Source organism: Gordonia sp. SMJS1 (genome assembly GCF_029866425.1).
Classification (GTDB): Bacteria; Actinomycetota; Actinomycetes; order Mycobacteriales; family Mycobacteriaceae; genus Gordonia; species Gordonia hongkongensis.
In genome coordinates, this window is sequence record NZ_CP123381.1 from 4543983 (window position 1) to 4659325 (window position 115343).

The 115343-nt window shown below is 67.3% G+C and carries 104 protein-coding genes and 9 pseudogenes (2 of these 113 cut by a window edge); 55 read left to right on the forward strand and 58 right to left on the reverse strand.

Annotated elements, in window-relative coordinates:
• A protein-coding gene (locus QAD21_RS20570; RefSeq protein WP_065632536.1) for a cysteine hydrolase crosses the window boundary here: on the forward strand, positions 1-197 show its end. 406 nt of this gene lie to the left of the window's left edge; only the last 197 of its 603 coding nucleotides appear in the window; its start codon lies off the left edge, out of view; it ends in the stop codon at positions 195-197.
• A 12-nt stretch (positions 198-209) separates the two neighbouring features.
• Here QAD21_RS20570 and QAD21_RS20575 read toward each other — a convergent pair whose 3' ends face one another.
• The 5 genes from QAD21_RS20575 to QAD21_RS20595 all read right to left on the reverse strand — a co-directional run bounded on the left by QAD21_RS20575 (position 210) and on the right by QAD21_RS20595 (position 4523).
• A complete protein-coding gene (locus QAD21_RS20575; protein ID WP_065632535.1) occupies positions 210-1013 on the reverse strand; it encodes an SDR family NAD(P)-dependent oxidoreductase in 804 nt (267 codons plus the stop codon).
• The gene (locus QAD21_RS20580; RefSeq protein WP_065632534.1) at positions 1010-1216 is read right to left on the reverse strand and encodes a hypothetical protein; all 207 of its coding nucleotides are present in this window, start codon (positions 1214-1216) and stop codon (positions 1010-1012) included. The genes QAD21_RS20575 and QAD21_RS20580 overlap by 4 nt, the downstream gene beginning before the upstream one ends.
• 10 nt (positions 1217-1226) lie before the next feature.
• The gene (locus tag QAD21_RS20585; RefSeq protein ID WP_247450260.1) at positions 1227-2459 is read right to left on the reverse strand and encodes an amidohydrolase family protein; all 1233 of its coding nucleotides are present in this window, start codon (positions 2457-2459) and stop codon (positions 1227-1229) included.
• A gap of 469 nt (positions 2460-2928) precedes the next feature.
• Complete coding sequence (locus QAD21_RS20590; RefSeq protein ID WP_065632533.1) at positions 2929-4113, reverse strand: thiolase family protein; 1185 nt, start codon at positions 4111-4113, stop codon at positions 2929-2931.
• Positions 4110-4523, reverse strand: a complete 414-nt coding sequence (locus tag QAD21_RS20595) for an OB-fold domain-containing protein (protein WP_065632532.1) — start codon at positions 4521-4523, stop codon at positions 4110-4112. The genes QAD21_RS20590 and QAD21_RS20595 overlap by 4 nt, the downstream gene beginning before the upstream one ends.
• A gap of 309 nt (positions 4524-4832) precedes the next feature.
• On the opposite strand from QAD21_RS20595, the gene QAD21_RS20600 reads away from it, so the two are divergent.
• The gene (locus QAD21_RS20600) at positions 4833-6047 is read left to right on the forward strand and encodes a CoA transferase (RefSeq protein WP_175401199.1); all 1215 of its coding nucleotides are present in this window, start codon (positions 4833-4835) and stop codon (positions 6045-6047) included.
• An 89-nt stretch (positions 6048-6136) separates the two neighbouring features.
• Here QAD21_RS20600 and QAD21_RS20605 read toward each other — a convergent pair whose 3' ends face one another.
• The 4 genes and pseudogenes from QAD21_RS20605 to QAD21_RS20620 form a co-directional block, all read right to left on the reverse strand.
• A complete protein-coding gene (locus QAD21_RS20605) occupies positions 6137-7300 on the reverse strand; it encodes an NDMA-dependent alcohol dehydrogenase (RefSeq protein WP_065632531.1) in 1164 nt (387 codons plus the stop codon).
• A gap of 34 nt (positions 7301-7334) precedes the next feature.
• Positions 7335-8771, reverse strand: a complete 1437-nt coding sequence (locus QAD21_RS20610) for an aldehyde dehydrogenase (RefSeq protein ID WP_065632605.1) — start codon at positions 8769-8771, stop codon at positions 7335-7337.
• 90 nt (positions 8772-8861) lie between these two features.
• Positions 8862-9461, reverse strand: a complete 600-nt coding sequence (locus tag QAD21_RS20615) for a TIGR03857 family LLM class F420-dependent oxidoreductase (RefSeq protein ID WP_280360194.1) — start codon at positions 9459-9461, stop codon at positions 8862-8864.
• Positions 9462-9465: 4 nt separating this feature from the next.
• Positions 9466-9972 (reverse strand): annotated as a pseudogene (locus QAD21_RS20620) (LLM class flavin-dependent oxidoreductase); the annotation flags it as partial.
• A 90-nt stretch (positions 9973-10062) separates the two neighbouring features.
• On the opposite strand from QAD21_RS20620, the gene QAD21_RS20625 reads away from it, so the two are divergent.
• The 5 genes from QAD21_RS20625 to QAD21_RS20645 all read left to right on the forward strand — a co-directional run bounded on the left by QAD21_RS20625 (position 10063) and on the right by QAD21_RS20645 (position 14409).
• Entirely contained in the window at positions 10063-11184 is a 1122-nt protein-coding gene (locus tag QAD21_RS20625) for a phosphotransferase family protein (RefSeq protein ID WP_065632530.1), read from the forward strand.
• The gene (locus QAD21_RS20630) at positions 11162-11614 is read left to right on the forward strand and encodes a MaoC family dehydratase N-terminal domain-containing protein (protein WP_083207502.1); all 453 of its coding nucleotides are present in this window, start codon (positions 11162-11164) and stop codon (positions 11612-11614) included. The genes QAD21_RS20625 and QAD21_RS20630 overlap by 23 nt, the downstream gene beginning before the upstream one ends.
• A complete protein-coding gene (locus tag QAD21_RS20635) occupies positions 11611-12030 on the forward strand; it encodes a MaoC/PaaZ C-terminal domain-containing protein (RefSeq protein WP_065632529.1) in 420 nt (139 codons plus the stop codon). The genes QAD21_RS20630 and QAD21_RS20635 overlap by 4 nt, the downstream gene beginning before the upstream one ends.
• 70 nt (positions 12031-12100) lie before the next feature.
• A complete protein-coding gene (locus QAD21_RS20640) occupies positions 12101-13435 on the forward strand; it encodes a TetR/AcrR family transcriptional regulator (protein WP_247450262.1) in 1335 nt (444 codons plus the stop codon).
• A gap of 203 nt (positions 13436-13638) precedes the next feature.
• Complete coding sequence (locus QAD21_RS20645) at positions 13639-14409, forward strand: SDR family NAD(P)-dependent oxidoreductase (protein ID WP_065632527.1); 771 nt, start codon at positions 13639-13641, stop codon at positions 14407-14409.
• Between the two features lie 118 nt (positions 14410-14527).
• On the opposite strand, the gene QAD21_RS20650 is transcribed toward QAD21_RS20645, so the two are convergent.
• Positions 14528-15712, reverse strand: coding sequence for a CaiB/BaiF CoA-transferase family protein (locus tag QAD21_RS20650; RefSeq protein ID WP_065632526.1), 1185 nt, complete (start codon positions 15710-15712; stop codon positions 14528-14530).
• Positions 15709-17853, reverse strand: coding sequence for an acyl-CoA dehydrogenase (locus tag QAD21_RS20655; RefSeq protein WP_083207507.1), 2145 nt, complete (start codon positions 17851-17853; stop codon positions 15709-15711). The genes QAD21_RS20650 and QAD21_RS20655 overlap by 4 nt, the downstream gene beginning before the upstream one ends.
• Before the next feature lie 280 nt (positions 17854-18133).
• Here QAD21_RS20655 and QAD21_RS20660 point away from each other — a divergent pair.
• The 4 genes and pseudogenes from QAD21_RS20660 to QAD21_RS20675 all read left to right on the forward strand — a co-directional run bounded on the left by QAD21_RS20660 (position 18134) and on the right by QAD21_RS20675 (position 21929).
• Positions 18134-19644, forward strand: a pseudogene (locus QAD21_RS20660) (AMP-binding protein).
• Between the two features lie 45 nt (positions 19645-19689).
• A complete protein-coding gene (locus QAD21_RS20665) occupies positions 19690-19995 on the forward strand; it encodes a hypothetical protein (RefSeq protein WP_065632523.1) in 306 nt (101 codons plus the stop codon).
• Positions 19988-21085 carry a CaiB/BaiF CoA-transferase family protein gene (locus QAD21_RS20670; protein ID WP_065632522.1) on the forward strand — a complete coding sequence of 366 codons (1098 nt, stop codon included), beginning with the start codon at positions 19988-19990 and terminating at the stop codon, positions 21083-21085. Before QAD21_RS20665 ends, QAD21_RS20670 begins: the two co-directional genes overlap by 8 nt.
• Before the next feature lie 43 nt (positions 21086-21128).
• On the forward strand, positions 21129-21929 hold the full coding sequence (locus tag QAD21_RS20675) for an enoyl-CoA hydratase-related protein (protein WP_065632521.1): 801 nt from the start codon (positions 21129-21131) through the stop codon (positions 21927-21929).
• Positions 21930-22055: 126 nt separating this feature from the next.
• Here QAD21_RS20675 and QAD21_RS20680 read toward each other — a convergent pair whose 3' ends face one another.
• A complete protein-coding gene (locus QAD21_RS20680; RefSeq protein WP_175401198.1) occupies positions 22056-22916 on the reverse strand; it encodes a 3-carboxyethylcatechol 2,3-dioxygenase in 861 nt (286 codons plus the stop codon).
• A gap of 178 nt (positions 22917-23094) precedes the next feature.
• Between QAD21_RS20680 and QAD21_RS20685 the strand changes: the two genes are divergently transcribed.
• Both QAD21_RS20685 and QAD21_RS20690 read left to right on the forward strand, forming a co-directional pair.
• Positions 23095-24774 carry an FAD-dependent oxidoreductase gene (locus tag QAD21_RS20685; protein WP_280360195.1) on the forward strand — a complete coding sequence of 560 codons (1680 nt, stop codon included), beginning with the start codon at positions 23095-23097 and terminating at the stop codon, positions 24772-24774.
• Positions 24775-25136: 362 nt separating this feature from the next.
• On the forward strand, positions 25137-26405 hold the full coding sequence (locus QAD21_RS20690) for an ABC transporter substrate-binding protein (RefSeq protein ID WP_065632519.1): 1269 nt from the start codon (positions 25137-25139) through the stop codon (positions 26403-26405).
• Positions 26406-26563: 158 nt separating this feature from the next.
• Here QAD21_RS20690 and QAD21_RS20695 read toward each other — a convergent pair.
• The 3 genes and pseudogenes from QAD21_RS20695 to QAD21_RS20705 all read right to left on the reverse strand — a co-directional run.
• Positions 26564-26698 (reverse strand): annotated as a pseudogene (locus QAD21_RS20695) (IS3 family transposase); the annotation flags it as partial.
• 249 nt (positions 26699-26947) lie between these two features.
• Positions 26948-27712 (reverse strand): ABC transporter ATP-binding protein, encoded by a 765-nt coding sequence (locus QAD21_RS20700; RefSeq protein ID WP_065632518.1) that lies wholly within the window; start codon positions 27710-27712, stop codon positions 26948-26950.
• On the reverse strand, positions 27705-30458 hold the full coding sequence (locus QAD21_RS20705; RefSeq protein ID WP_254661322.1) for a branched-chain amino acid ABC transporter permease/ATP-binding protein: 2754 nt from the start codon (positions 30456-30458) through the stop codon (positions 27705-27707). Before QAD21_RS20705 ends, QAD21_RS20700 begins: the two co-directional genes overlap by 8 nt.
• A 197-nt stretch (positions 30459-30655) precedes the next feature.
• Here QAD21_RS20705 and QAD21_RS20710 point away from each other — a divergent pair, with 197 nt between their 5' ends.
• The 3 genes from QAD21_RS20710 to QAD21_RS20720 are packed head-to-tail and all read left to right on the forward strand — an operon-like array spanning position 30656 to position 33776.
• Positions 30656-31210, forward strand: coding sequence for a DoxX family protein (locus QAD21_RS20710; protein WP_065632516.1), 555 nt, complete (start codon positions 30656-30658; stop codon positions 31208-31210).
• A gap of 50 nt (positions 31211-31260) precedes the next feature.
• A complete protein-coding gene (locus tag QAD21_RS20715) occupies positions 31261-32436 on the forward strand; it encodes a CoA transferase (RefSeq protein ID WP_065632515.1) in 1176 nt (391 codons plus the stop codon).
• Positions 32430-33776 (forward strand): amidohydrolase family protein, encoded by a 1347-nt coding sequence (locus QAD21_RS20720; protein WP_065632514.1) that lies wholly within the window; start codon positions 32430-32432, stop codon positions 33774-33776. The genes QAD21_RS20715 and QAD21_RS20720 overlap by 7 nt, the downstream gene beginning before the upstream one ends.
• Here the strand turns inward: QAD21_RS20720 and QAD21_RS20725 are convergent.
• From QAD21_RS20725 to QAD21_RS20735, 3 genes are all read right to left on the reverse strand, one after another.
• On the reverse strand, positions 33771-34676 hold the full coding sequence (locus tag QAD21_RS20725) for an enoyl-CoA hydratase/isomerase family protein (protein ID WP_065632601.1): 906 nt from the start codon (positions 34674-34676) through the stop codon (positions 33771-33773). The two genes, QAD21_RS20720 and QAD21_RS20725, sit on opposite strands and share 6 nt — an antisense overlap.
• Positions 34677-34802: 126 nt before the next feature.
• Entirely contained in the window at positions 34803-35546 is a 744-nt protein-coding gene (locus QAD21_RS20730) for a GntR family transcriptional regulator (RefSeq protein WP_065632600.1), read from the reverse strand.
• A 35-nt stretch (positions 35547-35581) separates the two neighbouring features.
• Positions 35582-36733 carry an acyl-CoA dehydrogenase family protein gene (locus tag QAD21_RS20735; RefSeq protein WP_065632513.1) on the reverse strand — a complete coding sequence of 384 codons (1152 nt, stop codon included), beginning with the start codon at positions 36731-36733 and terminating at the stop codon, positions 35582-35584.
• Positions 36734-36849: 116 nt separating this feature from the next.
• Between QAD21_RS20735 and QAD21_RS20740 the strand changes: the two genes are divergently transcribed.
• From QAD21_RS20740 to QAD21_RS20755, 4 genes are all read left to right on the forward strand, one after another.
• Complete coding sequence (locus tag QAD21_RS20740) at positions 36850-37722, forward strand: CoA ester lyase (RefSeq protein WP_065632512.1); 873 nt, start codon at positions 36850-36852, stop codon at positions 37720-37722.
• Complete coding sequence (locus QAD21_RS20745) at positions 37719-38723, forward strand: MaoC family dehydratase (RefSeq protein WP_065632511.1); 1005 nt, start codon at positions 37719-37721, stop codon at positions 38721-38723. The genes QAD21_RS20740 and QAD21_RS20745 overlap by 4 nt, the downstream gene beginning before the upstream one ends.
• A 42-nt stretch (positions 38724-38765) precedes the next feature.
• Positions 38766-39905 (forward strand): CoA transferase, encoded by a 1140-nt coding sequence (locus tag QAD21_RS20750; RefSeq protein WP_065632510.1) that lies wholly within the window; start codon positions 38766-38768, stop codon positions 39903-39905.
• A gap of 267 nt (positions 39906-40172) precedes the next feature.
• Entirely contained in the window at positions 40173-41477 is a 1305-nt protein-coding gene (locus QAD21_RS20755; protein ID WP_247449427.1) for an IS110 family transposase, read from the forward strand.
• A gap of 361 nt (positions 41478-41838) precedes the next feature.
• Here QAD21_RS20755 and thpD read toward each other — a convergent pair whose 3' ends face one another.
• The 5 genes from thpD to QAD21_RS20780 all read right to left on the reverse strand — a co-directional run bounded on the left by thpD (position 41839) and on the right by QAD21_RS20780 (position 47009).
• Positions 41839-42774 carry an ectoine hydroxylase gene (thpD, locus tag QAD21_RS20760; RefSeq protein WP_065632509.1) on the reverse strand — a complete coding sequence of 312 codons (936 nt, stop codon included), beginning with the start codon at positions 42772-42774 and terminating at the stop codon, positions 41839-41841.
• A gap of 235 nt (positions 42775-43009) precedes the next feature.
• A complete protein-coding gene (gene hpnE, locus QAD21_RS20765; protein WP_065632508.1) occupies positions 43010-44359 on the reverse strand; it encodes a hydroxysqualene dehydroxylase HpnE in 1350 nt (449 codons plus the stop codon).
• Between the two features lie 74 nt (positions 44360-44433).
• Entirely contained in the window at positions 44434-45621 is a 1188-nt protein-coding gene (locus QAD21_RS20770; protein WP_165629551.1) for an MFS transporter, read from the reverse strand.
• The gene (locus QAD21_RS20775; RefSeq protein WP_078113786.1) at positions 45618-46292 is read right to left on the reverse strand and encodes an FCD domain-containing protein; all 675 of its coding nucleotides are present in this window, start codon (positions 46290-46292) and stop codon (positions 45618-45620) included. Before QAD21_RS20775 ends, QAD21_RS20770 begins: the two co-directional genes overlap by 4 nt.
• A gap of 66 nt (positions 46293-46358) precedes the next feature.
• A complete protein-coding gene (locus QAD21_RS20780; protein ID WP_280360196.1) occupies positions 46359-47009 on the reverse strand; it encodes a thioredoxin domain-containing protein in 651 nt (216 codons plus the stop codon).
• A 103-nt stretch (positions 47010-47112) separates the two neighbouring features.
• On the opposite strand from QAD21_RS20780, the gene QAD21_RS20785 reads away from it, so the two are divergent.
• Complete coding sequence (locus QAD21_RS20785; RefSeq protein ID WP_280360197.1) at positions 47113-48399, forward strand: lipase family protein; 1287 nt, start codon at positions 47113-47115, stop codon at positions 48397-48399.
• A 9-nt stretch (positions 48400-48408) separates the two neighbouring features.
• On the opposite strand, the gene QAD21_RS20790 is transcribed toward QAD21_RS20785, so the two are convergent.
• Both QAD21_RS20790 and QAD21_RS20795 read right to left on the reverse strand, forming a co-directional pair.
• Positions 48409-49269, reverse strand: coding sequence for an SDR family oxidoreductase (locus tag QAD21_RS20790; RefSeq protein ID WP_259935351.1), 861 nt, complete (start codon positions 49267-49269; stop codon positions 48409-48411).
• Between the two features lie 64 nt (positions 49270-49333).
• Complete coding sequence (locus QAD21_RS20795) at positions 49334-49582, reverse strand: hypothetical protein (protein ID WP_065632504.1); 249 nt, start codon at positions 49580-49582, stop codon at positions 49334-49336.
• Between the two features lie 231 nt (positions 49583-49813).
• On the opposite strand from QAD21_RS20795, the gene QAD21_RS20800 reads away from it, so the two are divergent.
• The 5 genes from QAD21_RS20800 to QAD21_RS20820 all read left to right on the forward strand — a co-directional run bounded on the left by QAD21_RS20800 (position 49814) and on the right by QAD21_RS20820 (position 54788).
• Positions 49814-50482, forward strand: coding sequence for a PAS and ANTAR domain-containing protein (locus QAD21_RS20800; RefSeq protein ID WP_280360198.1), 669 nt, complete (start codon positions 49814-49816; stop codon positions 50480-50482).
• Between the two features lie 254 nt (positions 50483-50736).
• On the forward strand, positions 50737-51855 hold the full coding sequence (locus QAD21_RS20805; protein ID WP_280361817.1) for a glycosyltransferase: 1119 nt from the start codon (positions 50737-50739) through the stop codon (positions 51853-51855).
• Positions 51848-52954 (forward strand): glycosyltransferase family 4 protein, encoded by a 1107-nt coding sequence (locus QAD21_RS20810; RefSeq protein WP_280360199.1) that lies wholly within the window; start codon positions 51848-51850, stop codon positions 52952-52954. The genes QAD21_RS20805 and QAD21_RS20810 overlap by 8 nt, the downstream gene beginning before the upstream one ends.
• Positions 52951-53931, forward strand: a complete 981-nt coding sequence (locus QAD21_RS20815; protein WP_280360200.1) for a hypothetical protein — start codon at positions 52951-52953, stop codon at positions 53929-53931. The genes QAD21_RS20810 and QAD21_RS20815 overlap by 4 nt, the downstream gene beginning before the upstream one ends.
• Positions 53928-54788, forward strand: a complete 861-nt coding sequence (locus QAD21_RS20820) for a galactosyltransferase-related protein (RefSeq protein WP_280360201.1) — start codon at positions 53928-53930, stop codon at positions 54786-54788. The genes QAD21_RS20815 and QAD21_RS20820 overlap by 4 nt, the downstream gene beginning before the upstream one ends.
• Here QAD21_RS20820 and QAD21_RS20825 read toward each other — a convergent pair.
• Complete coding sequence (locus QAD21_RS20825) at positions 54760-55185, reverse strand: hypothetical protein (RefSeq protein WP_058249946.1); 426 nt, start codon at positions 55183-55185, stop codon at positions 54760-54762. The genes QAD21_RS20820 and QAD21_RS20825 overlap by 29 nt on opposite strands.
• Before the next feature lie 324 nt (positions 55186-55509).
• Here QAD21_RS20825 and QAD21_RS20830 point away from each other — a divergent pair, with 324 nt between their 5' ends.
• Positions 55510-55959: a hypothetical protein gene (locus QAD21_RS20830; protein WP_280360202.1), complete on the forward strand. Its 450-nt coding sequence runs from the start codon at positions 55510-55512 to the stop codon at positions 55957-55959.
• Between the two features lie 3 nt (positions 55960-55962).
• Positions 55963-57141, forward strand: a complete 1179-nt coding sequence (locus tag QAD21_RS20835; RefSeq protein ID WP_280360203.1) for a zinc-dependent alcohol dehydrogenase — start codon at positions 55963-55965, stop codon at positions 57139-57141.
• On the opposite strand, the gene QAD21_RS20840 is transcribed toward QAD21_RS20835, so the two are convergent.
• Positions 57131-58006 carry an RNA polymerase sigma factor SigF gene (locus QAD21_RS20840; RefSeq protein WP_280360204.1) on the reverse strand — a complete coding sequence of 292 codons (876 nt, stop codon included), beginning with the start codon at positions 58004-58006 and terminating at the stop codon, positions 57131-57133. The two genes, QAD21_RS20835 and QAD21_RS20840, sit on opposite strands and share 11 nt — an antisense overlap.
• Before the next feature lie 438 nt (positions 58007-58444).
• Here QAD21_RS20840 and QAD21_RS20845 point away from each other — a divergent pair, with 438 nt between their 5' ends.
• Positions 58445-58891, forward strand: coding sequence for an STAS domain-containing protein (locus QAD21_RS20845; protein ID WP_065632496.1), 447 nt, complete (start codon positions 58445-58447; stop codon positions 58889-58891).
• Positions 58892-58898: 7 nt separating this feature from the next.
• Here the strand turns inward: QAD21_RS20845 and QAD21_RS20850 are convergent, their stop codons facing one another.
• A complete protein-coding gene (locus QAD21_RS20850; RefSeq protein WP_065632495.1) occupies positions 58899-59582 on the reverse strand; it encodes a GAF and ANTAR domain-containing protein in 684 nt (227 codons plus the stop codon).
• A gap of 131 nt (positions 59583-59713) precedes the next feature.
• Positions 59714-60901: an acyl-CoA dehydrogenase family protein gene (locus QAD21_RS20855; protein ID WP_280360205.1), complete on the reverse strand. Its 1188-nt coding sequence runs from the start codon at positions 60899-60901 to the stop codon at positions 59714-59716.
• A gap of 131 nt (positions 60902-61032) precedes the next feature.
• Between QAD21_RS20855 and QAD21_RS20860 the strand changes: the two genes are divergently transcribed.
• Positions 61033-62040 carry a LacI family DNA-binding transcriptional regulator gene (locus QAD21_RS20860; RefSeq protein ID WP_280360206.1) on the forward strand — a complete coding sequence of 336 codons (1008 nt, stop codon included), beginning with the start codon at positions 61033-61035 and terminating at the stop codon, positions 62038-62040.
• Between the two features lie 3 nt (positions 62041-62043).
• On the opposite strand, the gene QAD21_RS20865 is transcribed toward QAD21_RS20860, so the two are convergent.
• Entirely contained in the window at positions 62044-62361 is a 318-nt protein-coding gene (locus QAD21_RS20865; RefSeq protein WP_280360207.1) for a DUF2470 domain-containing protein, read from the reverse strand.
• Positions 62354-63085, reverse strand: a complete 732-nt coding sequence (locus QAD21_RS20870) for a tyrosine-protein phosphatase (protein WP_280360208.1) — start codon at positions 63083-63085, stop codon at positions 62354-62356. Before QAD21_RS20870 ends, QAD21_RS20865 begins: the two co-directional genes overlap by 8 nt.
• Positions 63086-63177: 92 nt before the next feature.
• On the opposite strand from QAD21_RS20870, the gene QAD21_RS20875 reads away from it, so the two are divergent.
• Positions 63178-63810, forward strand: coding sequence for a flavin reductase family protein (locus tag QAD21_RS20875; RefSeq protein WP_280361819.1), 633 nt, complete (start codon positions 63178-63180; stop codon positions 63808-63810).
• A gap of 26 nt (positions 63811-63836) precedes the next feature.
• Here the strand turns inward: QAD21_RS20875 and QAD21_RS20880 are convergent, their stop codons facing one another.
• From QAD21_RS20880 to QAD21_RS20910, 7 genes are all read right to left on the reverse strand, one after another.
• On the reverse strand, positions 63837-64784 hold the full coding sequence (locus tag QAD21_RS20880; RefSeq protein ID WP_280360209.1) for a PfkB family carbohydrate kinase: 948 nt from the start codon (positions 64782-64784) through the stop codon (positions 63837-63839).
• On the reverse strand, positions 64781-65356 hold the full coding sequence (locus tag QAD21_RS20885; RefSeq protein WP_247450284.1) for a zeta toxin family protein: 576 nt from the start codon (positions 65354-65356) through the stop codon (positions 64781-64783). Before QAD21_RS20885 ends, QAD21_RS20880 begins: the two co-directional genes overlap by 4 nt.
• Positions 65353-65736: a hypothetical protein gene (locus tag QAD21_RS20890; protein WP_280360210.1), complete on the reverse strand. Its 384-nt coding sequence runs from the start codon at positions 65734-65736 to the stop codon at positions 65353-65355. Before QAD21_RS20890 ends, QAD21_RS20885 begins: the two co-directional genes overlap by 4 nt.
• 123 nt (positions 65737-65859) lie before the next feature.
• Positions 65860-66408: a peptide-methionine (S)-S-oxide reductase MsrA gene (gene msrA, locus QAD21_RS20895; RefSeq protein ID WP_280360211.1), complete on the reverse strand. Its 549-nt coding sequence runs from the start codon at positions 66406-66408 to the stop codon at positions 65860-65862.
• Positions 66405-66899: a peptide-methionine (R)-S-oxide reductase MsrB gene (gene msrB, locus QAD21_RS20900; RefSeq protein ID WP_280360212.1), complete on the reverse strand. Its 495-nt coding sequence runs from the start codon at positions 66897-66899 to the stop codon at positions 66405-66407. The genes msrA and msrB overlap by 4 nt, the downstream gene beginning before the upstream one ends.
• Positions 66900-67055: 156 nt before the next feature.
• Positions 67056-68279: an acyl-CoA dehydrogenase family protein gene (locus QAD21_RS20905; RefSeq protein WP_277244056.1), complete on the reverse strand. Its 1224-nt coding sequence runs from the start codon at positions 68277-68279 to the stop codon at positions 67056-67058.
• Between the two features lie 55 nt (positions 68280-68334).
• Complete coding sequence (locus tag QAD21_RS20910; RefSeq protein WP_205333371.1) at positions 68335-69423, reverse strand: VOC family protein; 1089 nt, start codon at positions 69421-69423, stop codon at positions 68335-68337.
• Between the two features lie 246 nt (positions 69424-69669).
• Between QAD21_RS20910 and QAD21_RS20915 the strand changes: the two genes are divergently transcribed.
• From QAD21_RS20915 to QAD21_RS20935, 5 genes are read left to right on the forward strand one after another with little or no spacing between them, the layout of a single operon-like run.
• A complete protein-coding gene (locus QAD21_RS20915) occupies positions 69670-70563 on the forward strand; it encodes an acetaldehyde dehydrogenase (acetylating) (protein ID WP_078113761.1) in 894 nt (297 codons plus the stop codon).
• Positions 70560-71615, forward strand: a complete 1056-nt coding sequence (gene dmpG / locus QAD21_RS20920) for a 4-hydroxy-2-oxovalerate aldolase (RefSeq protein ID WP_205333370.1) — start codon at positions 70560-70562, stop codon at positions 71613-71615. Before QAD21_RS20915 ends, dmpG begins: the two co-directional genes overlap by 4 nt.
• A gap of 4 nt (positions 71616-71619) precedes the next feature.
• Positions 71620-73113, forward strand: coding sequence for an aldehyde dehydrogenase (locus QAD21_RS20925; RefSeq protein WP_205333369.1), 1494 nt, complete (start codon positions 71620-71622; stop codon positions 73111-73113).
• A 5-nt stretch (positions 73114-73118) separates the two neighbouring features.
• Positions 73119-73871: an SDR family oxidoreductase gene (locus tag QAD21_RS20930; protein ID WP_068970814.1), complete on the forward strand. Its 753-nt coding sequence runs from the start codon at positions 73119-73121 to the stop codon at positions 73869-73871.
• Between the two features lie 43 nt (positions 73872-73914).
• Entirely contained in the window at positions 73915-74328 is a 414-nt protein-coding gene (locus QAD21_RS20935; protein ID WP_068970813.1) for a tautomerase family protein, read from the forward strand.
• Positions 74329-74421: 93 nt separating this feature from the next.
• Here QAD21_RS20935 and QAD21_RS20940 read toward each other — a convergent pair.
• The 8 genes and pseudogenes from QAD21_RS20940 to QAD21_RS20975 all read right to left on the reverse strand — a co-directional run.
• Positions 74422-75192: pseudogene (locus QAD21_RS20940) on the reverse strand (DUF222 domain-containing protein); the annotation flags it as partial.
• Between the two features lie 185 nt (positions 75193-75377).
• Positions 75378-75584: a tautomerase family protein gene (locus QAD21_RS20945; protein WP_068970812.1), complete on the reverse strand. Its 207-nt coding sequence runs from the start codon at positions 75582-75584 to the stop codon at positions 75378-75380.
• Position 75585: 1 nt separating this feature from the next.
• Entirely contained in the window at positions 75586-76383 is a 798-nt protein-coding gene (locus QAD21_RS20950) for a fumarylacetoacetate hydrolase family protein (RefSeq protein ID WP_137809483.1), read from the reverse strand.
• A gap of 32 nt (positions 76384-76415) precedes the next feature.
• Positions 76416-77209: pseudogene (locus tag QAD21_RS20955) on the reverse strand (fumarylacetoacetate hydrolase family protein).
• 43 nt (positions 77210-77252) lie between these two features.
• The gene (locus QAD21_RS20960) at positions 77253-78074 is read right to left on the reverse strand and encodes an IclR family transcriptional regulator (RefSeq protein WP_068970810.1); all 822 of its coding nucleotides are present in this window, start codon (positions 78072-78074) and stop codon (positions 77253-77255) included.
• A 111-nt stretch (positions 78075-78185) separates the two neighbouring features.
• Positions 78186-78386 (reverse strand): annotated as a pseudogene (locus QAD21_RS20965) (EthD family reductase); the annotation flags it as partial.
• 27 nt (positions 78387-78413) lie between these two features.
• Complete coding sequence (locus QAD21_RS20970) at positions 78414-79451, reverse strand: 2Fe-2S iron-sulfur cluster-binding protein (protein ID WP_068970808.1); 1038 nt, start codon at positions 79449-79451, stop codon at positions 78414-78416.
• A gap of 3 nt (positions 79452-79454) precedes the next feature.
• Positions 79455-80690: a cytochrome P450 gene (locus QAD21_RS20975; RefSeq protein ID WP_068970807.1), complete on the reverse strand. Its 1236-nt coding sequence runs from the start codon at positions 80688-80690 to the stop codon at positions 79455-79457.
• 121 nt (positions 80691-80811) lie between these two features.
• Here QAD21_RS20975 and QAD21_RS20980 point away from each other — a divergent pair, with 121 nt between their 5' ends.
• Positions 80812-81801 (forward strand): AraC family transcriptional regulator, encoded by a 990-nt coding sequence (locus QAD21_RS20980; RefSeq protein WP_065632477.1) that lies wholly within the window; start codon positions 80812-80814, stop codon positions 81799-81801.
• A gap of 47 nt (positions 81802-81848) precedes the next feature.
• A complete protein-coding gene (locus QAD21_RS20985; protein ID WP_068970806.1) occupies positions 81849-82349 on the forward strand; it encodes an SRPBCC family protein in 501 nt (166 codons plus the stop codon).
• A gap of 181 nt (positions 82350-82530) precedes the next feature.
• On the opposite strand, the gene QAD21_RS20990 is transcribed toward QAD21_RS20985, so the two are convergent.
• Positions 82531-88029, reverse strand: a complete 5499-nt coding sequence (locus QAD21_RS20990) for a carboxyl transferase domain-containing protein (protein WP_068970805.1) — start codon at positions 88027-88029, stop codon at positions 82531-82533.
• 318 nt (positions 88030-88347) lie between these two features.
• Between QAD21_RS20990 and QAD21_RS20995 the strand changes: the two genes are divergently transcribed.
• Together QAD21_RS20995 and QAD21_RS21000 are read left to right on the forward strand one after the other, a co-directional pair.
• Positions 88348-89007: a helix-turn-helix domain-containing protein gene (locus QAD21_RS20995; protein WP_068970804.1), complete on the forward strand. Its 660-nt coding sequence runs from the start codon at positions 88348-88350 to the stop codon at positions 89005-89007.
• Positions 89004-89669 (forward strand): enoyl-CoA hydratase-related protein, encoded by a 666-nt coding sequence (locus QAD21_RS21000; protein ID WP_065632473.1) that lies wholly within the window; start codon positions 89004-89006, stop codon positions 89667-89669. Before QAD21_RS20995 ends, QAD21_RS21000 begins: the two co-directional genes overlap by 4 nt.
• Positions 89670-89737: 68 nt before the next feature.
• On the opposite strand, the gene QAD21_RS21005 is transcribed toward QAD21_RS21000, so the two are convergent.
• Positions 89738-90151: a cupin domain-containing protein gene (locus QAD21_RS21005; protein ID WP_065632591.1), complete on the reverse strand. Its 414-nt coding sequence runs from the start codon at positions 90149-90151 to the stop codon at positions 89738-89740.
• 40 nt (positions 90152-90191) lie between these two features.
• Positions 90192-91211: a zinc-dependent alcohol dehydrogenase family protein gene (locus tag QAD21_RS21010; RefSeq protein WP_065632472.1), complete on the reverse strand. Its 1020-nt coding sequence runs from the start codon at positions 91209-91211 to the stop codon at positions 90192-90194.
• Between the two features lie 171 nt (positions 91212-91382).
• Here QAD21_RS21010 and QAD21_RS21015 point away from each other — a divergent pair, with 171 nt between their 5' ends.
• The 8 genes from QAD21_RS21015 to QAD21_RS21050 all read left to right on the forward strand — a co-directional run bounded on the left by QAD21_RS21015 (position 91383) and on the right by QAD21_RS21050 (position 97827).
• Complete coding sequence (locus QAD21_RS21015; RefSeq protein ID WP_065632471.1) at positions 91383-92249, forward strand: helix-turn-helix transcriptional regulator; 867 nt, start codon at positions 91383-91385, stop codon at positions 92247-92249.
• A 200-nt stretch (positions 92250-92449) separates the two neighbouring features.
• Entirely contained in the window at positions 92450-93361 is a 912-nt protein-coding gene (locus QAD21_RS21020; protein WP_205333368.1) for a hypothetical protein, read from the forward strand.
• Positions 93362-93497: 136 nt separating this feature from the next.
• Positions 93498-93908: a globin domain-containing protein gene (locus QAD21_RS21025; protein ID WP_205333367.1), complete on the forward strand. Its 411-nt coding sequence runs from the start codon at positions 93498-93500 to the stop codon at positions 93906-93908.
• A gap of 109 nt (positions 93909-94017) precedes the next feature.
• Positions 94018-95187, forward strand: a complete 1170-nt coding sequence (locus QAD21_RS21030) for an LLM class flavin-dependent oxidoreductase (RefSeq protein WP_068970802.1) — start codon at positions 94018-94020, stop codon at positions 95185-95187.
• Position 95188: 1 nt separating this feature from the next.
• On the forward strand, positions 95189-95602 hold the full coding sequence (locus QAD21_RS21035) for an SRPBCC family protein (protein ID WP_205333366.1): 414 nt from the start codon (positions 95189-95191) through the stop codon (positions 95600-95602).
• A gap of 69 nt (positions 95603-95671) precedes the next feature.
• Complete coding sequence (locus QAD21_RS21040; RefSeq protein WP_083229367.1) at positions 95672-96208, forward strand: flavin reductase family protein; 537 nt, start codon at positions 95672-95674, stop codon at positions 96206-96208.
• Complete coding sequence (ribB, locus tag QAD21_RS21045; protein WP_205333365.1) at positions 96205-97461, forward strand: 3,4-dihydroxy-2-butanone-4-phosphate synthase; 1257 nt, start codon at positions 96205-96207, stop codon at positions 97459-97461. Before QAD21_RS21040 ends, ribB begins: the two co-directional genes overlap by 4 nt.
• Positions 97462-97473: 12 nt before the next feature.
• On the forward strand, positions 97474-97827 hold the full coding sequence (locus tag QAD21_RS21050; RefSeq protein ID WP_240198787.1) for a hypothetical protein: 354 nt from the start codon (positions 97474-97476) through the stop codon (positions 97825-97827).
• Positions 97828-97859: 32 nt separating this feature from the next.
• Here QAD21_RS21050 and QAD21_RS21055 read toward each other — a convergent pair whose 3' ends face one another.
• The gene (locus QAD21_RS21055; protein ID WP_240198786.1) at positions 97860-98678 is read right to left on the reverse strand and encodes a LuxR C-terminal-related transcriptional regulator; all 819 of its coding nucleotides are present in this window, start codon (positions 98676-98678) and stop codon (positions 97860-97862) included.
• Positions 98679-98755: 77 nt separating this feature from the next.
• Here QAD21_RS21055 and QAD21_RS21060 point away from each other — a divergent pair, with 77 nt between their 5' ends.
• On the forward strand, positions 98756-100354 hold the full coding sequence (locus QAD21_RS21060; protein WP_205333363.1) for a fatty acyl-CoA synthetase: 1599 nt from the start codon (positions 98756-98758) through the stop codon (positions 100352-100354).
• 21 nt (positions 100355-100375) lie between these two features.
• Here the strand turns inward: QAD21_RS21060 and QAD21_RS21065 are convergent, their stop codons facing one another.
• The 3 genes and pseudogenes from QAD21_RS21065 to QAD21_RS21075 all read right to left on the reverse strand — a co-directional run bounded on the left by QAD21_RS21065 (position 100376) and on the right by QAD21_RS21075 (position 104906).
• A complete protein-coding gene (locus QAD21_RS21065) occupies positions 100376-102748 on the reverse strand; it encodes a PEP/pyruvate-binding domain-containing protein (RefSeq protein ID WP_205333362.1) in 2373 nt (790 codons plus the stop codon).
• Positions 102745-103781: pseudogene (locus QAD21_RS21070) on the reverse strand (TIGR03617 family F420-dependent LLM class oxidoreductase). Before QAD21_RS21070 ends, QAD21_RS21065 begins: the two are co-directional and overlap by 4 nt.
• A gap of 9 nt (positions 103782-103790) precedes the next feature.
• Positions 103791-104906, reverse strand: a complete 1116-nt coding sequence (locus tag QAD21_RS21075; protein ID WP_065632462.1) for a hypothetical protein — start codon at positions 104904-104906, stop codon at positions 103791-103793.
• A 51-nt stretch (positions 104907-104957) separates the two neighbouring features.
• On the opposite strand from QAD21_RS21075, the pseudogene QAD21_RS21080 reads away from it, so the two are divergent.
• Together QAD21_RS21080 and QAD21_RS21085 are read left to right on the forward strand one after the other, a co-directional pair.
• Positions 104958-105556 (forward strand): annotated as a pseudogene (locus tag QAD21_RS21080) (TetR/AcrR family transcriptional regulator).
• 143 nt (positions 105557-105699) lie between these two features.
• Positions 105700-107514 carry a BCCT family transporter gene (locus tag QAD21_RS21085; RefSeq protein WP_205333359.1) on the forward strand — a complete coding sequence of 605 codons (1815 nt, stop codon included), beginning with the start codon at positions 105700-105702 and terminating at the stop codon, positions 107512-107514.
• A gap of 22 nt (positions 107515-107536) precedes the next feature.
• Here QAD21_RS21085 and QAD21_RS21090 read toward each other — a convergent pair whose 3' ends face one another.
• The 3 genes from QAD21_RS21090 to QAD21_RS21100 form a co-directional block, all read right to left on the reverse strand.
• Positions 107537-107794: a hypothetical protein gene (locus QAD21_RS21090; RefSeq protein WP_205334512.1), complete on the reverse strand. Its 258-nt coding sequence runs from the start codon at positions 107792-107794 to the stop codon at positions 107537-107539.
• A 26-nt stretch (positions 107795-107820) separates the two neighbouring features.
• Entirely contained in the window at positions 107821-108732 is a 912-nt protein-coding gene (locus QAD21_RS21095) for a LysR family transcriptional regulator (RefSeq protein WP_058249674.1), read from the reverse strand.
• A gap of 353 nt (positions 108733-109085) precedes the next feature.
• Positions 109086-109268: a hypothetical protein gene (locus QAD21_RS21100; RefSeq protein WP_223258896.1), complete on the reverse strand. Its 183-nt coding sequence runs from the start codon at positions 109266-109268 to the stop codon at positions 109086-109088.
• Between QAD21_RS21100 and QAD21_RS21105 the strand changes: the two genes are divergently transcribed.
• Positions 109254-110390 (forward strand): GGDEF domain-containing protein, encoded by a 1137-nt coding sequence (locus QAD21_RS21105; RefSeq protein WP_240198784.1) that lies wholly within the window; start codon positions 109254-109256, stop codon positions 110388-110390. The genes QAD21_RS21100 and QAD21_RS21105 overlap by 15 nt on opposite strands.
• Here QAD21_RS21105 and QAD21_RS21110 read toward each other — a convergent pair.
• A complete protein-coding gene (locus QAD21_RS21110; protein ID WP_205333356.1) occupies positions 110338-111702 on the reverse strand; it encodes an FAD-linked oxidase C-terminal domain-containing protein in 1365 nt (454 codons plus the stop codon). The genes QAD21_RS21105 and QAD21_RS21110 overlap by 53 nt on opposite strands.
• An 85-nt stretch (positions 111703-111787) precedes the next feature.
• On the opposite strand from QAD21_RS21110, the gene QAD21_RS21115 reads away from it, so the two are divergent.
• Positions 111788-112213, forward strand: coding sequence for a nitroreductase/quinone reductase family protein (locus tag QAD21_RS21115; protein WP_068970840.1), 426 nt, complete (start codon positions 111788-111790; stop codon positions 112211-112213).
• Between the two features lie 47 nt (positions 112214-112260).
• A complete protein-coding gene (locus QAD21_RS21120) occupies positions 112261-113211 on the forward strand; it encodes a serine/threonine-protein kinase (RefSeq protein WP_205333355.1) in 951 nt (316 codons plus the stop codon).
• A gap of 4 nt (positions 113212-113215) precedes the next feature.
• Here the strand turns inward: QAD21_RS21120 and QAD21_RS21125 are convergent, their stop codons facing one another.
• Entirely contained in the window at positions 113216-114349 is a 1134-nt protein-coding gene (locus QAD21_RS21125; RefSeq protein WP_068970792.1) for an amidohydrolase family protein, read from the reverse strand.
• 123 nt (positions 114350-114472) lie between these two features.
• Between QAD21_RS21125 and QAD21_RS21130 the strand changes: the two are divergent.
• A pseudogene (locus QAD21_RS21130) lies at positions 114473-115343 on the forward strand (FAD-binding oxidoreductase); its annotated part runs 293 nt beyond the window's last position; the annotation flags it as partial.

Consider the following 115343-nt stretch of genomic DNA (forward strand, 5'->3'; position numbering starts at 1 on the left):
TCGCGGGCATATCCACAGATGTCGCGCTTCCCGGCTTGGCGCTCGAGGGCGTGAACCGAGGATACGACGTCGTTCTCGCAGAGGACTGCACAGCGGGTACGAGTGCCGAGAGTCACGACTACATGGTGACGAACATGCTGGCGATGCTGACGCGGATCACCCCGGCTGCCGACGTGATCCGTCGGCTGCCGGGGTGATGGCGTCGAGCCTCAGTTGGTGGCGAACGCTGCCGCTTCCGCATCGGACACCGCGTCACCGTTGATGGAGAACCCTCCGTCGACGGTGAGCATCGAACCAGTTGCGAAGGCCGATTCATCGGAGGCGAGATAGGTTGCCGCATAGGCGATATCCATCGGATTGCCGATGCGGGTGAGCCGTCCGCCACCGGTGTGGTGACCTGAATCTCCGCGTCCGGACACCACGCGGCCGACCAGGATGCAGTTCGCCCGGATCCCATCCGCCGCACCTTCGACGGCGAGTGACCGCGTCAGGCTCGTCACCGCAGACTTCGCTGCGCCATAGGCTCCGAACCCCTTGAAACCTGCGATCGCCTGACCGGATGAGACATTCAGGATCGATGCTCCTTCGGCCGAGACCAGGTGCGGCCAGGCGTACTTCGACGCCCAGAACACATTGCCGGTGAGGGTCCCGGTCATGATCGAGTCCCACTCCGCGGTGGAGTACTCATGTAACGGCTTGACCGTCGTGGCGACCACGTCTGTCGGTGCCGCGTTGTTGACGAGCGTCGAGAGTCCACCGAAACGCGAGACGACCGCGTCTATCGTGTTCCGCACACTGTCCTCGGAGGTGACATCGAGCGGAAAGAACTCGGCGTCGCCGCCGGCGTCACGGATGAAGTTCACGACTTTCTCGCCGCGCTCCACAGTTCGGCCCGTGACGGCAACCTTCGCTCCCTCCGCCGCGAAATGCTGAGCGATCGACCGTCCGATGCCCCTGGTGGATCCGGAGACCAGAGCGACCTTGCCGCGCAACCGCGTGCCCGGTGCAGTCACAGCGAGTCCCTCAGGTTCTCCATGGCAACCAGTCTGCGCCTCGCCAATTCGACCGAATCCTCGTTACCTGGTCCGGATCGGAGCTCGTTCAGCTTGTTCCGTTCGAACTCGATCTCCTCCTCGAGACGGTCCCGGGACTCGTCCCTGGTGAGCAGATCCTGATCGACCCAGTCGGCTGCGTCGATGTCTTTGCCATGAGCCATGATCGAGTCCTCAGCGAGCCGCGGCCTCGGTGCGCGGGAAGTTGTACAACTTCCGCGCGTTGAGTTCGACGATCTTGTGGGCCTCCTCATCGGGAACCTCGGCGAGGAGCTTCTCGGTGTACCGCCGGCTGTTGGGCCAGTTGGAATCCGAATGGGGGTAATCACATTCCCAGGTGATGTTGTCGATACCGACCTGGTGGCGACGGGCAACACCTTCGTGGTCGTCGATGAAGCAGCCGTAGATGTTCGACCGGAACAGATCCGAGGGACGGACCTCTTTGTTCACGTTCTGATACCAGCGATGCTTCTCCCAGGTCAGGTCGATTCGCTCGAGCAGGTACGGCATCCAGCCGATCCCGCCCTCGGACAGAGCGATCTTCAGGTTGGGGAATTTGTAGAAGACCGGCGAGAACAGGAGGTCTGCGGTCGCATACATCGAGTTCGTGCCGAATAGCGCGATCATGACCGCCATCGGCGCCTCAGGCGACGTGATCGGGGCCCGACCCGATGAACCGAAGTGCATGCACAACGGCATGTTGGTTTCTTCGGCCGCGCGGAACACTGGGTCCCAATGGTCGGTGTAGAACGACGGAAGACCCAGCGTGACAGTGTTTTCCGGGAAAGTGATCGCCTTGGCCCCCTTGGCGGCACAGCGGTAGATCTCCTCCGCGGCGGCCTGCGGGTCCCACAGCGGGAGAATGATCAGCGGGATGATCCGGTCGGGAGCCGCCGCCGCCCACTCGTCGAGGTGGAAATCGTTCCATGCCTTCACCGACAGCAGGGCGAGTTCTTTGTCCTCGCCCTCCAGGAAGACCGTGCCGGCGAATCGCGGGAACGAGGGAAAGCACAGGGCAGCCTGCACACCATCGATGTCCATGTCGGCCACGCGGGCCTTGGCGTCGTAACAGCCGGGCAACATGTCCGAGTAGCGCGTCGGGTCCATGCCGTACTCCTGCGGCTTCTTGCCGGCCACCGCGTTCAGTCCGATGTTCGGGTAGATGCGGCCCTCGTAAGACCACACCTCCGCGATCTTCTTCTTCGCGGCCCGACCGCCCTCGCCGCGTGCGGCATTGAGCAGGGCCGCCGAGAGACCTTCGTCCCCCTGCTGCTGACTCATGTCCATCTCGATGATCCGCGGACCCTCATCGAGGAACTTCTTCGGCAACCTGGTCGACCAGACGTCTGGCGGTTCGATCAAGTGATCGTCGACCGAGATCAAGTGCATGTAATCCTGGAGCGGCACAACGCCTCCTGCTACGTATGACGGGCTACAAGGGGGGGAACAGGCCACTGTGAACCTGGGCATCGTTCCCATATCTGACACTATGTCACTTTAGTGACAGGCGTCACAAGAGTCAAGTTATTCTCGGAGAAATCCGGCATTCGCGCAAAGAATCTGGAACGTCGAGGTGGTCGAACGCAGCTCAGAACTGACATTGATGTCACCCCAAGCGGTTGGTGCCGGGGAGCGATCCGGACGTCGATGCCGCCGGCGGGGTCCCACTGAGAGGGAGCAGCGGCTGATTGCGTCCAACCCCTTCGCTCTGCCCCGGCGGATCAGGCATCATGACCGGACTTCCCCGGGTTCGCAGTCGGGTACTCCTACGTCGGTCGACGGTGTCTGAGTTCGTCTCCCGCGCACAGCAACTGACGTCGTCGGTGTCCACCCGGATTGCGGGTGGACACCAACGACGTCGGATGAACCGTCCCGATCAGGTACCGAGTTTCAGCAGCATGGAACCCGCCTCCGGACCCCCGCCGATCCCCACGGCGGCCACCGACAGGTCCTTCTTGATCTGGCGATCTCCGGCCTGCCGCCACAATTGGGTACAGGCCTCGTGCAGGAACCCGTAACCATGCAGACGGCCCGCCGACAACTGCCCACCGTGGGGGTTGATCGGCAACGTGCCGTCGATCGCGTAGTACCCCTCGTCGTCGAGGAACTGCCCGACCTTGCCGTGCTCGGCGAAGCCGAGCGCTTCGATCCACTGCGAACACAGGTAGCTGAATCCGTCGTAGAGCGTTGCGAAGTCGACATCGGCCGGGGTCAGGTCGGTCCCTTCCCACATCGACGCGGCGGCGTCGTGTGAGGCCATCGTCGTGAGGTCGGTTCGCTGGTCCCAGGAGTGTCGCTCGTAGAGCGCCGAGCCTGCCGCTTCGATGGTGATCGGTGTCTGTTTCAGGCCAACCGTCTCTTCTCGCCGCGACAGGATGATCGCGGTCGCTCCGTCACACGGGACGTCACAGTCGAACAATCCCATGGGAGTCGAGATCATCCGCGCGTTCAAGTAGTCGACCATCGACATCGGCTTGCGGTAGATGGCGTTCGGATTCCGGGCCGCGTTGGTGCGTGCGTTGATGACCAACTTTCCGAGATGCTCTCTGGTCAAGCCGAACTCATACATGTAACGCTGTGCGTACATGCCGATCCAGCTGGCCGGGGAGGCGGCTCCGAATGGCATCCGGAACTCCGCATGGCCCGACGCACGCATCGCCTTGCCCGTCAGCGCGGCGGCGCGACCAGATGCCTGGGCAGTGGCCTCCCAGACCGACCGAAAGCACAGCACGTGTGTGGCGCGGCCCGAAGAGATTGCCGCAGCCGCGTCGAGCAGCGTGCCTATCTGGCCCGACGTCTCCACACCGCTGACGTGCCACCTGGTCCTCAACCCGAAGGCATCGCGGACATCGTGCGTGGTCGCACCGACGAACCCGCCCTCCGCCTGTACCGGGCCCGGATAGCTTGCGACACCGTCGATGTCATCGAACGTCAGGCCCGCGTGGGCCACAGCGCGCTCGGCGGCCTCGAGCGCCAGGTCGATACCCGAACGCCCGATCCGCCGGCCGATCTCGGACTGACCTATCCCGCTGATGACCGCCTTGTCGTCCACGAAACTCATGCTGCCAACGGCCTGAAGAAGGGCAGGGACACATCGTCGTGTGACTCGAACACGACCTCGACCGGCTGTCCGATCTCGACCGCATTCACATCGACGCCGACGATGCACGTGGTCAGGCGGACATCGGGCTGATCGTCGAGTTCGACCACCGCGATGACGTAGGGAGGAGGGAAAGCGGGAAGCCAGGGGTGGTGATTGACCGTGAAGGACGCGATTCGTGCACGCCCGGACGCGGCCTCTGGTCCGACGTTGCGACTCCGGCATCGCCAGCATGCCCCGACCGGCGGGTGAATCCAGCCTCGACAGTCTCGACATCGGTATATGCGGAGTTCACCGTCGAATCCTCCGGTCCAGAAGGCCTCCGATTCCGGGGTCACCTCCGGCAGAATCCGACCTGCCTCGTTAGACATCTGCTCGTCCTTCCGAAAATCACTGTTGTCCGGGCGGCCGGCAGCTGCGCGACGCGCGTGACGGCGGTCACCCCGGTCTCAGGTTAGCATTCATCACCACTGTGTCAGATATTGATTTGCCAACTTGGCTCAAGGATCGGGTCGCAGGGGTGGATCTCGCATCCACCTGCCAATCTAGAGTCCAACTTCGTAGTGACACGCGACACAAAACGCGGGTATTTTCGTGTACACTTAGTCAGATATAGCCCGATGGGGCACGGCGACGATCAGTCGCGGCCCATCGAGTCAGGACCGAGAGGAACAATTGACGTGGTCGGTGTGCTGAACGGAATTCGTGTTGTCGAGGTGGCGGCCTGGACGTATGTGCCGGTGGCGGGCGCGATCCTCGCCGAGTGGGGCGCGGACGTACTGAAGATCGAGCATCCCGAGTCGGGTGATCCCCAGCGCGGGCTCGTGACGTCGGGATTGATCCCGGCCGGCGGGGTCAATCACATGTTCGAACTCCCGAACCGCGGAAAACGCAGCGTTGCAATCGATCTCAAGTCAGAACAGGGACGCGCCCTGCTGATGCGGCTGATCGCCACCGCCGACGTATTCCTGACCAATTTCCGTCCCGACGCCCGCAAGAAGCTGGGCCTCGACGTCGAGGACGTTCGGGCGGTCAACGACAAGATCGTGTACGTTCGCGGTTCCTCGAGCGGCCAGCGCGGCGAGGAAGCGAACCGCGGCGGGTACGACATGACCTCGTTCTGGAGTCGCGGCGGCGCTGCCGACAACATCAGCCCGGACGAACTGGACTACCGCCTCACCATGCCGGGTCCGGCGTTCGGCGACGTTCTCGGCGGCCTGACCCTGGCCGGCGCCGTCTCCACCGCACTCCTGCATCGCGAACGCACCGGCGAAGCCCTCACCGTGGACAGTTCCCTGCTGGCGATGGGTGCATGGTCGATGGGCGCGACCATCGCGGGCGCGCACGCGTTCAACATGGAGCGGTACCCCAAGCACACTCCCGCGACGGCCGCGAACCCGCTGGTCAACACCTATAAGACCGCCGATGGTCGGTTCATCTCGCTGGTCATGCTCGAGTCGGACCGCTACTGGCCCGAACTCGTCACCGTTCTCGGAATCCCCGAGATGATCACCGACCCCCGGTTCGAGAACCACGCGAAGCGCGGTGAGAATCGGCTCGAGGTCATCGAGGTCCTGAGCAACGCATTCGGCAAACGGACGCTCGAGGAGTGGAAGCCCGAACTGGCCAAGATCGACGGGTCCTGGTCGGTGGTCCAGACACCACGTGAGGTCGTCACCGATCCGCAGGTGCTGGCGAACGGCTACATCACGGACCTCACCGACGTGAACGGCGTGGACTACAAGTTGGTGAGCACCCCGATCCAGTTCAACGAGACGCCCAGCGAGCTGACCCGTGCGCCGGCCCACGGTGAGCACACCGACGCGGTGCTCGAGGAGCTGGGACTGCCCATGGAGGAGATCATCGACTACAAGGTGAGCGGCGCGATCCTCTAGTCCGAGCCGACGAAGGGGAGGACGCCGAACGGCGTCCTCCCCTTCTGTTCGTCTGACACCGGCTGTTCGAGCGTGGAAGGAACAGCGGATCACACGCCGGCAGCAGCCTTTTCCAACGACTGATCCTCTGGCGCGTCGGCAGCCGGGTAACGCAGGATGCCACGCACGTTGTTACCCGCGCGCATGTCGTCGTAGCCGTCGTTGACGCCCTCGAGCGGGTAGCTGCGTGTGACCATCGCGTCGAGGTCGACGAACCCACCGCTCCACAATTCCAGAACCTTCGGGATGTCGGCGCGCGGATTGGCCGAACCGTACAGGCTGCCGACGATCTGCTTCTCCTGCAGGGTGAGGTCCATCAGGTTCACCGAGATCTCGCGCTCGAGCATCGGGTGGATGTTGGTGACGATGAGCCGCCCGCGCTTGGCCGTCATCGCCAGGGCCTTTGCCACCAGACGTCCCTCGCCCACGCCCATGGCGCAGATGAACTTGTCGGCTCCCCGGTGCCACGTCGCCTCCGCGACCACACCCCGGGCGTCCTCCCACGATTCGGCCACGTGTGTGGCACCCATCCGAAGTGCGATCTCCCGCTTGTACTCCGACGGATCGATGACGGTGACCGTCCGCGCCCCGGAGAGCTTCGCCCCCTGGACCGCCGCGGCTCCGATGCCCCCGACCCCGGCGACGACGACGTTCTCGCCGGGCTGGACGTCGGCGGTGTAGACCGCCGATCCCCATCCGGTGATGAATCCGCAACCGAGTAGGCATGCGCGGTCCAGGGGGTGGTGCGGTTCGATCTTGATGCAGCTCGCCTCGTTGACCACCGTGTGGTGGGCGAAAGAACCCACGCCACAGGCGAGCGCGAGGTCCTCCCCCTTGGTGTGATGGCGCGCCGTATCGTCCTGGATCTGGTTCCCGCTGTAGATCTTGGCACCCAGATCGCACAGGTTCTGATGCCCGTTGGAACACGACGGGCACCGTCCACAGGACGGGATGAATCCGAACACGACGTGGTCGCCCGGCTGTAGCCACGACACGTGGGAGCCGACCTGTTTCACCACACCCGCACCCTCATGCCCGCCGATACAGGGCAACCGGAACGGCATGTCGCCGGTCACGATGTGCTCGTCGGAGTGACACATCCCCGAGGCATGCAGCTCGACGAGCACCTCTTGTTCTTTCGGGGCATCGAGTTCGATGGTCTCGATCTGCCAAGCTGTGTTGCGCTCCCACAGAACCGCGGCCTTGGTCTCCATTTATTGTCCTTCCACACTACGTTCCGACGAGACGTCAGAGGATGATCGATTGCGATTCGAGGTATGCCGCAATGCCTTCCGGGCCACCCTCGCGTCCGATACCTGATTTCTTGAAACCACCGAAGGGACTCCCGAAGTCCAGTGGCGCCGCTGAGTTGATCGACACCGAACCGGTTCGGATACGCGCCGCCACCCGGCTTGCCCGCACCGGATCCGCCGACCAGACCGCACCCGCGAGTCCGTACTCCGAGTCGTTGGCCACGGCGACCGCGTCGTTCTCGTCGTCGTAGGCGATGACCACCGCAACCGGCCCGAACAACTCGTCACGGGCGATCGCCATGTCGTTGTCGACGTCCGCCAGCACAGTCGGGCTGACATACGAACCGCTGTCGAAACCGTCAGGGCGGGTACCGCCGGCGACCAGGCGAGCACCGGCGTCGACCGCGCCCGCCACCGCGTTCTCGATTCTGTCGCGGGACGCCGCGTTGATGACCGGTCCCACCTCGGTGTCACGTTCTGCTGGATCACCGATGCGCATCGCCGAGACTGCTGCCGCAAACGGCTCGAGGATCTCGTCGTAGCAACTGCGCGGCAGCAGGATCCGCGTCTGCGCGGCACAGATCTGCCCGTTGTTGGCCATCACGCCGGTGACCAGTCCGTTGATGAGGGTGGCGTCGACCACGACATCGTCCAGCACGACAGCGGCCGACTTGCCTCCCAATTCGAGGGTCACTCGACGGACGTCCTGCGCACACGCGGCGCCGATCTGTTTTCCGGCAGCGGTCGATCCGGTGAAGCTGATCTTGTCCACACCAGGGTGGGCGACGAGCGCCGCTCCCGTGGCCACACCACCGGAGACGATGTTGATCACCCCCGCCGGGATACCGGCTTCCTCGATGCACTCCGCCAGCATCGAGAGGGCGAGCGGTGCCTCCGGTGACGGCTTGAGGACGATCGTGCACCCGGCGGCCAGCGCCGGAGCCATCTTCAACGCGGCGGTGAACAACGGTGCGTTCCAGGGCACGATCGCTCCCACCACACCGACCGGGAGTCGACGCACCAGAACCTCGCCACCCGTCGCCGACGGGCGTCTCTCCTCGAACTCGTAGTCCTCGACGATCGCCGCACAGGCCCGGTAGACCCCGAGGGCGGTGGCCAGTTGCCCGAAGGTCGTCCACTTCCGTGGTGACCCGACCTCGGCGGAGACGACGTCGGCCAACTCTTTCGTCCGTGCTCCGATCGCATCGGCCAGGGCGGTGATCGCCTGTGCGCGGATGGCGGCGGTGCTGGACTGCCACGGGCCATGCTCGAGCGCCGTCCGGGCGGCCTCGACCGCGACGGCGACGTCGGCCGCGGTCGCCTCGCCGACCCGTCCGAGCAATTCGCCGTCGGCGGGCGAACGGACCTCGATCGGCGGCCCCGATGTCGGACTCCATTTTCCCGATACGTACATGCCTTCGAATTCGTACACGTACAACCTCTCACTGTGCTCTGCGAGCGTGGCAGCCACGATGTCGTGATCACCCATCGGCCCGTCCGTATTTCTGGCAGTAATGTCACCCTAGACCAACGACGGTACCGCGCCCTCGGCGCTGCCGAACAGCGGTCCGAGCTGATCGGGCGTACTACCGTGCAGAACCAGTTCGTCGGCGCCGGCATCGCGGTACCGATCGAATGTCCGCCAGCATTCGGTCCCCGAACCCACCGCGGACGCCGACCGGATCCATTCCTCGGGTAGCGAGGACGCCACCTCGGTGAGCTGTTCGCGTGTCCGAACCGAATCCGCCGCCCCCCGGACACCGCGCAGGTGCGGATGCGCACGGAGCGCGTCCAGATCCTCGACCGACCATCCGTTGACCTTCGCCAGCTGCTCGCCGAACCCCGGGATCTGGTAGTACGTCACCGCACGGCCACCGATCACGGCCAGTTCCTCGGCGGGGTCGAGGCCGGAGGCCACGACCACGGTGGCGTAGATCCGCACGCTGCCGGAGGCGCGTTTCGCATCCTTCTCCGCCTGACGGACGACCCGGACCGATCGGGCGACGGCCTCCGGTGTCAGGAACGGGTGCAACAGCACCCCGTCGAAGTACCGGCCCGCGATGCCGAGCCCCGGGGCCGATCGCGGCGAACACCAACGGCGGAACCGGCTGGTCCGGAACATCGGCCAGGCGTAGCGAGGGATATCTGCCGGCCGGTCCGTCGTATGTGACCTTCTCGCCGCGACACAGCCGTCGGAACAGTTCGGCCGAGTCGACGATCGAGGCATTCGTGGATGGGGGTAGCCCGACCGCACGCCACATCGCGTCGACCGAGCGGCCGATCCCGATGACGATCCGTCCATTCGACATCGCCTGGGCCGTCATCGCCATCGAAGCGAGCATCGCCGGATGCCTGGACTGGAAATGAGTGATCCCCGAGGCGATCTCGATCGTGTCCGTGACCTGGCCGATCGACCCGGCGATGACACCGAAATCCTTCGTGCCCCACCGCTCGCTGAGCCACAGTGTGCTCAAGCCCAGGCGCTCGGCCTCGACCGCCTGGCCGATCACCGGCCGGGGATCCGGTACGCGCCCTGGAAGCGTGTACGCACCCACCGCCGGCCGAGGCGGTCGCCCGGTCCCGAGCGCAGGATCGAACGCGATCCCCGAAAAGTTGGCTTTTTCGTCGGTCATGGGCCTATTCTGACAGTGTTGGTCACTTTATGAAAGGGCGTGGCAGTCCGAGTTTCGCGGCGGCGCCCGGGCCGGAGGAATGGAATTCGTATGGTCTACACACCGACCCGGGGTGACCTCGGCGGCGATGCACGCGAGGTTCTCGACTCCTGGCTTCCCCCGCGCATCGCACCCGACGGCACCGACTTCGAGATCTCGGATCTCTCGGCGCCGGATGCGGGCTATTCGGGCAAGACGGTATTCCTGACCGCGACGTGGACGGACCCGGCCGGAAACCGGCGACGCGCGGACCTCGTACTGCGGATGCAGGCATCGGACCACCAGTTGTTCACCACTCCGGACGCACCCCGCCAGGCCGAGATCATGAAACGGCTGGGCCGGACGGCGCGCGTCGCGGTTCCGGAGATCGTGTGCATCGAACGCGATTCCTCGATCCTCGGCGCCCCCTTCTATCTGATGCGACGTGTCCGTGGCCGCACGCCTTCGGACGTGCCGAGCTGGCACAAGCGTGGTTGGACCACCGAGCTCTCGACTCCCGAGCGAGAACTCCTCTACGACAACGCGATCGAGTCGTTGGTGGCCGTCCATCAGGTGGACGACCCGGACGTGCTGGACTTCCTGCGCGAAGCTTCCGCGACCGGGTCGACCGGGCTCGCCCGCTATCTCGACAACCTCCGACGTTGGTACGAGTGGGCTCGCCCCGATCTCGCCGTCGGCGCGGAGACCCTGGCGCGCGCGTTCGATGCCATCATGACCGGGGCGCCGACCACCGACCGCGAAGGCGTGGTGTGGGGTGATGCTCGTGTCGGGAACATGTGTTTCGCCGACGACATGTCGGTCGCCGCATTGTTCGACTGGGAGACCGCAACCACCGGACCCCCCGAGATCGATCTGGGTTGGTGGCTGATGTTCGAGGAATTCCTCTGTGAAGCACTCGGTTTCATCCGCCCCGCCGGTATCCTCGACAGCGAAGCGACTCTCCGTCGATACGTCGAACTCGGCGGACGAGTCGACGGCGACATCGGCTACTACAAACTGCTGGCAGCGTTTGTGCTGTCGCTCATCAACAACCGTCTCGCCATCCTGCTGGCCAGAGACGGTCTCGACATGGAGATCGCCCGCAGGTATCCCACCACCGTCGTCGGACTCGTGGACCGATATCTCACCGAACTGAGCACTGGAGAACCAGATGACCAACAGCGAACCGCCTGAACCGTCGCCGGTCGGCACCACCGGCCAACCCTGGGAGATGGTGATCGAACAGGGCAAGATCCGCGAGTTCGCCGCCGCGATGCAGTCGGACAACCCCGCTTATCAGGGACCCGACGCGATCATCCCACCGACATTTCTCGTCAACGCCGCGCAGTGGGCACCGGCGGGAGTACGGATCAACGTCGGTTTCGACCGCAGACGACTGCTACACGGCGAGCAGGAGTACACGTTCGTCGGCCCTCCCCCCAGGGTCGGCGACGTCCTGATCGCGCAGGAGCGCATCGTCGACCGATACGAGAAGCCCGGCAAGCGGGGAGGTCAGATGCGATTCGCCGTCGTGAGAACCGAGTTCCGGGACCGAACCGGTGATCTGGTCGCCCAGGCCACCGCAACTTTCATCGAACGCGCTGCCCGAGGAGCAACCCGATGACCGCCCTCACCGTCGGAAGCACCGCCACGCCTCGACAGTTCGGACCGCTGACCCGTCAGATGTTCGTCCGGTACTCGGGAGCCTCTGGGGACCTGAACCCGATGCACTACGACGACACCATGGCACGCAGCGCCGGGAACCCGTCCGTGTTCTCGCAGGGAATGCACCAGTCCGCGTTGCTCGCGACCTTTGCGACCGACTGGCTCGGGGCCGAGAACGTACGCCGTTACGGTGTGCGGTTCCGTGAACAGGTATGGCCGGACGATGTCCTGACCTGCACCGGCGCGGTCACCGCGATCACCGAGAACGCCCGCGGCGAGACCATTGCCGCCGTCGAGTTGACGTGCACCCGGCAGAATGGCGCGGTCGCCATCGCCGGATCGGCCGATTTCGTCGTACCACATGTGGCAGCGTGACGAAGACGATCGTGCCGTTTCGGGACGGTCGGTCGTCCGCTGTGGCGATCAGCGGTTAGGCTGAACTCCCATGTCAGATGCAACGCCGATAACGCGCAGGGCCAGCTATGGCCCGTCGAGCCCCGAGGTGGGCAGCCGGGGCGCGAACACACGCACCAAGATCGTCGAGGTCTCCCTGGATCTGTTCGGCCGGCTGGGCTTCTTCAACACCTCCGTGGACGCCATCGCCAAAGAGGCCGACATCTCGAGGGCCACGCTCTACCAGTACTTTCCCGGCAAGGACGAGATTTTCCTCGAACTCCTGGATGTGTGCGGGCGGGCTCTGTTCCGGGTCGCGCGGCGTATCGGCCCGCTGGGCCCGACCAAGGTCGGATTCGACAACCTCAACTGGTGGCTCGGCGAGTGGAGCTGGGTCTTCGACCGATACTCCACGATGTTCGTGCAGTGGACGAGTGTGGCCATGTCCGACACCTCCGTCCGGCCGCAGATCGACACTTTCATGTCGGCCTACACAAAGCTGGTCACCGACAGGCTCGAGCGTTCGGACCTGCAGGGAATCGAACCGCGGGTGGCCGCGATGGCGATGATCGCGATCGTGCACCGCATCAACCTGTTCCTCGCCACTGATCGCACCTACGGTCGAGACACCCAGGCGGTGGTCGACTCGCTGTCTGTCTACCTGCAGTTGTTGCTGTTCCCCGAGACCCCGTCGTCCGTCCTCAACAGCATTCCTCTGGAGACGCCGCCCGAGGACGTGGTCATCGAGGTGCCTCCGCTGCCTTCGACCGTCGGCCTGTCCGTCGAGGACCGGACCGCGAATCTGAGCAAGCGTGCGATCAACACCGTGCGCACTCTGGTGGATGCCGGCGCGAAGCAGTTCCAGCTCAAGGGATATCACCGTACGAGCGTCGACGACATCGTAGAAGAGGCCGGACTCGCCCGCGGGACGTTCTACAAGTACTTCAGCGAGAAGCAGGACCTCCTGGTCGCCATCAGCATCGAAGCCGCCGATCTGGCGATAGATCACGCCGAGCGCCTGAGCAAGATCAATCTCACCGACCCGGACACCACAGAGCTCCGTGCCTGGATCCGCAGCCTGGACGATTTCATGAGGCGCTACTCGGGTTCGATCGGGGCGTGGAACGAGCAGACCACGGACAACGACATCGTGGGTCAACTCGGCGTCTGCGGGCAGGCGGCCATGGATGCGGCGATGGTGGCCGACCTCGTCGCGACGCGACGTGACTATCCGTTCGACCCCGTGGTCGCGGCCATCATCTTCCGCTCACTGGTCGCCAGAATTCCGCAGGCCGCGCGGGAACAGTCACCTCCGCTGTCGGAGGACGAGACCGCCGATCTCCTGATCGCGTGCATCCGGCGCGGATTCTTCAGCCATCTGGCCTGACCCCTGAGACCGGACTCGTCGGTGCTCTTCTGACCCATGGTCGGAAAGTTGCTTCGCCAGAAGCGTTGCTTTACACGACATCTGAAGCCTGGGACCCGTCCGTCATTGACTACTTCTGACGACTATGTCATCTTTGAGGGAACTCATTACGGGTGGTCTGATCGGCATTCGACCGAATGCCGCAGCAGGAGAGGAAGCTTCAGATGGATATCAGTCGCGCATCCGCGCTCGTCACCGGTGGCGCCGGCGGTCTCGGAGAGGCCACGGTTCGCACCCTGGCCGCCGCGGGTACGTCCGTGGTCATCGCCGACCTGAACGATGAGAAAGGCAAGGCCCTCGAAGTCGAACTCGGTGACCACGTGCGCTACGTCAGCACCGACGTGCTCGACGAGAGCAGTGTCAACGCGGCCCTCGCGGTCGCCAACGAGCTTGCGCCCCTTCGGATAGTCGTCAACGCGCACGGCGGGTCCGCTGGCGCGTCACGCGTGGTCGGTCGCGACGGTGAGCCGGCCTCGTTCGAACAGTTCCAGTGGTACGTCAATCTGTTCCTCAACGGGACCTTCAACGTCCTGCGACTCGGCGCCGCCTCGATGGCCAAGAACGAGCCCGACGAGGTCGGCAACCGTGGTGTCATCGTCAACACCGCGAGCATCGCCGCGTTCGAAGGTCAGATCGGACAGACCGCCTACTCCGCGGCCAAGGGCGGCGTCGTCGGTCTGACGCTGCCTGCCGCGCGCGACCTCACCAAGCAGGGCATCCGCGTGATGGCCATCGCACCGGGCACCTTCTTCACACCGGCCTTCAAGATGGAACGGGAGGAGGCCGAAAAGTACTGGGGTTCAACGGTTCCTTACCCATCTCGGATGGGTAGCCCGTCAGAGTACGCCGCCCTGGTGGAGCACATCGCGAAGAACGACTACCTCAACGGCGAGGTCATTCGCATCGACGGAGCGCTGCGGTTCCAGCCCAAATAGGACCCTGACGACCACACAACAAACGGATCGAGTCGCTCACCGGCGAGCGACTCGATCCGTTGTTGTCTGCGATGGGGTAGGGCGCGCCGGGAGGCAACCGCCACAGCTCACCGCTGCCTCACACGATGTTCGCGTGCCGCCACTGATCGATCGTCGCCGCGTCCACGCCCAGTTCCCCCAAGATCTTCTCGCTGTGTTCGCCCAGTGCCGGAACAGGATCCATCCGGGGATCGACCCCCCTCAGATCAGCCGGCGGTAACAACGCACCGATCTGTCCGCCGGGTGTGCGCACGGTGCGCCACCGCTTGCGTTCGGCCAGCACCGGATGGTCCCACACTTGCACCATGGTGTTCGTCCGGGCGTTGGCGATACCCGCGGCCTCGAGCTTGTCTTCCAGCTCGTCCGCCGTGAGGGATTGGATCGCGGCGGTGATGATCGCCTCCAGTTCCTCCCGGTTGAGCACGCGCAGGGGGTTCTTGGTGAACCTGGGATCATCCGCCAACTCCGGCAGGCCGAGGACCTCCGCACAAAGTCGTTGCCACTCGGGCTGATTCTGGACGGCGAGCAGGACGATACCGCCATCACCGGCGGTGAACGGACCATACGGCGCGATCGTCGCATGCCTGGCTCCGGTCCGACGCGGAGCGGTGCCTCCATACCGGGAGTAGTACATCGGGGAACCCATCCACTCCGCGAGGGCCTCGAAGAGCGACACCGAAACGGCGGGCGCGCGGCCCGTCGTCGCCCTCGTGTACAGCGAGGCGAGGATACCCGAATAGGCAAAGGTCCCGGCCGCGATGTCGGCCACGGAGATCCCCGCCTTGGCGGCCTCGTCCTCGGTCCCGCTCACCGCGATCAGACCGGCCTCGGCCTGGACGAGCAGATCGTAGGCCTTCCGCGACTGCCACGGCCCCTCTCCGTAACCGGTGATCTCACAGACGATCAGACCGGGATGCGAGGCTTCGAGGTCGTCGGCACCCAAACCCATCCGGCGCACTGCCCCCGGACCGAGATTCTGGATGAACACGTCCGCATCTGCGAGCAGTTCGCGCAGAATCCGCTGCCCGACCTCGCTCTTGAGGTCGAGCGTCAACGATTCCTTGGACCGGTTGAGCCAGACGAAGTAGCTCGAATCCCCGTGCACCGTCTCGTCGTAACCCCGGGCGAAGTCCCCGACCCCGGGGCGCTCGATCTTGATGACCCGCGCGCCGAGGTCGGCCAGCTGACGAGTGGCATACGGCGCAGCCACCGCCTGCTCGAGACTGATGACCGTGATACCGACGAGCGGCAAGGAGGGGGTCATCGAACCGATGGTTCGCGCGGCAGGCCCAGCAGACGTTCGGCGATGGTGTTGCGCATGATCTCAGACGTGCCGCCGGCAATGGTCAGGCAACGCGCGAACAGGTAGGCGTACGTGAGGCCGGGAGTGTTTCCGGTGACCGCGGCGGTACCGGCCAGGTCGATGCCCAGCTCGGTGATTCGTTGCGAGTGTTCGGCTTTGATCAGCTTGGTGACGTTCGCCTCGGGTCCTGGTCCGGCACCGATGACCGCTCGGGCGGCCTGGCGGAGATTGAGGAGACGCAGTGTGTGGGCTTCGGCGATCATCTCGCCGACCCGATGCTCCGCGTCACGGGCGCCGGTCCCGTCCAGCAACTTGACCAGTTCCGCGACGCCGAAGTCGATGGAACCGCTGCCGCCGCCGATGGAAACCCGCTCGTTGCCCAAAGTGGCCCGGGCGACCTTCCATCCTTCGCCCACCTCCCCGACCACATCGGAATCGGGAACGAACACGTCGTCGAAGAAGACCTCGTTGAACAGCGCCTCACCGGTGATCTCGCGGAGCGGACGAATCTGGACTCCCTCGGACGAGAGGTCGATCGCCATCATCGACACACCCGCATGTTTCGAGGCGTCCGGATCGGTGCGGACGGTCGCGAGGCCCCACTGACATTCGAGAGCGACACTGGTCCAGACCTTTTGGCCGGTCACGCGCCAACCGCCGTCGACCTTCTTGCCGACGGTCCGGACAGCAGCAGCATCCGAACCCGCGCCGGGCTCGCTGAACAGCTGGCACCACTGGTCGCGACCGCGAAGTACCGGTTCGATCCACCGCTCTCGCTGATCATCCGAACCCACCTGCGCGATGGTGAGATTGACCCAACCCGTGATCCCGAGATCGGGCAGGTCGATACCCTCGAACTCTTCCTCGATGACCAGTTGTTCGATCGCTCCGGCCTCGCGTCCCCAGGGCCTACGCCAGTGCGGCACGAGGTATCCGCTGTCGACCAGGTGGTCACGGCGCTGCCCCTCGGGCAGGGATCGTACGGCCTGCGCCTCGGCGCGTGCAGCCGCGCGGAACTCCTCGGCCTCTGGTGGCAGGTCGAACGACGCGCCCTGCGCCTGCCCCGCACGATACGCATCGACGATGTCGGCGAGCGGATCGACGCCGTCGGTCAGAATCGCGGCCACGGTGGTCGCCCTGCGTAAGTACAAGTGGGCGTCGTGTTCCCAGGTGAACCCGATGCCCCCGTGCAGCTGGATGTTCATCCGGGCATTGCCCAGTTGGGCCGGGCCCGCGTACGCGGCAGCGACCGCCGAGGCGAACCAGATGCCGTCGATGTCACTCGCACGCGCCGCGTCCCAGGTGGCCGCGATCGACGCCTCGGTGGCGATGAGCATGTTGGCGCAGTGGTGTTTGACCGCTTGGAATGACCCGATGGACCGTCCGAACTGTTCGCGGACCTTCGCATAATCGGTGGCCATCTCGAGGCACGCGAGCGCGCCGCCGATCGCCTCTGCGGCGGCCAGGACGCGAAGGACACTGCGGCCCGCCCGACTCGCGCTGCGCAGAACACGGTTGGTCGGGACCGCGACTGCGGTCAGCGACACCGTGCCGATACCGCGAGTGGTGTCGAGGGCCTCGGCCGCCGCGACCTCGACGCCGGCTGTGGCCTTGTCGAGCACGACGAGGTCGTCGCCGAGGGAAAGCACGAGGAGGTCTGCCTCAGGTGCCGACAACACCGCGCGCACCTGGCCGCTGATCAGACCGTCGGCGTCGCGGGACAATCCATTGGCGAGCCCCACAGCGCCTGTCGTGGAACCGTCGGCGAGACCCGGGAGGAGTTCGGCGCGGAGATCCTCGTCGCCCGCGTGAGCGATCACGGCCGACGCGACCACGGTCGACAGGAACGGGCCGGGAGCCAACTCGTGCCCCATCGCCTCGAGGACAACGGCCAATTCGGCGATGCCGTAGCCTGAGCCCCCGTACTCTTCCGGTAGGTGCAAGCCGAGCCAACCGAGGTCTGCAGTGCTCGACCAGAAGGTCTCGAGTTCGACAGCCCCGTCCAGAGAGGCCCGCGCAGCCGCACGCACACCGTGCCGCGCGAGATGGCCGACGGCGGCGTCGGCCAGGTCAATGTGTTCGGAGGATATGGCAAGCGCCATCTCGGCCACCTTTCGATTGCGAACTCGTCGGGCCTGTCGACGTTCGAAACTGACCCTAGATGTCAGATCACCGATATTCAAGACTCGCTCGATCGCGGCCGGACCGAGCAGGCTTCGGCACCCCCATCTTGCGATGATGGATTCTGAACTGGGCAAATATTCGCCGCATCCGCGTCAGGGACTCGGCTCGGCCATTGCATGGACAGGGTGTCAGATGATCTACTATGGTTCCGTGCAGGAGTGACCCACGTCATTCACACGAGAGATTTGGAAGTCTTGAATGAGCATCTCGCTGATCTTGGACATGGCCTTGTCGGGCAACCCCGACAAGACGGCCATCACGTCGACGGAGCCTCCCTGACCTACGCCGAATTCGGTGAACTGGTCACCGGCGCAGCGACCGTCATCACGCAGGCAGGCGCCGAGAACGTCGTCTTCCTCGGGGAATCCGGACTCGAACTCCCGGTGCTGCTGTTCGCCGCGGCCCATGCCGATGTCCCGTTCGTCCCGGTGAACTACCGCCTGGCCGCCGCGCAACTCGAGCAATTGATCGCGCGCACCCGCTCTCCATTGGTCGTGGCAGACCCGAGATACGTGTCCGAACTGTCGTCGGATCACAACGTGACGACCACCGAGGAGTTCGCGACGGCCGCGCGGGCCGCTGCCGCCGACCCCCTGCCGGCCGCGAACGTCGACCCCGACGATCCGGCCATCGTCCTGTTCACCAGCGGGACCACCTCCGCCCCCAAAGGTGTGATCCTGCGACACAGCCATCTGCTGAGCTACGTCATGAGCACAGTGGAATACGGCTCCGCAGCGGACAACGAGGGCGCGCTGATCAGCGTTCCGCCTTATCACATCGCCGGGATGGGCACGATCCTGACGAACGTCTACGCGGGCCGGCGGATGATCTATCTTCCCCAGTTCGACGCACACGGGTGGGTGGAACTCGCCCGCCGCGAGGGCGCCACCTCGGCGATGGTCGTGCCGACGATGCTGGACCGTATCGTCGATGCCCTCGCGGGTGCGCCGGCCGACCTTCCCGCTCTCGCATCGTTGTCCTACGGTGGGGCACGGATGCCGCGCCCCACCCTCGAAGCAGCGCTACGCGCGTTCCCCCAGGCGGGCTTCGTCAATGCGTACGGACTGACCGAGACGAGTTCGACCATTGCCCTTCTCGGTCCCGACGACCATCGCGCGGCCATGGAGAGCGACGATCGCGACGTCCAGGCACGCCTGGGCTCCGTCGGCCGGCCGGTGCCCGGGATCGAGATCCAGTTGCGTGGCCCCGACGGCCTCCCGGTGGCCGACGGCGAGCAAGGCGAGCTGTGGGTACGTGGACCGCAGGTCTCCGGTGAGTACATGGGGGCCGGGTCGGTCCTCGACGCCGAAGGTTGGTTTCCCACAAAGGACCTCGCATACACCGATTCCGCCGGGTATCTGTTCATCGTGGGGCGCAACGACGACACCATCATCCGTGGCGGCGAGAACATTGCACCCGCCGAGATCGAAGACGTACTCGTACAGCATCCCGCGGTCCATTCGGTGGTGGTTGTCGGTGTGCCCGATGCTCATTGGGGTGAGGCCATCGTGGCCGCCGTGGTCGTCGAGGCGGGCTCCTCGCCCGACCACGACGAACTGCGCACCTACGTACGCGAGCGCCTCCGTGGTTCCCGGACACCGGACAGGGTGGTCTTCCTCGACGACCTCCCGGCAACCGCGACCGGAAAGATACTGCGCAAGAAAGTCGTCGAGGACATCGTCGATCGTCCTGCGACCGCACACGCGTAGCGCGTGCACACCACCTGATCCGATCAGCAAGAGAACGGAGACACCGTGTTCAAGACCGGAAGTCGTCTACAAAGCCAGGTTTGTGGCACCCAGGTCATCATCATCAAGGCGCCGGCAGGCGAGGCAGCACTCGATTGCGGGGGTCAGCCGATGATCGATGTGACGCAGTCACCGGTGGCCGGGCTCAGCCCCGCCGCGGGCCTCGACGGCGGCACCCAGATCGGCAAACGCTACGTCGACGCCGACGACACCGTCGAGATCCTGGTGACCAAGCCCGGCACCGGAAGCCTGTCGCTGGACGGGAAGCTGCTGGACGTCAAGAGCGCCAAGCCACTCCCCTCGAGTGACTGACGGCGCAACTTCGGCGCGCGGACCGCTCGGCGGGATTCGCGTACTCGAACTAGCAGGTGTCGGACCGGCGCCGCACGCCGCGATGTTGCTCGGCGATCTGGGCGCGGACGTCGTCCGCGTCCAGCGTCGTGGCTCGCTGGCCCCGGATCGCCCCGCCGCGGCCGGACTTCGAGGTCGGACGATCGTCGAGGCCGACCTGAAGGACGCGGCGGACCTGCGTGACATCCGGGGGCTCGTTCAGCGAGCCGACATCCTGATCGAGGGGTTCCGTCCGGGCGTGGCGGAGCGGATGGGCCTCGGACCCGACGACGTCGCCGAGCTCAATCCGCGACTGATCTACGGCCGGATGACCGGATGGGGACAGACTGGTCCGCGTGCCGCCGAAGCCGGGCACGACCTGAATTACATCGCCATGACCGGGCTGCTCCACGCCGTGGGCCGGCCGGGTGAACGCCCGGTGCCGCCGCTGAACCTGTTCGGCGATTTCGGCGGCGGCTCGATGTTTCTGGTGATCGGGCTGGTCGCGGCCCTGGTCGAGCGACAGTCGTCGGGTCGAGGCCAGGTCGTCGATGCCGCGATCGTGAACGGCGCCCCCATGCTCGGGCACCTCTTGTGGGCCATGCGTGGCGCGGGTCGGTGGTCAGACGATCGCGGCGTCAACGTCTTCGACGGGTCCGCGCCGTTCTACGACACCTACGAGTGTGCTGACGGGAAGTACGTCGCGGTCGCCGCCTTGGAGCCGCAGTTCTTCTCGGAGCTCCTCGCCGTACTCGGTATCGATCCGCTCGAGGTGGGCGAGCAGCGAGACCCGGCCGGTTTCCCGCGGATGCGCACGATTTTCACCGAACGCTTCGGTTCGCGGACACGGGACGAGTGGGCCGCGATGTTCGCCGGGACCGACGCGTGTGTCACCCCGGTGCTGACGTTCGCCGAAGCCGAGACCGATGCGCACATGGTCGGTCGCGGTGTGTTCACCGCGATCGGCGGGGTCACCCAACCCGCACCGGCACCGGCGTTCTCACGGACGTCGCCTGCACTACCGACGCCACCGCCTCGCCGTCCGGCCGAGACCGCGGACGTCTGGGCCTGATCGTCAACCGTTGTCCGTACTACCGATCCTGGAGGAATTGATCATGACCGTGACTGCCGAAGCCCCCGCGCTGATCGAGCGCCGCGGCCACGTCTTGCTCATCACGCTGAACCGCCCGCAGGCGCGTAACGCCGTGAACGCCGAGATGTGCATTCTGGTGGGGGATGCCCTGGCAGAAGCAGACAAGGATCCCGACGTTCGCGCAGTCGTGCTCACCGGAGCCGGCGACAAGGCGTTCTGTGCCGGCGCCGACTTGAAGGCGATCATGCGCGGGGAAGCTGTGATCCCGCCCGGACGCGAGAAGTGGGGCCTGGCCGGATACGTCGGACAGGCGATCAGCAAGCCCACGATCGCGGCTGTCAACGGACCGGCGCTCGGCGGCGGCACCGAACTGGTACTCGCCAGCGATCTGGTCGTTGCGGCCGACACCGCGGTGTTCGGGTTGCCGGAGGTGACCCGCGGGCTGATCGCCGGAGCAGGCGGCGCGTTCCGTCTCGCCGCGAAACTCCCGCCGGCGGTCGCCATGGAACTACTGTTGACGGGCGAGTCGATCACCGCGGCCCAGGCACTCGACCTGCATCTGGTCAACCGGGTGGTGCCCGCGGCCGACGTTCTCGACACCGCGCTGGCGCTCGCTGCGACGATCGCCGGCAACGCGCCGCTCGCGGTTGCCGCCACCAAGCGAATCGCCCTGGCGCAGAACGAGAGTGGCGATCGTCCTCAGGAAGCAGTCGGCTGGGAGATGACGAACGCGGCACTGCCCGCAGTCGCCGGCTCCGAGGATGCCAAGGAGGGCCCGCGCGCATTCGCGGAGAGGCGCGCCCCGGTCTGGCAGGGCCGCTGACCGGTCGCGTCCTCCGGGCGGACGGACCACCTGTCCGGACGGCCGAACTGAGGCTGTCGCGAGAGACCCCTGGTAGCGATGCGCCAGGGGCTCCACCCCCTCATCGTGTCGGTCGCCGGGCGCAGGTCAACGCGATACGACGAGACCCATGCCGGTGATCCATTCTTCGACCGGCTGGTAGGCGACGGTGTGCAGCGGCTTCCCGCCGCCGGCGGCGCCCGCTGCGAGCCAGGTTCGCACCTCGTTGGCGCCGACGCCGGCCTGCGCACGCGCGTCGTCGGTGAGTGCGGCGAGTTCGGCACCATCCCACTCGGCCAGCGCATCCAGGAAGGCCCTGTCCCACTCGGGCTTGATCTTCTTCCGCGCGGCCGCGGCGCCCTCGGTGATCACGCGCCGCCGCTCCTCGTCGCTGATGTCGAAGGCATCGAGTTCCAGGCTCGGCGGCGAGTGCGACAGTCCGCCGGTCCCGACGACGAGCACGCGCGCGTCGATCGTGTCGAGAAACCGTCCGACCGCGTCGCCGAACGACAGGACCCGCGCAGCCGACGGCAGCGGCCCGGTCGCACAGTTGATGGGTAGCGGGATGACCGGGTACGCATTCAGGTCTCCGGTCAGATCTCGTAGCGGTTGCGCGAACGCGTGGTCGAGGCCGACCTCCCGACAGATCGAGATGTCGAACTCCGAGTCGAGCAGATGGGCGCCGAGCTCGGCGGCGATGTCAGCCGGAACGTCCAGGCGACCCTCCGCGTGGCCGCCTTCGGGAAGTATCGAGGCCGACAGCGCGACGGCAAAGGTCGGGACGATGTGGCGGAAAGCCCGCCGGTGGTCGCCACCGAACAACACCACGAAGTCGGGGTCGAACTCGGTTACCACGGCGCGTGCCTCGGCCAGACCCGCCCGGAACTCCGTTCCGAAGACCAGATCGGTGTCGCGCTCCATGCCGGGGCTGTGGCTCGCGCACACCACCAAGCGGTTCTGTTCGGTCATGTCACTCCTCGTCCGTACGCGGTGGGTGGCCCGCCCGCGCGCCGCCCACCGATCAATAGTGACACAGACGTTAGATCAAATACCGAACCCAGTCGAGAGCGGCTCGGTCATCCCTTGACAGAGGCACACACTCACGATCAAACTAGACGTAACTGTCAGATATTGGAGGTTGACTCACGTGGCTTTTGTGATCCTGCAAGCTTGTTGCAACGACGCATCGTGCGTCGATGTCTGCCCGGTCAACTGCATCCACCCAACGCCTGACGAACCGGACTTCATGCGGACCGAGATGCTGCACATCGACCCGCAGACATGCATCGACTGCGGCGCATGTGTGGAGGCCTGCCCCGTCGACGCGATCAAGGCCGAGGACGAACTGGACGACCCGGAGCTCCCGTTCATCGAGCTCAATGCCGATTACTTCGAACAGCACCCCCTGCAGTCCGGACAACTCGACGTCCCGAAACCGTTGTGGCGCAAAGCGGATTTCTCGGATATGCGCGTGGCCATCGTCGGTTCGGGACCGGCCGCGTTCTACGCGGCCGCCGAGCTGATCTCGCTGAAGGGCGTTCAGGTCGACATGTTCGAGCGCCTGCTCACGCCGTACGGACTGGTGCGCTCAGGGGTCGCCCCCGACCATCCCGGCACGAAGGCGGTCACCGACATCTTCCGGACACTGGAGCGCCGCAAGAACTTCAGGCTGCACCTCGGAGTCGAGATCGGCGTCGATCTGACGCACGAGGAGCTGCCCGCCCACAACCACGCGGTCATCTACGCGGTGGGAGCGTCGTCGGACCGTCGCCTGGGCATCCCCGGCGAGGACCTCCCGGGCAGTCATACCGCCACCGAGTTCGTCGGCTGGTACAACGGCCACCCCGACTACGCGGACCGGACCTATGACCTGAGCGGCGAGCGCGCCGTCATCGTGGGCAACGGCAACGTCGCCCTCGACGTCGCTCGGATTCTGCTCACCGATCCTGATGACCTCGACCGCACCGACATAGCCGATCACGCACTCGAGGTGCTGCGCACGAGCAACATCCGCGAGGTCGTGGTCCTCGGCCGCCGCGGTGTCGCACAAGCCGGCTACACCAACCCCGAGATGATGGCACTGCGCCATCTTCCGGGCGTCGACCTCGTGATAGACCCGGATGACGTCGAGATCGACCCGGTCACGCAGGGCATCCTCGAGGCCGCCGACACCGAGTCGTCGGTGAAGGCGAAGATCTCCCTGGCCCGCAGGGTTGCCGCGGACGGCGACACAGGCGCGGCGAAACGTCTGGTCCTGCGATACCTCTCCTCCCCCACCGAGATCTCCGGGACAGACCACGTCGAGTCGATCAGCATCACACGCAACGAACTGCAACTGACCGAGTCCGGCGGAGTCGTCGCCGTTCCCACCGACGTCACCGACGCCATCGAGACGACCCTGGTGCTGCGCGCGGTCGGCTACCGCGGCGTTCCGGTCCCCGGAGTGCCGTTCGACGACGCTCGCGGGGTCATCTCCAACGTCGAGGGCCGGGTCGTCACTCTGCACGGCGGCGAGCCCGTTCAGGGCGTCTACGCCACCGGCTGGGTGAAGCGTGGTCCGTCCGGTGTCATCGGAACCAACAAGAAATGTGCAGCCGACACCGTGGATCTCCTCCTCCAGGATTACGTCGCCGAAGCTCTTGCCGATCCGCCGCAGGACGCGGACTCGTTCGCGGAACTCCTGGCCGAGAGAGCACCCGAAGTCGTCGACTTCGCCGGCTGGACCCTGATCGACAAGGCGGAGAAGGCCGCGGGCAAGCCGCGTAAGCGACCGCGGGTGAAGTTCGTCGACGTCGATTCGATGAGGGCGGTGGTCCGCGGGGACTGAGGTACCTCGCGACACGCCTGTCGTAGCTCCGACGCATCGCTACTCACGATCGTCACATATTTCTGACGAAGTGATCATTACTCCGTCAGACGCCGACCATGCTCAAGCGGGCTCACCATCCTCGCTTGACAATGGCTTTTCTGGGTTCTAGCTCGCTTTATTCCAGACTCTACGGTAACGATTAGGTAACATACGGCGGGAATGCTGGGAGTGACCCGCGCCATAGTCCAGTATCAACGTGTCTCATCTGACAGTCCGTACTTTTTATGACTCACCCTCCATCGACGCGGAGTCCGGTACGACGCTCAGTCGAGAAACCCATCTGCGGGCGGAATCCCTCGTCCCGAACTCAGGAGCACAGCATGACGAAATCAAGGACCGGCCGGCGGTTCATCACCACGACCCTCCTGTCGGTCATCCTCACCGCGGGCATGGTCGCCTGTGGCGGCTCGGATGACGGTGGCGACTCCGCCGCGGAGCCCTCAGCCAATGAGTCGGTGCTGGGCACCCCGAACAAGGCCACCGGTACACCGATCACCATCGGGTTCATCAGCGACGGGAAGTCGCAGGCCATCGACGTCAGCGACGAGATCCGTGGCGCCGTCGCCGCGGCCGATTACGCCAACGAGTACCTCGGCGGAATCGGTGGTCATCCCATCGAGGTCAAGTCGTGCGAAGCGTTGGCTCAACCCGCCGCCGCCGCCGACTGCGCCAACCAGATGGTGCAGGCCGGTGCCGCCGCCGTGGTCGGTCCCACTCCAGGTGAACTGGACCACCTCATCGACGTCCTGTCGCCAGCCAAGATCCCGCTGGTGGTTCACAGTGGCACCACCCAGAAGGGCCTCAGCGCGCCGGGCGTGTACTTGCTGACGAACGGCACCGCCTACTTCGCGAGCTCGGCGACGGCGGCAAAGGACGAGGGGCTGAAGAACACCGTCGGCATCGCCATCGGCGTCCCCGGCGCCGAGGGACCCACCCGCCAGATCGGATCGCTGATCTGGGGCAACGCCGGCCTCGACTTCAGTGTGGTCGGCATCCCGCCGGGCACCGCAGACATGACACCGCAGATCAGCGCGGCCGGCGGTGACGCCGACAACTTCTTCGTGATCGGTAACGACAGCTTCTGCACCAGCGCCTTCAAGGCGATCAAGACAACCAAGCCGAATGCTCCGATCTTCGCGATCGATCGGTGCCTGACGATCGGTGGGGGGAGCTCGATCCCCAACGGCTACGAGGGCATCAACGTCGCCACCACACTCGATCTGAGCCCGGATGCCCCCGACTCGCAACTCTATTCAGCAGTTCTCGCCAAGTACGGTGACGGCGCGAAGTTCGGGAATCTCTCGTCGGTCGGTTACGCTCCGATGCTCGGCATGATCAAGGCACTCAACGCGGCAAAGGTCACCGACCCGACGGCGGAGACCGTCATGGCAGCCATGAAGACGGCACCGCCGACCGAGTATCCGCTGACCAACGGACTCATGTTCCAGTGCAACGGAGAACAGCTCCCCATCTCCCCCAACATCTGCAGCGCCGACGGCCTCCTCGCCAAGGCGACCAAGAACGGCGAACTCACCGATTATCAGAAGGTGACCGTCGATCCCTCGCTCTACGACACACCCGGCGCCTGAGCCCTGACCGACCAGTACGACCCGGCGTCGGCCGTCATCCTCGCAAGGGATGGCGGCCGACGCATTTCACCATTCGTCTCCCGTCGTCCGGGCTGCGCCGGTAGGCCACCGTGATCTACCCGGTGCCGATCGATCCAGCCAAGCCGGAGTCGCGTGGTTGCCAGGGTCCACCAGCAGGTGAGGTCAGCCACCCCCCACTGATCCGGCCTGGCCGGCGATGGCCGCTCCCGCTCTACCAGATCGGGGTGCCGCGGCGCGCGATCATCGCGCCGGGTCGTGATCGTGCGATGTTTTCGCGGGTGACTCCGACGGTCTGCACACCGTGCTCGGTGAGGCGGTCGTGATACATCCTGCCAGCCCGCTCACGCGTCTCTGGATCACAGTTCCTCGGTGCACCATACCGGCATTCTCCCGATGGGATCACGGCCTCCACCAGCCCCAGGACGGTTCACCGGCCCGGACTCGCTCACCGCACCAGCCGCGGACACGACGATGCCAGTCACCCCCCACACGGCGGAAGTGACCGGCAGAGCGGGGTCAGATCAGACGGCCTCGCCCAGGTACGCCTGCTCGAGAAGTGCCGGATTCTTGGCCATCTCACTTGCCCGGCCGCGCAGACGGACACCGCCATGCACGATCACGAGCGCCTCGTCGGCCACCTCGAGAGCCAGCTGCACATGCTGCTCCACCAGCACCACGACAGCATTCGTCTCATCGGCGATACGACGGACGACCGGGAGCAGCTCTTCGACGATGACCGGGGCCAGACCCATGCTCATCTCATCGATCAGCAGCGCCCGCGGATTCTGGGTCAGCGCACGGGCCACAGCGAGCATCTGCTGCTCGCCACCCGACAGAGACCCCGCGCTGACCTTGATGCGTTTGCCCAGGGCCGGGAACAGCTCTATGGCCTCGTCCACACCGAATCCACCGGACCGTTTGGCGATCGCCAGGTTCTCGCGCACGGTCAGCGAGGTGAACAGAGCCCGGTCGTCCGGAACCAGCACCAGGCCATGCCGATTGGCCTCCGCGGGACGACCACTGCGCAGCTCTTTGCCCTCCACGATGACCTCCCCTCCCTTGCGTGGCAACAGGCCGGCCAGCGTGTTCATCAGAGTGGATTTCCCCGCCCCGTTCGGGCCGAGGATCGCGAGCACCGAACCCTCCTGGAGCGAGAAGCCGACATCGCGCACCACCCGGACCGAGCCGTAGCCGGCCGTCACCTCCCGGCACTCCAGGATCGGGACTCCCGTGGGCACGGCGGCGTCGGAGTCGTTGACGGTGTCGACCGTATTCACGTCAGCCATGGACCTGAGCCTCTTTTCCTAGGTATGCGGTGGCAACGGTTCGATTCGCCCGAATCTCCGCCGGAGTACCGGAGGCGATGAGTTCGCCGAAGTTGAGGACATGCACTTCGTCGCAGACGTTCAACACGAGATCCATGTCGTGGTCGACCATCAGGATGGTGATCCCGCTGTCCTGTATCTTGCGGAGTCGCTCTCCGAGCCAACGACTCTCGGTACTGTCGAGACCACCCGCCGGCTCGTCGAGCAGCAGCAGGTTGGGTGAGCCCGCCAGCGCGCGAGCGATTGAGACCAGCTGCCGCTGTCCCTGCGACAGTTCGCCTGCCGGCCGCTCGGCGATGTCGCTGATGCCGAGGAGGTCGAAGACCTCCGACAGATGACCGAGGTCGCCGTGTTCGGCCTTGGCGTCGGGACGGTGGACCGCGGCGGTGCGACCGACCTTGACGTTCTCGGTCACGCTCAGGTCGTCGTACAGCTCGATGGCCTGGAAGGTACGGCCGAGGCCGGCGCGAATCCGGTTGTGCGGCGCGAGTTCACTCAACGACGCGCCCGCCAGTGTCACGTCGCCGGTGTACTCGGCGAATCCGGTGATCGCGTCCATCAGCGTGGTCTTGCCGGCACCGTTCGGACCGATCAGGCCCACCAGAGCGCCCTTCGGGATCGCGAGCGAGACCTCTGACAGAGCCACCGCACCACCGTATTTCACCGAGACGTCGGCCAGGACGAGTTCAGGCTCCGCCGACCGATCGACGACCCGCGCTCGTGTCGACGGCCCCACTGCCCGGGCATCGGACCCTGCGTCCGCGTCCGCTGCCGGCTCGCTCGTATCCGGGATAGCCGCTGCGCGGCGCGTGGCCAACAAGGTGTGGGCCGGTCCGACGATTCCCTCGGGATTCAGGATCACGGTGAAGATCAGCAACACACTGGAGATCACCACATACCAGCCGCTGACCGACCACAGCTCGTCGACGACGATGAACAGCAGACCGTTGGCGGCCGTGAGGCCGGCCAGCACACCGCCGGACACCGAGGTGATTCCGGTCAGATAGACAGTCGCGAACAGGGCGACACCACCCATCGCGGCATAGGAGTTGAACGTCACGGTCTGCTGCTGGTAAGCCAGGAGCGACCCGCCGATGCCGGCGATGAACGCACCGATCGCGAAGGCCAGGATCTTCACGCGGACGACACTGACACCGGCAGCCGCAGCGGATCTCTCATTCGCACGGACCGCCAGCATCTCGGCGCCGAGCCGACTCCGCCGGAGCAGGGCGACGAATACGGCGACCCCCACGAGCACGAGCAGCACCAGGACGCCGAATGTGACCCGCGGGTAGTCCAGACCTTGTCCGATACCCAGATCCCAACCGAACAGGCTGGGTTCGGGCGCCCTGACCCCCGAGGCTCCGACGATGTCGACGTTACGGAACCAGATCGCTTCGACTGCGAACGCCATCGCAAGGGTCACCACGGCCACGGTGAGTCCTCGAATCCGTAGCGCGGGCAACCCGATCAGTACGCCGAGCGCAGCCGCACACAACGCGGCCACGACAGGGGCGATCGGGAACGGTAGATGGAACGTGTTGGCGATCGGCCCGAGTAGGAAGCCCGCGACACCGGCGATAGTCAGCTGGGCGAGGGAGACCTGACCCGCGTAGCCGGTGACGACCACCGAGGACAACGCGATGATGGCCATGACTAAGCTGACTATCAGCCCCGTGCGCAGCCGTTCGTCGAGCAACACGAGCGCCAGGACCCCGATGATCGTCATCACCACCGCGGTGGACGCCACATGGTTCGGTCTCGGCGCCCTGCCGAGGGTCTGCAGGATGATCGCACCGCGGGTCGGCAGCGGCTTCGCACGGATCAGAAGGACGGCCAGGATCAGGATCAGCGGCACAAGATCCGGCAGGCCCACGGACGGCAGCCAGTCGAATTGGGTTGCCAGATACTGCGCTTCGGACTGAAGCATACCCACGGCCAGACCAGCCAGTACCGCGACCACGACGAGATCGAAGCGAGCCAGGATCGCGGCGGCCAGAGCCGGGACGATGAACAGCGTGTAAGCAACCGGCACCAACGGGACGATGGGTGCAATCAGGATTCCGGCCAGACCCGCCACCGCCGAACTAAGCATCCAGTTGTAGGCAGCGATCCGGTCGGGCGAGATGCCGCTGACATAAGCACCTCGCTCGGTCTCGGCCGACGCACGAGTGGCCAGGCCGAACTTCGTGTAGCGGAAGGCCAGAGCCAGCACGATCGCCAGCACCACGATCGTCAGCGCGAAGAAGAACCGATCAGCAGACAGCTGGAGCTCGCCGGACTGCCAGACGTCAGTCGGGAAGATCGGTTCCACCGAAACCGGATCGGTACCCAGCTTCTGCGCCACCAGTCCCGCGATCAAGAGGGAGATACCAAGAGCGGCGACTGCGCGGGCCACCAGGGGTGAGGTCCGCAATGGCCGGAAGACGAGCAGGTACAGGACGAGCCCCAGGGCAGCTGCGATCACGAGCGAGATCGCGATCGCGGGCCACATCCCGATCGGCCCGCCGAGGTCGATCGTGTTGGGGAGCCCCGGGATCAGGATGAGCAACTCACCCTCGCGCAGGAACGCGTATGTGTACGCGGTGTACAACGCGATGGCGCCCGTCGCGAAGTTGACGACGCCGGAACTGCGGTAGGTGAGGACGACCGCCAGCGCCAGTGCGCCGAAAACCGCTCCGTTACCTAACCCCAGTAACAAGAACACCAGATGTTGCATAGAGACGCCAATCCTCACGGCTGTGCGGTCAAAGGTGACAGTGATGTTAGATCAAACTGCGATGTACGTCACCCCCTCTGCCCGAATTGACGCATCTCACATTGCGGGGCGGGTCACGCGGGGCGAATTGCGCGACGCAGCGAGCAGCTATGCTCGCTGCCACAAGAACCCGAATGGAGCAAGTCATGTCACGTCTGTTCACCAAGCCGGCCTCGGACCTCACTCCGGTCCAACTCCTTCTCCGAGGTGCCATCGGGGGCACGATGATCGCTCACGGAACCAAACACGGCCGCAGCATCGAAGGCACCGCGGGCTGGTTCCGGTCGATCGGTTTCCGGCAACCCACGCTCCAGGCGAAGGCCTCTGCGGTGGTGGAGGTCGGTGCGGGAGCCGCCATCGTCGCCGGCGCGGCCACCCCGGTAGCGGCCGCCGCGGTCGTCGGGACCATGGCCGTCGCCGCACGTTCGGTCCACCTGCCCAACGGCTTCTTCATCACATCCGAGGGCTGGGAGTACGTCGCCAATCTGTCGGTCGCAGCAATTGCGTTGGCCGCCTTGGGGCCTGGCCACTACAGCGTGGACCGGGCCATAGGCCTGGACTCGAGACTCAGCTCGGGACGAGCTGCCGCTCTCGCGGCGGGCGTCGGGCTCGCGGCAGCGGCAGCGCAACTCGCGGTGTTCCACCGGCCACCGCAGGCGACAGGGGCTGACCCACAGACGCCGACCCCCTCGTCGAACTGACCACAGCCGGTCCCGGCGGACCGCGGGCAGCGGAGGGAAAAAGCGCCGACATGGGGACACACGCGCAGCGATGGGCCAGCAGCGGTATGGCCTACCTGACCGGCGAACCGGAAGCTCCTGACTACTCCCGCGCGCCGATCATGGCGCGGGCCGACATGCTCGCCGACGTGTTCGGCGCTGATGTCGGCGAACTGCTGACCGGCCGGGCGGCCTTGATGGGCAGCTCCCGCGCCGGACAACAGTCCGCGGGCGGCAGCTCCCGTCTCATGCGGTGTCGCGATGGATGGATCGCGATGACGCTCTCGCGGGCGAGCGACATCGACTCACTGCAAGCGCTTTTCGCGCGGGACGATCCGATCGACAGTCCGTGGCAGGCACTGGCCGAGGCGTTGCCGCATCTTCACGTCGACGACGTCGTCGATCGTGCGCAGTTGCTCGAGATACCCGCCGCCGCATTGGGATCGGTGAGTTCGTCCCCCGTCGACATCGTCAGGGCATGGCCCGCTCAGCAGGCCACCCGCCCGCCGTCGCTGCTGGTGGTGGACCTGTCCGCGATGTGGGCGGGACCGTTGTGCGGTCACCTTCTGCAACAGCTCGGTGCGACCGTGATCAAGGTGGAGAGCCCCGAACGTCCCGATGGGTCGCGAGCCGGAAACCCCGACTTCTTCGCCTGGATGAACAGCGGAAAGCAGTTCTACACCACACAATTGAGCCACCGGGCGGTTGGGCTCGCGGGGTTGCTCGATGTCGCGGACGTGGTCATCGAGGCCTCCCGCCCGCGCGCTCTCGAACACGCCGGGCTGGACGCGTCCACCAGGTCGCCGCGCGCCGGGCGGGTATGGGTGCGGATCACCGGTTACGGTCGCGCTACCGGGATGGTGAACCGCGTCGCGTTCGGCGACGATGCCGCAGTTGCCGGCGGACTCGTCGGCCGGGGCACTCGTGGGCCGGTGTTCTGCGGGGACGCGATCGCCGACCCCTTGACCGGACTGGAAGCAGCGACTGCGGTGGTGCAGTCGCTCGCCCGCGGTGGCGGGGAGATAATCGACGTGTCGATGGCCGGCGTCGCCGCCAAGTACGCCGGGTGCCCCGTACTCGAGGACACCGAGCGGGTGACCGTCGCCGTGACGCCGCCCACCGCTCCCCGAATCGGTTCCGGTTTCGAGACGATCGGCGACAACGAGGTTCTGCGTCTCGTCGATGAACGTCGAGGTCCCAGATGCTGATCACCGGGGCGCAGCGACTCTCGGGTGAGCCGGTCGCGGTACGCATCACCGACCGACGCCTGACCGACGTCGCGGTCCACCTCGAGCCGGGGGACGACGAGCCGGTCCTCGATCTCCGGGGCGGCACTCTGCTTCCCGGATTACATGATCACCATCTACACCTCCGGGCGGCGGTGGCTGCGCTGCAGTCGGTGTCCGTCGGCCCACAACAGGTGGCCACACCGCAACAACTCGCCGAGGCTCTCGGCCGTTCTCGACCCCGCGACGACGGCTGGATCCGCGCTGTTGGTTATCACGACAGCGTTGCAGGGGAATTGGACCGTCATCGCCTCGACGAACTGTTCGCCCGCGCACCGGTCCGAATCCAGCATCGCAGCGGTGCGATGTGGATCGTCAACACGCCAGGCCTCATCGCCCTCGGGTGGCCGGATCATCCCACCGGCCGATTCTTTCGCCAGGACAACACCTTTGCTGCCGTGACCGCAGACGGTCCGACGGATTTCACACCACTGGGAGTCCGGCTCGCCAGGTTCGGCGTCACCGGGATCACCGAAGCGACCCCGGATCTCGGTGCCGCCGACCTCGACGCACTCGACACCGCCGTACGTGAGGAACGACTCCCCCAGCGGGTGATGGTCATGTCGCAGCACGGTGGACGACACTACTCACGGTTGGAGTTCGGTCCGGTCAAACGGATTCTCGACGACAGCACACTCGATCTCGACGAGTTGACGTCCTGGGTCGCGGAGCGACATGAGCACGGTTACGCGGTGGCCCTGCACTGCGTGACTGTCGTGCAACTCGTCGTCACGCTGTCGGCATTCCGGAGCGCGGGTGTGCGCGCGGGCGACCGAATCGAACACGCGGCGATGGTGCCCGACGATGTGATCGACGACCTCGCGGATCTCGGGGTGACCGTGGTGACGCAGCCGAATTTCGTGGCCGAACGCGGAGATGAGTACCTCCGCGAGGTACCCCCGGCGGAGCATCACGAGTTGTGGAGGGTGGCCGGCCTTCGTCGGTCGGGGGTGCCGATCGCCGGTAGCACGGATGCGCCCTTCGGGGACCTCGACCCGTGGGCCGCCATGCGTGCTGCCAGAGATCGGCGGACCAGATCGGGAAAACTCCTGTGCCCAGATGAACGTGTCGGTGCAGCTGCCGCCCTGGCGATGTTCCTCGGCGACCTGCACACGCCGGCGAATACGCGGGATCTTCGTACGGGGGATCGGGCAGACCTGTGCCTCATGTCCGCCGGACCCGACGACGTGCTCGCCGAACTGTCGGCAGATCTGGTCGCAGCCACCGTCGTCGACGGACACCTTCGGTACGCGGCCTCATGAAGCCGGCGACGGGGCCGGCAGTTCGTCCACGTGGTCGACCAATCCCCATTGGAGAGCGGTCGTCGCGTCGATACGACGTCCGGTCATGAGCAGGTAGGCCGTCCGCCATCGGCCGATACGGCGTTGAACGCTCAGCGTTCCCCCGGCACCGGGAACCAGGCCGAGCTCGAGTTCCGGTAGTCCAAACCGCGCGTCCGGTCGAGCCGTGATGAACCCGCAGTACGCTGCCATCTCCAACCCGCTGCCGAGCACGGCACCATGAACATCGGCTCGGCAGGCGGTGCCCAGCCGGCTGGTCAGTGCGTCGAGGAGAAGCGCGGGACTGTGCCGAGTACGCGCCAGGTGCGAATTGGCCGGATCCGCGAACAACCCGAACTCGGCGAGGTCACCGCCGCTGCAGAACGACCGGCCCCGGCCGCTCAACCTCACGGACTCGATCGAGGTGTCCGCGAGCGCCACGGTCAAGCCGTCGATCAGGCCCGCCCGCAACACGTCGCTGAACGCGTTGTGCCGGTCCCCCCGATTGAAGACGATGTCGAGGTGCGAGTCCTCGCGCGTGAGGACCACGGCGTCGTCCTGCTGGTGACGCCGACGGCTGCCCTGAGACGCCAGCCAATCCGTGAATTCGGTCCCGGCCTGCAGCGCCGAATAGGCCAGCGACTCGGTGATCAACCCGCTGACGGTACTGCCGGCATCCGACACTGCACGTAACACGTCGTCGCCCACAGACGCCGCCACCGGATGCGCCGAGATCCTGTCGGTGAGCACGGCGATGGTGCCCTCGATGTCGGCGGTGTACACCAGCCGTCGATCGTCGGACGGTGTGTCGGTGAGGGTGAAGGTCGCCCGGTCCACCACCCTGTCTGCGCGGTCGGAGCCGATGACGCCGCTTCTGCACACGCCGACGGTGGGTCCGGAAAGCCGCCAGTGCTCAGTCGGAACATCCGCATCGGTGAGATCCAAGATCGTCAGGACATGTGTCACGGCAGAATCCTAGACCGAACGCGGTCGGAGATGCGCACCCGGTCAGAGCCCGCTGCGGCGGAGCGTCACCCGATAGGTGTAGTGCTCGGGGAGGAAGTAACTGACCGCGAGTTCGACTGCGCGGCCGCGTGAATCGGTGTACAACCGGTCGACGCGCAGCACCGTGTGCCCCACGGGGCAGCCGAGGCGGGCAGCGGTCTCGGCGTCGGCGACGGTGGCGGTGATCGATTGCGCGCACTCCTCGATCGGGTGCGCCAGATGCGGTTCGAGCAGGCCGATCATCGTGTGGTCACTGCGCGCTCCGGCCTCGACCTCGGGGGCGTCGATCACCAGGCGTGCGACCGACTCCGGCCACCACACGGTGGTCACGACGAAAGGGACACCGTCGTGGAATCGCTGGAAGACGATGCGGTACACCACGTCGGTGTCCAGTCGCAGGCGACCCGCTGCCTCGAGATCCACGCGGCGCGAGGGTGATTCGAGCACCTGCATCTCGGTGTCCGTCGACAGGTTCATGAGGTCCTCGATCGAACCCAGCTGGCGCAGGTACTGACCCGCGGTCTCGGTCGCGAACGTTCCCCGGCCGGGCACGCGGTACACCGAGCCCTCGCTCACCAATTCGAGGAACGCGCGGCGGACGGTCTGCCGGCTGAGCCCGTACTCCTGGGAGAGCTCGGATTCGGTCGGCAGCCGCACACCGCCGGCGTATCTGCCCGCGACGATGTGCTCGCGCAGTTCCGCGGCCAACGTCTTGTACGCAGGTGCGGACTGCTCGGACTCGCGCATGAAACCCACTCTCCCGCCGGACGACGGCGTGCCGCTCAGATCCCGCCGCGCGACACGAGTTGTGCCGCAATGACATTGCGTTGGATCTCGTTGGTGCCCTCGCCGACGATCATCAGGGGCGCGTCCCGGAAGTATCGCTCGACGTCGAACTCGGTGGAGTACCCGTAACCACCGTGGATGCGGACGGCGTTCAGGGCGATTTCCATCGCCACCTCGGAGGCGTAGAGCTTGGCCATCCCCGCCTCCATGTCGCAGCGCTCACCCCGGTCGTACTGTTCGGCCGCGTGCCAGGTCAGCTGGCGCGCTGCGGTGAGCTTGGTCGCCATGTCGGCGAGATAGTTGCCGATCGACTGATGCTTCCAGATCGGCTGTCCGAAGGATTCCCGCTGCTGCGCGTAGGCGAGCGAGTCCTCGAGTGCCGCGGTCGCGACGCCCAGCGCTCGGCAGGCGACCTGGATTCGACCGGTCTCCAAGCCCTTCATCATCTGACCGAATCCCTTGCCGGGCACCTCGCCCAGGATCGCCGTCTGCGGGATGCGGTAACCGTCGAAGGACAGCTCGCAGCTCTCGACACCCTTGTAGCCGAGCTTGGGCAGGTCGCGTGACACGGTCAGCCCGGGTCCGTGTTCGACGAGCACGATCGAGATGCCCTTGTGGCGCGGCTGCGCGCCGGGATCGGTCTTGCACATCAGCGCGATCAGCCCGGAACGCCGGGCGTTGCTGATCCAGGTCTTCGCACCGTTGATGACCAGCTCGTCGCCATCGGTCTTCGCCACGGTCGACATCGCCTGCAGATCCGACCCGCCGCCCGGTTCGGTGAGCGCCATGGTGGCGCGCAGTTCACCGGTCGCCATCCGCGGCAGGTACTCGAGCTTCTGCTCGTCGGTGCCGAACAGCGTCAACAACTTCGCGACAACCGTGTGCCCACCCATCGCGCCGGCCAGACTCATCCAGCCGCGCGCGAGTTCCTGGGTGACCTGCGCATAGCACGGCATCGACACCGGCGAACCGCCGAACTCCTCGGGCACCGCCAGCCCGTAGATGCCGATCTGCTTCATCTGCTCGATCCACTTCTCGGGATATTCGTTGGCATGCTCGACCTCCTGGACCGACGGCTTCACCTCGCGGTCGACGAAGGACCGCACAGTGTCGACCAGGAATGCCTCTTCGGCGGAAAGTGAGCTCATGACGGTGCCCCTACGATCTACGGCGGATTTGTACGGCCATTTTGTCGATCCCCGTCGGACCTGTCAACACTTCCCAAAGCTCGGCGCGGTCTGATACAACCGGAACCGCATCACATATGGCCGCACATTTGATCTCGACCCCTGGAGCAACCGTGCAGAGAAGACGAGCCGTCCTGGTCGCGCCCGCCTCCGACGACCGCAAGGCCCGCAAGGCGCTGGCTTCGATCGCCGATGAGGTCGTGCTCGACCTCGAGGACGCGGTGACCCCGGCGAACAAGGACTCCGCACGCGCAGCGGCCGCCGACCTGGTCGCCGAGTTCGGCGCCGACCGCGCGATCTCGTTGCGCATCAACGCGATCGACACGCCTTGGGCCGGCGCCGATCTCGCCGCCTGCGCCCAGATGCCGAACCTGACGTCGGTGGTGCTGCCGAAGGCCGACTCGCCCGCCGACCTCCGGTCGGCCGACGAGCAGCTCGGCCGAGCGTCGGTCCGCCTGCAGGCGTTGCTCGAATCACCGCGCGGCATCCGTGACGCCGGCGCCATCTGCGCGGCCACAAACCGGCTCGATGCCGTCCTCATCGGTTACGCCGATCTCGCCGCATCATTGGGACGCAGCCCCGACCTGCCGATGCGGACGTGGCACGTCGTCCAGGACTCGGTGTTGCTCGCCGCGCGCGCGGCCGGCGTGGACGTCATCGACGGACCGCATCTGACGATCGCCGACGACGACACCTTCCGCGACGCCAAGCGCTGGGTCCGCGACCTCGGCTTCGACGGCACCTGGGTGATCCATCCGGCTCAACTGCAGTCCGCCATCGACATCTTCACCCCGGACGCCGCCGCCGTGGAGGACGCACGACGGGTGCTCGACGCACTCGAGCAGGCAGCCGCCGCGGGTGCCGGTGCGGCCGAGCTCGACGGCCGAATGCTCGACGAGGCGCTCGCCGTCTCCGCGCGGCGCGTCCTCGCCAAGGCTGCGTCCGAATGAGCGCGTCCGAGCCGGTCGCCGTGGGCGGCCCGTTCTTCGACGAACTGTCCCATGGACAGTTGTTCGACGACGCGCCGTCGCTCACGTTGACATCCGGTCTCGCCGCGACGCACCAAGCGATTCTCGGTGACCGCCTTCGACTCTCGCTCGACGCCCATCTCTCGGATCGCGTGGTGGGTGGCGTCCTCGCCCATCCCGGCCTGGTCACCGACGTCGCGATCGGTCAATCCACGCTGGCCACCCACCACGTGAAGGCGAACCTCTTCTACCGCGGCCTGCGGTTCCTGAGCCACCCCCGGATCGGCGACACGTTGACGACCGTCACCGAAGTGGTCGGGCTGCGCGAGAACACACCGAAGCCAGGACGTGCGCCGACCGGGCTCGCCGCGCTCCACATGGTCACCACCGATCAGACCGGCGTCACCGTCCTCGACTTCTACCGGTGCGCGATGCTGCCGTTGTCACCCGACGCCGATCCCGGGCGGACCGTGCACGCTGACGACCTGAGCACCATCGGACCGGGAGACGATGCGCAACCGTTCATCCCCGAATGGGACCTCGACACCTATCGCGAATCCGCACGCGGACAACATTTCTCATCCGAGTTTGCCGGACGCGCCTTCTCCTCCAGCGCCGACGTGGTGTCCAGCGCACCCGAACTCGCCCGGCTCTCGCTGAACATCGCAGCCACCCACCACGACGAGCGGGTGGCCGGTGCGGCCGCCGGCGGTCGGCTGGTCTACGGCGGGCACACCATCGGACTGGCCCTCGCGCAGGCGAACCGGGCGCTGCCGAACCTGGTGACGGTGACCGGCTGGGATTCGTGCGACCACACCGGACCGGTGCACGAGGGCGACACCCTCAGTTCGACGATCCTCGTCGAGGAGGCGACGCCGCTCGCCGCCGGCGGCGTCCTGCGCCTGCGCTCCACCGTCGTCGCACACGGCGACGACTCCGATCGCGAGGTCCTCGACTGGCGTTTCCGCGTCCTGATGGCCTGATCGTCTGCCGAATCCCCCATTCCACTCCAGGAGTTTCCGCGCATGAGCTCGCATCCCCGTCCGCTCGAAGGCCTCCGCGTCGTGGAGGTGTCGAGCTTCGTCGCCTCACCCCTGTGCGGCCTGACCCTGTCGCAGCTCGGCGCCGAGGTGATCCGGGTCGACCCAATCGGCGGGGCCGCCGACATCAACCGCTGGCCGGTCACCGATGACGGCAACTCGATCTACTGGACCGGGCTCAACCGCGGCAAGAAGTCCGTCACCGTCGACTTCCGTGACCCCCAGGGACAGCGAATGATCCAGGATCTTGTCATCGACAGCGGGCCGGGCGGCGGAATCCTGGTCACCAACGCGGGCGGACGGTCGTGGATGAGTCACGAGACGCTGTCGGCGCGGCGCTCCGACGTCATCACCCTGGAACTGCTCGGCCGGACCGACGGCACTCCCGGAGTCGACTACACAGTCAACGCGGCACTCGGATTCCCGTCGATCACCGGCCCCACCGACTACGCCGGCGTCGTCAATCACGTACTGCCGGCGTGGGATGTCGCGTGCGGCCTCTATGCCGCACTGGCGATCACGGCCGCCGTCCGGCGCCGCGACCAGAACGGGATGGGGGCGCAGATCACCCTGCCCCTGGAGGACACCGCTCTCGCCATCGCCGGGACGCTCGGCTATCTCACCGAACCGCAGCTGAGTGGCGACACCCGACCGGCCACCGGGAACGACGTATACGGCACCTACGGAACCGATTTCGTCACCGCGGATGACTCTCGCTTCATGCTCGTCGCCCTGACCCCGCGGCATTTCCGCGGGCTGGTCGAGATGACCGGGACCGGCGAGGCGGTCGCGGCCGTCGAACGGGCGCTGGGAGCGGACTTCGTCAGGGAGGACGACCGGTACATTCACCGCGGTGTCCTCACACCGCTGTTCGCGGCGTGGTTCGCGCGACACACGTCTGTCGAGGTCGAGGCCGCGCTGGCGCAGACCTCCGTGCTCTGGGAGCGTTACCGGACTTTTGACGAGGTCGTCGAATCAGGTGTTCTGCAGCGCAATCCGCTCTTCACCGAGCTGGAGCAGCCCGGCATCGGCACCTACCTGGCCGCCGGCCTGCCGGCCATTTTCGACGGTGAGCACTACTTCGCCGGGCCGGCCCCGGACCTGGGCTCGTCGACGGGGTTCTGAAGGTCGTTCACCTGTGACCCCTCCGCTCCCTGAGCTGAGGAGCGAGCTTGCGAGCGTCACGAAGGGTCTGGCGAGACACGTTACGGGACCCTTCGTGACGCGCCCTCCGCAAGCTCCGGGCGCTCCTAGTAATAGCTGGAAGGGCTGGTAACTGGGACATCCTCCTGATGTGGTCATAAGGGGCTTGGTTATCCCAACCACAAAAGGAGGATGTCAATGTCTAAGGCTAGTCGTTTGAGTCGTGGAGACAAGCGTCGCAACGATCGGTTGAGCAAGTTCCGGGGCATCGTGCGCCGTGACTACGCGGTCGCAGCGATTGATCTGGCGTCGAAAAAGCAAGTTGTCGCTGTGGTCGATCACGACTCCCGCATCGTGGCGCGCAGAACTTTTCACTGCGCGCCACCGCAGTTGGCCACCGCGATCGAGTGGAGCCGTACCGCCGCTACCGCTGCCGGGTTTGCCGGCATCGTCATCGCGTGTGAACCGACCGGGCATCGCTGGAAAACGGTCCGAGACCTGACCGCGGCGGTCGGGGTGCAGATGGTGTGTGTGCAGCCGATCGCGGTGGCACGGGCCCGAGAGACCGAAGACTTCACCCACGACAAATCCGATGACAAAGACGCCCTGCTGATCGCACGGCTGACCACCCAACTTCATATCTATCTGCCCGAACACGCCGACGAGCAATGGACCCGGCTACGTCACCTCGGCGTACGCCGATCCCAGCAACTCACCCGCCGTGGTGCGGCGCAGCAACAAGCCCGCGACCTCCTCGAAGGCGCCTGGCCCCACGCCCTTGACTGCGCCGGGCAACCGTTCAAATCGGTGACCTGGCTGGCCGCGATGGCCGTCATCGGTTGCACCCCGGAAACGTTGACCGCCCAGGGCAGCCGGGAACAGGCGGTGGCGTGGCTCCGCGAACACGTACGCGCCGAACTGCCCTGCTGGGGTGGGCGTCGGGTCACTACCCGCATCCTGGTCGCGATCGTCGATGCCGCTTTCGCCGTCCAGACCGAGACCACGATCACCGCCGAGGCCGGTGCGCTGGAACGGGCCCGCTACGCCTTGGCCGACTTTCACCACGCCCGCACCGCCTGCGAGCAGGTCGAGGCGGCCATGATCGAGGTCCTCACCGGGCTGGGCCTGCACGAACTCGCCGGATCCATTCCCGGAGTATCGGCGGTCTCGGTGGCGGCGATCCTCGCCGAAACCGGTGACCTGACCCGCTTCGACTCGGCGCGGGCGGTAGTCAAACATGCCGGACTATGCCCCCGGGAGAACTCCTCCGGCGCCTACCGCGGCGCCACCCGCATCAGCGGTCGTGGCCGGCCGCTGTTGCGGGTCGCCGCCTGGCGAGCGGCGTTCGCGGCGTTGACCCACAACGAGGTATACGCCGCCCGCTATCGGCACCTGACCAGCCGAGAAGCAAACCGCCTCAACCCCAACCAGGCCCGGGTAGCGATCGCCGCGGCTCTGTTGCGGCAGCTATACGTCGTCATCACCACCGCCACGCCGTGGAACCCTGACATCGCTGCCGGCCGTACCCGACCCGTAGAAAGGACCGCCGCCTGACCCCTAAACCCCTTCCGGCCGGGACAAGCTCGCTGCTCCTTGGGCACATAAGCCCGACCCTGAGCCTGAGCAGTCCCACCCCGGCGCGAACCAAGCTCGAATGAAGGCTGTTGGGTACCAACCCGTTTGACCGCTAGGTAGAGCCCGCGCCAGGCAACGACCCCGGCCATCCAAAACCCCACCATCATCCATCCCGCAGCCACCACCGGCCGCCGGGCCACACCCCCACGCCCACACCCATCACAGGACCCTGTTGACACAAACCCTCATAGGCTGCTCAGGGAGCAGGGGGCAGGTCGTTCTCTCGGGTTAAGGAGCAGGGCCGTGCCGCTCGCACCTCAGGGAGCAGGGGACGACGAACTCACCTGTGCGCCAGATGATCCGGGCGTGGCTCGGTCCCGCCGAACGGCGCCTGGAGGGCGTTCGATTTCGCGTTGAAGACGACGAACAGATTGCTGCGCGGGAAGGGCGTGATGTTCCCGCCGGACGCGTGCATGCAGTTCGAGTCGAAATACAGTGCGGACCCGGCGGGGCCGGTGATCGTGTCGATGCCCAGTTCGTCGGCGAGGCTCGCGACATCCTCCTCCTCCGGTGTCCCGAATGGCGGCCGATACGACGTCAGCGATTCCCGGTGGTAGTCATCAGGTGTCTCGCCCACGCAGCTGACGAACCGGCGGTGTGATCCCGGGATGATCATCAGCGGACCGTTGGTGGTGTGGTTCGGCGTCAAGGCCAGCGAGACGCTCAGCGCACGTGGGGCGGGCATGCCGTCCTCGGCGTGCCACGTCTCGAAGTCCGAGTGCCAGTAGAACGGACCGCCCGCGAACCCGGGTTTCAGGTTGATGCGGCTCTGGTGGATCGTGACGTCGTCGTCGAGGATCTGCCGGGCCACCCCGGCAATCGTTTCACGCGAACATATCTCGGCGATGACGTCACTGAGCTGATGCACCGCGAACAGCGATCGCACCTGCCCGCTCGATGATTCGCGGATCACCCGATCGTCGTCGCCGAGCCGCTCGGTGATGGACTCCACCTCGCGTAGGCAGTCGGCGATGTCGGCGTCCGAGAGAATGTTTGTCTCCGTGTGGTATCCGCGATCGGCATAGTGCCGGAGTTCGGGCGCGGACAGCGGGCCCGGGTTTCCCATGCTCCCCCACACGGTGTTGTGTGGGCGCGGTTCGATCTGGCTGCGCTGCGCGAGCCGGGTGCGGTAGACGTCGACGGGTGTGCTCGTCGACTGCGCGCCGGGCGAGACATCGGCGGCTTCTGGAGTTCTGGCTGCTGTGTGAGTTACCACGATCGCAACGATCCTTTCCCTCATCCGGCGGGCCGCTCGCGGAGCAGTTCTGCCCCGGCGGCAGGCAAGGTGATTGTGTTGTGCGCGACCGTCGCACGACGACGCGTCGCGAGGTACGGCGTCCGCGGCGCGGAGTTCTGCACGCCCTTCGGGAAACGGCCGTATATGTGCACCCTGCCAGGGACGACAAACCCCCGCAACCATGCTGGTATGCGCCGCGGAGAAAGTCCTCGACTCAACCGAGCCGGGCGAACTCCAGGATGATGTCGACGGCCCGCGCCGCGCTCTGACACGCGCCCTCCATCGTCGTGGTCCAGTCGGTGCGGGTCCAGTCACCGGCGAGGGCGAGGCCGTCGACCTCGGTGCGCTGGTCTGGGCGGAGGCCGGCGGTCCCGGGTCGTTGCGCGAAGGTCGATTTCGGCATCCGGACCACGTGGCTGTGGACCACCTGCGCGTTCGCCGCCTGCGGGAAGTAGCGGCGCAGCATGTCCATCTGGATCTCGGTGATCTCGGCGTTCGTCTTCGAGATCAGATCGTAGGACGCCGACACCGTCGTCGAGTAGAAGTAGTTGTCGCGTGGTTCGCGCCCGTGCATGCGCTGGCGGTCCCAGACCTGTTCGAGCACTCCCTCACCGCCGTAGAGGATCTCGCCCCAGTCGGTCATCCCGATCGAGCGGTCGAGATAGAGGTTCACACTGACGATGGGCACCGGGGTCAGGTTCTCGACGGCGCGATAGATCCGCTCGTGCCCGGGCACCTGGTCGAGCAGACCCTTCACGCTCCACACCGGTACCGCGCAGATGACGGCATCGGCTGCGATCTTCTCGCCGTCGGCCAGCGTCACCCCGCTCACCGTCCCGTCGGTGACGTCGATCGACGAGACCACCGCCCGGTGTCGGACCTCCACACCGGCGTCGGCGAAGCGCTTCTCGGCGCCGTCGATGAACAACGTGTCGAGATCGACGGTGGGATACCCGATCGAGATCGGCGTACGCGTCTCGCGCGCCCGGCGGGCTCCCGTGACGAGCAGATCGGCCGGGACCTTGGCCGAGGAGATGTCGGGCTTGTCGCCGGTGAGGCCGATGACGATGCCGTCCCACAACGCATCCCGGGCCGACTGCGGCAGTCCGATGCGACGGAACCACTCGTCGGCGGTGACCTCGTCGAGCCAGTCGGGTTGCCGAAATGCCTGCCGTATCAACCTCATCTGCGCACGCGCCGTGCGCAACCGGTCGAGGCCGGTCACCCCGGGCAGGTCGCCGAGCGCGGCCCGCAGTCCGGGCAGGCCGGTGAACGCCGATCGGCGCGTCGCCCCACCGGGCATTCGCACCGTCATGTGACCCGGGAAGGCCACGTGCTCCCGCGTACCGACGCTGTCCAGATAGCGCATGAGGTGCTCGTACCCGCTGGCGAAGACGTGCTGCCCGTTGTCGGGCACGTCGTCGACGGCGTGCAGCGGCATCGAGATGGTGCGTCCGCCGAGTGAACCCCGCCGTTCGAGCAGGGTGACGCGTTGCCCCGCCTCCGACAGCCAGACCGCCGACGCCAGTCCGGCCAGTCCCCCACCCACGACCACACAATGCATGGCGACAGATTAGCGGTCAGGGCTGACCGATACCGACTGTGCGACGAATTGTCCGGGTCCCGGCGCAGACCTCGTCAACCGGTCATCTTGACGTCCTTGGCGGCGCCGAGGACGGAGAGCGCCTGGGGCACCAGCACGAGACCGAGCACCGCCATGGCCAGAGTCCACGAGCCGGTGACGTCATGGATGGCGCCGATGATGATCGGGCCGGCCGCCGCCGCCAGGTAGCCGACGCACTGCGCCATCCCGGACACCTGGCCCGTCTGTTCGGATCCCGAGCTGCGCAGCACCATGAAGAGAAGGGCCAGACTGATCGACGAACCGGGCCCGACCATCACACAGGCCGCCCAGAATCCCGGCCAGACATCAGTGCTCAGCAGACCCACGAAGCCGACGGCGCAGACCGCGATCACCGACAGGGTCACCACCCGCTGACCGGCGAAGCGGCCGGCGACGATCGGCGCGACCAGCGACATGATCAGGGCGACCACCTGCGCCGACGCCAGGACCGCACCCGCCCGCAACGGCGACATGCCGGCGTCGACGAGGTACTGCGGCAGCCAGGCCACGAACGTGTAGAAGATCAGCGACTGCGTGCCCATGAAGACCGTGATCGCCCACGCGATCGGGTTCGTCAGCAACGACGATGTCGGCGCCGCCGAGGTCACCCGGTGAACCAGCGGCAGCTGCGGAATCCAGACGACCACGGCGACCAGCGCGAGCAGCGACCACGCGGCCAACGCCAGCCGCCAGTCCCCGCCGAGTGCGTCGTTGATCGGCACGCTCACCCCGGACGCGACCGCCGCCCCGCCGGAGAGAGTCATCGAATAGAGGCCGGTCATGAGCCCGGAGCGGTGCGCGAAGTCGCGTTTGATCAGCGCCGGGAGCACGACGTTGCAGGTGCCGATGGCGGCGCCGATGACCGCCGAACCCCCGAACAGGGCGGCCGGCGACGGGATGAGCCGGACGAGGATGCCGACGATCAAGACGAGCAGGGCCCCGAAGATGACCCGTTCGATGCCGAACCGGTTGGCCAGACGGGGAGCCACCGGCGCCGAGATCCCGAAGAACAGCACCGGCAGCGCGGTCAGCAGACCGGCGACGGCGCTGCTGAAGCCGGCGTCGTCGGAGATCACCCCGATGAGCGGTCCGACGGCCACCACGGCCGGTCGCAGGTTCGCGGCGACCAACATCACTCCGACCGCGGTGACGATGACCCCGACGGCGGACTTCTCGCGCGTGGACAGCGCCTGCGCGCTCATCCCCACACCTCGGTGGAGTCGACGTAGGCGTACACCGCCGCGCGCGCTGCGTCGGCGTCGCCGCGCTCGATCGCGTCGACGACATCTCGATGACCGCGCGGGTGCGACTGCTCGGCCAGCGGACGTCGCAAGACCGACGGATGAGTACGGGCGATCGCCTCGGCGATTCCGTCGTACATCGCGATGAGCAGCGCGTTGCGGGACGCGACGACGAGCTCGGCGTGGAATGCGATGTCCGCCTCGGTGTATCGATCCAGGTCACCGTCGGCCATCGCGTCCTCGGTGCGCGCCAGCAACAGGCGGAGACGTTCGACGTCGGCGGCGTCGCCCCGGGCGGCCGCACCGGCCGAGGCCTCGCTCTCGAGAGCACGTCGCACTTCGAGCAGATCCCGGAGCTCCGACGGCGCGGAGGTCCGCGCGATCGCACCGGCGAGTGGGCTCCGGCCGCGCACATACGTGCCGTCGCCCCGCCGGGGCTCGAGCATGCCGGCGTGTTCCAGGGCCCGGGCGGCCTCCCGGATCGTGTTGCGGCCGACGCCGAACTGCGCCACGAGCTCGGGCTCGGCGGGGATCCGTTCGCCCAGGGGCCAGGTGCCGTCCGCGATCAACTCCTGCATGCGCTGCACGACGAGCTCGCTCGTCCGGCGAGGTGGGGTGATCTGTCCGGACACGCAAACAACCTAACATCCCATGTTTCAGTCCCGGTCGGTGCCGCACGGTCTCCCCCGCCCGTAGCCTCAGCCGGTGGCCGCCCGTTCCAGCGCTCCGGTCAGGTCGTCGACGGTGGTCGGCACCAAGCGCTGGTCGTCGAGAAAGAACGTAGGGGTGCCCTGTACGCCCAGGGCCAACCCATCGGCGACATCGGCACGAATCCGCTCCAGCGTGGCGGGACTGTCGTACGCGGCGTCGAAGGCCGTCATGTCCAGCCCGAGATCGATCGCGAAACCACGGAACACGTCGTCGGCGGGAGCCCGCTGCTCCCCCCATCGGGCCTGGGTGGTGAACATGCGCTGGTACATCTGCTCGAATCGGCCCTGCTGTGCAGCCGCTTCGACGGCGCGGGCCGCGCGCTCGGCGTTGAGATGCCCGGGCATCGGGAAGTAGCGGACCACGAAGGTGATCCGGTCGCCGTAGGTGCGCCGGAGATCTTCGATGATCGGGTAGACCGCGCCACAGGCCTCACACTCGAAGTCGAGGAACTCGACAAAACGCGCCCGCTCACGTTCCGGCGACGTCAGGCGGTGGCTGTCCGGGCGCACCACGAGATCGGCCGCGACGGCGGTGTCCGCCGGGGCAGGCGCGGGTTCGCGGTCGATGAGTACCGCGACACCGAGGACGACGACGACGGCCGCGAGGGCCGTCCATGCGATCTTGGTCGGTCTGCTCACTCCTGCCCTGCCCACCCGTACACCGTAGGGGTGACAGAGCCGAAAACGGACATCCGCCTGCTCGATCGCTGACGCAGACACCCATTCGATGCTTAGATGAGCCATGTCGTTCGGGGTGCGCACGAGTTGGCTGCGCGTGGGTGTCATCGGTGTGGTCGTCGGCGTGCTGCTCGGCGTGTTCGCGGGCACGCCCCCCGCCCAGGCCGCACCCGGGCCGGGCTCGCCACTGCCGTCGGCCGACCCGTTCTACCGTTACAACGCCTCACTGTCGGGCGTGGCTCCCGGAGCGGTGCTCCGCAGCCGTCCCATGCGGTTCCAGACACCCACGATGTCCACCCCGATCACTGGCTCGCAGGTGCTCTATCGCACCACCGACCAGTTCGGCGAGAGCGTGGTGACGGTCGCGACCGTGCTGCGACCGCTGATCCCGGGCCCGACGCGCCTGGTCTCGTACCACATGGCCTACGACGCGCTCGGGTCTCAGTGCGATCCGTCGTACACGCTCAGCGGGGGTTACACCAACGGCACCGCAACCGCCGAACAGGGCGTCATCGCAGGCTATCTCGCCGCCGGGTACACCGTCGTGGTGCCGGACTACGAGGGCGAGAAGCTGCAGTGGACCATCGGCCGGCAGTCGGGCTATGCCGCACTCGACGGCGTCCGCGCCGCACAGTCGTTCCTGCGGCTGCCGCGGTCGACCCCGGTCGGCCTCGTCGGATATTCCGGCGGGTCGATCCCCACGCAGTTCGGCGCCGAGGTCGCGCCGCGCTACGCGCCCGAACTGAACATCGTCGGCGCCGCCGCGGGCGGGCTGCCGGTGGATCTCGCGCACAACCTGCCCTACATCAACGGCAGTGCGAAGTGGGCGGGTGTCATCCCGGCGCTCGTGGTCGCCTACCAGCGGACCTACCGGCTCGACACCTCGTCGTTCCTCTCGGCCCGCGGCCGGCAGGTCGCCCAGGACGTCAGCGACGAGTGCATCTCGGAGTTCGCGTCGAAGTATCCGGGACTCACCAGCGCGGACATGGTCAAGCCGCCGTACACCGGCCTGCTCGACGTGCCGCAGGTCGTGCGGGCGATCAACGACAACATCATGGGACGGTCGGGCACCCCGTCGACGAAGATGCTTCTCGCGGTGGGCCACTACAACGCGATCGGGGACACCCTGATGATCACCGGTGACGTGATCGGCCTCGCGAACGAGTACTGCTCACGCGGCGTGGACATCACCTACCGGCAGCTCAACGGCCTGACCCATCAGGAGGCGTTCCTCCCGTTCGAACCGCTGGCATTGCAGTACCTCACCGAGCGGTTCACGGGTGCCCCGACACAGAGCAACTGCGGTTCGCTGCCGCGCGGGAACAGCCTGGCGCCGCTGCCGGTGCCCTGACCCGGCGCCCTACCCCGGCAGCGTCTCGCCGCCGATCGGGGCCAGCACCTCGCCGGTGTAGTAGGACGAGAGCTGCTCGGCTGCGAAGAACACGTACGACGGTGCGATCTCGTCGGGCTGGGCCGCCCGTCCCATCGGCGCCTGGGTGCCGAAGTCCTTGACCGCCTCGGCCGGCATCGTCGCCGGGATCAGCGGCGTCCAGACCGGGCCCGGCGCGACGCAGTTCACGCGGATCTTCCGTTCCATCAGCGCCTGCGCCAGCGAGTAGGTCAGGGCCAGCACCGCACCCTTGGTCGCCGAATAGTCGATGAGGCTGTCGTTGCCACGCAGACCGTTGATCGACGACGTGTTGATGATGGCGCCGCCGCCGGTCAGATGCGGCACCGCCGCTCGCGTGGTGTGGAAGAAGCTGTCGATGTTGACGTCGAAGGTGCGCCGCCACTGCTCCGGCGTCAGCTCCAGGAAGTCGTCCACGATCTCCTGGTAGGCGACGTTGTTCACCAGAATGTCCAATGCGCCGAGTTCGTCGACGGTCCGCTTCACGATGTCGGCGCAGTGCGCCGGGTCGGCGAGGTCGCCGCGGTACGCGCGGGCCTGCCGTCCTTCGGCCTCGATGAGCTCGACCGTGTGGCGGGCGTCGTTGTCTTCCTCCAGGTAGGCGATGGCGACATCGGCGCCCTCCTTGGCGAAGGCGACCGCGACCGCACGGCCGATACCCGAGTCGCCGCCCGTGATGAGGGCGGTCTTGCCGGCCAGCAGATCGCGGCCGCGATAGTCACGCATCTCGTCCCGGGGACGTTCGCCCATCTCGTCGGTCTCACCGGGGTAGGAGATCGTCTTCGGTTCGTGCTCGGGGTTCTGGTCGCTCATGATCGAGATGGTGCCCGCTGAGAAGCGTGCGGAAACATCGGCGCGGACCGGGGAGCGGACGTCGTCAGGGGTTCTGGTCGGGGATCTCCTGGTCGAGTTTCTCGTCGAGGGACTCGCCTTCCCGCTGTTCCCGGGCGGTCGTACCGGTCCGATCGCTGGCCGACCAGTCCTCGGGCGGATCCATCCCCTCCTCGAGCGGGTCCTGACCGAGCCGGTCCTCGTCGAGATCCTCGAAACCGGCTGTCGACGTCAGATCGGGGTTGATGCCCTCTGATGCCGCCGTCGCACTGTCGCCCACGTTGTCGGTACTCATTCTCGTCCTCCTGGCCGTAGCCGAGATCGGTGTCGGTCGGGCCGGGGTCTCACGGTCGGCCCCTGCGAGTACGGCGGATACCCGCGCGACACGGCGCCGAAACGATCTCCGCGAGTCCGGCTTCGACAACGCGCACCGGGTCGATTCCCCCCGGGTGCGCCAGCCAGGTAAGCTCATCTTTCGCCCGAGACCGCTGGCATTCCTGTTGATTTGTGGTTTGTAGGGGTGAGGGTGACAGACGCCAACGATCACACCGCCGGCGAGTCCCGTATCAGTCACGTCGGCAGCTTCCGGTTCTTGTTCGACACCCAGGAATGGGAGTGGTCCGACGAGGTCGCCGAGATGCATGGTTACCGGCCCGGTGAGGTCACTCCGACGACCGAGCTGATCGCGGGGCACAAGCACCCGGACGACCGGCAGTCGTTCGAAGAGCTGCTCGCGACGATGCTCGACCGCCGGATCCCGTTCTCGAGCCGTCATCGCATCGTCGACACCAAAGGTGAGGTCCGCCACGTCGCGGTGGTGTCGCAGCAACTCACCGACGAATCCGGCGTCGTGATCGGCGCCGAGGGGTTCTATCTCGATCTGACGGCGATCGAGGAGAAGGCCGTCAAGGACCGCGTCGACGAGCACGTCGCGCGATTCCGCGAGCACCAGGGCGTCATCGAGCAGGCCAAGGGCATGATCTCGCTGGCCTACGGCGTGAGCGCCGATCGCGCGTTCGAGGTCATGCGCTGGCGTTCGCAGACGGCCAACGTCAAGGTGAACGAGCTCGCGCGGTCGATCGTCACCGGCGTCCACCGATACGTGGTGCTACCGGACCCGGTCCGGCAGTCGTTCGATCATCTGCTGCTCAACGCACACCTCTCCGACAACGAGAACGCCTCGTCCTCGAAGTAGCACCGACGCACCACCGTTCATCGCGTCCACGGGCGGTTTCACCGCCGACATTCCGGGGTATCCGCACCGGCACGAGATAGGTGCCGGAAACCGGCAGTCATCTGCGGCTCGCCGAAGCCGCGATCGTGCAGGCCCGGTTGAGAACACAGCCGTCGCGACCCTAGTGAACGGATGTGGCAGTGAGCAGTGCGCAGCCAGGCGGAACAGCAACCCTCGAGACAACGGGGTCGAACACGACGCGAGGTCTGTCGACGATGTCGGCGGGGCTCGGTTCGGGGAGGGGCGGTGCGACCCGCGTGCGCGTCGCGTCGGTGCCGCGCTCCCACGTGTACGTCCGCCACCTGTCGCCGCTGAACGGAACGGTCAGCGGACTCGACACCGGACCGGTCTCGGTCGTACGCCTGCCCGACCCGGTGCCGGCCGACGGCGCCAAGGTGCCGGGCGGCTGGTGGCCCCCGCTCATGCTCGACCCCGCGTGGATCGCCCGCCACCACAACGAGTTCGACGTCTTCCATCTCCACTTCGGGTTCGACGCCGTCGAGCCGGCCGTGATGTCGAAGGTGATCGACGAGCTGCGCACCCACGGCAAACCACTCGTGTACACGCTCCACGATCTGCGCAATCCGCATCACCCCGAACCGGGACGCCACGAGGAGGTCCTGGACATCCTCGTACCGGCGGCGGATGAGGTCATCACCCTGACCCCCGGCGTCTCCCGGGAGATCGCGCGCCGCTGGCAGCGCGAGGCGACCGTGCTGCCTCACCCGCATGTCGTGCCGCCCGGCCGATTCGGTCCGAGCGCGCCGCACGCCGACGACTTCGTGGTGGGGGTGCACGCCAAGAGCATCCGCGCCAACATGGATCCGCTGCCGGTGATCATGACCCTTCTCGAGGCGGCCGCGGACTACCCGGACATGACGGTTCAGATCAACCTCCACGACGAGGTGTTCGTCCCCGGGAAGCACGCGTACAACCCGGATTTCGGCACCACGGCGCTGGCACTCTCCCGGCACCCCTATGCCCGCGTGCTCGTGCACGAGTACTTCTCCGACGATCAGCTGTGGGACTACTTGCGGAGCGTGGACGTGTCGGTACTGCCGTACCGATTCGGAACCCATTCCGGGTGGCTCGAGGCCTGCCACGATCTCGGCACCACCGTGATCGCGCCGAGCTGCGGCTTCTACCGCGAGCAGCAGGACTGCCTGTCCTTCGAGTTCACCGAGGACACCTTCGACCGGGACTCACTCGTTTCTGCCCTGGCACAGGCGTATTCGGCTCGTCCCACGGCGGCCTCATGGCCCGACCGGCGCGCGCAGCGCGAGTCGCTCGCCGAGCAGCACGCCGCCCTCTACACCAGGGCTCTGGATGCGTGACACGTTGAGGATCGCCATCGTCGCGTCGAGCCGCTACCCGATCGCCCAGCCGTTCGCGGGCGGACTCGAGGCCCACGTCTGGCATCTCACCCGAGCCCTCACCCTCGCCGGTCACGAGGTCACGCTGTTCGCGGGCGCGGGCAGCGATCTGCCGGTCGATTCGGATCGCCTGCGCGGCGAACTGTTCGAACCCTCCGCGGCCGCACGCTCGGACGTGTCGATGCCCCAACTCGAAGCGCTGCAGGATCATCATGCGTACCTGTCGCTGATGCTCTCGTTCACGAACAATCCCGGCGACTACGACGTGATCCACAATCACAGCCTGCACTACCTCCCGGTCGCCATGGGTCCGGCCGTCGAGACCCCGATGATCACCACGCTGCACACCCCGCCGACACCGTGGCTCGAGTCGGCCCTGACCCTTGCGCCCGGTACGCGTTGTGTCGCCGTCAGTCGGCACACGGCACAGTCCTGGTCGCATGTGCTCGGCGACATCCCGGTGGTGCACAACGGGGTTCAGTTGGACCGCTGGCCCGCCGGCCCCGGCGGAGACGACCTGGTGTGGTTCGGCCGGTTCGTACCGGAGAAGGGCGCCCACCTCGCGATCGAGGCCGCCCAGCGCGCCGGCCGTCGACTCCGGTTGGCCGGACCCATCAGCGACACAAGGTATTTCGAGCAACAGATCGCCCCGTCGCTGGGCGGCCTCGTCCACTACGAGGGACACCTCCACCAGCACGACCTGGCGCGATTGGTCGGCTCCTGCGGCGCGACCCTGGTGACACCGGTGTGGGACGAGCCCTACGGCCTCGTTGTTGCCGAATCCCTCGCCTGCGGTACCCCCGTGGCGTGCTTCGCCCGGGGCGGTATCCCCGAGATCGTCGGAGAGCACGCCGGCGTCCTGGTGCCGCCCGGGGACATCGACGCGCTGGCCCTCGCGGTAGACGATGCGCTCACCCTCGACCGGGGCCTCGTGCGCCGGCGCGCGGAGGACCACTGCACGGACATCGCGATGATCGATCGGTACCTCGACATCTACGCCGATCTGGTCGCCGGGCGGCCGTTGGCCGACTCCTCGCTCCCCCGGGAGGTCGGGGTGTGATCGGTTACTACGTCCACCATCAGGGCCGCGGACACTGTTCCCGGGCCACCGCCGTCGCCGGCCACATCGGCACCGACGTCGTCGCGCTGACCAGCGCGTCGCTGACCGCCCCGGTGTTCAGCGAGGTGATCACGCTCGAGCGCGACGACTCCGACCCGCAGCCCCGGGACGTCGACGCGGGCGGTCTGCTGCACTGGGCGCCACGGCATGACGGCGGACTACGCACACGCATGGCGCAGCTGGCCGAGTTCGTCGAGACGCGCCGACCGGCCGCCGTCGTCGTCGACGTATCGGTGGAGGTCACCCTCTTCCTCCGGCTGATGGGCGTGCCGGTGATCGTGACGGCGCAGCCCGGCGTTCGCGACGATCTGCCGCATCAGCTCGCCTACCGGGCGGCCGATGCGATCATCGCCCCCTGGCCCGCCGAGCTGTATCAACCGGACTGGCTCCGGGAGCATCTGCCGAAAACGGTCTTCACCGGCGGCATCTCCCGGTTCGACGGACGACTCCCCGTCTCCCACCCCACCTTCGCCACCGACATCCTCGTCGTCACCGGCGCGGGCGGGGTACCGGGTGCCCCGCATCCGGCGACCACGCTCGCCGAGGAGCTCCCGGACCACACCGTCGTCGGTCTCGGACCCGCCTTCGGCACCTGGGTCGACGACCCGTGGCCCTTCCTGTGCAGTGCGCGGGTGACCGTCATCGGCGCCGGTCAGGGAAGTGTGGCCGACGCCGCCGCGGCCGGGCGCCCGGCGGTGGTCATCCCCGAGGACCGACCCTTCGCCGAACAGCGGGCAACCGGCAACACCCTCGCACGGTCCGAACTCGCCCTCGTCACCTGGTCGTGGCCGGACAGCGAACGCTGGCGTTCGATCCTCGACACCGCCGAGGACTCGTCGCCGGAGTGGTCGCGGTGGCACACCGCCGGCGCCGCCGACCGTGCGGCCCGGGCGATCGAGGCGGTCGCGCACCGATGACCGGCGTCCCCGAGGTGGTCGCCGTCATCACGATCGTGTCGGGGCGGCACCGCCACCTTCGACGACAACTCGAGGCGTTCGCCCATTCGACCCGGCGTCCCGACCTGCACTTCGTGGTGGCCATGGACGACCCCGACATCACATCGGTCACCGACGGGCACCCGGTGGAGGTCATCCGGTTCGCCAACGACGACGCGGACACCCTGCAACTCGCCGATGCCCGGAACGCCGGCGCCACGGCCGCCATGACCGCGGGGGCCTCGCTCTTGCTGTTCCTCGACGTCGACTGCATCCCCAGCCCGGACATGCTCGAGCGCTATCTCCGCTCGTGCACCGCCACACCGGACCTGAAAGCCCTCTACTGCGGCCCGGTCACCTACCTCCCCTGCGACCAGCCGACCTTCGATGCGCGCGAGCTCGCCCGGTTCACCGATCCGCACCCGGCGCGTCCGTCACCGGGATCCGGGCAGACACAGCTGTCGTCGGAGCTGATGTTGTTCTGGTCGCTGTCGTTCGCCGTCCGGGCGACCGACTGGCTCGCCCTCGGCGGCTTCCACCCCGGCTACCGCGGTTACGGCGGCGAGGACACGGACTTCGCGATGTCCGCGCGCGACAACGGGTTTCGGATCGCCTGGGTCGGCGGCGCACACGCCTACCACCAGCACCATCCGGTCTCGAACCCGCCGGTCGAACACCTCGCGGACATCCTCCGCAACGCACGGGTGTTCCACCGACGATGGGGCACCTGGCCCATGGAGGGGTGGCTGCGCGCGTTCGCCGACCGCGGGCTGGTCTCCTACGACGCCGCAGGCGACGAGTGGCTCCGGGTCAGCGACGGAACTTCGAGAACCCGATGACGACGCCGCGGGATGCGGCACCCGGGAGCGGTTCGTCGTAGGAGATCGTGTGGGTGTCGGTGACGGTCTGCACGATCCGCCATCCGAAGGTCGACTGCTTCAGGGTCACGTCCGGGACGAGCTCGCCTCGGATCTCGCCGATCACGCCCTGCGACGACATGTGCAGGGTCAGTTCGATGGACGACTCCTCAGCGGCGGCAGAGATGATCTGCGAGCAGATCTCGTCCACGGCCACCTTGGCGTCGATGACGTCGTCGAGCGCCCAGTCGTCGATGTACAGCGCGGTCTCGACCAGAGCGCGCACCAGCGCGAGACGATCGGTGGCGGCCGGAACCCGCAGGACCGTCGGCGTACCGCCGTCGATCGATAGCTGGGACGTCGCGTCGGAATCGGTCATCAAATGAGTCTTCTTCGCCCGTTGATTGGTGGTGCCGATCTCGGCTGGTCTGGTCATGAGTGCCCCGTGATTCCGTGTTCCAAACCGCGGCCGGAGGACCTTGCCGCGCTGAACGTGCCCCCCGAACACGTGTCGACACGTTAGCAGAGCGTTCACCGAGATCATGACTCGATGAGATTCACGTCTCCATCCGTCCCATGAACGACCGCGGTCGCGGTGAGGCGACGTTTCATCGCCGGCCGCTCGCGGTAAACCCTCCGCACCGAGGCCGGTGTCGACCACGCCGGCCACCGAGCCCCGACCAGACAGCGCAGGGAGTGCACCATGCCAGATCTGACACCCGAACGAGAAGTCGCGTCGCGTGAGGCCATCGCCCGGCGCCCGGCACGAAAGTCGCGAGGGCTGAAGGCCGTCGGCCTGCTCGGCTTCGTCTGCCTCGGACTCATGCTGGTGCTCGCCGGCATCGCCATCGCCGCCGGTGCGAGCGACCGCGATGCGACGGTGTGGCTGGCGGTCGGTGCCGTCGTCATGGGTCTGCTCGCGATCGGACTGCTGATCGGCAGCCGTGTCCTGCTGCGACGTCGCGCAGCCCGCGACGGAGATCGGGCCCATCAGGATCCGATCCAGCCCGAGACCACCGCCGAGGAAGCCGAACGCTACGAGGAGCGGTTCCACGACTTCCCGGTGGAACACGCCGGCAAGAGTGAACGAGGACGAGACGACCGCCTCGAGGAAATTCGCGACGAGCGTCGATCCGACAACGGAAAGGCCTAGAGAATGCGTGCAGTCACTTGGCAGGGCAAGCGAAACGTGTCGGTCGAGACCGTTCCCGACCCCAAGATCATCGAGCCCACCGACGCCATCATCAAGGTCACCTCGACCAACATCTGCGGGTCGGACCTCCACCTCTACGAAGTTCTCGGCCCGTTCATGCAGGCCGGCGACATCCTCGGGCACGAGCCGATGGGGATCGTCGAGGAGGTGGGCAGCGACACCGGCGACCTGCGGGTCGGCGACCGGGTGGTCATCCCCTTCCAGATCGCCTGCGGCACATGTCTGTTCTGCCACGACGGACTCATGACCCAGTGTGAGACGACCCGCGTCACCGAACAGGGGACGGGCGCCGCACTGTTCGGCTACTCCCAGCTCTACGGCTCCGTCCCCGGCGGGCAGGCCGAGTACCTGCGTGTGCCGCAGGCCCAGTTCACCCACATCAAGGTGCCGCTGGAAAAGCCCGACTCGCGGTACGTCTATCTCTCCGATGTGTTGCCGACGGCTTGGCAGGCCGTCGCCTACGCCGAGATCCCTCAGGGCGGAACCGTCACGGTGCTGGGCCTCGGCCCCATCGGCGACATGGCCGCCCGCATCGCCGCGCACCAGGGAGCGCGGGTCATCGGCGTCGACCGCGTGCCCGAGCGACTCGCCCGGGCGGAGGCCCGCGGCATCGAGACCGTGAACTTCGACGCCGTCGACAACGTCGGCGACGCCATCCGCGACCTGACCGGCGGACTGGGTACCGATTCGGTCATCGACGCTGTCGGCATGGAGGCCCACGGGTCGCCGGTCAACAAGGCGCTGCAGAGCGTCGTCGGCCTGCTACCGGACGCCGTCGCCCGCAAGGCGATGTCGGAGGTGGGTACCGATCGGCTGGGCGCGCTCTACTCGGCGATCGACCTCGTCAAACGCGGCGGCACGATCTCGCTCTCCGGGGTGTACGGCGGCGCGGCCGACCCGCTGCCGATGCTGACCATGTTCGACAAGCAGATCCGGCTGCACATGGGTCAGGCGAACGTGAAGCGCTGGGTCGACGACATCATGCCGCTGCTGACCGACGACGACCCCTTGGGCGTCGACACCTTCGCCACCCACGAACTACCGCTCAGCGAGGCCCCGCAGGCCTACGAGACCTTCCAGAAGAAGGACGACGGGATGGTCAAGGTGATCCTCAAGCCGTGAACCCGCGTGGCGTGCCGCGGCCCTTCGTCGCGGCACGCTCGCCGTCGGCCTGCGATCCACCGCCGCCGTTCTCGTCCCCGGAGTCGTCCTCGTCGACGACGACCTCGGACCGCAGCGTTTCGAGAATCCGCGTCAGCAAGCGCGACACATGCATCTGGGAGATCCCCACCTGACGCGCGATCTCGCTCTGCGACATGGACTTGAAGAACCGCAACGTGAGGATGGTGCGCTCGCGTTCGGTCAGCCGCTCGAGGGCCGGCTGCAGCGTGACGAATTCTTCGACGAGTTCCAGTCGCGCGTCCTCGTCGCCGAGGGTGTCGGCCAGCGTCCAGCCGTCGGTCGACGAACCGGCTTCGGCATCGATCGAGCTCGCCGTGTAGGCCGACCGGGCGACCATGCCCTCGATCACCTCGCTGACGGGCAGCCCGAGGTGCTGGGCGATCTCACTCGGGCGCGGCGACCGTCCGAGGGACTGCAGCAACTCCTCGCTGGCCTTGGCGATGTTGAGCGACGCCTCCTGGGCCCGGCGTGGCACGCGGATGGACCAGGTGCTGTCGCGGAAGTAGCGCTTGACCTCGCCCATGACGGTCGGGACCGCGAAGGCCAGGAAATTATTGCCTCGTTCGACGTCGAAACGGTCGACGGCATGCATGAGACCGATCCGCGCCACTTGACGCAGGTCGTCAATGGGTTCCCCGCGCTCCGAGAAGCGCCTGGCGACATGGTCTGCCAGGGGCAGGCACCTCGCGATGACGTCCTCCCGCAGCCGGGCACGACGAGCGTCGTCCTTCTCCTCGTGCATGGTCCGCAGAGCCGGAAGGACATCACTGTAATCGTCGTGATCGCCCCGGTCACCCGACGCCATTCTCACCACCAGACTTCGAAGACAGCTCGAGATCGATGCGCAGACCTCGTGCCGCATCCAGAACAGGACTGATGTGCGCACGGGTTCGACGCATATCCGCCTCCAGCCAACCACGGTCGCCCGACGACGTCCAGCCACACCGGTCGTCGGCTGGTCAGGGCGTTGCGTGGCAGGAACAGACCGCAAAGAAGCTGCCGAACTGGGCACAACCTTGTAGGTCACTCTTCTGCAACGTAGGGTAAGAGATGCGGTTCAGGTAGAAGCTGCGTTCTAGAGCGTTGGGCGCCCAGGGCCTTCTCGCTTTCCACCATCACGCTCAATCCCTCTGACCGGGTGATCGTGAACTTGGGGTACTGACGCCGATTCGGCGCAGCACCAAGGCTTCCGATCCAGAAGTGACGGTCGTGGCCAGACGCACTTGACTGAATTGAGAACATCATGGCTCTCACCTCTTCGACCATCTTCCGTTCGGCGTTCGATCCCACTGCGGAGTCCGCGCCGAAGGCCCATTCCCACCAGTTGGTCTCCCCGAAATCGTATTGCGTGCAGGGTTTTTCCGGTAGCGTCGACCGCGACTCGGCAGCCGATTTCGCCGCCGCTCTCGACCGCGTGATCAGCGGCCCCGTCGACGGCATCGTCCTCGACTTCTCGGGCCTGAACTTCTTCGGGACCGTCGGGTTGGTGCTACTGCGCTCGTTCATCGACGACGCCGGTCGCCGATTCGTCCCAGTGGTGGTCGTGGGTGGCCGCGCGGTGACCCGCCCCCTCGAACTCTGCGGAATGGCGCCGTATGTCAAGACTTTCGAGTCCATCGAGGACGCGGGACGCGCTCTGACCCAGGATCAGGTCGGGCCGAGCACGATGGAGTTCACTGTCACCGAGTGAGCTCTGATCACCGTGCTGTCGTGATCTGACGCGCGATGTCGACCAGCTTGGTGTTCGAGTCCTGCGACAGGCGCTTCAGCAGGTCGAAGGCGGCCACCGCGTCGATGTCGAACCGTTCCATCAGCATGCCCTTGGCCTGACCGATGACGTCCCGGTTGGCCAGGGCGCTGTGGAACTGCTTGTCCTTCTTCACCTTGTTCCACGCGAGGGCGGCATGCGTCGCGAAGACCACCCCGATGTCCTCGGCGTGAAGGTCGAAGGCGAACGGCTCGTCGGCGTAGAGGTTCAACGCCCCGATCGACGTGGTGTCGGCGAAGAGCTGGAACGACAGGACGGAACGAATCGGCGTCTCGACGAGCGCGCGGCGGCGGTATTCGGGCCAGCGCTGCTCGTTCTCGAGGTCGTCGACTCGGACGATGCGATCGGCGAGCGCTGCCGAGATGCACGGTCCCTCACCGAGTTCCGCTTGAATACGGTCGTGTACGTCGGCAACGTCGTGCGTGGACCCGAACGACGCGATCGATTTTCGGTCGATTGCGACGGTGAGGCCGGCGTACGCGACTCCGGGGATGTCGACCAGCGCGTTCTCGACGATCGTCTTCGCAACCTGCTCGTCGGAGTCGTCGCCGTGTAATTCACGCGCCAGATCCGCGATCTTGCGGTGAACGTCATCGTCAGCCGGATCGGTCATGGTCGAACCCCTTTCGACGCCCGACGTGAGCGAACGACCACGGACGCGCATTGTTCGGCGTGCTCGTCCAACGTAACCCACTGCGCCACGTTCCGTGGGCGCCGGTGGTTACCGCCAGGCGCCTGACTGCCTCAGCGAAACGCCGCCGACCCGGTGAGTGCGCGCCCGATCGTGAGCTGGTGGACCTCCGAGGTCCCCTCGTAGGTGAGCACCGACTCCAGGTTGTTGGCGTGCCGGATCACCGGATACTCCAGAGTGATGCCATTCGCGCCCAGGATGGTTCGGCATTCGCGGGCGATCGCGATCGCCTCGCGGGTGCTGTTCAGCTTGCCGGTGCTGACCTGCTCGGGCGTGAGTTCGCCGCGGTCCTTCAGACGGCCGAGGTGGTAGGCCAGCAGGTGACCCTTGCCCACCTCGAGCGCCATGTCGGCGATCTTGGTCTGGGTGATCTGGTAGCCGGCCAGCGGCTTGTCGAACACCTGGCGGGACTGCGCGTACTCGATGGCCGCCTCGAGGCAGTCGCGGGCGGCACCCATCGCCCCGAAGATGATCCCGAAGCGCGCCTCGCCGAGAGCGGTCAGCGGTCCGCGCAGCCCCTCCGCCTTCGGCAGCATCGCCGAGGCGGGAAGGCGCACGTCGTCGAACACGAGCTCGGAGGTGACCGAGGCGCGCAGCGACATCTTCTTGGTGATCTCCGGCGCCGAGAACCCCGGTGTGTCGGTCGGGACGACGAACCCGCGGATGCCGCCGGGACTGTCGGCGAGGTCGGTCTGCGCCCACACCACCGCGACGTCGGCGATCGAACCGTTGGTGATCCACATCTTCGTCCCGTTGAGCACCCAGTCGTCGCCGTCCCGCTTGGCGTGGGTGCGCATCCCCGACGGGTTGGACCCGAAGTCGGGCTCGGTCAGGCCGAAACAGCCGATCGCCTCGCCCGCCGCCATCCGCGGCAGCCACTCGTTCTTCTGCTCCTCCGAACCCCAGTGGTGGATGGAGAACATCGCCAGCGAGCCCTGCACCGAGACCAGGCTGCGGATGCCGGAGTCGACGGCCTCGAGTTCCAGGCACGTCAATCCGTAGGACATCGCGCTCATCCCGGGGCAGCCGTAGCCCTCGAGGTGCATGCCGAGCGCTCCGAGTCCGCCCAGCTCGCGGGCGATGTCGCGGGCCGGCAGCCGGGCATCCTCGACCCAGTCGGCGATGTGCGGACGCAACTTCGAGGCCGCGAAGTCCCGCACGCTGTCACGGATGGCGATCTCGTCGGCGTCGAGCAACGAGTCCAGGGCGAAGAGCTGGGGCAACGTGCTGGTGCGGGACATGGCGGACCTCCGTCGAGAATGGGACTCGCGGCGGGCGGGGGCCGTCGACGAGAACGTTTGCACGAACGTTTGCATCGCCTAAGGTAGGTGTTCGACGGCCGTCGGGTCAATCAGCAAGAGAGAGGATCAGCGTGGTCAGTGGTCAGCGCGCCCCCACGCTGAAGGAGATCGCCCGGCGTGCCGGCGTACACGTGTCCACCGCCTCCCGGGTGCTGCGACAGTCCGAGCCCGCCGACGGATGGTCGGCGTCGGCTCTGCGGGTGCGGGAGGTCGCCGACCAACTCGGCTACCAGCGCAATGTGTGGGCGGCCAGCCTGCGGACCCGCCGAACCACCACCATCGGGGTCGTGATGACCCGCCTCACCGACGGCGTCGTGGCCACGACTTACCAGGGCATCGAACAGGCCGCCACCCGGGCCGGATACTCGGTCCTGCTGTCCTCCCCGCCCGACGAGGAAGCCGCTCAGCGACGCGCCATCGAACTCCTCGTCGGCCGGCAGGTCGACGGTCTGCTGCTGAGCGGACTACACCTGCCGGGCCGGGACTTCGTGGAATCCCTGCGGGTCGGCGACCTCCCGATGCTCACCCTCACCCGGCACGCCGAGGCCGGACTCCCCTTCGTCGGCGGCGATGACGTGCGCGGCGGACGCATCGCCGCCCGACATCTCCTGGAGCGCGGTCACACCGACCTCGCCGTCATCGGCGGCCCCGGTCACGCCACGACGGCCACCGACCGGCTCCGCGGGTTCCGCGCCCAGCTGGCTGATGCCGGGATCACGCTGTCCGACGACCGCATCGTCGCTTCCGACTTCGAAGTTCACGGCGGGACGGCGGCCGGGCGCGCACTGCTCGATCGTCCGGACCGTCCCCGGGCGATCTTCGCGGTGTCGGACACCATCGCGATCGGAGTCCTCGGTGTCGCCCGCGACCTCGGACTCCGCATCCCCGATGACCTCGCCCTGATCGGCTACAACGACATCCCGGTGGCCGCCCAACTCCCCGTGCCGCTCACGACGGTCCGCTCCCCTGCTCGGGAGATCGGCGAGACCGCGGTGCGCGGCCTCCTCGATCTCGCCGCCGGGCGTGACGTCGAATCCCGCCGCCTCCCGGTCGAACTCATCGTGCGCGGGAGTACGTGACCCTCAGGAGGCAGAAGTACCCGAATGCTCTTGCGCCGCGCGGAACATCGCGACGACCGCGGTGCGCACGTCACCACGATCGCGGACCGGGCGATCCCAGGCGAGCCGCACCGCAGTGATCCCCTCGGGAACCGTGACATCGAACGTCGCTGCGTCGTGGTCGAATCCGGTCATCCGCGCCGCGACCGCGTCCGGCCGCCCGCCCAGCACACGGCAGATCAGCAGCGAGTCGTCGGCGTGGTCGTCGTTCATGTGCGCGAGTACGGCTGCCACGACATCCGGGCTGAATTGCGCTGAACCCGCATTGTTCTCGTCAGTCACGCCCGGCCTCCTCGACCTCGGGACGCACGAACTTCGAGACCCAGCCCCGGAAATGGTCGACGTCGCCGCCGTGCTCCTCGAACCATCCCCACGCACCGCCGCGCGCACCGGTCACGTCCCCGACGACGAGTTCGATGGCCTCGCGCGGGGTGCGCAGGATCGGGGCGTCCAGCGTGGTGCCCGCCGGGATCCGCTTGCGGGACCGCAGACGCGCGAACACCCCGGCGATGCCGTCCTCGGTGCGGTGGTAATCGGTGACGACCGCTTCCTCGTCGACGCCCGCCAGCAGCAGGGCGATCGCGATGATCACCCCGGTCCGGTCCTTGCCGGCAGCGCAGTGCACGAGCGTCGCACCCTCGGTGTCGAACTCGTTCAGCGCGGCGGTGAGTCGATGCCCGCCCGTGCGCATCATCGCGGTGTAGATCTCGACGAGCGCGGTGTCGGCGAGGCGGTCGACGCGGGCACCCGAGGACACCGGACGGTGCACGACGCGAACGTTCGGCGGCCAGGTGACTGCCATCCGGCCCAGCTCGGTGGGGTCGCGCAGATCGACGACGGTCGCCGGCGGCCAGGACAGGCCGACGGGGTCCTCGTCGTCGGGATAGGGGGCATCGCTGCGGATCAGCACGTTGGCGGCGGTGACGCCGCCGCCGGCGACCCGTATACCGCCCAGGTCCCGGATGTTGGCGAAGGTCCGCAGGTCAGAGGCGGAGGAGAGGGTCACGGCGGTCCCGATCGTCGATGTGCGCGGTGGTCGGTCGCACCTCACCTTACGCAGGCGATGGAACGGGTGACGGCTGACGTACCGTGGCGATGGTGACGACCTACCACTCCTACGAGCCGTTGCAGGGCCACCGGCTCTCTCACGACCCGGTGAATGCCATCGTCGCGCCGCGGCCGATCGGCTGGATCTCGACGGTGTCCGACGACGGCGTCGGCAACCTGGCTCCCTACAGCTTCTTCAACCTCTTCAACTACACGCCGCCGATCGTCGGTTTCGCCAGCGTCGGTTACAAGGACACCGTCGCCAACTCGATCGGGTCCGGCGAGTTCGTCTGGAATCTCGCGACCGACGGCCTCGGCGAGCAGATGAACGCCACCTCGGCTGCGGTGCCCGCCGGCGAGGACGAGTTCGACGTCGCCGGCCTGACGCGCCTCGCCTCTGATCTCGTGGCCCCGCCACGGGTCGGCGAGAGTCCGGTGAGTTTCGAGTGCCGAACCACCCAGTCGTTCCAATTACGCACGGCCGCAGGCGACCTCGTCGACACCTGGATGGTGCTGGGCGAGGTGGTCAAGATCCACATCGCCACCCATCTGTTGCGCGACGACCAGACGTACGACACGGCCGGCGCTCGACCGCTGCTGCGCGCGGGCGGGCAGGGCGACTACTTCCTGCCCAGCGACGACCATCACCGGTTCATGAAACGGCCGAAACCAGCCACCCGCTAGCGCGCTTCCCTCCCGGCCGGTTCCGCTCACATCGCGCGGCGGATCTCGTCGTCGCTCGGCATCCCGGTCCGGGCGCCGACCGCGGCGACGGACAGCGACGCCGCCGCGACCCCACGTCTAGCCGCCTCGACCACCGTCGAGCCGGCGGCGAGCGCGGCCGCGAACACGCCGTTGAAAGTGTCACCCGCACCGGTTGTGTCGACGACCCGCGCGACCCGTCCGGCGGGGAGCGAGATCACCTCGGACGCGGGGTCGGCGATCAGTACGCCGTCGGCACCGAGGGTCACGAGAACCGGTGCGCCCGTTCGGGATGCGACCGCCGTCGCCCGCTCGGCTGCCGGGAGCTCCGCGGCTTCCCGACCGTCGGCGATCAACGTGTACAGGTCCAGGAGTTCCGACGAGTTGGGCGTCAGCACCGGCGCCGATGCCATCAGGTCGACCGTCGACGGCAACACCGGGGCCGGGTTGACGACGCATCGCATACCCCGCGCAGCCGCCGTCGTCACGGCTGCGGCAACGGCGTCGGCCGGGATCTCGGTGCTGACGAGGACACAGCCGGCCCACCCCGCCGCACGGTCGACCGCGGCACGGACCTCGTCGGCACCGAGAACGGCATTCGCGCCTGCCCCGACCGCGATCTGGTTCTCCCCGTGCGGATCGACGACGATCAGCGCCATCCCGGTGGCGACGCCGTCGAGCACGTCCACGTCGGTCACGTCGACACCGGAGTCCCGCAGTTCGGCGAGTGCGCTCGCGCCCATGTCGTCAGAACCCACTGCGCCGCAATAACGCACCTCGGCACCTGCACGCGCCGCGGCGACGGCGGCGTTCGCGCCCTTGCCGCCGCCGTGACGTGTCACGGTCGGACCGACGACCGTCTCACCGGGCCCCGGCAGACGGTCGGTCGCCACCACGAGATCGACGTTGACAGCGCCGACGACGAGAAGCCGGCCGGCTCGATCGAGGGAAGTCATCGTGCCTTCGTATCCGTCAGCGCACCCGGCGTCCAGTCCGGCCAGTCGGGTACGCCGGCGACCAGACCGTCGACGTACCGCGCGACGATGCGCGTGGTCGGTCGCTCGTTGGCGTACACGGTTGCCAGGTCACTCCGCGCGATGGCCGTGCGGACGAGCGGCCACAGGCGTCGGAACCGCTCGCGGATCTTGACCTCGGGGACCGCGTGCCCGCCACTGTCCACGCGCAATCGGACGCGATGGACCGCGAGAGCCTCGGGGATCATCACGACGTGCAGCGCGACTCGGTATCCGGCGGTGTGCGCACGTTCGATGAGCTCCAGTTTCGAGGGGTGCGAGAAGACCGTCTCGGCGATGAACGAGGTGCCGCGCTCGATGAGAGTGTCGCGGGTCGCCGCCGCCAACCGGGCGGCGTCGTAGGAATGGGCTTCCGCGGAGTCGGGCCACCGCTGCCGGGCGATCAGGTCGGCGTTGACGAAGGGCACATGCAGCAGGGGTTGCAGATGACGCTCGACCAGCGTCGACTTGCCCGCGCCGTTGCATCCGACGACCAGATCGAGCCGCGGAGTCACTGCTCGAGGATGACGCTCGTCCCGTCGGGGCGGTGTTCGACGAGCTGTCCGGCGTCATCGACGACCACCGAGGACAACCCGGCCGAGGCACGACGAACCACGTGGTCGTCGGTCGCGAGCCGCGCTTCGAGATGAGCGTCGATCTCGGCGTCGTAGACGACGGCTTCCTCTGCGGTCAGCACTTCTCCCGGCAGATCGCCCGCCAGCGCGGCCTCGACCCGCTGACGCGACGCGGTGGTGCGCTGCGAGACGCTGCGCCCCAGACGCGCCCAGTGTTCGAGTTGCTGCCGCGCCGACCGCTGCTCTCGCGCGCCCTCCCGGGCCGCATCGGTCACCAACGCAGCAGACAGCCGGGTCACCTTGTCCGTACCAGTGCTCATCGCACACCTCCCGCGCGTGTGTAGCAGAGTGCTACATCGCCCCAGCATACGCCGACGAACCCGTCGACGGTCGTTGTCGCATGACCGTCGACGGGCGTCGGCACTGTCAGCCGGCCTCGCGCGTCACCGCGTGGACGCCGCGTCCCGCTTCGGCAGCACCCATCCCGGTCGCGGGAAGTGGCAGGTGTACCCGTTCGGGAAGTTGAGCAGGTAGTCCTGGTGCTCGGGCTCGGCCTGCCAGAACGGACCCAGCTCCTCGATCGTCGTGACCGCCTTGCCGGGCCACAGCCCCGACGCATCGACGTCGGCGATGGTGTCGCGGGCGACCTTCTCCTGTTCCGGTGTCACCGGGAAGATCGCCGAGCGGTAGCTCGTGCCGACATCGTTCCCCTGCCGGTTGCGCGTCGTCGGGTCGTGGATCTGGAAGAAGAACGCCAGGATGTCGCGATACGACGTCTGGGTCGGGTCGAACACGATCTCGACGGCCTCCGCGTGACCGGGGTGGTTGCGATAGGTGGCGTGGTCGTTCTGTCCGCCGGTGTAGCCGACCCGGGTGTCCAGGACGCCGGGCTGCTTGCGGATCAGGTCTTCCATCCCCCAGAAGCACCCGCCCGCGAGGACCGCGGTCTCGGTGCCGGGACGGACGGTGATTTGGCCGGTGTCGGTCGTCATGCGTTCTCCTCCTGGGTGTCGGTGGTGTGGGAATCCGTGGTGTGCGTGCCGCCGAACAGGCCGGCGTACTCGCCGTACCCCTCCGCCTCGAGCTCGCCAACCGGGATGAACCGCAACGAGGCGGAGTTCATGCAGTAGCGCTGTCCGCCGGCCTCGCGCGGCCCGTCGTCGAAGACGTGCCCGAGGTGACTGTCGGCGCCGGACGAGCGAACCTCGGTGCGTCGCATCCACAGGGTGCGGTCGGTCTTGGTGGCGACCGCGTCGGGCTCGATCGGCTTGGTGAAGCTCGGCCAGCCGGTGCCGCTGTCGTATTTGTCGGTGGACGAGAACAGCGGCTGCCCGGACACGACGTCGACGTAGAGGCCGGGTTCGTGGTTGTCCCAGTACTCGTTGTCGAAGGCACGCTCGGTGCCGTCACGCTGGGTGACGCGGTATTGGATGTCGGTGAGGCGGCTCAACGCCTCGGGGGTCTTGCGGTAGGTGTTGCTCACGTTTCCTCCTGCTGACGCTCCCTCGGCTCCGTCGAGCGACGGCGCTCGGAGGGCGTCACCGTGCACAACACCACCATGCCCCGATTTGGTCCCGCGACGCCAAGGGCCGCCGCCCACCGGGGTGGACGACGGCCCGGAGGGTCGTCAGCGCGTCGATCAGCCCACGACGTCGCGACCGAAGATCTGCCGCGCGAGCACCCACCGCTGTACCTCGCTGGCGCCCTCGTAGATCTCCCCGATCTTGCTGTCCCGGTACAGGGCCTCGACCGGACCCGACGAGTCGTCGTCGCCGAGCTCTTGCGTGAATCCGAAGCCGCCGAACGCCTGGACCGCGTCGCGGGCCATCTGGACCGCGACCTCGGTGCCGCGCAGCTTGGCCATCGCCGCCTCCGGTTCGGGAAAGCGCGTTCCGGCGTCGAGCCGCATCGCGGCCTTGATGTACAGGTCGCGCGAGATCGCGATCTCGGTCGCGCGGTCGGCCATCAGGAACTGCCAGTGCTGCCGGGCTGCGAGCGGTTCGCCGAAGGCCACCCGGGTGCGCAGGTGGGCAGCGGTGCGGTCGAAGGCGGCTTGCGCCATGCCCACACCCGCCGCCGCGATCCCGATACGTCCGTAGGTCAGCGTCTGCAGGGCGACCTTCAGCCCGCCGCCCTCGGTCCCGAGCAGGGACTCACGCCCCAGCTCCACCTCGTCGAGGTGCACGTCGGCGGTGATCTGGCCCTTGTTCCCGAGCTTGCGATCCGGCGTACCCACCCGGACCCCCGGGGTGTCGGTCGGGACGATGAACGTCGAGAGCCGGTCACCGGTGCGCGCGAGCACCACGACGAACGCGGCGACAACGGAGTTGGTGATCCAGCGCTTGCGTCCGTTCAGCACCCAGCCGTCGCCGCGGCGGTGCGCCACGGGCCGGACCGCCTCGGGCGAGAGATCACTCGACGCGGCCGGCTCGCTGGTGGCGAACGCGCCCACGATCTCGCCGGCGACGACCGGTGCCAGCCACCGGCGGCGCTGCTCCGGCGTGCCCCGGTTGACGGCGTTGCCCGCGAGGATGCAATGGACGTCGAAGATCGCGGCGACGCTGTTGGAGAAGTACGCCAGTTCTTCGACGGCGGTGGCCGTCGCAGTCGCCGGGTGGGCCAGTCCGTCGCCGCCGACGTCGGCCGCGAAGGGGATGCGGTAGATCCCCGCCGCGGCCAGCCGATCGAACACGTCGTGCGGGAAGCCGTCGAGCCGTTCGTCGCCCCGCGCGATCCGATCGGCCACCGGGGCGACGTCGCGGAGCGCGACTTCCCGAACCCGGCGGCGGACCACCGCGACCTCGCCGGGCGACACGAGGTCGTGGTACAGGGTGTCGGCGATCCGCAGTGGCTGGTCGGGCACGTTCGTCGGACGACGACACCGCGGCGATGTCGATGACAGTCAGGGAATCTCCCGATCAGACCGGTGCGTCGGCCACGGCACGCGACCTCTCGATCTCGTCGGGCACCAGTTCGACGACCGCCTCGACCTCCGGCGCGGGTGCACCCGGCCCGAAGTCGGCGAACGCCGTGATGTGCTCGTCGAGCGGAAGCGGATTGGGGGTGCCGTAGGTGAAGTAGGTCTCCCACGGCAGCTTCGCGCCGCCGACGGCCAGACCGGTGTCGATGTCGGACATCTGCCAGGTCTTCGTCTCGGCCGACGGATCGAGATGCAGATATCCGGACTCGCCGAACAACTCGATGCGGTTGCCACCCGGTTCGAACACGTAGAGGAACTGCCCCTGGGTGATCCCGTGCCGGTCCGGACCGGCTTCGATGCGGATGTCGTACTCGCGGAACATCTCCACGGCGTCGATGTTGTGCTGACCCGTGCCGTAGTAGAAGGCGAGGTGATGCAGTTTGCCGCGCCCGCCGGTCATGTCGCGCATGCAGGCGACCTCGTGGCCGAGGATGTTCGAGCTCATCCAGGCGCCGATCTCGACGTCACCGTCGACAACGCGCTCGGTGGTTCGGAACCCGAGGTGGCGTTCGAACTCGGTCTTGAGCGCGGTGACGTCCGAGGCCATCAGGTTGAGGTGGTCGATGCGCTTGACCGGAATCCCCTGCAACGGCTTCTTCGACGGCCGGGTGAGGATCTTGCTCTGCAGTTCCGGTGGCGCGACGTAGGTCTCGGCTTCCCACACCAGCGCGAAGTCGTGACCGTCGGCGGTCTTGTACGCGAGCGTCTTGCCGTAGCCGAACTCGTCCTCGTGCCACGAGGTCTCGATGTTCGCGCCCTGCAGCGAGGCGGCACGGCGTTCGAGCGCCTCGGGGGAGCTGGTCCGCATGCCGGCATGGCCCATCCCGGGTTCGGCGGACTCGGTGATCTTCAGACTCCAGGGGTAGGGGTCCTCGTAGGCCCGCAGGTAGACGGACTGGCCTTCGCGCCGGGTGACGTACATGCCCAGGAATCGGGTGAAGAAGTCGAGGGTCTCCTGCGGCTTCGGGGTCAACAGTTCGGCACGGGCGAGGTGCGCGACATCGAAGCGTGCGGCGTTCTCGGTCATCGTTTCTCCTGTGGATCGGGCGCCACCGGATCTCGGTGGCTGCTGGCTGATGAGCCTCAGCATGGCGACGAGATGTGACTGCCGTCACCGCCATTCGGGATATCCGAACAACGGTGTCGCCGATGCGCTCCGCGTTCGGACTGCCCGTGCCTTGGCCCCGGAGACGGCAACCGCTCCTTAGGTTCGGTGTCGAGCACGCCGACGGCAACCGAGACCGAACGTGCGCACGAGCAGAGGAGACATGCGATGAGCCGGTTGACCGCCGCCATTGTGGGATCGGGCAACATCGGGACGGACCTGATGTACAAACTGCTGCGGTCCGAGTACGTAGAACCGGTCCACATGGTCGGGATCGATTCCGCCAGTGAGGGTTTGCGCCGGGCGCGCGAGGAAGGACTCGAGGCGTCGGCCGAGGGCGTGGACTGGTTGCTACGGCAGTCCTCGCCCCCCGACCTCGTCTTCGAGGCCACCTCCGCCAAGGTCCACGCCGCCGTCGCGCCCCGCTACGCCGACGCGGGGATCACCGCGATCGATCTGACGCCCGCCTCGGTCGGCCCTTACGTCGTCCCCGCGGTCAACCTCCGCGAACACGTGAACGCGCCCAACGTGAACATGGTGAGCTGCGCCGGGCAAGCCACCATCCCGATCCTCCACGCGATCAACCAGGCCGCCGACGCCGCCTACGGAGAGATCGTCGCGGCCATCGCGTCGGCGAGTGCGGGTCCGGGAACGCGGCAGAATCTGAGCGAGTTCAGCGAGAAGACGGGGCGCGCCCTGGCGCAGGTCGCGGGAGCGGACCGGGCCAAGGCGATCTCGGTGATCAACCCGGCCGAACCGCCGATGAACATGCGCGACACGGTGTATGCGAAAGTGCGCAACCCTGATCCCGTGGCCATCGAACGCGCCGTGGTCGACATGGTCGCCGAGGTCCAGCGCTACGTCCCCGGTTACACCCTCAAGCTCGTCGACACCGATGGCGATCTGGTGACCGTGATGCTCGAGGTCGTCGGCGCCGGCGACTTCTTACCCACGTACGCAGGCAATCTCGACATCATCACCGCGGCCGCCGTGCAGGTCGCCGAGGTGATGGCGCAGGAGAGGGCCGCGACAGCGACACTTCAGACAGGAGCACTGCGATGACCAGCCAGTCCCCGGCCCGCGGGCCACGATCGGTCACCCTCGTCGACACGACGCTGCGTGACGGGATGTCGAGTGTCTCGCACCGGTTCACCACCCGCGACGTCGCCGCCATCGCGGCCGGCCTCGACCGGGCCGGCGTCCCGACAATCGAAGTGGCACACGGCATCGGTCTCGGTGCGTCGTCGGTCCAGTACGGCTTCGCCGCGGCCACCGACCCCGAGTACGTGCGCGCCGCCGTCGACGCGGTCGACAACGCCGACATCGCGGCCCTCTACGTACCGGGCATCGCGACGCTGAACGAACTGCAGGCGGCGGTGGACGCCGGCATCTCGACCGTCCGCGTCGCCGTCCACTGCACCGAAGCCGATTGCGGGCAGCAGCCTGTCGAATGGGCGAAGGAGAACGGTCTCACCGTGATGACCTTTCTCATGATGAGCCACAAACTCGAACCCGACGCACTCGCCGAGCAGGCGGCCAAGCTCGACTCCTACGGCGCCGACGTCGTGTACGTCGTCGACTCCGCAGGTGCGCTCGTCCCGCGGCAGGCCGGCGAGCGGGTCGCGGCACTGCGCGAGGCGATCTCCGCGGACATCGGTTTCCATGCCCACAACAACCTCGGTGTCGGGATCGCCAACGCGCTCACCGCCGCCGAGAACGGCGCCACCTACATCGACGGCTCGCTCCGAGGGCTCGGCGCGAGCGCGGGCAACGCCCAGACCGAAGTCCTCGCCGGCGCATTCGAACGCGCCGGCTGGGACACCGGCGTCGAGCTGTTCCCGCTCATCGACACCGCCGAGAACGTCGTGGCCCCACTGATGACCGAGCCGCAGATCGTCGACGAGACCGCTCTCGTACTGGGATACGCCGGGGTGTACTCGACGTTCTTCCACCCCACCAAGCGCGCTGCGAAGAAGTTCGGGGTCCCGGCCCGGGACATCCTGCTCGAACTCGGCCGGCGCGGGGTGATCGGCGGCCAGGAAGACATGATCATCGATGTGGCCTCGGAACTCGCGGGCCGCACGTACGAGACGCCCGTCGCGGCAGAGGTGTGACGCAATGACTCTTTCCAGCCATCTGACAAGCACCGATCAGAACGGTACCGCCGAGGTCCGCCACCTCATCGGGGATGAGTGGCGCACAGCTTCGGACGGTGCGACGTTCGAGTCGCGCGACCCGCATGACGGCACGTTGCTCGCGCGGGTGGCGCGCGGCACCGCCGACGACGGTCTCGCTGCGATCGACTCTGCCCGAGCAGCTTTCGACGACGGGCCGTGGCCGCAGATGTCACCCAAGGAACGCGCGGCGATCCTGCATGCGGTCGCCGACGCCGTCGACGAGCACCGAGAGGAGCTGGCACAGCTCGAAACCCGTGACGGCGGCAAGACGATCACGCAGTCGCTGCACGCCGAGATCCCGCGGGTGGCCCACAACCTGCGCTTCTTCGCCGATTACGTCTCGATGGCCGCGAACGAGGCCTACCCGGACGGCGATCTGCTCTCCTACGTCCTCTACCCGCCCGCCGGGGTCGTGTCCGCGATCAGTCCGTGGAACGCGCCGCTGATGCTGGCGACATGGAAGATCGCGCCCGCACTTGCCTTCGGCAACACCGTGGTACTCAAACCGGCACCGCAGACACCGTTGACCGCCAACCGTTTCGCGCAGATCGCGCTCGAGGCGGGTCTGCCGCCCGGGGTGCTCAACGTCGTCCACGGCTTCGGTGGTGAGGCCGTCGCCGGACCGCTGACCTCCGATCCGCGCGTCGACCGCATCACCTTCACCGGATCGAGTGCCACGGGCGTGAAGATCCTGCAGGCGGCCGCCGCGAACCACACGCCTGTCTCGGCCGAGATGGGTGGCAAGTCGGCCAACATCGTGTTCGCCGACGCCGATCTCGATGTGGCCGTGCCGATGTCCCTTCGGGCCATCTTCGGCGGCAACGGGCAGGTCTGCCTGTCGGGTTCGCGACTGCTGGTGCAGAACTCGATCCGCGAGCAGTTCGTCGAGCGCTTCGTCGAGGAGGCGCGGAAGCTCGTGGTCGGGGACCCGAAGGACCCGACGACGTTCATGGGGCCGCTCATCGAGCAGCGTCACCTCGACAAGGTGCACAGCTACGTCGAACTCGCGCAGGATGAAGGCGGCAAGATCATCACCGGCGGCGAACGACTCACCGACCCCGATCGGGCGGGCGGCTTCTACTATCCGCCGACCGTCATCACCGGCCTGACCAATGACTCCCGCACGGCACGTGAGGAGATCTTCGGTCCCGTCGAGACGGTTCTGGGCTTCGACACCGAAGAGGAGGCGCTGCGCATCACCAATGACTCCCCCTACGGTCTCGCCGGAATCCTGTTCACGCAGAACCTCGATCGGGCTCATCGGATGGCCGCGCGCTGGAAGGCCGGCACGGTCTGGATCAACACCTTCTTCGAACGCGATCTCCGGCTGCCCTTCGGCGGTGAGGGCATCAGCGGCCTGGGCCGTGAGGGTGGCCAGTACTCACGCGAGTTCTTCACCGAACCCCGTGCGGTGACCCTGCGCATCCGGAAGTAGGACCCGTGTCCACAACCGAGACATGTGTGGTCGTCGGCGCGACCGGCGCGATGGGGACCGTGTTCACACGACGCCTGGTGGCACGCGGGATGCGGGTTCTCGCGGTGGGGCGCCGTGCCGAGGAACTCGAACAGCTCGCGGCAACAGACGAACTGATCATCCCGTGCGCGGCCGACATCGCCGAGGACTGGTCCGTGGACGCGATCCGATCCTGCCTCGACGGGCCCGTACGACTCGCGGTGTTCGCGGCCGGTCTCCCGGTGCGCGGCTCCGCGGACGCGATCGAGCCATCGCTGCTGGCCACCGCGGCCAACATCAAGGTGGCCGGCACCGTCCGGTTGCTGCGAGCAGTCCGCGACCATCTCGCCGACGGCTCGCGGTTCGTAGCGGTCGCGGGTTCACTCGGACTCGAACCGGGGCCCCTCGACGCGGGACCGGGTACCGCCAATGCCGCGTTGTTCAATCTGATGCGACAGATCTCGGCACTCTACGGACCCCGGGGTGTCACCGTGCACACCATCGCGCCCGGGCCCATCGACACCCCTCGGCTCCGCGCCTTCGTCGACACCGAATCGCGTGAGACCGGGGCCGCGCCGCAGGAGATCTGGGACAGGTACACGGCCAAGACCTCGCTGGGTCGCCTGCCCACACTGGACGAGATCGCCTGGCTCGTCGAGATGTTGCTCGAGCCCCAGGCCGCCGTGCTGCACGGCAGCGTCCTCAACGCCGACGGCGGAACTCGCCACGGCATCCAGTAGCCCGGTCCGAAACGGACGCGGGCACTTCCCGAACGGAGCCAACATGCCGGTTGCACACTTCCACATCCCCGTCGGCAGCGCGTCCACCGAGCAGCGCGCCGCTCTGCTGACCGCCGCGAGTGCGGCCTACTCCCGCATCCTCGACTCACCGATCGAGCGGGTACGCGCCTTCGTCGTGCAGTACGACCCGACCGACCTCGCCGTCGGCGGACAGCTCGTCGCCGACGGCGGGTCGGCAGCCCCCTATTTCACCGCCATCGTGCTCGCAGGCCGTCCGCCGCAGCAACGTTCGGAACTTCTGGCCGCGTTCACCGACCTCGTCGTCGAGCACCTGGACGTTGAACGCTCGGGCGTCCGTGGACAGATTGTCGAGGTGGCGCCGGAGAACTGGGGCATCGCCGGCCAGCCGGCGAGTGATGTCCGGGCGTCGGAGATCGCACTCCGCGCGGCTCGCTGAGCCCGACACATCCACCCTGTGGAGTTGTCAAAGGTCGTGTGGCGCCGGAGTCGACGCCGGAGAGTCTGGGCGCGGTGGTTCTAGGGTTGGCGACTACACGAGGGCGTCGTCGAGTCGCATGGTGCGGCGGTTGTAGGCAGGCCGGGGTAACCGTCGGGGGTCGATGTCGGCCGGCGGGATCAGCCACGGATGCCGATCAGGACCCATCACCACCTCCCAGCCATGGTGATGACCTGGGTATGGCAGCGCTGACACAGCAAGCACCCGTTGTCCAGATCAGTCGGACCACCATCAGCCCTATGGACGAGATGGTGGACCTGCGTATACGCCGCGGGGGCAACGCATTTCACACAGCACATAACGCGAACGATGATCGCTCGACGTAAGTGGTGTGGGAACAGCCGATTCGTGGTGCCCTTCCGCAACGGCACGCCCTCGGTGTCGAGCACGATCTCGGCCACCCCACCGTCGCAGGACAGTCGTCGTGCCGTCGACGCCGTGACCGCACCGACCCACGGCAACCGCGCCGGATCGGTGTTGTCGGCCGGGATGGTCACCAGCACCTGGGTGCGAAGCGCGCCAGCGGTGGTCATCGCCGCACCGACCGCCGCCTGATCCGGCAATAGTTCCAAACCGTCGGCGCGGCGTTCTCCGACACTGCGACGATCCTCGGCGCCGTCGGGTTCCGGCCGCGGGCAGGATCGTTCGTCGATCATCGACAGGAACTTCTCCCCGATCACCGCGGTCACGTCCGCGGCGATCGCGACTCTGCCCTGCTCGGTCACCCGCATGTGCACCGTGTTCAACGACGCATCATCAGCGGGCAACACTCTCGGGATCGACGTCGGCTACCCGGACGGCCAGGGAGCAGAGCTGACACGCCCCGTGACCAACAGACTTCAACTCGACTCCTAGACTTCAATCGAAGTCCATCGGTCGAGTTGAAGTCTGCCGGTCACCGGCCGGACTGCAGGTATAGCGGCCTTTTCGAATCAGGGACCAGTGTCTTGCAGTTCCCGTGGACAGTAGCGAGCAGCTCCTCCCGCGCCTCACGATTCCGTGTTCGCCGCCTGACGTTCGGCAACGGTGACGTCGCCCGCCGACCAGTGGGTGGTCGGGACCTCGCGGACGCATACTCGGATGTTCGCGATCGGCGCGCCGATCGCACGGTGGGCGGCCGCCGTCAGTTCGCGCATCAGCGCGCGTACCTCGTCGGGTGAACGCCCCTGGGCGATGGTCACATCGATGAACGGCATCTCACCCTCCCGCGATCGTGATCGAGCCGAGCGTGGTGAAGTGTGCCGCGACCCGGCTACCCGGCTCGACCGGCACAGCGTCCGTCATGCCGCCGGTGAGGACGACCCACCCTGCCTCCAGGGTGACGCCCCGCGCGCCGAAGGTGTTGGCCGCGAACGCCAGTGCCTCGGCAGGATGTCCGAGCACCGCCGAGCCCGTCGCGGTGGCGACGATGTCGCCATCGATCTCCAGAAGGCACGCCTCGAGTCCGAAGTCCACGTTCGCGACATCTCGGATGACCGGACCCGTCACGTAGACGCCGGAGGAGTTGTTGTCGGCCACCGCATCCGCGAGGGTGAACTTGAACCCCGAGTAGCGACTGTCGATGATCTCGATCGCGGCCATCGCATGGTCGACCGCGGCGAGTGCTGTGGCCGCGGTGACACCGGGACCGGTGAGGGGCCGCCCGAGCACGAAAGCGATCTCCGGCTCGGCGCGCGGATGGATGAGTCGCTCACGCGGAACCGGCAGACCGGCGGGCAGCACCATCGCGTCGGTGAGCCAGGCGACCGACGGTTCGTCGACGCCCATCTGTTTCTGCTTGGCCCGCGAGGTCAGGCCCAGCTTGATCCCGGTCACGGTCTCTCCGCGCGAGCGCCGATCGGCGAGCGCGATGTCCTGAGCGGCATAGGCTACGTCGAGTGTCAGGCCCGGCCACTCGTGGTGGATCGAGGTCCGCGCCGTCCGCGAGTGTTCGGCGGCGAGCAGCGTGCCGGCGACACGAACCGCACTCCAATCGTCGATTCCATTGTCTGTCACATCTTCTCCTGATGGTTCGAGGACACGAGCACTCACGCGCCGGCCAGCACCGCGGTGACGCTGCCGAGTCCGGCGATGGTGGCGACCACGGTGTCCCCCGGCGCGACCGGCACGGCCGCGGTCATCGAACCGGGCAGGACCACGTGGCCTGGTTCGAGGGTGACACCCAGCGGCCCGACCGTGTTCGCCAGCCAGACCAGCGCGTTGATCGGGGATCCCAGCACCGCACCACCGGCGCCGTGTCGACGAGTTCGCCGTTCACATGCAGGTTGCAGCCGGCCATCCGCAGGTCGACGTCGACGAGCGGCACCGGCCGTCCGCCCAGGATCACCCCGCCCGACGACGCATTGTCGGCGATGGTGTCGAAGATGCCGATCTGCCAGTCGCGGATGCGCGAGTCCACGATCTCGAGTGCGGGGAGCACGAAGTCGACGGCCGCGGTGGCCTCTGCGACCGTGACCCCCGGCCCGCGAAGCGGTTTGGCGAGGACGAAGGCGACCTCTGGCTCGATGCGCGGCTGGATGAAGGTGCCCGCCGGGATCGGGGCGTTCTCGAGATGGAACATGCTCGCCGTGAGGTGCCCGAAGTCCGGCTGGTCGACACCCATCTGCCGTTGGATGGCACGGGAGGCCAGCCCCACCTTGTGCCCTTTCACCACGTCACCCTGCTTCTCCCAGTCCTGGACCTGGGCGAGGGCGATCTCATAGGCGGTCGACAGTGGATGGTCCGCGAACCGCGCGGCCAGGGGTTCGATCGGGGCGTGGTCTCGATAGGCGTCGAGCAGCGCATCGGCGGCGTCGCGCACGAGGTCGGCATGGTCGGTCATGGAAGGCACGATCTTTCTGGGCTGAGGAACGGCGATCGCGGGGTCATCCCGCCACCGCGTGCAGGACGGAGACCTCGCGCTCGGGCAGCCGGATGGGCGTGGACTCGTCGCCGGACGAGGTGCTCAGCGCGCGGGACGCGTCGGCGGCGGCCGCGATGACCGCACGCCGGAATTCGTGTTGTGCCGGGACGAATCTGGTCGCGGGCGCGGTGATCGACATCGCCGCCACGACCACCCCCATCTCGTCGCGGATCGGAGCCGCGACGCAGTGCACGTCGGGAACGGCTTCGGCCAGGTCGAAGGCGCAACCCCGGCGCAGCACACCCTTCAGTTCGGCCGCCAGTTCGTCTGGGTCCGTGACGGTCGACGACGTGTACCGCCGGAGCTGCTTGTCGGTCACGTTGCGGGCCAGCTGAGCCGGGTCGCAGTGCGCGAGGAGTACTTTGCCGACCGCGCTGCAGTGCGCGTCGAGTTGGGCGCCGATCCGGGCGCCGGATACGTTGATGACGTGATTGCCGAGCACCTTGTCGACGTATATCACCCGGTAGCGTTCCATGACCGCGAGATGGGTTGTCTCGCCGAACTTCTCCGACAGCGCCTGCAAAGCCGTTGCGGCACAGGATTTGACGTCGACCGTGCCCTGCAACGCCTGGTTCAGCTCGACGACCCGCCAGCCGATGCGATAGCGGCCGCGGGCGCGGCACTGGAGCAGGCCGATGTCGACCAGTGAGGCCAGCAGCGCGTGCGCGCTCGACCGGGGGACGCCGAGCTCACCCGCGACCTCCGAAACACCCCACTCCGGACGTTCGACGGTGAACAGATCCAGGACCGGGCCGATCTTCTGGACGGTCTGCAGCGCGGCCATCTCAGGGACCCACCATCGACTCGTCGCTGAACAGCATGGTCGCCCCACCGGTGCGAAGTTGGCGACATCGCCGGCCGCGGCCTGCCCCTCAGGCGATCCGAGGGCCTGGGCAAGGGCGTCTTTCGAGTCGAAGTACAGCTCGGCCACAGAGTACGAGGCGGGCTCGGTGCCGTCGAGGGAGTCGCACTTGCCCGCGGCGAACCGGCGCAGTCCGGGGATACGGCGGACCAGTTCAGCATGCTCGTTCTCGTAGTGCCGGTCGAAGGCCTCCGGGTCGAGCGGATGTCCGTAGATCACGGTGAGTCGGTACATGACTTGCCTTTCGGATCGATCGAGATGTCACGATGCCGCGGTGGTCGCCACGGGGGCCGCCACGGTGAATTCCTCTCGGAAGATGAGACGGGGCGCCATCCGGCGACGTTTCAGCGCCCGGACGCCGGCCTCGATCATGGCCGGCGGGCCACAGAGATAGGCGCTCAGCCCTTTACAGCTCCGGAAGTCCTCGACGACGACGTCGGTGACCATCCCGGTGGCGCCGTCCCACTGCTCCTCGCTGAGGACCGGCCGGTAGTGGAAGTTGCTGTACCCGGCCTCGAGTTCGCGGAAGAACTCGACGTCGTAGAGGTCGTCGCGTCGTCGGCCACCGTGGTACAGGTACAGCTCGGGTACCAGGCCGTGGTCCAGCACGTGGCGGGCGATGGACTTCAGGGGGGCGAGTCCGGTACCGCCGCCGATGAGGATCGCCGGCTCGGCCTGCTCGCGGACGAGGTGGAACTGGCCGAGCGGTCCGCGGAGTTCTACCCGCTCCCCCACCGTCAGCGAACCGAAGATCCAACCCTCCGTTGCTCTTCCACCGACGGTGCGCTTGACGTGGAACTCCAGGAGCTTCGACTCCGACGGCGGGTTGGCCATCGAGTACTGGCGCCCCACACCGGTACCGGGAATCACCAGCTCCGCATACTGGCCGGCGTTGAACGACATCGGCTCGTCCAGTTCGACGACGAGTCGGCGCGTATCGGTGGCGATGTCGTCCAGGACGACGACGGTGCCGTCGTGATCGCGCAGGGGATGTCGGGGCGTTCCATCGTCGACCGCGGCGCCCAGCGGTTCGACGACCAGGTCCGAGCACGGGGTGGCCATGCAACCCAGCGCCAGCCCGGCACACCGTTCGGCAGGTGTCAGCGTGTAGTCGGGTGAGTCATTGTGCGCCACTTCGCCGTCGAGTACTCGGAGCTTGCAGGTACCGCAGGTCCCCTGCGTGCAGGAGTGCGGCAGCCATTCCCCCGCGCGCAGAACCGCATCGAGAACCGATTGATCGGCGGCGACCTCGAGCGGCGTGTCCGAACCCTGGACACGAACACGATGTGTGGTGGTCACGCCTCAGACCTCCCACTGGATGTGGAGCTCCTTGGGGCCACGGAAGCCCCAGCCCCAGAAGTTGACCTCGTGGTCGGTGTCGCGCTCGATGTTGGGGATCGTCTCCAGGAGTTCCTCGAGCGCGATCCTGATCACGTTGTTGGCGAAGTAGGTTCCCGCACAGGCATGGACACCGCCGCCGAAGGTCATGTTCGGGATCACCGCGCGGTCGAGGTCGTAGGCGGTCGGGGCGTCGTAGGCGTTCTCGTCCTGATTCGCCGAACCGTAGGAGAGCATCACCAAGGAGTTCTGCGGGATCGTCACCCCGCCGACCACGACCTCGTCGGTGGCGATCTTTACGGCCGCCGACCAGATCGGCGCGACCCACCGCATACCCTCACCGACCGCCCTGGGGATGAGGCCGGGATCGTCGACGACCCGCTCGAGCTGTTCCGGCCGGCTGAACAGACCGGCGAGTGTGGTCGCCATCGCATGTCCCGGCTCCTGCATCGCCCCGAGAAGGAACACATACAGGTTGGGGTAGATGACGTCGCGGCTGCGCGTCTGGCCTTCCGGCATCCCGTCGTGGAGCCAGTGCGAGATCGCGCTGTGATCCGGGTTGACGATCCACTCGTCGATCTTGGGGTCGACGTGCGCGATGATCTCGGCCTTCGCCTCGTCCCCCGGGACGAAGCCGTCGGGATTGGCGAACTCGCCGTCGGGCGTCATCGCGGAGTTGGTGAACGAGCCGCTGAGCTTGTGGAACCACTCCCGCAGTTTGTCCGTGCTCACATCTCCGAGGCCCAGCAGGTCGCCGAGGGCACGGACACTGACCGGTTCGCAGTACTCGGCGACGATGTCGGCCGAACCGTTGTCCTCGATCCGCTCCAGCAGTTCGCGTGCGAACGGACGCACCAGATCGTCGATGTAGTCGTCGACAGCCGACGGTTGCAGATGCGGCTCGACCATGTCGCGCAGGTCGCGATGCTCGGGGCCGTTCGAGTTGAGCAGCGCACCGTGGCCGAACGTGCGTCCGCCGGCCGGGGAGATCACCGCAGGCCAGGTGTCCGAGTCCTTCGCGATCTGCATGCAGAGTTCGCGGGTCGAGACGATGTACATCCCGAGTGACGGCACGAACGCCACCGGCGCCTCCTTTCGGAGCCGCTCGTAGAAGGGGTACGGATCGGCCTCCAGCTCGGCCATCGTGATCTCTTCGACGAACTTCGGGGTGACCTCGTGGGAGGGCTGTACTGCGGTCATGTGACTCTCCGTTGTCGTTCCGGATATCTGTTGTCTGGGGCCGGCTCGTTCGGTCATGCCGCCGGCCACGTCGGCGATGTCTTGTGATCTGGAACACTATGGGTGGAGGTGGTGGGAGAGAATGACTGCGAATGCACCGATGGATGACTCCGCGCGCACCGCCGGATCCGTGGAACTGAGCACCCGCGAGCTTGCGAGTGCCGAGGGCCGGGTGCGGTGGGCCGAGGCCCTCGACGCCACCTTCTGCGAGATGGACATCGACTGGCCCCAGGACCGACGCCCGTTCACCGCACAGATCGTCGCCCGACCCGTCGGCGCCCTGTCGGTCAGCGTGGTCCGCGCCGATCCGCACACCGTCGTGCGCACGCCGGCGATGATCGAATCCGATCCGGCCGACGACTATCTGCTGTGCCTCATCACCCAGGGGGCCGCGACGATCTCACAGGGTGAGCGCACCGGATTGCTGGAACACGGCGCCTTCGGGATCATCGACGCCACTGCACCTTTCGTCGTCAGTGGCGCAACCGAGTTCGAGCAGATCGTCGTGCGCGCCCCGCGGGAACAGCTCATCGCGCGGGCAACCCACGACGTCGTCGACGACGCGACGGGCCGGGCCATCGCGGTCGACTCGGGCATCGGACGGCTGGTGTCGAACTTCCTGGTCGATGTCGCGGCCCAGGTCCAGGGCATCTCCGTGCCGTCGTCGAGCACGGTGGCGAGCGCGGTCCTCGACATGGTCGCCGGCGCGATGACCGAGCAGGTCTCACCCCGCACCGCGACCGACCGGATACACGCCGCCGACCTCCGCGCGGTCCAGAACGCGATGGCCGATCACATCCACGATCCCGACCACACCATCGCACTGGTGGCCGCAGAGCTCGGGATGTCGGTGCGCTACGTCCACAAGCTGTTCAGCACGACCGGCACCACACCTCGGGCGTGGCTCTACGCCCGGCGGCTCGACCGGGCCCGTAACCTGCTCGTCCAGAGCGATCTGGGCGTCGCCGACATCTGCGCACAGGTCGGGTTCCGCGACCCGTCGCACTTCAGTCGTGCGTTCAGCCGGACCTTCGGGGTCAGCCCGTCCCGGTACCGGACCATCGCGCCCTGAGCGGCGCCCTCCCTAGGATGGTCGGTACGCGACCGCAGGAAGGGCCCATGACGACCAGCGACATCGACCGCAGTGCTCGATTCACCCGTTCCGAGTCCATCCACATCGACGCCACGCCGCAGCAGGTCTGGGATCTGGTGACCGACATCGCTCGCACCGGCGAGTGGAGCCCGATCTGCAAGGCGTGCTGGTGGAAGGAGCCCGCGACCGGACCGGAGGTGGGCGCGTGGTTCTTCGGCCGCAACGAGACACCCGAGCGGGTGTGGGAGACCCAGTCGCGGGTGGTCGCCGCACAGGAGCCCATCGAGTTCGCCTGGATGGTCAACGGCGACGCCGTGCGGTGGTCGTACACGATCGAACCCGACGACGACGGGACGACGCTGACCGAATCGTGGGCCGTGCAGCCGGCCGGGTTCGAGCTGTTCGCGCAGCGGTTCGGGGACGACGCCGACGCCCAACTCGAGCAGCGCCGCGACGCCGCGTTGTCGGGGATCCCGGTCACCCTCGCGGCGATCAAGGAGATCGTCGAACGCGTCTCTGCTCCCTGATCCGGAAGAACGACCTGGCCCCGCTCCCTGAGGAGCGAGCTTGCGAGCGTCACGAAGGGTCCCGCAAGGCGTCTCACCAGGCCCTTCGAGGCTCGTCGCTTGCGCTCCTCGCACCTCAGGGAGCAGTAGTTGGGCTCGCTCCTAGCACAAACAGGCTCTTTCGGATCAAGGAGCGCAGGCTCTACGAGCTGGCCACCTGCGAGTCCTGCCGACCCCACGCCGGCGACTTCTCGATCGCGCCGATGATCTGGGGCCGGAGCTCGTCGGCCTGGATGACCGCGTCGACCGAACCGACCTCGACGGCGCGTCGGATGCTGTGCACCGCGTCGAACTCCGCGGCGATCTCGCTGATCTTCTCCGCGCGCACCGACTGACGCAGATCGGCCAGCTCGGCGTTGAGCCGTGAGCGGTCGGGGCCGGTGGCCTGTGCGGTCTCCGCCTCGAGTTCGCGCACCCGTGCGTCGGCACTGACCCGCTTGGCCACGTCGCCGGCGAAGACCACCGCCGCCGCGGGGGCACCGCCGAGCACCGACGCGAACGACCCGTCGATCGCGAGCACGGTCATGTTGGGGTTCAACGCCTTCGAGAACACCACGAATGCACCACCGTGGTAGCGCGAGATCACGCAGAACACGATGGGGCCCTCGAAGTTCACGATGGCCCGCCCGATCTCCGCGCCGTACTCCAGCTGGAGCTTGCGCAACGACTCCGGCGATCCGTCGAACCCGGACAGGTTGGCCAGCACCACGAGCGGTCGGTTTCCGCTGGCCACGTTGATCGCGCGCGCCGCCTTCTTCGACGACTGCGGGAACAGCGTGCCGGCCGTGTAGGTGTCGGGACCGTCCGTGGGGGTGTATCCCCGGCGCGGCACCTCCCTCGACTCGATACCCAACAGGCACACCGGGATTCCGCCCATGTGCAGATCGCACACGACCGCGGTCTCCGCGTCGGCCATCCCCGCCCAGCGCTCCAGCACCGGGTGGTCCTGGTCGGCGACGGCGCGGATCACCGTGCGGATGTCGAAGGGCTTCTTGCGGTCCGGGTTGGTGGCCGCCGAGAAGATCTGTCCGACCGTGGTGAAGTCGCTGCCCGCCAGGACGTGCGGGTAGTCGGAGATGTCGCGGTCCACCGGGTCGCTCGTGATCGCGCGACGCGGGGTCTGCTCGCCCGACGCCACGTAGGTGTGCTCGTAGTGAGCCATCAGAAGATCCCGTGCGGCACCGAGATTCGGCGCCCAGTACTGCGCCTGACCGTTGGGGCCCATGACGCGGTCGTAACCGCCGATGCCGAAGTTGTCCTCCGCCGACACACCGCCGGAGAAGTCCAGCGACTGCTTGCCGGTGAGCACCATGGCCGACTCCGGTGTCATCACGAGGATGCCCTTGGTGTGCATGAGCATCGTCGCCTCGGCGTTCCAGTACGGCTGCCCGCCCACGTTGATCCCCGCCACGACGATGTTGATCTCACCGCCGGCCTGCGTGAACTCGACGATGCGCTTCAGCGCCCGGGCGATCCAGTCCATGTTCTCCGTGCCGGAATCCATGGAGATCCGCGCGCCTGAGGAGAGTGCGTACCACTCGAGCGGGACCTGCATCTGCTCGGCGAGGTCGAGCGCCGCGACCAGCCGGCTGCACTCCGGTTCCGCCAGTGCGCCCAGCGATTTCGTCGGGTCGCCGAGCAGGACCACGCGGGTGACACCGCGCGGGTACTTCTCGGTCGGGGTGGTGACCACACCGGCGACGATCGCCGCGGAGTTGCGACCCTTGGCCCGGTCGACCGGCACCAGACGCTGCTCGGCGTCGAGGTCGTACTCGGTGAAATCGCCCAGGATGGCGGCCAATTCGTACGGATAGACGGTGTTGCGCTTCGCTGCCCGCAGCACCTTCTGGCGGTACTCGTCGACCGGTTCGATCGGCTCGTCGGTCGGGTCGACTACCCGGACGTCGAACCCGCCGGTCGGGTTGACCGAGAAATGGACCGACACCTTGCTCAGCTCGCCGGTGTCGCGGTCGCGGCGACGCGCGATGAGCTGGACCTCTTCGAGCCCCACTCCCTGTGTCGTGCCGCGGATGTGGTCGGCGATCGCGTCGAGGACGTCGGCGTCGACGTCGATCGGCGGCCACACGTACATGATGATCCGGTTGGCGCTGGACAGGTTGGTGGAACCGCGCTGCGCGCGCCGGATCGAGTCGACGCACGACGCGAGCGCCGCCTCGGCGGTCGGCAGCGTCAGCAGGCGGCCGTCCTGGTCGCGCAGTGCGGTCAGGTCGCGGACCTGAGCGAAGGCGACGAGACGGCGATCCGACGCGTTCTCCCGTGCGACACAACGGAAGAGGTAGACCTCTTCGTCGTCCGACGACGGCAGTCGGGTGAGGTCGAACTTGCGGAGCCGTTCCATCTGCATGCGCTGCGCGATGTAGGGGTGCAGTCCGCGGATCAGGCGTTCCTCGGCCATACCGGTCGCCGACGGCCGGAAGGTCACGTGGTGATGCATCCGCGCATCGGCACTGCCGGCGACCGTGATGGTGACGCGGTGCACCTGCGGCGGAAGCGAACTGGTGGCGACGATGTCGTGCAGTGTCCCGGCGAGCACGTCGAAGTCGTCGGGTTGCTGCTCCCACGCCAGGTAGATGTCGGCATCGACCGCGGCGGTGTCGCGGGCGAGTTCGGCGAGTCCGCCGATCGTCGCCGGCAGGGCGTCGAAACCGACTGCGGCCGAAGCGATGTCACCGGCATCTCGCCGGGCGACCACGAATGTCGCACCGCCGGCCTGCCGGGTCCGGATGTCGGCGAGGCCGCGGTTGCCGTAGTAGCGCCGGGTCAGCACCTCGAGCATCACCGTGTTGTCGGCGTGCCGTTCGATGCGCTGGCCGAGAAGCCGGACGAGCGGTTCGGTGCTGCGCACCATGTCGTCGATGCGGCTGGTGCGGTCGGCGGCGTCGGGGTTCTCGTCGAGGTACTTGAGCTGTTTGCGCACATTGCTGTAGACGCGGGCGCGGTCACGCAGCAGCAGCGGCTGGCCGTACCAGGCGTAGATGACGCCGCGGGCGAGGTCGGCGACGGCCGGGAAGCGGACCTGGGTGGCGGCGACGAGGCGGTCGAGGGCGGTGCCCACCGCGTCGCGCAGTTCGTCGCGCGGGGTCGGCTCGTCGAGCCATTCCAACAGCAGCGAGCTGATCACCGCGGCCGAGTCGTTCGGGTTCTGCAGCGCGAGGAAGATCCGGAACACTGCGGCCTCGAGCTCCGGGGTGCGCTCGAGGTCGGTCACGCCGTAGTGGCTGAGCGCGCGGCTCAGCTGGTCGTGGAACGCCGCGGGCAGCCCGTCGCGTTCGACGTCCAGACTCTGCAGGTAGGTGTGGAAGTTCTCGCGTGCGCTGTGCACGTGCTCGACACCGACGTCATGACTCGACGGCCGGTTCTGGCTCAGCTCGGCCAGGTCGGCGAACACCGTCACCAGTTCGAGCTCGTCGGCCAGCGGACGACGGCCGCTGTCGAACGCGGCGCGCCGGACGGCGAGGTACTCGTCGAGCAGGCGCATCCGGTGGTTCGGGTCGACGTCGAAGCCGAGCAGCTGGCTGCGGAGGTCTTCCTGACTGCGGGTGGTGCGTTCGGTGGGATCGACCTCGAGCTCGGCAGGCAGCTCCAGGTCGACGGCGTCGGCGGCCACCTCCTCGACGGCGTCGTCCTCGTCGTCGGCGAGCGGTTCGAGGCGCATCAGGGTCGCGCCCGTCTCCACCTGGGTGCCGACCGACACCGCGCACTCCTTGACACGTGAGCGCACCGGCGCGCGCAGGACGGTCTCCATCTTCATGCTCTCCAGCACGAGGATGGGGGCGCCCGCGTCGACCTCGTCGCCGGCCTGCAGCGGCGTCGCGACGACGAGCGCCGGCGCGGGCGAGCGCACCACACCGCCCTCGTCGCGGCTGACGCGGTGGGTGACGCCGTCCACGTCGACGAGGTGGATCGGCCCGTGGGTGTCGGTGAGCAGGCGGTAGCGCACCCGGTTGACCACGAGCTGCGCGGCGTGCTCGTCGAAGCGTTCGAGGTCGACATCGGCGGTCCGGATCTCGCCCGGCGCCTCGATGGTCACGCGGAAGCGATGCGCGCCGATGGCCCCGACCCGGACGCGATACGCGACGCCGCGCAGCTTCAGATCGAGCGGACGGCCGCTGTCGTGCTGCACCTGCGGACGACCGCCGGAGGCCGTCGACATCAGCCGCTGCCGCTCGACGAGTTCCTCTTCCTCGTACGCGTCGATGGCGGCGGCGATCAGCGCGATCGCCGAGTGCCGGTTGGCGACGAGGCCGCCCTCGGCACGCACGCGGTCGATCCAGCCGGTGTCCGCGCTCCCGTCGATGACCTGCGGCTGCGCGAGCAGCTCCAGCACGAAGCTCTTGTTGGTCGCGCCGCCGGCGATGATCACGCGGGTCTCGCGCATGGCCCGGCGGAGGCGGCCGAGTGCCTCGTCGCGGTTCCGTCCGTAGGCGATGATCTTGGCGATCATCGAGTCGAAGTCGGCGGGGATGGTGTCGCCTTCGCTGACCCCGGTGTCGACGCGGATGCCCGGCCCGGCGGGCAGCTCGAGCAGGTCGATACGGCCGGGCGCGGGGGCGAAGTCGCGGTCGGGATCCTCGGCGTTGAGGCGGGCTTCGATGGCATGCCCGCGCTCGACCGGGGGCTCACCCTCGAGGCGGCCGCCCGACGCCACGTGCAGCTGGGCACGGACCAGGTCGAAGCCGGTCGTCGCCTCGGTGATGGGGTGTTCCACCTGCAGGCGGGTGTTGACCTCGAGGAACGCGAGCAGGTTCTCGCCCGGGTGGTAGAGGAACTCGACGGTGGCCGCGCCGCGGTATCCCACGGCCACGGCGAGCCGCTCGGCCGACGCCTTGAGCTCGGCGACCCGGTCGGCGGGAAGTACCGGCGACGCGGATTCCTCGATGATCTTCTGGTTGCGTCGCTGAACCGAGCAGTCGCGGACGCCCAGCGCCCACGCGGTGCCCTGGCCGTCGGCGATGACCTGGACCTCCACGTGGCGCGCGCCGGTGACGAGTCGTTCCAGGAACACCACGCCACTACCGAAGGCGCGCTCGGCCTCCTCGCGGGTGCGGGTGTAGGCGTCCCGGAGATCGGCATCGCTGGTGACCTTGCGGATGCCGCGGCCGCCACCGCCGGCGGTGGCCTTCAGCATCAGCGGGTAGCCGATCTGGGCTGCCGCGGCCACGGCCTCGTCGAGAGTGTCCACACCGCCGCGGCTCCACGCCGCCACCGGCACGCCCACTTCCTCGGCGATCAGCTTGGCGCCGATCTTGTCGCCCAGTTTGCGCATCGCCTCGGCCGACGGCCCGACGAAGGTGACGCCGATGCGGTCGCAGAGTTCGGCGAACAGCGGATCCTCGGCCACGAAGCCCCAACCGACCCATGCCGCGTCGGCACCGGTCTCCAGCAGGGCGTGCTCGAGCACCTTCATGTTCAGGTACGGACGCGACGCGGCAGGCCCGAGGTCGTATGCGACGTCCGCCTCACGTACGAACGTGGCATTGCGATCCACGTCGGTGTGCAGCGCGATGACCTCGATGGGTTGCCCGGTCTCTTCCGAGAGGCCCCGAACGGCGTGGATGAGCCGCATCGCGGCCTCACCTCGGTTCACGATGGCGATACGAGAAAACAACACCGGCTCCATTCACGTCGTCGTCGTGCGGTTGAAGGTCCGCAGGTACGGTACAGCGCAGCGGCCCAGCTCAGTGGCGATCCGGGACGCGCGGGGTGGTTCGACGCTGTGATTCTTACGAGTCAAATCGCTACGCGCGAGTACGGCGCGTCGCGAGGTGGGTGAAACCACGCGATCCGGACTTCAGGCGGCCTTTTCGCGCAACCGTCAGGCTTCTCGAAGCACGGGCACCTCGGCGACAGTCGCCGGGAAGAACGGCATCGAACCCGAGTCGGGGTCGACCCGGGCTGCGGTGGCATTACAGAGCGCGTGCTCTGTTAGAGTTTCGTCATGCCTCGTCCTCGCAGGCACGACCTCGAGCAGTTGATGGATGCGGCCGAGGGCTTGGCGGTCCGGGCCGGCCCTGCGGCGGTGACGGTTCGTGCGCTGTCGGAGCTCACCTCGATGTCCAACGGCGCGATCTATCACGCGTTCGGGTCGCGCGCGGGTCTCGTGGGAAGGGTGTGGTTGCGCGCTGCCGAGCAATTCCTCGCCGCTCAGCGCGAAGCGGTCGACGCGGTCCTCACCGGCGGCGACGGCCGCAGTGACTCCGCAGTCGAAGCCGTCGTCGTCGCCGCGGATGCGCCCGCACGGTTCTTGCTCGAAGCTCCTGTGCGGGGTGGCTTCCTACTCACGGTCGATCGCGGAGAACTGCTTGGGTCCGATGACCTTCCCGACGACCTCGCGAGGGAGCTCCGCGGTCTCGACCGGTCGTTGACGTCGTTGTTCGTCGAGTTGTCCCAGGCGGTCTGGCAGCGCGCAGACCGTGACGCCGTGTCCGTCATCAGAGACTGCGTGGTCGAACTTCCGACTGCATTGCTTCTGCGCGGCAGGAGAACCCCCGATGCCGCAACCCGCGAACGCATTGCAACGGCGGTCCGCGCCGTATTGTCCCTCACCCCAACCGAACCATCGCATCAGTCCACTTCTTCGCGAAAGGACCCGTCATGACAGCTTCACTGGACTATCGGGACGACATCGCCATCCTGACCATCGGCGACGACGAGAACCGGTTCTCCCCCGATTGGCTCGACGCCGTCGGTTCACTCCTCAACGACGCCGAGGCGAACGCCAAAGGCCTGATCACCGTGGGCGACGGCAAGTTCTACTCCAATGGTCTGGACCTGGACTGGCTCATCGCCAACGGCGATCGAGCCGACTGGTACGTCGAGGCCGTGCAAACGCTGCTCGCGCGCATCCTCACGTTCTCGCTGCCGACCGTTGCAGCGGTCAACGGTCACGCCTTCGGGGCGGGAGCGATGTTCGCCATCGCTCATGACTTCCGGATCATGCGCGCCGACCGCGGTTACTACTGCTTCCCGGAAGTGGACATCAACATCCCGTTCACCCCCGGGATGGCCGCGCTCATCCAGGCCAAGCTCTCCCCCCGATCTGCGCTCACCGCGATGAGCACCGGCCACCGGTACGGCGCCGCCGAAGCTCTGGACGCCGGCTTGATCGACGGCACTGCGGCCGAGGGGGAGATTGTCGGGGCAGCCCTGGAGACGCTGTCTCCGATTGTCGGCAAGGACCGGGCGACCCTCGGGGCCATCAAGTCGACGATGTTCGAGTCGGTGACGACGGCATTGCGGCATGGCCGAGCTCGATCATGACAGAACGATCCAGGCTGCTGACGTGTCAGGCAACCCCGAAGACCCCGGCCACCGTCGGGTTCGACTGATCAGATCCCGAGATCCGGCGCCTGCCCGTACTCCTCGTCGGTGACCGGTTGCAGCCACTGCACGACATCGTGGTCGTCGTCGCCCTCGTTGATCGCGAGATGGACCATCAGGCGCGTGGGGGCGGCTCCGTGCCAGTGCTCCTCGTCGGCTTCGAAGAGGACGCGATCGCCGGGGCGGATGACCTCGATGGGGCCACCGCGCCGCTGGCACAGGCCGATCCCCTCGGTGACGAAGACCGTCTGGCTGAGCGGGTGCCGGTGCCAGTGCGTCCGCGCCCCCGGCATGAAATGGACGAGGCTTGCCGACACCCGGGACGGCGGTGGCGAGGCGGCCGCCGCATCGATGTAGACGTCGCCGGTGAACCAGTCGCCGGGACCTTTGACGGTGTCGATGGAACTGCGAGTGATCTTCATGCTGAACACCTTTCGTTTGCCGTGAGGGTACCGACCGAGGTCAGACGGTGAGCAGTACCTTGGTCGCGCGGCGCTCGTCCATGGCGCGGTATCCCTCGGCGGCGTCGTCGAGCGGGAGGGCGAGGTCGAAGACCTTGCCGGGATCGATCTCCCGCGTCCAGATGAGGTCGATCAGGTCGGGCAGGAAGCGTCGGACCGGGGCGGGTCCGCCGTGCAGGTGGACGCCGGAGAAGAACAGCTCCAGGCCGGGGAGTTCGACGTCGTGCGAGACGCCGACGTAACCGACGTGGCCGCCCGGCCGGGTCGACCGGATGGCCTGCATCATCGACTCCTGCGTGCCGACGGCTTCGATGACCGAATGCGCACCGAGCCCGTCGGTGAGCTCCTTGATACGTGCCACGCCCTCGTCGCCCCGTTCGGACACGATGTCGGTCGCCCCGAACTCGCGCGCAAGCGCCTGCCGGTCCGCGTGCCTGCTCATCGCGATGATGCGTTCGGCGCCCAGGTGTTTCGCGGCCAGCACACCGAGCAGTCCGACCGCGCCGTCGCCGACGACGGCCACGGTCTTACCCGGACCCACCTCAGCCGCCACGGCACCGAACCAACCGGTGCCGAGCACGTCCGACGCCGCGAGCAGCGACGGGATGAGGTCGGCATCCGGCTGACCGGGTGTTGCCACGAGCGTGCCGTCGGCGTGCGGAATCCGGGCGTATTCGGCCTGCGTACCGAGGGCGCCCATCGGCTCGGCGTGCACACACCGGGACTGATAGCCGGCACGGCAGATCTCGCACGTGTTGTCCGAGGCGAAGAACGAACCCACCACGAAGTCGCCCACCTTGATCGACGACACCTGGTCGCCGACCTCGGTGACGGTGCCGACGTACTCGTGGCCCATCGGCGCGTGATCGACGTCTTCGATGCCGCGGTACGGCCACAGATCCGACCCGCAGACGCAGGTCGCGGCGACCTTGATGATCGCGTCGGTCGGTTCCTGGATGGTCGGGTTCTCGCGATCGTCCACCCGGATGGTGCCGGGGGCATCCATGATCACTCCGCGCATGTGTTCTCCTCGTCAGTCGGTTCCGCCACCTGCTCGCCTCACGAGACGAGCACGACGGCAGATGCGGTCACCCATCAAGGCAACCGCATGCGTCGCGTCCGCGACAGTTCCTGTCGGGAGGTGTACTGACAGGGCACCCCTGCACGCTTCCGACCGTCCTACGCTGGGCACATGGACAACCGAGCCGAGGTCCGCGAATTCCTGATGTCGCGACGCGCGAAGATCTCGCCCGAGACCGCAGGGCTCCCGGCCGGCGGTAATCGCCGCGTACCCGGTCTTCGACGCAGCGAGGTGGCGACCCTCGCCGGGGTGAGCGTCGAGTACTACTCCCGCCTGGAACGGGGCACCATCGCCGGTGCGTCGTCGTCGGTTCTCGAATCACTCGCGCGAGCCCTGCAACTCGACGACACGGAGCGCGCCCACCTTCTCGACCTCGCCCGGGCCGCCGACGGGATACCCGCCTCCGGACGGCCGAGGCGTCGTTCGGCGAAGGCCACGGCCTCTCGCCACAGCCTGACCTGGGCACTCGCCGCCATCACCGACGCCGTCGCCTTCGTGCGCGACTCGCATCAGGACCTGCTGGCCACCAATGCCCTCGGCCGCGCCTTCTATTCGCCGGTCATCGGCGACGGCGGCCGCACGCCGAACCTGGCCCGCTTCCAGTTCCTCGACCCGGCCAGTCGTGACTTCTACCCGGACTGGGAATTGTTCGCCGAGATGTGCGTCGCCATCATGCGGGCCGAGGCGGGACGCGATCCGCACGACAAAGCGCTCCAGGATCTCGTGGGCGAATTGTCCACGCGCAGCGACACTTTCCGCACACTCTGGGCCGCGCACAACGTCCGGACACACGGCACCGGGACGAAACGCTTCCACCACCCGGTGATCGGCGAACTGACGCTGGCCTATGAAGAGCTCGCCGTCACCGCCGATCCCGGGACGATCCTGATGATCTACGCCGCCGAGCCCGGCTCCCCCAGCGCCGAGCGACTCCAACTCCTGGCCTCCTACGCCGCCAGTGAGGTCGCCGAGTTCTGAGGACCGCGGTGGCCGAATCCCGTCGTTGAGACGACAATCACTGTTCGTTTCTTTCAGTGCCCCCTGTGCAGCTCACGCCGGACCTGCGCGCTGAAACCCTGTCCGAATAGTGCCTTTTCCAGCACTTTTGGGCAGCCTCACTTCTGACTACATGTGGTATCAGATACCTGTTCCAGTCCGCATTTTCAGAGGAGAAGCAGATGATCCGAGGCAGAGCGCTGGTCGCCGCCACCGTGGCCGCGATGCTGACATGGACGGGAGTCGGCGCCGCGGTGGCCGATCCGAACATCCAGCTTCCCGGCCGAGACGACGGCACGTCGAACTGTGCTGTCCTCGACGGGCGGGCCTTCGCGGGGTACATCGGCACCGGTGACCCGCAACCGACCCGGCCGATCGACGAACGTTTCGCCACGGCACCAAGCGACTGGTGCAACACGAATGTCGGCTACAGCAAGACGTCGTACGGCCCCGACGGCGTCACATTCAAGGCGCCGCCGACCGTCGAGGGGCTGTTCCCGTACAACAATGCGGAGATCCTTGCCAAGCCCGTGTTCAAGCCGGGCCAGACCATGACGATGCGCGTCGGCGGTACCGAGCAGATCAAGACATGGAACGGCACCACCGGCTGGGGAGTCTCGAATCGCTCCATCGACCCACTGGGACTGGAGATCGCCTGGTTCATGTACAACGGCTCCGCCGGCCTGGTCGGCCAGGCCAGCACGCTCACCGCACCGCTCGCGCAGGCTCTCGGACAAGACTTTCCCAAGGGCTTCTTCATGATGGTCAAGAAGTCGGGAACCCTTGTCCCGCAGGCCAGACTGCTACCGATGAGCATCCTCGACAAGCAGCATGACTATGCCGTCAAACTCGGCAGCAAACAGGTCGAGTTCTTCGTCGACGGTAAGGAGGTGGGAACGTTCGACGGCGCACCCACCGGCAAGTGGACCGACATCTCGCGCCAGCCCGTCCCGCTGCTGGGCCAAATGTGGCTCGATTCGAGCTATTGGTTCCCGCTGCCGATCCCGGAGTACAACGGCCGCTGGCAGACAGCCACGATGAGCCGCTACCGTCAGGGCCCGTCGACGACGACACCGTTGACCTTCGAGGACTGACGACCAGTCGTCGGCCAGGGACAGACAGCACTACTCGGAACAAGTTGTGACTCGCGTCACCTCGTGCTAGATGTTACAGGGATACACATTGTGTGTCATTGACACATCTTCCAACCCGACGAGGTGCAGCCCCACCATGTTGAATCGAGAAGTATTGCAGGACAGTCTGTCCCTGGTCGTCGACGACGAGCACAAGCTGATGCGCGACTTCTACAACCGATTGTTCGCCGAGCATCCGGAGGTCCGGCCGATGTTCGGCGCCGACCTGCGACCACAGGCCACGATGCTTCAGCAGGCCATAGCGGCGGTCCTCGACCACCTCGACGACCTCGAGTGGCTCGGCCGCACACTCGGCGCGCTCGGACGCCGGCACAACGACCTCGGCGTGACGCCCGAGATGTACGGATGGGTGGGCGACGCTCTGGTCACGACGATGGCCGAACACGGCGGCGGAGCCTGGACCGGCGAGATGACCGCGGCCTGGAACGACGCACTCGGCGCGGTGGCGGGCCTCATGCTCGACGCGTATCCGGCCGTCGCCGACTGAACGGCGGCGGTCGGTCGCCGCCATCGAATGTCTACTTTTGCGGACTTATCTCGCTGTGTCGTGAGTCATAACTTTTGATGTGTACCTCTCACGTCACACAGGAGTTCCGATGACCAGACTGAAGTTCGGCACGTTCCTCGCCCCGATCCACGAACCGGGACAGAACCCGACGCTGCTGCTGCAGCGGGATCTCGAATTCGTCCAGTACCTCGAACAATTGGGATACGACGAGGCGTGGTTCGGCGAGCATCATTCCGCGGGCGCCGAGATCTACGCGTCGCCCGAGATCATGATCGCGGCCGCAGGGGAACGCACCAGCCGCATCAAGCTCGGCACGGGCGTCACCTCGGTCTCGTACCACAACCCGCTCTGGGCGGCCGAACGCATGATCATGCTCGATCACCTGACCCGCGGCCGCGCCCTGTTCGGCCTCGGGCCCGGATCGCTCCCGACCGACGCCGCGATGCTCGGCCTCTCGCAGATCGACACCCGGGAGTTGCTCGCGGAGAACACCGACATCATCATGCGCCTCCTCCGCGGCGAGACGGTGACGGCCAAGACCCGCACCCACGAACTGTTCGACGCGAAGATCCAGATGGCCCCCTACTCGGATCCGCTGTTCGACGTCGTGGTCGCCGCGATCGCGTCGCCGACCGGCGCGCGTCTCGCCGGCAAGTACGGCATCGGCCTGCTGTCGATCGCTGCCACGCTGACCGCCGACGGTTTCAGTGCACTGCAACATCATTGGGGTCTGCTCGAGGAGTTCGCCGCCCAGTCAGGACGCAGCGACGAGGTGGACCGGTCGACGTGGCGACTGGTCGGGCCCTTCCACATCGCGGAGACCAAGGAGCAGGCCTACCAGGACGTCGAACACGGCATCGAGTACTGGTTCAACTACCTCCAGCACGTGGCGGCCTTCCCGCAGATGGACGTCCGCGGCACCAACAAGCACGAGATGATCGACTTCATCAACACCTCCGGCATCGGCGTCATCGGCACCGCCGACGAGGCACGAGCACAGGTCCAGCGCCTGATCGACCAGTCCGGCGGTTTCGGCACGCTGCTGATCCAGGGTCACGACTGGGCGAACCCGCAGGCCACCCGGCGTTCCTACGAGCTGTTCGCGCAGGACGTCATGCCGTACTTCCAGGGGCAGGCGCAACCGATGATCGACGCCGCGGCGCGCGCCCAGGCGGTCCGCGAAGGCCAAGCGGCCGAACACGTCAAGGCCGTCGAGCACATGACCAAGAAGTACGAAGCCGAACTGGGACGGGTGTGACATGGCGAGCATCGAAGTGACCAAGGACTTCCCGCTGTCCGCCGGGGACGTGTGGTCGTGGATCGGTGACACCGGCGCTGTGGCGGCGTGGATTCCGGCCATCGACGCATCGCGGATGGACGGCGACGTCCGTCACGTGGTCTTCACCGACGGCGCACCGGCGCGCGAGCGCATCGTCGCCTTCGACGAGGAGGCGCGCACGTACTCCTACGAGTACATCGACGGACCGCTTCCGCTCGAGCACTACCGCTCGACCATCTCGGTCACAGCAGTCGGCGACGACACCTGCTCGGTTCACTGGTCAGCGAAGTTCGGCGCCGAATCCGCAACGGTGGAAACCGAACTCGCCACCGCGATCGAAGGTATCTACGCGGCCGCCCTCGACGAGTTGGCCACCAAGGCCGTCCCGGCCTGATCCCGGTTGCCCGGCGGGTGCGTGCGTCCTTGACCCCGCACCCGCCGCGGCCGCATCGGAAGGACTTCCATGAACACCAGTCACATCGCCGACGACGTCGCGTCCGTGCACGCCGATGACCACGCGTCGGTCCGCGACCGATTTCGTGAAGTGCTCGCGCACTTCGGTTCCGGCGTCGTGGTCATCACGTCGGCCGGCCCGGACGGTTCGCCCGTGGGCATGACCGTCGGCTCCTTCACCTCGATCTCGATGGAGCCGCCGCTGGTCGGCTTCTTCGCCGGCATCACCTCGACGACGCTGCCGTCGGTCGTGGCGAACGGCTCCTTCTGCGCCAACGTGCTGTCCGAGGATCAGCATGTCCTGGCGCGCACCTTCGCCCGGAGCGGCGCCGACAAGTTCGCGGGCGTGGAATGGACCCCGTCCGGCAACGGCTCCCCCCGGCTGGCGGGTGCGCATGCGTGGATCGAGTGCACCATCGACGAGCACCGCCCGATCGGCGATCACGAGCTCGTCGTGGGACGGGTCGACGCCCTCGGCGTTCCCGCCGCCAGCGAACCGTTGATCTTCCATCGCTCGCTGTTCCACGGGTTGCGGGCACACCGATGAGCCACGAGGACCGGGTGCCCACGGACAGCACCGCCGCCGTCGAACGGTGTCTCGACCAGCTCCGCCTCGGGCGTCCGGTCATCGTCGTCGACGACGCCGACCGCGAGAACGAGGCCGATCTCGTGATGCCGGCACAATTCGCCGACGTCGACGACATCGCCTTCTTCCTCGAGTGCACCTCCGGCTTCCTGTGCGTCGCGATGACCGCGGATCGTGTTGCCGCATTGGAACTGCCCCCGATGGTCGACGACCCGACCGACCCCCTCGGCACCGCGTTCACCGTCAGCGTCGATGCCGCGGTCGGTGTCACGACCGGGATCAGCGCGGCCGACCGGGCCCGGACCATCCGCGCCCTTGCCGACCGCGAGGTCGGTCCGGCAGACCTCACCCGGCCGGGCCACGTGATGCCACTGCGTGCCAGGCCGGGCGGGGTCCTGGAGCGTCGCGGACACACCGAGGCAGCCGTGGACCTCTGCGCCGCAGCCGGTCTCGAACCTGCCGGTCTCATCTGCGAACTCGTCAGCCCCGACCGGCGCGCGATGCTCGGCGGGGCAGACGTCCGGGATTTCGCCGCGCGTCACGGACTCGAGGTGGTCTCCATCGCCGATCTGGTGGCCCACCGCCGCGCAGGCCGCTCGGTGGAACGGGGCGCGACCTGCGCGCTGCCGACCGATCACGGCGTCTTCGAGGCCACCGTGTACCGATCATCGAGTGGCGCGGAACATCTCGCACTCGTGTACGGCGATCCCGCGCAGGGCGAACCGCTCGTCCGGGTCCACAGCGAATGCCTCACCGGAGACACGCTCGGCTCGCGCCGATGCGACTGTGGCGCCCAGCTGCGAGCCGCACTCCAGCACGTCGCGGACGCCGGAGCCGGGGTCGTGGTGTACGTCGGCGGACACGAGGGACGCGGCATCGGTCTGGCGGCCAAGATCGCCGCCTACCGACTCCAGGACCTCGACGGCGTCGACACCGTCGACGCGAACCTGCGTCTCGGTCAACCCGTCGACAACCGGGACTATCGGGAAGCGGCGGCGGTGCTGGACGATCTCGGCATCCGACGAGTCCGGTTGCTGACCAACAATCCGGCCAAAGTCGACGGGCTGGCCTCCCACGGCATCGAGGTCGTCGAGACGGTCGGACTCGAGATCGAGGCCACCGCGGACAACGCCGGATACCTCGCCACCAAGCGTGACCGGCTCGGCCACCGGCTGACGCCGTCCGTGGCAGCGACATCGACGGCGGTGGTCTGAATGTCCGACGACATGAGCACGGAGAGAGCCGGATTCGGCTCGCTGTTCGAGCGGGTGACGGTGATGCACGCGACCGACCGGTGGGCCGGCGTCGCCGGTGACGTCGAAGCCGTCATGGGATCACCCAGGTTCTCCGACGGGTCGGCCTGGGCGGCCTGGGATGCGCTGAGCGTCTCCGACGAGACGGACGGGCCGGCCTGGTCGCTCCTCGCGCGGACCGCCGATCTGGCAGCCACGATCGACGTCGCGCGGTCGCTGGGCTGGCATGTCGGCGAGAGGTCGGTGGGAGGTCACGAGACGCGCGTGCCCCTGCGTTCACCGAACGGGCTGACCGTCATCGCATACACCCCGACGTCTGCCCCGTGACCGCGCCGGGAGTCGTCTCGGGAGCAGCCCGTTCAGCGAGCGCGGCGGCGCGAACGCAGCACCGCGGTCGCGAGCTCGGCCCGGTTGCGCAGTCCCGCGGCGTCGAAGATGCGGCTCACGTACTTCTTCACCGACAGCTCCGACAGCGACAGGCGCTGGGCGATCTCGGCGTTGCTCAGGCCGTCGCTGACGAGTTCGGCGACCTCGAGCTGTCGCGGTGTGAGCGCGGCCAACGGGTCGACGGGCTCGTGCGCCGCGGACACAGTCGCGGATCTCGCCCGCAGCTGCCGCGCGAGGATGCGCATCGCGAGCAGGTCGGATTCGTCCCACTTCCGGACGCGGTCGAACATGCCGACGAGGGCCTCACCATCGGAGAGCGGCAGGTGCAGGGCCGACGCGGTCTCCATGTCGTTGGGGTGCAGATAGTCCACGACATAGGAGCGCTGCGGGACCGGCAGGCGCGAGAGTTCGTCGAGGGTCGCGAATCCCTCGGCCGTGAGGACCCGCCGAGCGCGCGGCAGCGCGAAGATGTCCTTGTCGCGCCATCGTTCGCGGTAGTCCCGCAGCAGCGGGGCCGCGGCGCCGGTCAGCAGCGGTGCCGGGTCGTCGAAGATGTCGCTGTAGGTGCGGCCGTGGAAGAACGTCACGTCGCGAACCCCGAAGTACGTGGAGATGGCCTCGACCAGGCCCTCTTTGAAGTCCTGACCGCCGGCCGCGTGTTCGCACTGCTCGAGCACCGCCAGGACCCCGAGCATCTGCCGACGCGACAGCAGGTCCTGCCATCCCCCGCGAGGCGACACCGGATCGGCGCCGGGCCTGCGTCGGGCGCCCGGCTCAGAACTACCGCGCATAGCTACGAACAGTACCCATCGACCCGGAGCCACCGACCCGGGTCGCCCAATCCCACCGGATCGAGAGGCACCTGCCCATGACGACTCCTCCCCTCGGCACCGACCTGATCGGCGCGGCGCGGTCGCACTCGCTCGGCGACATCCCGCGCAGGTCGGCCGCCCGGACGCCCGACAAGCCGGCCGTCATCCACCGCGACACCCGCCTGACCTTCCGGGAGTTCGACGACGCGGTCGACCGGGTCGCCGCCGCGTTGCACGCCGCCGGCCTGCGGCAGGGGCAGACCCTCGGCATCCTGTCGCACAACTGCTGGCAATTCCCCGTGGTCATCTTCGCCGCCGCGCGGATCGGGGTCATCTCGGTCCCGATCAACTTCATGCTCACCGCGGCGGAGATCGCGTACATCCTCGAGGACTGCGGCGCGTCCGGCCTGATCGTCGAAGACGCGCTCGTGCCCACCGCCGACGAGGCGATCGCCGCATCCACCGCACCGGTGACCGTGCGTCGGTCGATCCCGCTCGGTCCCGGCCTTTCCGACTCCCGATGGCCGTCCGTCGACGACTGGGTGCGCGAACCGGCCGGGCCGCTGCCCGATGTCCGCGTCGCCGACGACGACGTCATCCGCATCATGTACACCTCCGGCACCGAATCCCGACCGAAGGGCGCCATGCACACGAGCCGGACGCTCATGTGGCAGTACATGAGTTGCGTGGTCTCGGGCGGGATGAGCGACGACGACATCGAGGTTCACTCGCTTCCGCTCTACCACTGCGCGCAACTGGACAACTTCCTGATCACCGACATCATGCTGGGCGCGACCAGCATCATCCTCGACCGTCCCGACACCGCAACGCTCCTCCGGACGGTGGCGCAGGAGGGTGCGACCAAACTCTTCTGCCCGCCGACCGTGTGGATCTCGTTGCTGAGTTCCCCCGACTTCGACCCGGATGCCCTGTCCTCGCTGCGGAAGGGTTACTACGGGGCCTCCGCGCTCCCCGTCGAGGTGCTGGGTGAGTTGAGCGCGGCCCTGCCCGACCTCCGCCTGCGGAACTTCTACGGCCAGACCGAGATGGGTTCGCTGGCAACGGTTCTGGCGCCCGACGACCAGGCCACCCGCGGGGGTTCCGCCGGCCGCCCCGCGCTGAACGTGGAGACCCGGATCGTCGACTCCGACGGTCACGGCGTGCCGGCCGGCACGGTCGGCGAGATCGTGCATCGCAGCCCCCAGGTGACCGTCGGCTACCTCAACCTGCCCGAGAAGACGGCCGAGTCGTTCCGAGGGGGTTGGTTCCACAGCGGTGATCTCGGCTACGTCGACGGCGACGGGTACCTGTGGGTGGTCGATCGGCAGAAGGACATGATCAAGACCGGCGGCGAGAATGTGTCGAGCCGCGAGGTCGAGGAAGTGCTGTTCGAACACCCCGCCGTGCACGAAGCAGCGGTCATCGGCGTTCCGCATCCCTACTGGGTGGAAGCCGTCGCGGCGGTGGTGGTACCGGCCCCCGGGTACACGATCGACCCGGGATCGATCACCCAGCACTGCCGAGACCGGCTCGCGCCGTACAAGATCCCGAAGATCGTGATCGCGAGCGAGTCCCTGCCCAAGAACCCCAGCGGCAAGATCCTCAAGCGCGACCTCCGTGACCACTACGCCGACATCGCCTCGGGTGATGGCTGAACCCGCTGGTTTGCAACCGGTTCAGCTCGCCTCGAGCCGTTCGACGATCCCGCGATCTCCATCGACCCGCACGCGCTCTCCCGTTCGCAACACCTGGGTGCCCACCAGGGTGTTCACGACGCACGGCAGCCCGTATTCGCGGGCGACCACCGCACCGTGCGAGACCGAACTGCCGATGTCGGTGACCAGTGCGCCGATGACGGTGAAGTACGGCGTCCAGCCGACGTCGGTGACGGGTGCCACGAGGATCTCACCGCGCTGGACATCACGCGCCTCCACGATCGACTTCGCGACGCGCACCGCACCTTCGACGGTTCCCCGGCCCGCCGGACGACCCACGATCCGGCCATCGCCGACATTCCGCTCGGGAGCTACGACGCGCGGGGACGGGCGGCCGACCGACACATCGTCGAACTCGAGCCGATCCTGGTACGACAACGCTTCTCGACGCATCTGCGCGCTCTCGACGAGGTCGGTGATGTCGCCGGCGCCGACGACCCGGTGCAGCTCCGCACGGTCGAAGAAGAAGACGAGATCGGCGTCGGGAAGCCGCCCGGTCTCGGCCAACACCTCGCCGAGGTGCCGGTAACCGCGCTTGAGCCGATGTGCCATCAGCGCCATCCGCGACTTCGTCTCCTCGCGCCCCCGTGCACCCCCCTGCGCCAGGCGGGCGAGAAGCCTGATCGCGGCGGGCGGCGTTTCGTCGCCAGCCGCCGGGGCCGAATTCCGAACGGCGGGGTCGAGCGCAGACCGCAGCATCACCTGCATCATCGCCCCCAGACCACCGGGGTCGTCGGCCCAGGACGGGTCGCGCATACACAGTTCGCGGTAACCGCGGTGACCGTGCCGCTCGAGGAATCGCTGCAGCGCGCGACCGGCGTCACCGGAGGCCGACCGCAGCCCGGCGACCGCCACGTCCGGTGCGGCGGAGAGGAACTCCTCGGCCACCGCGGAATCGGCGGCGATCGTCCGTACGACGGCGTCGAGTTCGGCGAGCATCAGCGCGCTCTCGACTTCCGACGCACCGGCCATGAGCCGGGCGGCCTCGGCCTTGCCGTCGTCCTCGGTGCGGCCGTCCTTCTCCGCGCGCCGGACCAGCACGCTCTCGAGCACATTCGCCGCGACGGCAGCGCGTGAGGACGACCGCACATGGATGAGGGTGACGTCGCAGTACTGGGCGACCCCGGCTTCCAGCTCCTGCCATACGATCCGGGGGTCGCGGCTCGTCGGCACCGCGAACCCGGCGATCTCACCGGGCAGTCGACGAATGGCGGGACCGACCGACAGCGCATGCGAGGTCAGCCGGACGGTGTTCCCGAGCTTGCGCCGGAACGGTTGTGGCGGCTTGGGTTCGAGTTCGTCGATGACCCGCCCGCAGATCGAGGTCGAGAACTGTTCCAGCGAGTTCCCGAGGATGCCGGAACTCAGTGCCGTGCCCTCGGTCAGGTTCAGGAACATGTGCCCGTAGAAGTAACCCACCTGCAGCCAGGGTTTCTCGTATCGCTCCTGTGCCCGGGCGACCACCTGCACCATCTGCATCGCGTAGTCGATCGCGAACCCGGAGACCGATGCGGTCAGCGGGCAGAACGCGCCCGGCATCATCTCGCCGATGTTGCATCGTGTGTACACATGGTCGGCGCCGGCCACCGGCGAGTCCATCTCGTTCAGGTCACCGGGCAGCGTGGTGATCGGCCGGGCCTGCAACCACCAGAGTTCACCGGATTTGTCGATGGCCCATTCGAGGTCCATCGGCTGGCCCCACTCCTGCTCGGCCCGGCGGGCGCCGGACTGGATCGCCGCGATCTCGACCGGCGACAGAACCGGCGCCGCAACGGTTTCGTTGACCACCGCGGTTCCGTCGGCATCGAGCACGACGTGATCGGGAGCAACCGTCCCGTCAACGAGCGCCTCGCCGAGTCCGGAAACGACGTCGATCACCGTCAGGTCCCGCCGACCTGAGACCGGGTCCGCGGTGAACACCACGCCCGCGGCGCGCGCATCGACCATCCGCTGGACCACCACATTCATGGTGGCCGAGGCATTCCCGCTGTACGACGACGCGCGTAGCGAGTGCACCGAGTCGGCACAGGCGCGAACCGCGTCGACGAAGCGGTCGACGGTGTCGACCCCCAGCACGGTGTCGTACTGACCGGCGAAGGACTGGTCGTCCCCGTCCTCCCCCACGGCCGAGGACCGGACCGCGACCGGTGTCCATCCGGCGGCGGCCATCTCGTCGAATCGTGCTGTCGCAGCGTCGGACACCCCCGACACGCCGGCGATGACGTACCCGGGCGGCACCCGGAGACCCAGGCGCCGCAGACGTGCGAGTCCGGCCGCCTTGCCGCCGTACCGGTCGTCGGCGATCTCCTCGAATTCGACCGTTTGCGAACTCATCTCGCCTCACCACTCAGGGAGTCGACGATCTCGGCCAGCGGTTCCACACCGATGGGTCCCGGTTGATAGAGGCAGATGCGGTCCGACACACCGTCGACGCGGTCGCGGATGTGTGCGGCGATCTCGGCCGGAGTGCCGCAGGCGGCGATGGTGTGGAGGATCTCGTCGTCGATGAGTCCGGCCATCTCCTGCCAGCGTCCCTGTTTGGACATCGTGTTGAGTTCCGGCTGCAGGTCGCCCCATCCGTGCGCATCGAGCACGGGCCGGTATGCGGGAGTGGAACCGTAGAACGCCAACAGCATTCGCGTCGAGGCATGGTCGTCCGTCACATTCGGCCCGCTCGCTCCGCTCCCGGCGCCGACGCGTCCGAACCGACCGAGACGATGATCTCGGGCACCACCTCGAAGTCGTCCTCGCTCCGACCGGCTGCCGCGAGACCGTCGCGGACCGCGGGCAGCGTCGTGCCGTGCAGGAACCGCTTCGATCCGAACGGCATCACCAGCAGGCCGTCCGCGACCTCCGCGGTGGCACGGGTCAGGCGGGGCCCCAGCGCGCCCAGGTAGATCGGTGGCGGCCCGTACGGGTTGGGGCCGGGCACGAAGGTCGGCGTCATCAGGGTGTGCCGGTGGTACTGACCCCGGAAGTCCAGACGCTCACCGTCGTTCCACGTCGCGAAGATCGCGCGCAGGGCGCCGACCATCTCCTTCATCCGCTCCACGGGTCGGTCGAACTCGGCGCCGTACCGCTTCTCGATCTGCGCGCGCACCTGGGTACCGAGTCCGAGAATGAACCTGCCCTCACTGAGCAAGTGCAGGTCGTTGGCCTGGTGTGCGAGCTGGATCGGGTTGCGCGGGAGCGCGATCGCCACGTTGGACATGATGTCGAGCCCGTCGACCGCGGTCGCGAGCGCGAGCGGGGTGAACACGTCGTGCGGACCCTCGAAGGTGAACACGCCCGACGCGCCGGCCTCCTGTAGAGCCCGTGCGCGATCGACTGCTCCGACCGGATCGAACAATGCCGTCATGATCTTCATGTCGATGTCCTAGCCGATCACATCGGTCCAGTCGGAGAATCCCGACGGGTGATGAGGACCGATGACGCCGTGCTCGAACAGACCGGCACCATGCCGGACGGTGCCGTCCGGTTCGGTACAGACGGCCGACCCGACGTGGTCGATCAGACTGAAGGGCGCCCGCGCCATCACCTCCGGGTCGGTGAGGTCGAAGCTGACGCGTTCGGCGAACGGTCCGTCTTTCCATGTGCCGTGTCCCCACGACGAGTCGCCGCCGTACCCCGATCCGAACGCGATGGGAGCGAATAGTTTCGACTCGACATCGAGGACCACCCGGTCACCGGCACGGGTCAGGAACTCGACGTGCGCGCCCCGGGGGATCCGTGTGCCCGGCGTGTAGTCGATGGCGACGCGCACACCGTCGAGTTGCTCGACGCGACCGTCCCGCCAGCGCCGCGTGCAGTCGTAGAGACTGCGATGACCGTCGGGATCCTCTTGCAGGATCAGGAACAACTGGAAGTCGTCGAAGGCCAACGGCAGGTACAGCCACCACATACCGCGGAAGGCGGTGTCGGGCCGGCCCGCGGGTTCGGACTCACCGACGGGGCGGATGCCCCACGACCGGTCACGACTCGCCACGCTGGTGTCGTGCTCGACCGTCAACCGCTCCCCGTCGACATCGATCCATCCCTGCCAGCTGCCCACTTGCGCAAACCGGCACGCCTGCAGGGTGACCCGCCGTTCGGTGAGCATGTCGTGCGGCTTCTCCAGCGCCGCGGGGAAGAGACCGCGCCAGGTCAGGTCGGCGGAGATCCCCTCGGTCTCGGCCAGCGTCAGATGTAGTTCCTGCAACGGCTCCAGCACATCCAGGCGGTAGCCGTTGACGTTCTGCCGCAGGCGGTCGTCGTCGATGGCGTCGCTGAGGTGCACCGCGGTCTGGGTGTCACCGCGGCGGACGACGAAGTAGGCGTCCTTCACCCCGAGCCGGGGGTAGTAGCCGATGCCGGTCAGCGCCATGAACCGGCCCTCGCGGTCGAGGACGTTGAAGTACGAACGGTCGTAGAAGTTCCGATCGGAGGTCGCCGGCCAGGTGATCGGCGCCGGTGCCTGATGGATCGGATATTCGTCGAGTGGACTGAGTTCCACGGACCCTCCCATAAATACGATGCAGACCGTATTGCAACTATGCTGGGACTCATGACAGCAGATGGCCGGAGGGAACACAAGAGGTCGAACCCTGCGTCGCCCGGACGGCCCCGCGACGGGCGGATCGATGCCGCGATCATCGCGGCCACCCGCGAACTCATCCTCGAGACGGGCTACCCGGCGCTGTCCCTCTCGGCGATCGCGGCCCGCGCGGCACCACCACCGCGGCCATCTACCGGCGCTGGTCCGGCAAGGCCCAACTCGTCCACGAAGCGGTGCTGGCGGCCGAAACCCTGGAACCGCCAACGGGTTCGGGTGACGCCCGACAGGACATCCGGACCCTTGTCGAGATCGTGCGTGCCATGTTCAACCGACCCGAGGTGCGCGTGGCGCTTCCGGGTCTCATCGCCGACACCGTGGCCTCACCCGAGCTGCACAGTCAGATGATCGCCCGGCTCGCCGGCGACCTCACCGCCTTCGAATCCCGGTTCGGTCAGGAACGCCGGGGCGACGACCGGTTGCCCATGCTCGCGGAGGTCGTCGCCGGTACCGCGATCTTCCGCATCCTCATCCGCAGCGACGCCGCACTCGACGACGCGTGGGTCGAGGAGATGGTCGAGCTGATCACCGAGCGGTGGCCGGCGACGTGACGTCGTGAGGATCAAGCCGTCGCGGATCGCGGCCTCACCCCGGTCGGCCGCGAGATCGCGGTGTCCGTAAGGTCGAAAATCGGACACGGCGATTCGCTGTCGCCGCCGTAGCACGTACAGCTCTTGAGCCGAGGGAGTCCCCCATGTTCCGCAACGCGTGGCGCGAACTGCACAAACCGGTGTTCCTCACCGCGTCGGCCGTCATCTTCGGTCTGATCATCTTCGCGGTGATCTACGCTCAGACCGCGGCCGACGCCTTCGACAAACTGAACACATGGATCACCGACGGCGTGGGCTGGTGGTACGTCCTGATCGCCACCGGCTTCGTCCTGTTCGCGGTGTACTGCGCGATCAGCCGGATCGGCACCATCAAGCTCGGCGAGGACGACGAGGACCCCGAGTTCGGGGTGCTCTCCTGGTTCGCCATGCTCTTCGCTGCCGGGATGGGCATCGGACTCGTGTTCTACGGCGTGGCCGAACCTCTCTCGCACTACGTGAACCCGCCCGAGGCCGGCGGCATCCCGGGTGGCACCGACGCCGCGGCCAATCAGGCGATGGAACTGACGCTCTATCACTGGGGTCTGCACGCCTGGGCGATCTACGTCGTCGTCGGACTCGGCCTGGCCTACATGACCTTCCGCAAGGGACGGCCGTTGTCCGTCCGGTGGCTGCTCGAGCCGCTCCTCGGCCGCGAACGCGTCGAGGGCTGGCTGGGTCACGCGGTCGACATCGTCGCCATCGTCGGCACTCTGTTCGGCGTCGCGACCTCGCTCGGCTTCGGCATCCAGCAGATCAGCGCCGGTCTCGATTACCTCGGATGGGTCGACGTCAACAACTGGATCATCGTCGCGCTGATCATCGGCATCACCGGCCTGGCCATCTTCTCGGTGGTCACCGGGGTGACCAAGGGCCTGCGATGGTTGTCCAACCTCAACATGGCCGTGGCGGCGGCACTGACCGTCTTCGTCCTGGTGCTCGGTTCGACGCTCTTCCTGATCCAGTCGTGGGTGCAGAACATCGGCAACTACATCCAGGCCTTCCCGGATCTGATGCTGCGCACCGCGCCGTTCACCGACGACGGCTGGGAGGGCGCGTGGACGATCTTCTACTGGGGCTGGTGGATCAGCTGGGCGCCGTTCGTCGGCATGTTCATCGCGCGGATCTCGCGGGGTCGGACGATTCGGCAGTTCATCGGTGGCGTGCTCATCATGCCGACCCTGGTCAGCACCATATGGTTCACCGTGTTCGGCGACTCGGGCATCCTGCGGCAGATGGAGTTCGGCGACATGCTCGTCGACGGCGAGGTCGACACCAACACGTCGTTGTTCCAACTCCTCGACACCCTGCCGATGTCGGCCATCAGCAGCGTCATCGCGATCGTCATCGTCGTGCTGTTCTTCGTCACGTCCTCGGACTCGGGGTCGCTGGTGATCGACATGCTGGCGACCGGCGGCAAGATCGACACGCCCAAGCTCACCCGGGTCTACTGGGCGTCCCTGCAGGGTGTGGCGGCCGCGGTCCTGCTCCTGATCGGCGGCACCAGTTCGCTGACCGCCCTCCAGACGATGTCCATCGCCACCGCGGTCCCCTTCTCGATCGTCATGGTCCTGGCATGTTTCTCGTTGCTCCGCGCGTTCCACTACGACGTCGCGGTCCGTCCGCGCTACGTACAGCTGAGTACCACCGAACAAGCCGAGGGAGCGGCGACGGGCGACGCGGGTTCGGCTGCGGCACAGCACCAGCGGCACCGCAGGGCCCGCCAACCGGTGTCGGCGACCTTCGCGGGCCTACCGGGCGAGGGAGCGGCCCGCAACCGCGACGGCTCGCCCATCGTGCTCGCGGTCCGCGAGGTGCCCCACCACGCCGTGACGGTCAACCCCGAGACAGGTTCGTTCTCCGTCTCCGCAGAGCACGAACCGGAGAACCCCCTCGACGACGACCCGACCGAGAAGAACTGAGCGCGGGGTCGCCGCCGCGAGGTCACCGCCCCAGGTCGACGATGGCATGGAACACCCGCGTCGGGTCTTCGGCGATGCGGTTGAGCACGTACAACCACCATTCCGAGTCGAAGATGCGGTATTCGCGCGTGGCAACCCCGTTCTCCGCCAACCGATCGGGGAGGTCGGTTCGAGGTGACCATGCGCGAGATCCGTCCATCCGCGCCGTCCCCGACTCGACGGTCGGGTACCCGCGGATCTTCGACGTGGCCGCGGTGCAGGTCAGCAGGCTCGACGGCACCTGAGGCGTGCGGCCGGGGGCCTGTCTCAGAGCGAGTTCTCGGCCGCGGCGAGGATCTGTCGCCGGAGGGTCGACGACGTGTTGGGCAGCCACATCGCGCGAACGGGCGCGAACGGCGGATCGGTGAACTCGACGATCCGGATGCGGTTGACGTAGATCCAGCCCGGTTCATTGGTGACGAAGGCGCACGCCTTGGGGTGTGCGATCACCGCCGTGTGCGGGGGCGTACCCAGCAGGGTCGACAGGATGATCTTCGGTTCGAATCCGGCGCGCCGGCACATGCCGACGAGGATGTCGGTGTACTCGTACTCGTGCTCGGGACCCCAGACGACGATCTCGTAGCCGGCGAGGTCGGCCATGTCGACCCGGTCGTGCGCGGCCAGGGGGTGATCGGCACGCACCGCCAGACGCAGTTCGTGTTGTGTCGCGATGGTGGTGGCCATGTCCGGCGGGGCCGCCACGCCTCGTCCGAGAGCCATGTCGATGGCTCCCGACAGCAACTCGTCGCGAATGAGTTCGGCGAAGACCGGTCGTACCGTGATCGGCACCGACGAGTCGGCGAGCACCACCGGTTCGATGATCCGGAAGACTTCGGAGGAGGCGAGGTCCGGGGCGTGACCGATCACGAACGGCGCAGGCGAGCCGGCGTCCACCCGTCGTACCTGCGTCGCGAGCTGTTCGCCACCGGCCAGCAACGGCACTGCACCACGGTAGAGCGCCTCACCCGCGGGCGTCGGCGTGAGGCTTCGGCGCGACCGCGAGAAGAGCTCCACCCCCAGGTGTCGCTCGAGTTCGCGGATCGCCGAGGAGAGCGCTTGCTGGCTGATGAACAGGTCATCCGCGGCGACACGAAGGCTGGGCGCCTCCATCACGACGACGAACATTCGCAGTCGTCGGAGGTCGATATCACGTAGTCCGGGCTCCCCGGGACCATTCATCAACGATCTCCTGTCAGTTATCCCGATTGATGTGATTGTAGGTTGACCATCGAGCCAATATGCTGAATTCCGCGAGGCCAGGTTCGCGCCGGCCACATCGCATTCGGACTACCTGCTGGGGTCCCTCCCGCGGAGGGGACGGGAGGACCCCAGCAGGAGGCGGCTGATCGGGCCCGATCGGCACGACCGTCTCAGCGCGCATCAGATCGACGGCAATTCTGCCGATTCTTACATCTTTCGCTCCGTTGGGTCATATCGCGGATTTCGAGAAGAAACGATCTTTAATCGTCCTCTAAACTCCGTAACGTGTGTTCGACGATTCGTCGTCGCGACATGCATGCGCGTCACGCGCATCACGAGTGAAAGAGGATGCGGCCATCGAGCACCGACAACGCGGAGACCAGGATGAACGGCCCGCCGCTCGTTTCCGGGCTCTTCGCCACGGACCGGCCACCGGTGAGATATCCGGCCATCATCACCTTTTCTACGACAACGCCGATCACGTCCTCAAACAGGTCCGGATGCGCGAATGGCATGTCCGCGTCACCATCGCCGTACTGGTCGCGGTGTGCGGGGCGCTCGGCACGATCGCCCTCTTCACGCCGAGTGGCACACAGGGATCCGTCCCGCGCTCGATCGCCCTCGGCATCGTAGTCGCCACCACGATCCCGATGGCTTACGTGGTCAGCCGGGTCCACCTCGGCGTGATCTGGTGGACCAAGCAGTCGTCGATCAGAGGATTCAACACCCTGTTCGTCCTGTGGGCCGACGCAGTGCTGACCGTCGCGATCCTCGCCATCTCCGACATCATCCTGGCCCAGTTCTGCGCCGTGATCTTCGCCGTCATCGGGTCATATGTGGCCCATTTCGTCCGGTCCCCGGTCGCGTACGCCCACATGATCTACTCGAGCATCGCGGTCTGCGCGATGGGCCTCATGTCGTGGGCAGATGGCACTCCGGTGTTGAACGTCCTGTTCACCACACTCGCTTTGTTGGTCGTCACCAATGGCACCACGGCCCTTCATCGCAGTTACACATCCGATTTCCAGCGATCACTGAAACATCAGCTCATCATGGCGAATACCGATTCGCTCACCGGATTGCTGAATCGTCGCGGCTTCATCTACGCGACGACGACAATGCTCCGTCGCAGCCCCGCTCACCCGTTCGCATTGGTCACCGCGGATGTCGACCGGTTCAAGGCCATCAACGACGAACACGGTCACGCGACGGGTGACGACGTCCTGGAGCGGGTCGCGGCAATTCTGCAGGGGGCCACCGACGAGCAGGCCATCGTCGCGCGGCTCGGCGGTGACGAGTTCGCGATCGCGACGCTCGCCGACGAGACCTCGGTGCGCGCGCTCGCCGAACGCATCCGCGCGCGGCGCATCACGATCCCCGGTGGTGCGACCGCGACGATGAGCCTGGGGATCGCCGTGGGTGTCACACCGGGCGGCCACATGTCCCCCGACGACGCCGACGCCTTCATCCGGCACGAGTTCGACGTCGCCGACGACGCGCTCTTCGACGCCAAGGCCGCAGGCCGCGACACCTATGTGGTGGCGGGGCGCACCGCCACCCCCCGGCCCACCGAAGGACGCCCACCTACAACAGCACGCCCGGGTTCAGCAGACCGTCGGGGTCGAGAGCCTGCTTGATCCGAGCCGTCAGTTCCATGACGTCGGGCCCCACCTGGTCGGGCAGCCAGCCCTTCTTCAGTCGCCCCACCCCGTGCTCGCCGGTGATGGTGCCGCCCAACTCGATCGCGAGGTCCATGATCTGACCGAAGGCGACCTGCGCGCGCTCCGCCTCGTCCACATCGGCGGGGTCGAAGACGATCAGCGGGTGCGTGTTGCCGTCGCCGGCGTGGGCGATCACCGAGATCATCACCCGGTTGTCGGCCGCGATCTCGGCGACACCGTCGATGAGGTCGGGCAGCGAGGGCAGCGGTACGCCGACATCCTCGAGCAACAGCGATCCCAGCTTCTCCACCGCCGGGATCGCCGCGCGGCGGGCCGCGGTGAACGCCTCGCCCTCGACGGGGTCGTCGGTCGCGAAGACCTCGCCGGCGCCATTGGACTCGAACGCCTTCCGGATGAACTCGACCTCGGCCGCGCCGGCCGCACCCGGGGCGTCGGACTGGGCGACGAGCAGCGCCCCGGCCTCTCGGTCGAGGCCCATCCGCAACAGGTCCTCGACGGCGTTGATGGCCACCGAGTCCATGAACTCGAGCATCGCGGGACGCATGTCCCCGGTCACCGCCAGCACCGCTCGGCTGGCGTCGTGCACCGAACCGAACACACCGACGACGGTGCTCGCGGGGCCTTGCGGTGGCAACAGCCGCAGGGTGACCTCGGTGATGATCCCGAGCAGCCCCTCGCTGCCCACGAACAGCTTGGTCAGCGGCAGGCCCGCGGAGTCTTTGAGCTGCTTGCCGCCGACGCGTACCGCCCGGCCGTCGGCCAGCACCACCTCCAGGCCCAGGACGTAGTCCGTGGTGACGCCGTACTTGACGCAGCACAGTCCGCCCGCGTTGGTGGCGACATTCCCGCCGATCGAGCAGATCTCGAACGACGACGGGTCCGGCGGATACCACAGCCCCGACGCGGCGGCCGCGGCCTTCACCTCCGAGTTGAACAGTCCGGGTTGGACGACGGCGGTGCGCGTCGCCGGGTCGACGTCGATGTCCCGCATCTTCTCGGTGGACAGCATGATCGCGCCGTCGACCGCCGTCGACCCGCCCGACAGACTGGTACCCGCACCCCGCGTGATGACCGGGACACCGTTGGCGGCACACCAGCGAACGGTGTCCTGCACTTCGGCGGTGGTGGTCGGCCGAACCAGCGCGAGCGGGGTGCCGGCCGTCGGATCGGCGGCACGGTCCTGCCGGTAGCCGGCGAGGATGTCGGCGTCGGTGACCACCATGCCGTCGGGAAGGGAAGCGGCCAGCGAACTCGGGTCGGCACTCATCTGTTCAGAGTATTCGCAGACCGAACGACCACGGTTTCAGATTGATACATGGCCGGAAACGCCGGGCACCGCGACAATGAGCGACGTGAACGATTTCAACGCGACCGTCATCAACGAGTTCCGCTCCAACAACGGGCATGTGGACACCGCCGGCTTCGGCAAGAACCTGGTGCTCCTGCACACGCTGGGCGCCAAGTCCGGCGAGCCGCGGATCAGTCCCCTGTTCGCCCTGCCCGACGCCGACAGCTGGCTGGTGATCGGCTCGTACGCCGGTTCGCCGAAGGCCCCGGCGTGGGTGCACAACCTGCGGGCACATCCCGAATCGGTCGCCGTGGAGGCGCCGGCGGAGAACGGCGTCGAACGGCTCGACACCGCGGTGACCGAAGTCGAGGGTGACGACTGGGAACCCGCGTGGCAGAAGTTCATCTCGGCATCCGAGCAGTTCCTGAAGTACACCGAGACCGCGCAGGGCCGCCGGTTCCCGATCTTCCGGCTGACACCAGCTCGCTGACCCCGCGGTTACCGCCGTCGGCCCGCGAACGCCACTACCCTGGCAGGGTGTTCGAGGTTGGCGAGAGCGTGGCCGGCTTCACCATCGACGACTTCCTCGGTGGCGGGGCGAGCGCCGATGTGTTCCGGGTCCATCGCACCGGCGACGACGGGGACCCATCGTGCGATGGGCCGCTGGCCCTGAAGGTACTGCACCCGAACGCGTCCGACCACGCGCGGGTCCGGGAGCGCTTCGAGCGGGAATTCGGGATCGCGTCGCTGCTCGACCATCCGCACATCGTGCGCATGATCGAGCACGGCGAGATCGCCTCGCCGCGCGGGTCGCTCGGGCCGCGGCACCTGCCGTCGATGTGGCTGACCATGCAGTACATCGGCGGCCCCGCGGCGACCGCACTCGTCCCCGAGCGCGGCGACGAGCCGGACATGGACACCATCCTGCGGGTGGCGATGCAGATCGCCGATGCGCTGGATCATGCGCATTCGCAGGACATCCTGCATCGCGACGTCAAACCCGCGAACATCCTCCTCTCCCGCACCCCGCGATCTGTGGGTACACCCCTCGACGCCTACCTCTCGGACTTCGGGATCGCCCAGTTCCTCGACGACACCCGTCCACTCGCGCGCAACGGTCGTGTGCAGGGTTCCATCGGCTACGCCTCGCCCGAACTACTGCAGGCCCAGAAGCTCACCCCCGCAACCGATTTCTACGCATTCGCGTGCACGCTCGTCGAACTCATCACGGGCACACCGCCGTACCCGCGGAACACCGCTTTCGCGATCACCTATGCCCACCTCAACGACGACCCGCCGAAACTCACCCGACGCCGCCCCTGGCTGCCATCGGCGATGAACTCGATCTTCGCCAAGGCGCTGGCGAAGTCACCGGAGGACCGGTATCCCTCGTGCACCGCCCTCGTCGAGATCCTGACCCGGCTCATGCGGGACGTGCCCGTGCCGGAGTCGCCGCAACGTTCGACGTGGTGGCCCCGCGGCCGGTGAGCGGTCAACCCGCCGCGTCATCGATCGCATAGACACGAACAGCGGTGTCGCGGAAGATCTTCCGCAGAGCCTCCGAACCCCACTGGGACACACAGTCGACGAGCGCGCCGACCAGCACGTCGACCGCGGCGTTGGGCCGATCGATCGGATAGTTGGACCCGAACATGATGCGGTCCGACCCGAAATGGGTGACGATGTGCTCGACGAAGGGACCGATCATCTCGGCGAGCGTGGCCTGACCGCCGATGTTGCCCCACCGTTCGTGACCGTAACCCAGTATCGGCATCGCCAGACCCGACAGTTTGACGACGACGTTGCGGTGGTTCGCCAGGGTCGTCATCCGTTCTCGCCACAATCGCCAGATGTCCGCGCGCGCTGCGGCTGTCGCGCCGGTGCGGACACCGACGGGACCGAAGACCCCTGCCGGGATGCCGAAGTGGTCGAGGACGATCGTCGTGTCGGGGTACTCACGGGCCAGCAGGATGACGTCGTAGAGCTGATGGGAGTACACCGACGCCTCGAAGACCAGATCGCGGCTCGCGAGTTCGGCGAACCCCTCGAGGAACGCCGTCGAGGACAGCAGGTTGTCGGTGTCCCCGCCATCGCGGACGCGCGGATCAGGATGTCGGGACGCGACGATGCGGATGCCGCGGAACCGCGGGGAGGCCGCGAACTGTTCGTCGAGCATGGTCGCGAACGTGCGGGTCCGCGGATCGCCGTGCGAGATGACGGCGCCGAGGCGGGGGGTACCGGCCTGGCCGAACGGCAGGCTCTCGAGATATCGGGTCTCCTCGACGGCGGTGCTGTCCACCGGGGGCTCCGCGGCGTCGGCGACCTCGCGGCGCCAATGCGACTCGACGTGCACCACCGTGTCGATCGGTACCCCCACCACGGTCGGCACCAGCGCCGCATCGGTGGCGTACTGACGCGGCTCGTAGGCCCGGGCCACGGTGCGCGGGGTCAGGATGTACTCGCGGTCGGCGCGCGAGACGACGAGCGGGAACACCCGGTCGCCCAAGGTGGGGACGAACCCGTACAGCCGCGACGCCCGCGTGGCCGCCCACGGGGTGCGCCGCGGGTTCCAGTGCTGCACATGGGCATCAACGATGCCCGTGAGGACCCCTTCGAGGGACGTCATCCCCGTACCTTGCCATACCTCATCACTGTCCGACATGGGATGCCGGATCCTGAATTGTGACGTGTTGAAGGACTAGTGTGGGTCTCTTGAACCGGGTGGGGAGACGAGCCGCGACGGAGGTGTGATCTTTTCGAGATGGCGACACATACGCGCCACGCGCTGCATCAGCTGCGGACGGCTGTCAATCGACAGCCCGACCGGTTCGTCACCAACGTCTACACCCGGATGTTCGCGATCGATCCCGACCTGCGTGACCTGTTCGGGGTGTCGATGGCGGCCCAGCGAGTGGCCTTCCATCGGGTCATCGACCATGTGCTGGAAGCGATCCCGGCCGAGTCGGGTCACGCCGAACTCGTGGAGTTCCTCGCTCAGCTCGGACGCGACCATCGCAAGTTCGGAGTCGAGCCCGAGCATTACCACGTGATGTACGCCGCCCTGATGGGCGAGTTCGGCAGCCTCATGGCCGGTTACTGGGACGCCGAGACCGAACAGACCGTCTCGCAGGCGATGATGCTGGTCACCGGGGTCATGCGGGGCGCGGCCGAGAGCGCGACCCATCCCGCACGCTGGACCGCCGAGGTCGTCGAGAAGTACCGCATCACCCGGGACCTCGCGGTCGTCCGGCTTCTCGCCCACTCGCCGCTGACGTTCAACACGGGCCAATACCTCGAGGTGCACACCCCGCAATGGCCCAAGCAGTGGCGCAATCTCTCCCCCGCCATCCCGCCCAACCCGGCCGGTGAACTGGAGTTCCACGTGCGTGCGATCCCCCGTGGAACGGTCAGCACCGCGATCGTGAGCGAGACCAGCATCGGCGATGTGTGGACCCTCGCCCAGGGGCACGGGACGCTGCACGTCGACCGCGACAGCAAGGTCCTCATGGTCGCGGGCGGGACCGGGCTCGCACCGCTGCGGGCGTTGTTGATCGAGATGTCGATGCGCGCCGATTCGCCGGAGACGCACATCTTCTACGGCATGCGCTACCCGGGCGAGC

Excerpts from the sequence above, each read along its gene's own strand:
- QAD21_RS20830 (WP_280360202.1), top strand. The coding sequence starts at position 55,510 with ATGCCAGATCTGACACCCGAACGAGAAGTCGCGTCGCGTGAGGCCATC.
- QAD21_RS20820 (WP_280360201.1), top strand. The coding sequence starts at position 53,928 with ATGACCGGCGTCCCCGAGGTGGTCGCCGTCATCACGATCGTGTCGGGG.
- QAD21_RS20945 (WP_068970812.1), bottom strand. The coding sequence starts at position 75,584 with ATGCCGTTCATCGATGTGACCATCGCCCAGGGGCGTTCACCCGACGAG.
- QAD21_RS21005 (WP_065632591.1), bottom strand. The coding sequence starts at position 90,151 with ATGAAGATCACTCGCAGTTCCATCGACACCGTCAAAGGTCCCGGCGAC.
- QAD21_RS20995 (WP_068970804.1), top strand. The coding sequence starts at position 88,348 with ATGCCTCGTCCTCGCAGGCACGACCTCGAGCAGTTGATGGATGCGGCC.
- QAD21_RS20655 (WP_083207507.1), bottom strand. The coding sequence starts at position 17,853 with ATGGCGCTTGCCATATCCTCCGAACACATTGACCTGGCCGACGCCGCC.
- QAD21_RS21105 (WP_240198784.1), top strand. The coding sequence starts at position 109,254 with ATGCGCGAATGGCATGTCCGCGTCACCATCGCCGTACTGGTCGCGGTG.
- QAD21_RS20840 (WP_280360204.1), bottom strand. The coding sequence starts at position 58,006 with ATGGCGTCGGGTGACCGGGGCGATCACGACGATTACAGTGATGTCCTT.
- QAD21_RS21035 (WP_205333366.1), top strand. The coding sequence starts at position 95,189 with ATGGCGAGCATCGAAGTGACCAAGGACTTCCCGCTGTCCGCCGGGGAC.
- QAD21_RS20990 (WP_068970805.1), bottom strand. The coding sequence starts at position 88,029 with ATGGAGCCGGTGTTGTTTTCTCGTATCGCCATCGTGAACCGAGGTGAG.
- QAD21_RS20645 (WP_065632527.1), top strand. The coding sequence starts at position 13,639 with ATGGATATCAGTCGCGCATCCGCGCTCGTCACCGGTGGCGCCGGCGGT.
- QAD21_RS20590 (WP_065632533.1), bottom strand. The coding sequence starts at position 4,113 with ATGAGTTTCGTGGACGACAAGGCGGTCATCAGCGGGATAGGTCAGTCC.
- QAD21_RS20730 (WP_065632600.1), bottom strand. The coding sequence starts at position 35,546 with ATGCGCGAGTCCGAGCAGTCCGCACCTGCGTACAAGACGTTGGCCGCG.
- QAD21_RS20650 (WP_065632526.1), bottom strand. The coding sequence starts at position 15,712 with ATGACCCCCTCCTTGCCGCTCGTCGGTATCACGGTCATCAGTCTCGAG.
- QAD21_RS20825 (WP_058249946.1), bottom strand. The coding sequence starts at position 55,185 with ATGACCGATTCCGACGCGACGTCCCAGCTATCGATCGACGGCGGTACG.
- QAD21_RS21065 (WP_205333362.1), bottom strand. The coding sequence starts at position 102,748 with ATGAGTTCGCAAACGGTCGAATTCGAGGAGATCGCCGACGACCGGTAC.
- QAD21_RS20615 (WP_280360194.1), bottom strand. The coding sequence starts at position 9,461 with ATGTTCCGGACCAGCCGGTTCCGCCGTTGGTGTTCGCCGCGATCGGCC.
- QAD21_RS20960 (WP_068970810.1), bottom strand. The coding sequence starts at position 78,074 with ATGGCCGCGCTGCAGACCGTCCAGAAGATCGGCCCGGTCCTGGATCTG.
- QAD21_RS21025 (WP_205333367.1), top strand. The coding sequence starts at position 93,498 with ATGTTGAATCGAGAAGTATTGCAGGACAGTCTGTCCCTGGTCGTCGAC.
- QAD21_RS20690 (WP_065632519.1), top strand. The coding sequence starts at position 25,137 with ATGACGAAATCAAGGACCGGCCGGCGGTTCATCACCACGACCCTCCTG.
- QAD21_RS20925 (WP_205333369.1), top strand. The coding sequence starts at position 71,620 with ATGACTCTTTCCAGCCATCTGACAAGCACCGATCAGAACGGTACCGCC.
- QAD21_RS20850 (WP_065632495.1), bottom strand. The coding sequence starts at position 59,582 with ATGACCGATCCGGCTGACGATGACGTTCACCGCAAGATCGCGGATCTG.
- QAD21_RS20605 (WP_065632531.1), bottom strand. The coding sequence starts at position 7,300 with ATGGAGACCAAGGCCGCGGTTCTGTGGGAGCGCAACACAGCTTGGCAG.
- QAD21_RS20770 (WP_165629551.1), bottom strand. The coding sequence starts at position 45,621 with ATGAGCGCGCAGGCGCTGTCCACGCGCGAGAAGTCCGCCGTCGGGGTC.
- QAD21_RS21100 (WP_223258896.1), bottom strand. The coding sequence starts at position 109,268 with ATGCCATTCGCGCATCCGGACCTGTTTGAGGACGTGATCGGCGTTGTC.
- QAD21_RS20715 (WP_065632515.1), top strand. The coding sequence starts at position 31,261 with ATGGGGACACACGCGCAGCGATGGGCCAGCAGCGGTATGGCCTACCTG.
- QAD21_RS20910 (WP_205333371.1), bottom strand. The coding sequence starts at position 69,423 with ATGACCGAGAACGCCGCACGCTTCGATGTCGCGCACCTCGCCCGTGCC.
- QAD21_RS20750 (WP_065632510.1), top strand. The coding sequence starts at position 38,766 with ATGAGCTCGCATCCCCGTCCGCTCGAAGGCCTCCGCGTCGTGGAGGTG.
- QAD21_RS21040 (WP_083229367.1), top strand. The coding sequence starts at position 95,672 with ATGAACACCAGTCACATCGCCGACGACGTCGCGTCCGTGCACGCCGAT.
- dmpG (WP_205333370.1), top strand. The coding sequence starts at position 70,560 with ATGACCAGCCAGTCCCCGGCCCGCGGGCCACGATCGGTCACCCTCGTC.
- QAD21_RS21125 (WP_068970792.1), bottom strand. The coding sequence starts at position 114,349 with ATGACGTCCCTCGAAGGGGTCCTCACGGGCATCGTTGATGCCCATGTG.
- QAD21_RS21055 (WP_240198786.1), bottom strand. The coding sequence starts at position 98,678 with ATGCGCGGTAGTTCTGAGCCGGGCGCCCGACGCAGGCCCGGCGCCGAT.
- QAD21_RS20845 (WP_065632496.1), top strand. The coding sequence starts at position 58,445 with ATGGCTCTCACCTCTTCGACCATCTTCCGTTCGGCGTTCGATCCCACT.
- QAD21_RS21015 (WP_065632471.1), top strand. The coding sequence starts at position 91,383 with ATGGACAACCGAGCCGAGGTCCGCGAATTCCTGATGTCGCGACGCGCG.
- QAD21_RS20700 (WP_065632518.1), bottom strand. The coding sequence starts at position 27,712 with ATGGCTGACGTGAATACGGTCGACACCGTCAACGACTCCGACGCCGCC.
- QAD21_RS21050 (WP_240198787.1), top strand. The coding sequence starts at position 97,474 with ATGAGCACGGAGAGAGCCGGATTCGGCTCGCTGTTCGAGCGGGTGACG.
- QAD21_RS20835 (WP_280360203.1), top strand. The coding sequence starts at position 55,963 with ATGCGTGCAGTCACTTGGCAGGGCAAGCGAAACGTGTCGGTCGAGACC.
- QAD21_RS20935 (WP_068970813.1), top strand. The coding sequence starts at position 73,915 with ATGCCGGTTGCACACTTCCACATCCCCGTCGGCAGCGCGTCCACCGAG.
- QAD21_RS21060 (WP_205333363.1), top strand. The coding sequence starts at position 98,756 with ATGACGACTCCTCCCCTCGGCACCGACCTGATCGGCGCGGCGCGGTCG.
- QAD21_RS20720 (WP_065632514.1), top strand. The coding sequence starts at position 32,430 with ATGCTGATCACCGGGGCGCAGCGACTCTCGGGTGAGCCGGTCGCGGTA.
- QAD21_RS20580 (WP_065632534.1), bottom strand. The coding sequence starts at position 1,216 with ATGGCTCATGGCAAAGACATCGACGCAGCCGACTGGGTCGATCAGGAT.
- QAD21_RS21085 (WP_205333359.1), top strand. The coding sequence starts at position 105,700 with ATGTTCCGCAACGCGTGGCGCGAACTGCACAAACCGGTGTTCCTCACC.
- QAD21_RS21010 (WP_065632472.1), bottom strand. The coding sequence starts at position 91,211 with ATGCGCGGAGTGATCATGGATGCCCCCGGCACCATCCGGGTGGACGAT.
- QAD21_RS20805 (WP_280361817.1), top strand. The coding sequence starts at position 50,737 with ATGTCGGCGGGGCTCGGTTCGGGGAGGGGCGGTGCGACCCGCGTGCGC.
- QAD21_RS21000 (WP_065632473.1), top strand. The coding sequence starts at position 89,004 with ATGACAGCTTCACTGGACTATCGGGACGACATCGCCATCCTGACCATC.
- QAD21_RS20790 (WP_259935351.1), bottom strand. The coding sequence starts at position 49,269 with ATGAGCGACCAGAACCCCGAGCACGAACCGAAGACGATCTCCTACCCC.
- QAD21_RS20675 (WP_065632521.1), top strand. The coding sequence starts at position 21,129 with ATGACCGTGACTGCCGAAGCCCCCGCGCTGATCGAGCGCCGCGGCCAC.
- QAD21_RS20625 (WP_065632530.1), top strand. The coding sequence starts at position 10,063 with ATGGTCTACACACCGACCCGGGGTGACCTCGGCGGCGATGCACGCGAG.
- QAD21_RS20795 (WP_065632504.1), bottom strand. The coding sequence starts at position 49,582 with ATGAGTACCGACAACGTGGGCGACAGTGCGACGGCGGCATCAGAGGGC.
- QAD21_RS20985 (WP_068970806.1), top strand. The coding sequence starts at position 81,849 with ATGACGACCAGCGACATCGACCGCAGTGCTCGATTCACCCGTTCCGAG.
- QAD21_RS20975 (WP_068970807.1), bottom strand. The coding sequence starts at position 80,690 with ATGACCGCAGTACAGCCCTCCCACGAGGTCACCCCGAAGTTCGTCGAA.
- QAD21_RS20915 (WP_078113761.1), top strand. The coding sequence starts at position 69,670 with ATGAGCCGGTTGACCGCCGCCATTGTGGGATCGGGCAACATCGGGACG.
- hpnE (WP_065632508.1), bottom strand. The coding sequence starts at position 44,359 with ATGCATTGTGTGGTCGTGGGTGGGGGACTGGCCGGACTGGCGTCGGCG.
- QAD21_RS21030 (WP_068970802.1), top strand. The coding sequence starts at position 94,018 with ATGACCAGACTGAAGTTCGGCACGTTCCTCGCCCCGATCCACGAACCG.
- QAD21_RS21110 (WP_205333356.1), bottom strand. The coding sequence starts at position 111,702 with ATGAGTGCCGACCCGAGTTCGCTGGCCGCTTCCCTTCCCGACGGCATG.
- QAD21_RS20710 (WP_065632516.1), top strand. The coding sequence starts at position 30,656 with ATGTCACGTCTGTTCACCAAGCCGGCCTCGGACCTCACTCCGGTCCAA.
- QAD21_RS20595 (WP_065632532.1), bottom strand. The coding sequence starts at position 4,523 with ATGTCTAACGAGGCAGGTCGGATTCTGCCGGAGGTGACCCCGGAATCG.
- QAD21_RS20635 (WP_065632529.1), top strand. The coding sequence starts at position 11,611 with ATGACCGCCCTCACCGTCGGAAGCACCGCCACGCCTCGACAGTTCGGA.
- msrA (WP_280360211.1), bottom strand. The coding sequence starts at position 66,408 with ATGACGACCGACACCGGCCAAATCACCGTCCGTCCCGGCACCGAGACC.
- QAD21_RS20740 (WP_065632512.1), top strand. The coding sequence starts at position 36,850 with ATGGCCGCACATTTGATCTCGACCCCTGGAGCAACCGTGCAGAGAAGA.
- QAD21_RS20980 (WP_065632477.1), top strand. The coding sequence starts at position 80,812 with ATGACTGCGAATGCACCGATGGATGACTCCGCGCGCACCGCCGGATCC.
- QAD21_RS20640 (WP_247450262.1), top strand. The coding sequence starts at position 12,101 with ATGTCAGATGCAACGCCGATAACGCGCAGGGCCAGCTATGGCCCGTCG.
- QAD21_RS20735 (WP_065632513.1), bottom strand. The coding sequence starts at position 36,733 with ATGAGCTCACTTTCCGCCGAAGAGGCATTCCTGGTCGACACTGTGCGG.
- QAD21_RS21095 (WP_058249674.1), bottom strand. The coding sequence starts at position 108,732 with ATGAATGGTCCCGGGGAGCCCGGACTACGTGATATCGACCTCCGACGA.
- QAD21_RS20680 (WP_175401198.1), bottom strand. The coding sequence starts at position 22,916 with ATGACCGAACAGAACCGCTTGGTGGTGTGCGCGAGCCACAGCCCCGGC.
- QAD21_RS21020 (WP_205333368.1), top strand. The coding sequence starts at position 92,450 with ATGATCCGAGGCAGAGCGCTGGTCGCCGCCACCGTGGCCGCGATGCTG.
- QAD21_RS20785 (WP_280360197.1), top strand. The coding sequence starts at position 47,113 with ATGTCGTTCGGGGTGCGCACGAGTTGGCTGCGCGTGGGTGTCATCGGT.
- ribB (WP_205333365.1), top strand. The coding sequence starts at position 96,205 with ATGAGCCACGAGGACCGGGTGCCCACGGACAGCACCGCCGCCGTCGAA.
- QAD21_RS20880 (WP_280360209.1), bottom strand. The coding sequence starts at position 64,784 with ATGACTTCCCTCGATCGAGCCGGCCGGCTTCTCGTCGTCGGCGCTGTC.
- QAD21_RS20630 (WP_083207502.1), top strand. The coding sequence starts at position 11,162 with ATGACCAACAGCGAACCGCCTGAACCGTCGCCGGTCGGCACCACCGGC.
- QAD21_RS20855 (WP_280360205.1), bottom strand. The coding sequence starts at position 60,901 with ATGTCCCGCACCAGCACGTTGCCCCAGCTCTTCGCCCTGGACTCGTTG.
- QAD21_RS20890 (WP_280360210.1), bottom strand. The coding sequence starts at position 65,736 with ATGAGCACTGGTACGGACAAGGTGACCCGGCTGTCTGCTGCGTTGGTG.
- QAD21_RS20810 (WP_280360199.1), top strand. The coding sequence starts at position 51,848 with ATGCGTGACACGTTGAGGATCGCCATCGTCGCGTCGAGCCGCTACCCG.
- QAD21_RS20745 (WP_065632511.1), top strand. The coding sequence starts at position 37,719 with ATGAGCGCGTCCGAGCCGGTCGCCGTGGGCGGCCCGTTCTTCGACGAA.